The 112,397-nt window shown below is 63.4% G+C and carries 111 protein-coding genes and 1 pseudogene (2 of these 112 running past the window's edge); 64 read left to right on the top strand and 48 right to left on the bottom strand.

Translation table 11 applies throughout. The features are described from left to right. The 3 genes in view from purB to DH08_RS08785 are tightly spaced (at most 58 nt apart) and all read right to left on the bottom strand, a layout consistent with a single transcriptional unit that may run on beyond the window. Positions 1-296, bottom strand: the start of a protein-coding gene (gene purB / locus DH08_RS08795; RefSeq protein ID WP_192178940.1) for an adenylosuccinate lyase. The gene continues 1,012 nt to the left of window position 1, outside the view; 296 of the gene's 1,308 nt are visible here — the first part of the coding sequence; it begins with the start codon at positions 294-296; the stop codon falls past the left edge of the window. 58 nt (positions 297-354) lie between these two features. Beyond that, positions 355-819, bottom strand: coding sequence for a hypothetical protein (locus tag DH08_RS08790; protein ID WP_246800742.1), 465 nt, complete (start codon positions 817-819; stop codon positions 355-357). Positions 820-875: 56 nt separating this feature from the next. Then, positions 876-1,601, bottom strand: a complete 726-nt coding sequence (locus DH08_RS08785) for a DUF2259 domain-containing protein (RefSeq protein WP_192178938.1) — start codon at positions 1,599-1,601, stop codon at positions 876-878. Positions 1,602-1,731: 130 nt separating this feature from the next. Between DH08_RS08785 and DH08_RS08780 the strand changes: the two genes are divergently transcribed. Next, positions 1,732-1,986, top strand: coding sequence for a DUF2171 domain-containing protein (locus tag DH08_RS08780; RefSeq protein ID WP_192178937.1), 255 nt, complete (start codon positions 1,732-1,734; stop codon positions 1,984-1,986). A gap of 31 nt (positions 1,987-2,017) precedes the next feature. Here DH08_RS08780 and DH08_RS08775 read toward each other — a convergent pair whose 3' ends face one another. Together DH08_RS08775 and DH08_RS08770 are read right to left on the bottom strand one after the other, a co-directional pair. Further along, positions 2,018-3,052, bottom strand: a complete 1,035-nt coding sequence (locus DH08_RS08775) for a P1 family peptidase (protein WP_192178936.1) — start codon at positions 3,050-3,052, stop codon at positions 2,018-2,020. Then, the gene (locus DH08_RS08770) at positions 3,052-4,122 is read right to left on the bottom strand and encodes a branched-chain amino acid ABC transporter substrate-binding protein (protein WP_192178935.1); all 1,071 of its coding nucleotides are present in this window, start codon (positions 4,120-4,122) and stop codon (positions 3,052-3,054) included. Before DH08_RS08770 ends, DH08_RS08775 begins: the two co-directional genes overlap by 1 nt. A gap of 181 nt (positions 4,123-4,303) precedes the next feature. On the opposite strand from DH08_RS08770, the gene DH08_RS08765 reads away from it, so the two are divergent. The 7 genes from DH08_RS08765 to DH08_RS08735 all read left to right on the top strand — a co-directional run bounded on the left by DH08_RS08765 (position 4,304) and on the right by DH08_RS08735 (position 10,809). Next, positions 4,304-4,798 carry a flavin reductase gene (locus DH08_RS08765; protein ID WP_192178934.1) on the top strand — a complete coding sequence of 165 codons (495 nt, stop codon included), beginning with the start codon at positions 4,304-4,306 and terminating at the stop codon, positions 4,796-4,798. Between the two features lie 33 nt (positions 4,799-4,831). Further along, positions 4,832-5,761, top strand: coding sequence for an AAA family ATPase (locus DH08_RS08760; protein WP_192178933.1), 930 nt, complete (start codon positions 4,832-4,834; stop codon positions 5,759-5,761). Between the two features lie 4 nt (positions 5,762-5,765). Continuing rightward, positions 5,766-7,016, top strand: a complete 1,251-nt coding sequence (locus DH08_RS08755; RefSeq protein WP_192178932.1) for a vWA domain-containing protein — start codon at positions 5,766-5,768, stop codon at positions 7,014-7,016. A 44-nt stretch (positions 7,017-7,060) separates the two neighbouring features. Further along, positions 7,061-7,399, top strand: a complete 339-nt coding sequence (locus DH08_RS08750) for an XdhC family protein (protein WP_192178931.1) — start codon at positions 7,061-7,063, stop codon at positions 7,397-7,399. Positions 7,400-7,406: 7 nt separating this feature from the next. Continuing rightward, a complete protein-coding gene (locus tag DH08_RS08745; protein ID WP_192178930.1) occupies positions 7,407-8,111 on the top strand; it encodes an XdhC family protein in 705 nt (234 codons plus the stop codon). Beyond that, positions 8,108-9,718 carry an NTP transferase domain-containing protein gene (locus DH08_RS08740; RefSeq protein WP_192178929.1) on the top strand — a complete coding sequence of 537 codons (1,611 nt, stop codon included), beginning with the start codon at positions 8,108-8,110 and terminating at the stop codon, positions 9,716-9,718. Before DH08_RS08745 ends, DH08_RS08740 begins: the two co-directional genes overlap by 4 nt. 236 nt (positions 9,719-9,954) lie before the next feature. Further along, positions 9,955-10,809: an alpha/beta hydrolase gene (locus tag DH08_RS08735; protein ID WP_192179061.1), complete on the top strand. Its 855-nt coding sequence runs from the start codon at positions 9,955-9,957 to the stop codon at positions 10,807-10,809. Positions 10,810-10,831: 22 nt separating this feature from the next. On the opposite strand, the gene DH08_RS08730 is transcribed toward DH08_RS08735, so the two are convergent. Then, positions 10,832-11,881, bottom strand: a complete 1,050-nt coding sequence (locus DH08_RS08730) for a DUF1176 domain-containing protein (protein ID WP_192178928.1) — start codon at positions 11,879-11,881, stop codon at positions 10,832-10,834. 124 nt (positions 11,882-12,005) lie between these two features. Between DH08_RS08730 and DH08_RS08725 the strand changes: the two genes are divergently transcribed. Next, positions 12,006-12,512 (top strand): DUF1993 family protein, encoded by a 507-nt coding sequence (locus tag DH08_RS08725; protein WP_192178927.1) that lies wholly within the window; start codon positions 12,006-12,008, stop codon positions 12,510-12,512. 58 nt (positions 12,513-12,570) lie between these two features. Here the strand turns inward: DH08_RS08725 and DH08_RS08720 are convergent, their stop codons facing one another. Beyond that, entirely contained in the window at positions 12,571-12,735 is a 165-nt protein-coding gene (locus DH08_RS08720) for a hypothetical protein (RefSeq protein WP_192178926.1), read from the bottom strand. Positions 12,736-13,149: 414 nt separating this feature from the next. On the opposite strand from DH08_RS08720, the gene DH08_RS08715 reads away from it, so the two are divergent. The 3 genes from DH08_RS08715 (at position 13,150) to DH08_RS08705 (ending at position 16,137) form a co-directional block, all read left to right on the top strand. Then, complete coding sequence (locus DH08_RS08715) at positions 13,150-13,617, top strand: hypothetical protein (protein WP_192178925.1); 468 nt, start codon at positions 13,150-13,152, stop codon at positions 13,615-13,617. Between the two features lie 135 nt (positions 13,618-13,752). After that, on the top strand, positions 13,753-14,820 hold the full coding sequence (locus DH08_RS08710; protein ID WP_192178924.1) for an aldo/keto reductase: 1,068 nt from the start codon (positions 13,753-13,755) through the stop codon (positions 14,818-14,820). Positions 14,821-14,871: 51 nt separating this feature from the next. Further along, positions 14,872-16,137: a cysteine desulfurase-like protein gene (locus DH08_RS08705; protein WP_192178923.1), complete on the top strand. Its 1,266-nt coding sequence runs from the start codon at positions 14,872-14,874 to the stop codon at positions 16,135-16,137. Positions 16,138-16,155: 18 nt separating this feature from the next. Here the strand turns inward: DH08_RS08705 and DH08_RS08700 are convergent, their stop codons facing one another. The 5 genes from DH08_RS08700 to DH08_RS08680 all read right to left on the bottom strand — a co-directional run bounded on the left by DH08_RS08700 (position 16,156) and on the right by DH08_RS08680 (position 21,883). Next, positions 16,156-17,187, bottom strand: a complete 1,032-nt coding sequence (locus tag DH08_RS08700; protein WP_192178922.1) for a histone deacetylase family protein — start codon at positions 17,185-17,187, stop codon at positions 16,156-16,158. Then, the gene (locus DH08_RS08695; RefSeq protein ID WP_192178921.1) at positions 17,184-17,693 is read right to left on the bottom strand and encodes a GNAT family N-acetyltransferase; all 510 of its coding nucleotides are present in this window, start codon (positions 17,691-17,693) and stop codon (positions 17,184-17,186) included. The genes DH08_RS08700 and DH08_RS08695 overlap by 4 nt, the downstream gene beginning before the upstream one ends. 228 nt (positions 17,694-17,921) lie before the next feature. Beyond that, positions 17,922-18,851 (bottom strand): 3,5-dioxohexanoate:acetyl-CoA acetone transferase, encoded by a 930-nt coding sequence (gene kce / locus DH08_RS08690; protein ID WP_192178920.1) that lies wholly within the window; start codon positions 18,849-18,851, stop codon positions 17,922-17,924. Between the two features lie 10 nt (positions 18,852-18,861). Then, positions 18,862-20,241: an aminotransferase family protein gene (locus tag DH08_RS08685; RefSeq protein ID WP_192178919.1), complete on the bottom strand. Its 1,380-nt coding sequence runs from the start codon at positions 20,239-20,241 to the stop codon at positions 18,862-18,864. A gap of 1 nt (position 20,242) precedes the next feature. Then, positions 20,243-21,883, bottom strand: a complete 1,641-nt coding sequence (locus DH08_RS08680) for a N,N-dimethylformamidase beta subunit family domain-containing protein (RefSeq protein ID WP_192179060.1) — start codon at positions 21,881-21,883, stop codon at positions 20,243-20,245. A 158-nt stretch (positions 21,884-22,041) separates the two neighbouring features. Here DH08_RS08680 and DH08_RS08675 point away from each other — a divergent pair, with 158 nt between their 5' ends. The 3 genes from DH08_RS08675 to DH08_RS08665 all read left to right on the top strand — a co-directional run bounded on the left by DH08_RS08675 (position 22,042) and on the right by DH08_RS08665 (position 23,896). Beyond that, positions 22,042-22,290, top strand: coding sequence for a ParB N-terminal domain-containing protein (locus tag DH08_RS08675; RefSeq protein ID WP_192178918.1), 249 nt, complete (start codon positions 22,042-22,044; stop codon positions 22,288-22,290). Positions 22,291-22,427: 137 nt separating this feature from the next. Next, positions 22,428-22,913, top strand: a complete 486-nt coding sequence (locus DH08_RS08670; protein WP_192178917.1) for an SRPBCC family protein — start codon at positions 22,428-22,430, stop codon at positions 22,911-22,913. 26 nt (positions 22,914-22,939) lie between these two features. Continuing rightward, the gene (locus tag DH08_RS08665; RefSeq protein ID WP_192178916.1) at positions 22,940-23,896 is read left to right on the top strand and encodes an alpha/beta fold hydrolase; all 957 of its coding nucleotides are present in this window, start codon (positions 22,940-22,942) and stop codon (positions 23,894-23,896) included. A 59-nt stretch (positions 23,897-23,955) separates the two neighbouring features. Here the strand turns inward: DH08_RS08665 and DH08_RS08660 are convergent, their stop codons facing one another. Further along, positions 23,956-24,981, bottom strand: a complete 1,026-nt coding sequence (locus tag DH08_RS08660; RefSeq protein ID WP_192178915.1) for an isopenicillin N synthase family dioxygenase — start codon at positions 24,979-24,981, stop codon at positions 23,956-23,958. Between the two features lie 217 nt (positions 24,982-25,198). Here DH08_RS08660 and DH08_RS08655 point away from each other — a divergent pair, with 217 nt between their 5' ends. Together DH08_RS08655 and DH08_RS08650 are read left to right on the top strand one after the other, a co-directional pair. Then, positions 25,199-25,597, top strand: a complete 399-nt coding sequence (locus DH08_RS08655) for a GFA family protein (RefSeq protein WP_192178914.1) — start codon at positions 25,199-25,201, stop codon at positions 25,595-25,597. 151 nt (positions 25,598-25,748) lie between these two features. Beyond that, positions 25,749-25,961 (top strand): hypothetical protein, encoded by a 213-nt coding sequence (locus tag DH08_RS08650; protein ID WP_006206072.1) that lies wholly within the window; start codon positions 25,749-25,751, stop codon positions 25,959-25,961. 105 nt (positions 25,962-26,066) lie between these two features. Here DH08_RS08650 and DH08_RS08645 read toward each other — a convergent pair whose 3' ends face one another. Next, positions 26,067-26,981: a hypothetical protein gene (locus tag DH08_RS08645; protein ID WP_192178913.1), complete on the bottom strand. Its 915-nt coding sequence runs from the start codon at positions 26,979-26,981 to the stop codon at positions 26,067-26,069. 190 nt (positions 26,982-27,171) lie between these two features. Here DH08_RS08645 and DH08_RS08640 point away from each other — a divergent pair, with 190 nt between their 5' ends. From DH08_RS08640 to DH08_RS08625, 4 genes are all read left to right on the top strand, one after another. Beyond that, the gene (locus DH08_RS08640; RefSeq protein WP_192178912.1) at positions 27,172-28,044 is read left to right on the top strand and encodes an undecaprenyl-diphosphate phosphatase; all 873 of its coding nucleotides are present in this window, start codon (positions 27,172-27,174) and stop codon (positions 28,042-28,044) included. Between the two features lie 297 nt (positions 28,045-28,341). Beyond that, the gene (locus DH08_RS08635; protein WP_192178911.1) at positions 28,342-28,959 is read left to right on the top strand and encodes a transglutaminase-like cysteine peptidase; all 618 of its coding nucleotides are present in this window, start codon (positions 28,342-28,344) and stop codon (positions 28,957-28,959) included. Between the two features lie 178 nt (positions 28,960-29,137). Beyond that, the gene (locus DH08_RS08630; protein WP_192178910.1) at positions 29,138-30,205 is read left to right on the top strand and encodes a glycoside hydrolase family 25 protein; all 1,068 of its coding nucleotides are present in this window, start codon (positions 29,138-29,140) and stop codon (positions 30,203-30,205) included. 208 nt (positions 30,206-30,413) lie between these two features. Then, positions 30,414-30,956, top strand: coding sequence for a DUF2314 domain-containing protein (locus tag DH08_RS08625; RefSeq protein WP_192178909.1), 543 nt, complete (start codon positions 30,414-30,416; stop codon positions 30,954-30,956). A gap of 25 nt (positions 30,957-30,981) precedes the next feature. Here the strand turns inward: DH08_RS08625 and DH08_RS08620 are convergent, their stop codons facing one another. Continuing rightward, positions 30,982-31,896, bottom strand: a complete 915-nt coding sequence (locus DH08_RS08620; protein WP_192178908.1) for a LysR family transcriptional regulator — start codon at positions 31,894-31,896, stop codon at positions 30,982-30,984. A 104-nt stretch (positions 31,897-32,000) separates the two neighbouring features. On the opposite strand from DH08_RS08620, the gene DH08_RS08615 reads away from it, so the two are divergent. Both DH08_RS08615 and DH08_RS08610 read left to right on the top strand, forming a co-directional pair. Beyond that, positions 32,001-32,165, top strand: a complete 165-nt coding sequence (locus DH08_RS08615; protein WP_167480738.1) for a hypothetical protein — start codon at positions 32,001-32,003, stop codon at positions 32,163-32,165. 39 nt (positions 32,166-32,204) lie between these two features. Further along, positions 32,205-32,813 (top strand): class I SAM-dependent DNA methyltransferase, encoded by a 609-nt coding sequence (locus tag DH08_RS08610; RefSeq protein ID WP_192178907.1) that lies wholly within the window; start codon positions 32,205-32,207, stop codon positions 32,811-32,813. 105 nt (positions 32,814-32,918) lie between these two features. On the opposite strand, the gene DH08_RS08605 is transcribed toward DH08_RS08610, so the two are convergent. From DH08_RS08605 to DH08_RS08595, 3 genes are read right to left on the bottom strand one after another with little or no spacing between them, the layout of a single operon-like run. Next, on the bottom strand, positions 32,919-33,476 hold the full coding sequence (locus tag DH08_RS08605; RefSeq protein WP_192178906.1) for an ImmA/IrrE family metallo-endopeptidase: 558 nt from the start codon (positions 33,474-33,476) through the stop codon (positions 32,919-32,921). Beyond that, a complete protein-coding gene (locus DH08_RS37345) occupies positions 33,443-33,793 on the bottom strand; it encodes a helix-turn-helix domain-containing protein (RefSeq protein ID WP_428338291.1) in 351 nt (116 codons plus the stop codon). The genes DH08_RS08605 and DH08_RS37345 overlap by 34 nt, the downstream gene beginning before the upstream one ends. A gap of 29 nt (positions 33,794-33,822) precedes the next feature. Continuing rightward, positions 33,823-37,602, bottom strand: a complete 3,780-nt coding sequence (locus DH08_RS08595; protein WP_192178904.1) for a vitamin B12-dependent ribonucleotide reductase — start codon at positions 37,600-37,602, stop codon at positions 33,823-33,825. 731 nt (positions 37,603-38,333) lie between these two features. On the opposite strand from DH08_RS08595, the gene gltX reads away from it, so the two are divergent. Further along, the gene (gene gltX, locus DH08_RS08590; RefSeq protein ID WP_192178903.1) at positions 38,334-39,707 is read left to right on the top strand and encodes a glutamate--tRNA ligase; all 1,374 of its coding nucleotides are present in this window, start codon (positions 38,334-38,336) and stop codon (positions 39,705-39,707) included. Here gltX and DH08_RS08585 read toward each other — a convergent pair. The 3 genes from DH08_RS08585 to DH08_RS08575 form a co-directional block, all read right to left on the bottom strand. Next, positions 39,625-40,827, bottom strand: a complete 1,203-nt coding sequence (locus tag DH08_RS08585; RefSeq protein WP_192178902.1) for a DUF2865 domain-containing protein — start codon at positions 40,825-40,827, stop codon at positions 39,625-39,627. The two genes, gltX and DH08_RS08585, sit on opposite strands and share 83 nt — an antisense overlap. Positions 40,828-40,957: 130 nt before the next feature. Further along, complete coding sequence (locus DH08_RS08580) at positions 40,958-43,282, bottom strand: NADP-dependent malic enzyme (protein WP_192178901.1); 2,325 nt, start codon at positions 43,280-43,282, stop codon at positions 40,958-40,960. A gap of 160 nt (positions 43,283-43,442) precedes the next feature. Further along, positions 43,443-44,222 carry an SDR family oxidoreductase gene (locus DH08_RS08575; RefSeq protein WP_192178900.1) on the bottom strand — a complete coding sequence of 260 codons (780 nt, stop codon included), beginning with the start codon at positions 44,220-44,222 and terminating at the stop codon, positions 43,443-43,445. Between the two features lie 121 nt (positions 44,223-44,343). Between DH08_RS08575 and DH08_RS08570 the strand changes: the two genes are divergently transcribed. After that, positions 44,344-45,159: a UDP-2,3-diacylglucosamine diphosphatase gene (locus DH08_RS08570; protein WP_246800740.1), complete on the top strand. Its 816-nt coding sequence runs from the start codon at positions 44,344-44,346 to the stop codon at positions 45,157-45,159. 128 nt (positions 45,160-45,287) lie between these two features. Further along, positions 45,288-46,502, top strand: coding sequence for an MFS transporter (locus tag DH08_RS08565; RefSeq protein WP_192178899.1), 1,215 nt, complete (start codon positions 45,288-45,290; stop codon positions 46,500-46,502). Here DH08_RS08565 and dgcA read toward each other — a convergent pair. Next, positions 46,473-47,456 (bottom strand): N-acetyl-D-Glu racemase DgcA, encoded by a 984-nt coding sequence (dgcA, locus tag DH08_RS08560; protein WP_192178898.1) that lies wholly within the window; start codon positions 47,454-47,456, stop codon positions 46,473-46,475. The two genes, DH08_RS08565 and dgcA, sit on opposite strands and share 30 nt — an antisense overlap. 76 nt (positions 47,457-47,532) lie before the next feature. Between dgcA and DH08_RS08555 the strand changes: the two genes are divergently transcribed. From DH08_RS08555 to DH08_RS08540, 4 genes are read left to right on the top strand one after another with little or no spacing between them, the layout of a single operon-like run. After that, the gene (locus tag DH08_RS08555) at positions 47,533-48,720 is read left to right on the top strand and encodes an ABC transporter permease (protein ID WP_192179058.1); all 1,188 of its coding nucleotides are present in this window, start codon (positions 47,533-47,535) and stop codon (positions 48,718-48,720) included. Position 48,721: 1 nt separating this feature from the next. Further along, positions 48,722-49,534 carry an ABC transporter ATP-binding protein gene (locus DH08_RS08550; protein WP_192178897.1) on the top strand — a complete coding sequence of 271 codons (813 nt, stop codon included), beginning with the start codon at positions 48,722-48,724 and terminating at the stop codon, positions 49,532-49,534. 14 nt (positions 49,535-49,548) lie between these two features. After that, positions 49,549-50,922 (top strand): MlaD family protein, encoded by a 1,374-nt coding sequence (locus DH08_RS08545; protein ID WP_192178896.1) that lies wholly within the window; start codon positions 49,549-49,551, stop codon positions 50,920-50,922. A gap of 37 nt (positions 50,923-50,959) precedes the next feature. Next, positions 50,960-51,610 (top strand): ABC-type transport auxiliary lipoprotein family protein, encoded by a 651-nt coding sequence (locus DH08_RS08540; RefSeq protein ID WP_428338290.1) that lies wholly within the window; start codon positions 50,960-50,962, stop codon positions 51,608-51,610. Positions 51,611-51,722: 112 nt separating this feature from the next. On the opposite strand, the gene DH08_RS08535 is transcribed toward DH08_RS08540, so the two are convergent. Next, positions 51,723-57,860 carry an apolipoprotein A-IV repeat region-like domain-containing protein gene (locus DH08_RS08535; RefSeq protein ID WP_192178895.1) on the bottom strand — a complete coding sequence of 2,046 codons (6,138 nt, stop codon included), beginning with the start codon at positions 57,858-57,860 and terminating at the stop codon, positions 51,723-51,725. A 287-nt stretch (positions 57,861-58,147) separates the two neighbouring features. On the opposite strand from DH08_RS08535, the gene DH08_RS08530 reads away from it, so the two are divergent. From DH08_RS08530 to DH08_RS08520, 3 genes are all read left to right on the top strand, one after another. Further along, positions 58,148-58,516, top strand: a complete 369-nt coding sequence (locus DH08_RS08530; RefSeq protein ID WP_006206095.1) for an Hpt domain-containing protein — start codon at positions 58,148-58,150, stop codon at positions 58,514-58,516. A gap of 101 nt (positions 58,517-58,617) precedes the next feature. Continuing rightward, positions 58,618-58,938 (top strand): 2Fe-2S iron-sulfur cluster-binding protein, encoded by a 321-nt coding sequence (locus DH08_RS08525; protein WP_006206096.1) that lies wholly within the window; start codon positions 58,618-58,620, stop codon positions 58,936-58,938. Positions 58,939-59,030: 92 nt separating this feature from the next. After that, positions 59,031-60,059 carry an NAD(P)/FAD-dependent oxidoreductase gene (locus DH08_RS08520; protein ID WP_192178894.1) on the top strand — a complete coding sequence of 343 codons (1,029 nt, stop codon included), beginning with the start codon at positions 59,031-59,033 and terminating at the stop codon, positions 60,057-60,059. Between the two features lie 14 nt (positions 60,060-60,073). Here the strand turns inward: DH08_RS08520 and DH08_RS08515 are convergent, their stop codons facing one another. Further along, positions 60,074-61,567: an MDR family MFS transporter gene (locus tag DH08_RS08515; RefSeq protein ID WP_192178893.1), complete on the bottom strand. Its 1,494-nt coding sequence runs from the start codon at positions 61,565-61,567 to the stop codon at positions 60,074-60,076. Positions 61,568-61,785: 218 nt separating this feature from the next. Next, entirely contained in the window at positions 61,786-62,403 is a 618-nt protein-coding gene (locus DH08_RS08510) for a DUF922 domain-containing Zn-dependent protease (protein WP_192178892.1), read from the bottom strand. An 87-nt stretch (positions 62,404-62,490) separates the two neighbouring features. Between DH08_RS08510 and folP the strand changes: the two genes are divergently transcribed. Genes folP through folK form a run of 3 tightly spaced genes read left to right on the top strand, consistent with a single transcriptional unit; the run spans position 62,491 to position 64,195 of the window. Next, a complete protein-coding gene (folP, locus tag DH08_RS08505; RefSeq protein WP_192178891.1) occupies positions 62,491-63,336 on the top strand; it encodes a dihydropteroate synthase in 846 nt (281 codons plus the stop codon). A 3-nt stretch (positions 63,337-63,339) separates the two neighbouring features. Continuing rightward, on the top strand, positions 63,340-63,699 hold the full coding sequence (gene folB, locus DH08_RS08500; protein WP_006206102.1) for a dihydroneopterin aldolase: 360 nt from the start codon (positions 63,340-63,342) through the stop codon (positions 63,697-63,699). Next, positions 63,683-64,195, top strand: coding sequence for a 2-amino-4-hydroxy-6-hydroxymethyldihydropteridine diphosphokinase (gene folK / locus DH08_RS08495; RefSeq protein ID WP_192178890.1), 513 nt, complete (start codon positions 63,683-63,685; stop codon positions 64,193-64,195). The genes folB and folK overlap by 17 nt, the downstream gene beginning before the upstream one ends. 12 nt (positions 64,196-64,207) lie before the next feature. On the opposite strand, the gene DH08_RS08490 is transcribed toward folK, so the two are convergent. Together DH08_RS08490 and DH08_RS08485 are read right to left on the bottom strand one after the other, a co-directional pair. Next, positions 64,208-64,756 carry a DUF924 family protein gene (locus DH08_RS08490; RefSeq protein ID WP_192178889.1) on the bottom strand — a complete coding sequence of 183 codons (549 nt, stop codon included), beginning with the start codon at positions 64,754-64,756 and terminating at the stop codon, positions 64,208-64,210. A 3-nt stretch (positions 64,757-64,759) separates the two neighbouring features. Further along, complete coding sequence (locus DH08_RS08485; RefSeq protein WP_192178888.1) at positions 64,760-66,598, bottom strand: monovalent cation:proton antiporter-2 (CPA2) family protein; 1,839 nt, start codon at positions 66,596-66,598, stop codon at positions 64,760-64,762. Positions 66,599-66,847: 249 nt separating this feature from the next. Here DH08_RS08485 and DH08_RS08480 point away from each other — a divergent pair, with 249 nt between their 5' ends. Further along, positions 66,848-67,114, top strand: a complete 267-nt coding sequence (locus DH08_RS08480) for a hypothetical protein (protein ID WP_006206106.1) — start codon at positions 66,848-66,850, stop codon at positions 67,112-67,114. 72 nt (positions 67,115-67,186) lie between these two features. Here the strand turns inward: DH08_RS08480 and DH08_RS08475 are convergent, their stop codons facing one another. The 4 genes from DH08_RS08475 to DH08_RS08460 form a co-directional block, all read right to left on the bottom strand. Next, the gene (locus DH08_RS08475; protein ID WP_192178887.1) at positions 67,187-67,741 is read right to left on the bottom strand and encodes a hypothetical protein; all 555 of its coding nucleotides are present in this window, start codon (positions 67,739-67,741) and stop codon (positions 67,187-67,189) included. A 90-nt stretch (positions 67,742-67,831) separates the two neighbouring features. Beyond that, on the bottom strand, positions 67,832-68,929 hold the full coding sequence (locus tag DH08_RS08470; protein WP_192178886.1) for a YcjF family protein: 1,098 nt from the start codon (positions 68,927-68,929) through the stop codon (positions 67,832-67,834). Continuing rightward, the gene (locus tag DH08_RS08465) at positions 68,926-70,401 is read right to left on the bottom strand and encodes a YcjX family GTP-binding protein (protein ID WP_192178885.1); all 1,476 of its coding nucleotides are present in this window, start codon (positions 70,399-70,401) and stop codon (positions 68,926-68,928) included. Before DH08_RS08465 ends, DH08_RS08470 begins: the two co-directional genes overlap by 4 nt. Positions 70,402-70,465: 64 nt before the next feature. Continuing rightward, the gene (locus DH08_RS08460) at positions 70,466-70,969 is read right to left on the bottom strand and encodes a SixA phosphatase family protein (RefSeq protein WP_040582717.1); all 504 of its coding nucleotides are present in this window, start codon (positions 70,967-70,969) and stop codon (positions 70,466-70,468) included. Positions 70,970-71,202: 233 nt separating this feature from the next. Here DH08_RS08460 and dksA point away from each other — a divergent pair, with 233 nt between their 5' ends. Beyond that, positions 71,203-71,619, top strand: coding sequence for an RNA polymerase-binding protein DksA (gene dksA / locus DH08_RS08455; RefSeq protein WP_192178884.1), 417 nt, complete (start codon positions 71,203-71,205; stop codon positions 71,617-71,619). A gap of 121 nt (positions 71,620-71,740) precedes the next feature. On the opposite strand, the gene DH08_RS08450 is transcribed toward dksA, so the two are convergent. After that, a complete protein-coding gene (locus DH08_RS08450) occupies positions 71,741-72,466 on the bottom strand; it encodes a flagellar biosynthetic protein FliO (protein ID WP_192178883.1) in 726 nt (241 codons plus the stop codon). A gap of 212 nt (positions 72,467-72,678) precedes the next feature. On the opposite strand from DH08_RS08450, the gene cckA reads away from it, so the two are divergent. Then, positions 72,679-75,252 (top strand): cell cycle histidine kinase CckA, encoded by a 2,574-nt coding sequence (cckA, locus tag DH08_RS08445; protein WP_192178882.1) that lies wholly within the window; start codon positions 72,679-72,681, stop codon positions 75,250-75,252. A 256-nt stretch (positions 75,253-75,508) separates the two neighbouring features. Next, positions 75,509-76,216 (top strand): DeoD-type purine-nucleoside phosphorylase, encoded by a 708-nt coding sequence (locus DH08_RS08440; RefSeq protein ID WP_192178881.1) that lies wholly within the window; start codon positions 75,509-75,511, stop codon positions 76,214-76,216. Here the strand turns inward: DH08_RS08440 and DH08_RS08435 are convergent. After that, a complete protein-coding gene (locus DH08_RS08435) occupies positions 76,213-76,512 on the bottom strand; it encodes a ribbon-helix-helix domain-containing protein (RefSeq protein ID WP_006202029.1) in 300 nt (99 codons plus the stop codon). The two genes, DH08_RS08440 and DH08_RS08435, sit on opposite strands and share 4 nt — an antisense overlap. Before the next feature lie 220 nt (positions 76,513-76,732). Here DH08_RS08435 and DH08_RS08430 point away from each other — a divergent pair, with 220 nt between their 5' ends. The 3 genes from DH08_RS08430 to DH08_RS08420 all read left to right on the top strand — a co-directional run bounded on the left by DH08_RS08430 (position 76,733) and on the right by DH08_RS08420 (position 79,358). Continuing rightward, positions 76,733-77,128 (top strand): VOC family protein, encoded by a 396-nt coding sequence (locus DH08_RS08430; protein WP_192178880.1) that lies wholly within the window; start codon positions 76,733-76,735, stop codon positions 77,126-77,128. A 79-nt stretch (positions 77,129-77,207) separates the two neighbouring features. Continuing rightward, positions 77,208-77,738 carry a gluconate 2-dehydrogenase subunit 3 family protein gene (locus tag DH08_RS08425; protein ID WP_192178879.1) on the top strand — a complete coding sequence of 177 codons (531 nt, stop codon included), beginning with the start codon at positions 77,208-77,210 and terminating at the stop codon, positions 77,736-77,738. A 48-nt stretch (positions 77,739-77,786) separates the two neighbouring features. Then, positions 77,787-79,358, top strand: a complete 1,572-nt coding sequence (locus DH08_RS08420) for a GMC family oxidoreductase (RefSeq protein WP_192178878.1) — start codon at positions 77,787-77,789, stop codon at positions 79,356-79,358. 95 nt (positions 79,359-79,453) lie between these two features. Here the strand turns inward: DH08_RS08420 and DH08_RS08415 are convergent, their stop codons facing one another. Next, positions 79,454-79,849 (bottom strand): hypothetical protein, encoded by a 396-nt coding sequence (locus DH08_RS08415; protein ID WP_192178877.1) that lies wholly within the window; start codon positions 79,847-79,849, stop codon positions 79,454-79,456. Between the two features lie 306 nt (positions 79,850-80,155). Here DH08_RS08415 and urtA point away from each other — a divergent pair, with 306 nt between their 5' ends. The 6 genes from urtA to DH08_RS08385 all read left to right on the top strand — a co-directional run bounded on the left by urtA (position 80,156) and on the right by DH08_RS08385 (position 86,387). Then, a complete protein-coding gene (gene urtA, locus DH08_RS08410; protein ID WP_192178876.1) occupies positions 80,156-81,466 on the top strand; it encodes an urea ABC transporter substrate-binding protein in 1,311 nt (436 codons plus the stop codon). Positions 81,467-81,587: 121 nt separating this feature from the next. After that, complete coding sequence (gene urtB, locus DH08_RS08405) at positions 81,588-83,204, top strand: urea ABC transporter permease subunit UrtB (RefSeq protein WP_192178875.1); 1,617 nt, start codon at positions 81,588-81,590, stop codon at positions 83,202-83,204. Beyond that, positions 83,201-84,433 (top strand): urea ABC transporter permease subunit UrtC, encoded by a 1,233-nt coding sequence (gene urtC / locus DH08_RS08400; RefSeq protein WP_192178874.1) that lies wholly within the window; start codon positions 83,201-83,203, stop codon positions 84,431-84,433. Before urtB ends, urtC begins: the two co-directional genes overlap by 4 nt. Positions 84,434-84,436: 3 nt before the next feature. Further along, entirely contained in the window at positions 84,437-85,183 is a 747-nt protein-coding gene (gene urtD / locus DH08_RS08395) for an urea ABC transporter ATP-binding protein UrtD (protein WP_192178873.1), read from the top strand. Between the two features lie 69 nt (positions 85,184-85,252). Beyond that, complete coding sequence (gene urtE, locus DH08_RS08390; RefSeq protein WP_192178872.1) at positions 85,253-85,948, top strand: urea ABC transporter ATP-binding subunit UrtE; 696 nt, start codon at positions 85,253-85,255, stop codon at positions 85,946-85,948. Positions 85,949-86,210: 262 nt separating this feature from the next. Further along, a complete protein-coding gene (locus tag DH08_RS08385; RefSeq protein ID WP_006202039.1) occupies positions 86,211-86,387 on the top strand; it encodes a hypothetical protein in 177 nt (58 codons plus the stop codon). Positions 86,388-86,401: 14 nt separating this feature from the next. On the opposite strand, the gene DH08_RS08380 is transcribed toward DH08_RS08385, so the two are convergent. The 10 genes from DH08_RS08380 to DH08_RS08335 all read right to left on the bottom strand — a co-directional run bounded on the left by DH08_RS08380 (position 86,402) and on the right by DH08_RS08335 (position 95,170). After that, positions 86,402-87,553: a GGDEF domain-containing protein gene (locus DH08_RS08380; RefSeq protein WP_192178871.1), complete on the bottom strand. Its 1,152-nt coding sequence runs from the start codon at positions 87,551-87,553 to the stop codon at positions 86,402-86,404. Positions 87,554-87,662: 109 nt separating this feature from the next. After that, positions 87,663-87,803, bottom strand: coding sequence for a hypothetical protein (locus tag DH08_RS36175; protein WP_246800738.1), 141 nt, complete (start codon positions 87,801-87,803; stop codon positions 87,663-87,665). Positions 87,804-88,039: 236 nt separating this feature from the next. After that, the gene (locus DH08_RS08370; RefSeq protein ID WP_192178869.1) at positions 88,040-88,846 is read right to left on the bottom strand and encodes a DUF72 domain-containing protein; all 807 of its coding nucleotides are present in this window, start codon (positions 88,844-88,846) and stop codon (positions 88,040-88,042) included. Continuing rightward, positions 88,843-89,340 (bottom strand): GNAT family N-acetyltransferase, encoded by a 498-nt coding sequence (locus DH08_RS08365; protein WP_192178868.1) that lies wholly within the window; start codon positions 89,338-89,340, stop codon positions 88,843-88,845. Before DH08_RS08365 ends, DH08_RS08370 begins: the two co-directional genes overlap by 4 nt. Positions 89,341-89,371: 31 nt before the next feature. Beyond that, positions 89,372-92,293: an excinuclease ABC subunit UvrA gene (gene uvrA, locus DH08_RS08360; protein ID WP_192178867.1), complete on the bottom strand. Its 2,922-nt coding sequence runs from the start codon at positions 92,291-92,293 to the stop codon at positions 89,372-89,374. A 733-nt stretch (positions 92,294-93,026) separates the two neighbouring features. Then, positions 93,027-93,317, bottom strand: coding sequence for a hypothetical protein (locus DH08_RS08355; RefSeq protein WP_192178866.1), 291 nt, complete (start codon positions 93,315-93,317; stop codon positions 93,027-93,029). 72 nt (positions 93,318-93,389) lie between these two features. Beyond that, a complete protein-coding gene (locus DH08_RS08350) occupies positions 93,390-93,995 on the bottom strand; it encodes an ATP-dependent Clp protease proteolytic subunit (RefSeq protein WP_192178865.1) in 606 nt (201 codons plus the stop codon). Positions 93,996-94,017: 22 nt separating this feature from the next. Continuing rightward, on the bottom strand, positions 94,018-94,488 hold the full coding sequence (locus tag DH08_RS08345; protein WP_192178864.1) for an SRPBCC family protein: 471 nt from the start codon (positions 94,486-94,488) through the stop codon (positions 94,018-94,020). Beyond that, positions 94,485-94,799 carry an ArsR/SmtB family transcription factor gene (locus DH08_RS08340; RefSeq protein WP_192178863.1) on the bottom strand — a complete coding sequence of 105 codons (315 nt, stop codon included), beginning with the start codon at positions 94,797-94,799 and terminating at the stop codon, positions 94,485-94,487. Before DH08_RS08340 ends, DH08_RS08345 begins: the two co-directional genes overlap by 4 nt. A 44-nt stretch (positions 94,800-94,843) precedes the next feature. Beyond that, complete coding sequence (locus DH08_RS08335; RefSeq protein ID WP_210328573.1) at positions 94,844-95,170, bottom strand: cupin domain-containing protein; 327 nt, start codon at positions 95,168-95,170, stop codon at positions 94,844-94,846. Between the two features lie 278 nt (positions 95,171-95,448). On the opposite strand from DH08_RS08335, the gene ssb reads away from it, so the two are divergent. The 9 genes from ssb to DH08_RS36170 all read left to right on the top strand — a co-directional run bounded on the left by ssb (position 95,449) and on the right by DH08_RS36170 (position 104,399). After that, positions 95,449-95,970 carry a single-stranded DNA-binding protein gene (gene ssb / locus DH08_RS08330; protein WP_192178862.1) on the top strand — a complete coding sequence of 174 codons (522 nt, stop codon included), beginning with the start codon at positions 95,449-95,451 and terminating at the stop codon, positions 95,968-95,970. A gap of 27 nt (positions 95,971-95,997) precedes the next feature. Then, positions 95,998-96,396: a DUF2306 domain-containing protein gene (locus DH08_RS08325; protein ID WP_192178861.1), complete on the top strand. Its 399-nt coding sequence runs from the start codon at positions 95,998-96,000 to the stop codon at positions 96,394-96,396. Between the two features lie 29 nt (positions 96,397-96,425). After that, entirely contained in the window at positions 96,426-96,842 is a 417-nt protein-coding gene (locus DH08_RS08320; protein ID WP_192178860.1) for an OsmC family protein, read from the top strand. A 261-nt stretch (positions 96,843-97,103) separates the two neighbouring features. After that, positions 97,104-97,826 carry a hypothetical protein gene (locus tag DH08_RS08315; protein ID WP_192178859.1) on the top strand — a complete coding sequence of 241 codons (723 nt, stop codon included), beginning with the start codon at positions 97,104-97,106 and terminating at the stop codon, positions 97,824-97,826. A gap of 424 nt (positions 97,827-98,250) precedes the next feature. Beyond that, complete coding sequence (locus DH08_RS08310) at positions 98,251-98,688, top strand: hypothetical protein (RefSeq protein WP_192178858.1); 438 nt, start codon at positions 98,251-98,253, stop codon at positions 98,686-98,688. Between the two features lie 142 nt (positions 98,689-98,830). Then, positions 98,831-100,666 carry a type I secretion system permease/ATPase gene (locus DH08_RS08305; RefSeq protein WP_345892369.1) on the top strand — a complete coding sequence of 612 codons (1,836 nt, stop codon included), beginning with the start codon at positions 98,831-98,833 and terminating at the stop codon, positions 100,664-100,666. Positions 100,667-100,728: 62 nt separating this feature from the next. Further along, positions 100,729-102,396: an HlyD family type I secretion periplasmic adaptor subunit gene (locus tag DH08_RS08300; RefSeq protein ID WP_192178856.1), complete on the top strand. Its 1,668-nt coding sequence runs from the start codon at positions 100,729-100,731 to the stop codon at positions 102,394-102,396. Positions 102,397-102,398: 2 nt separating this feature from the next. Further along, on the top strand, positions 102,399-103,436 hold the full coding sequence (locus tag DH08_RS08295; RefSeq protein WP_192178855.1) for a hypothetical protein: 1,038 nt from the start codon (positions 102,399-102,401) through the stop codon (positions 103,434-103,436). Positions 103,437-103,604: 168 nt separating this feature from the next. Then, positions 103,605-104,399 carry a response regulator transcription factor gene (locus tag DH08_RS36170; protein ID WP_246800736.1) on the top strand — a complete coding sequence of 265 codons (795 nt, stop codon included), beginning with the start codon at positions 103,605-103,607 and terminating at the stop codon, positions 104,397-104,399. Positions 104,400-104,504: 105 nt separating this feature from the next. On the opposite strand, the gene DH08_RS08285 is transcribed toward DH08_RS36170, so the two are convergent. The 3 genes and pseudogenes from DH08_RS08285 to DH08_RS08275 form a co-directional block, all read right to left on the bottom strand. After that, positions 104,505-105,134: a MarC family protein gene (locus DH08_RS08285; RefSeq protein ID WP_120016114.1), complete on the bottom strand. Its 630-nt coding sequence runs from the start codon at positions 105,132-105,134 to the stop codon at positions 104,505-104,507. Between the two features lie 94 nt (positions 105,135-105,228). Beyond that, positions 105,229-105,604: pseudogene (locus DH08_RS08280) on the bottom strand (VOC family protein). A 32-nt stretch (positions 105,605-105,636) separates the two neighbouring features. Continuing rightward, a complete protein-coding gene (locus DH08_RS08275; RefSeq protein ID WP_192178854.1) occupies positions 105,637-106,167 on the bottom strand; it encodes a hypothetical protein in 531 nt (176 codons plus the stop codon). Between the two features lie 86 nt (positions 106,168-106,253). On the opposite strand from DH08_RS08275, the gene DH08_RS08270 reads away from it, so the two are divergent. Next, a complete protein-coding gene (locus DH08_RS08270) occupies positions 106,254-107,081 on the top strand; it encodes a helix-turn-helix transcriptional regulator (protein ID WP_192178853.1) in 828 nt (275 codons plus the stop codon). 178 nt (positions 107,082-107,259) lie between these two features. Continuing rightward, positions 107,260-110,055, top strand: coding sequence for a DNA gyrase subunit A (gene gyrA, locus DH08_RS08265; RefSeq protein ID WP_192178852.1), 2,796 nt, complete (start codon positions 107,260-107,262; stop codon positions 110,053-110,055). A 60-nt stretch (positions 110,056-110,115) separates the two neighbouring features. Here gyrA and DH08_RS08260 read toward each other — a convergent pair whose 3' ends face one another. Further along, positions 110,116-110,268: a hypothetical protein gene (locus DH08_RS08260; RefSeq protein ID WP_192178851.1), complete on the bottom strand. Its 153-nt coding sequence runs from the start codon at positions 110,266-110,268 to the stop codon at positions 110,116-110,118. A 194-nt stretch (positions 110,269-110,462) separates the two neighbouring features. On the opposite strand from DH08_RS08260, the gene coaD reads away from it, so the two are divergent. The 4 genes from coaD to DH08_RS08240 all read left to right on the top strand — a co-directional run. Further along, entirely contained in the window at positions 110,463-110,963 is a 501-nt protein-coding gene (gene coaD, locus DH08_RS08255; protein ID WP_192178850.1) for a pantetheine-phosphate adenylyltransferase, read from the top strand. Between the two features lie 110 nt (positions 110,964-111,073). After that, entirely contained in the window at positions 111,074-111,568 is a 495-nt protein-coding gene (locus DH08_RS08250) for a peptidylprolyl isomerase (protein ID WP_246800749.1), read from the top strand. Between the two features lie 27 nt (positions 111,569-111,595). After that, entirely contained in the window at positions 111,596-112,108 is a 513-nt protein-coding gene (locus DH08_RS08245; protein WP_192178848.1) for a peptidylprolyl isomerase, read from the top strand. Positions 112,109-112,117: 9 nt separating this feature from the next. Beyond that, on the top strand, positions 112,118-112,397 hold the 5' portion of the coding sequence (locus DH08_RS08240; protein WP_192178847.1) for a DMT family transporter. It continues 170 nt past the right edge of the window; 280 of the gene's 450 nt are visible here — the first part of the coding sequence; its start codon is at positions 112,118-112,120; its stop codon lies off the right edge, out of view.

Raw genomic sequence — 112,397 nt, 5'->3', positions numbered from 1 at the left:
TCCGACGAGGTCATGCCCTGGTGGATGAAGCGCGCGTCCGGTCCGACGAATTCGCCGAGATGGGTCAGGAAGGCGATGACGTCATGCTTGGTGACGCGTTCGATCTCGTCGATCGCCTCGACGTCGAATTTCGCGGCACCGCCCTTTTCCCAGATGGTTTTCGCGGCTTCCTTGGGAATGACGCCGAGTTCGGCCAATGCGTCGCAAGCATAGGCCTCGATCTCGAACCAGATGCGGAAGCGGGTTTCGGGCGACCAGATGGCGACCATTTCCGGCCGGGAATAGCGAGGGATCATCGGTCAGTCCTGACATACGAGGGATTCGCCCGCGTCCTAACAGAGGCTGGCCAAATGCTCAACGCCGCTGGCGCGCAAACCAGACGCTGGCGACAGCGAGTGCCGCGAAACCGAGCGGAAAATAGAGCCGGATGCCGAGAACGACGAACTGGTACAGCGCGGTCAATCCCGTGAACACCAGCTCGAATGCCCAGGTGATGGTGAAGGCGGGCGCATGCCATTCGGCATAGTAAGAACGGTACTGGAGAGCGAACAGTCCGCCGGTGAAAGCGAGCGTCGCGGCGAGCAGACAGACGAAGGCCGCGGCAAGCGCAACCTCCCAGTGCCGGCCTCGCGAAACCAGCCGCGCCAGAAACAGGCCGACCGGGAATGCCAGCACGCCACCAGCGGCATAGAGCAGCGACACAAAGCGGATCTTGGCCGGCGTTTCCCAATCGTCCAGCAGGAGATTGATCAACGCGCTGGCGCCCATCGTCGCGCCCCACAACACGGCGCCGAGAAATGCAGTGCGCAGCGATGGCAAGGCGCTCCGCAGACGGCCTCGGGTGCGAGTGCGCATGGTGGGTTGAGGAAGCGGTGTCACAGGCGGCCGGTCACCGCGATCCAGCGAAAATCCGGCCCTTCGAAGCCGTATTGTCGGACAGCGATCAGAACGGCGTAGGCGCTGAGACTGTCGAGCGAGAATGTCTGCACCGCACCGATCTGGTAGCCGTTCGGGCAGCCTCGGCTTTGGGGAATCGATTTGTCCTCATGCAACAGATGCGTTTGGCCGCCATCCTTCGCCTCGATTCGCAGCAGGCGAAAGCCATTGATCTCGCCCAGGCTCTGGCAGCGTTCGGTGTCGTTCATGGCGATCTCGTCGAGCCGGAATTCGAGCGGGGGGTCGACCGGCGAGAAGATCGGCCGTGGATTGACCACCATGCGGAACGGATCGGCCGAGAGTTCGGTCACCGGGTTGAAGCCGGCGGTGATGCCGCGATTGGCGTTGAGCTCCGCATGGCTGACGATCGCTTCGCCTTTCTGCCGGGCCTGCAGGCGCGCCGCCTCGAGCGTGGCGTTCTCGTCGTCGAGCCGGACCTTGATCGGCGTGCCCTTCAGGAATGTGTCGTCATTGACGTCGATGTAGTAGCGATTGGCATAGGGGAATCCCGATCCGTCCTGGACGCCATATTCCTCGAAGGCGAAAACGCCGCCATCCTTGGTGAAGCCGAGGATCTCAAGCTCGGCGACATCGCCGGCACTGGCGGGGATGGTGACCGCGAGCTGCGCGAACAGCCAGGCGCCGATCAGAACAGGAATTCGCATTGGCTTTCGCTCCAGCTGAAAGGATAGGACACCCCTATCACATCATGGTGAACAGGACGTGCCGGGGCGATGGCGACGCATCCAATCGGGCGGCCGATTGTTGTTGTCGGCAGCCTAATGGAGAAGCATCATGACCGACGCCAGCAAAATTCGCGAGCATATGGAAGTGGTCGGCGCCGATGGCGTCCATGTCGGCACCGTCGACAAGGTCGAGGGAAAGCGGATCAAGCTGACAAAAGCCGACAGCGGCGAGGGCACCCACAAGGGACATCATCACTATATTCCCTTGAGCCTTGTCGCCGAAGTCGACGGCAAGAAAGTGTGGCTGTCGGCCAATTCGGATGTCGCGGTGACCTTCGAGGAAGAAAAATCCGATCCCGTGTGAACGTACCGGCGCGACTTTTCCTGAAATTGCTTTAGCGCGACGACCAGACCGGAAACAGATCGCCGTCGGCCGGGGTGGCCGCATGCACACCGCGGCTGATGGCGCGCGCCATGGTGGCGCCGGCCGCCGCATAGAGGTCGATGGCGTCGTTGGCTGAAAGCTGAATGCCGCTCTTGCCGGTCGCCAGAGCGAACACCAGATCGCCATCGGCCGGCGTGTGCGTCGGCCAGATGGCGCGCACGAAGCCGTCATGCGCCGATATCGCCAGACGCTTGGCGGCGGCCTTGGTGAGGACGGCGTCCGTGGCGATCACGGCGATGGTGGTGTTGCCGCCGGTCTCCGCCTGCCTGTCGCTATCCTTGCCGGTGAACTTCCGGTCGCGGAACTTCAACAGGATCCGTCTTGCGTCTTCCGGCATCGGCGATGGATAGCCAAGCCCGCCGAACTCGTCGCCGATCTCGAAAGGCGCCGCCCAGAAGTGGCGGGTTCGCCCGACGGTCACCGAGCCGGTCGGGTTGACGGCGGCGAGCGCGCCGATGGTGACGCCGCTTTCCAGCAGTAGTGAAGCCGAACCGAGTCCGCCCTTGAGTCCCGATGTCAGTGCGCCGGTGCCGGCGCCAGCGGTGCCGAGGGCGAAGTCGGCCGCAGCGGCCTGGGCGGCCTCGTAGCCGAGCTCGCGGTAGGGCGGATAGCGGCCCCAGTCCTTGTCGCCGCCATTGCGCAGGTCGAACAGGATCGCCGCCGGCACGATCGGCACGCGAAAGCCGCCGACCTCGACGCCGATGTTCCTCTCGCGCAAGGCCGCCTGCACGCCGGATGCGGCATCGAGGCCGAAGGCCGAGCCGCCCGAGAGCACAACGGCATGGATCGCCTCGATGGAATTTTGCGGTTCGAGCAGGTCCGTCTCGCGCGTGCCGGGTGCGCCGCCCAGCACCTGCACGCCGGCCACCGCCGGTTCGTCGCAAAGCAGGGCGGTCACGCCCGACTTCAGCCTGGCGTCGGCGGCATTGCCGACGCGCAGGCCGGCGACATCGGTGATCAGGTTGCGCGGGCCGGTGCGAAACATCACTGCGTCTCGAAAGGCACGAAACGCGTTCCGTCGAAACGGAAGGCGCGGTAGGGGATTTTGCTGAGATCGCCCTTTTCGTCGAAACGGACCGGCCCGATCGCAGTGGTGAAGTCATGCGCGGTGAACAGCTCCGCCAGCGGTTTGCCGGAGGTCTCTGCAGCCGCCACGGCCGCCCTGGCGATCTCGACCGCCGCATAGGCGGGCAGCGCGTAACCTTCTGGAATGATACTCTTTGCAGCGAATGCCTCGAGCACCTTGGGGTCGGCGACATCGGCCCATTCGGGCGGTGCGATCATCAGCGTACCCGCTGCATAGGGCACGTCGCCCGGCGGCGTGCGCATATTCTCGCCGCCGGCAAAGGTCATGCCGGCATCGAGCTGGCCGGCATCGCGGCCCATTATGGCGATGTCGTCGCCGTCGCCGCCGGCGAAGACATGCGTCGCGCCTGATTTCTTCAGCCGGCCGATCAGCCCGATCTGGTTGTCGAGCTGCGGCCGGAACGTGTCGACGAACACCGGTTTCAGCCTCGCCTGCTCGGCTGCTGCCCTTAGCGTCTCGGCGATCTCGCGGCCGTAGATGGTGCCGTCGTCGACGATGGCGAAAAGCTCCTTCTGCCAGACCCGGGTGAGAATAGTGGCCACGGCATTGCGCTCGTCGTCGCCGCGCGGGCCGAGCCGATAGACCGGCCAGCCGGTCTTGGCGCGCCGGTCGGTCAGGCTTTCGGTGCGCACGCCGACGGTGATGACCGGGATGCCGGCGTCCTTGAGGATCGGCAGCGCCGCCTCGATCGCGTCGGTGCAGAGAAAACCGACCACGACGCTGACTTTCGCCGCGGCGAAGTCGCGTGCGGCGGCAGCGCCGCCGTCCGCCGTGCATGCATCGTCGACTGTCTTGATCTCAGCGCCGTTCGCCTCGGCCGCCAGGCTGGCTCCGGCCTCGACCTGCTTGCCGAGGATCGCCGACGGGCCGGACAGAGGTGCCGCGACGCCGACAAGCAGCGTCTGGGCGCTGACGCCTGCAGGGAGCAGCCAAAGCAATGCCGCTATCGTCGCTGTCCGGGGTCGCATTCTGACGAAGAATTCCTCCGTGCCGGATGCATGCTCCCGGCGCCTCTTCCCGCCAAGACCTAAAGGCTGCTCGTCCCGGGTGCAACACGCGAATTTCGGGATGTGGGTCAAGCACTTCGCTTGTGGCATGCCGTATGCCCCCATATATAACGATCGGGTTTCGACTTGTGGAAAATCATCAGTGCTGAAGAAGAATGACATCGGGCCGCAGGCCTATCGCGACGCGATGGCGCATTTTGCCGGCCACGTCCATGTGGTGACCACCGACGGTCCCGCCGGCAGGCGTGGTGCGACGGTCATCGCTGCCTGTTCGGTGTCGGACACACCGCCAACGGTCCTTGTCTGCCTCAACCGCGAAAATCCCAAGAACGAGCCTTTCGTGAAAAACGGCAGATTCGCGTTGAATACGCTGGCTTCGCACCAGGAACCGCTGTCGATCGGGTTTTCCGGCATGACCGGCCTGCCGGTCGAGGAGCGTTTCGCGCTCGGCGAGTGGGATGTCATCTCGACCGGCGCGCCGACCTTGAAGGGTGCACTCGCCGTGTTCGACTGCGAGCTGTTCGACACCAAGGATCTGGCCACCCACCGTGTGCTTTTTGGCAAGGTGACAGGCCTGCGCATCGGCGATAATTTGCGGCCGCTGATCTATCACGACCGCGCCTACCGCGCGCTCTAGAGACTCTGAATGGGCAGCAGCCACGGAGACAGGATGACCGAGCTGAAACCGCGCCCGGCGCCGCGGACGATCGACGAGACGCTCGATCTCCTGACCGGTGCGGACTATGTGGCGGATCGGTCGCTGGCGACGGTTTTGTTTCTCTCTCTGCGCATGCAGCGGCCGCTGTTCCTCGAAGGCGAGGCCGGCGTCGGCAAGACCGAGATCGCCAAGGTGCTGGCGCAGGCGCTCGGCCGCCGGCTGATCCGCCTGCAATGCTATGAAGGCCTCGACGTTTCCTCCGCCGTCTATGAGTGGAACTATGCCGCGCAGATGATCGAGATCCGCATGGAGGAGGCGGCCGGCAAGGTCGTGCGCTCCGACATGGAACGCAATGTATTCTCCGAAAAATACCTGATCCGTCGCCCGGTGCTCGACGCGCTGACCGGCAAGGCGGGTGCGGCCCCGGTGTTCCTGATCGACGAACTCGACCGCACCGACGAGGCCTTCGAGGCGTTCCTGCTCGAGATCCTTTCCGATTTCCAGGTTACGGTGCCGGAACTTGGTACGATCAAGGCGGAAGAGCCGCCGATCGTCATCATCACAACCAACCGCACCCGCGAAATCCACGACGCGCTGAAGCGGCGCTGCCTCTACCACTGGGTCGACTACCCCAATGCCGAGCGCGAACTCGAGATCGTGCACAGGAAGGTGCCGCAGGCCAACAGCCGGCTGTCGGCCGAAGTGGTGTCGTTCATCCAGAAGCTGCGCCAGGTCGAGCTGTTCAAGGCGCCGGGCGTTGCCGAGACCATCGACTGGGCCGGCGCGCTGACCGAACTCGACAAGGTGGCGCTCGATCCCGAAACCGTGTCCGACACGATCGGCGTGCTGTTGAAATACCAGGATGACATTGCCCGCATCGGCGCGGGCGAGGGCCGGCGTATCCTCGACGAGGTCAAGGCCGAGCTCGCGGCGGCGGAGTAAGGCAATGAAGGCGCCGCGTCCCGATCCCGGAGAGGCGACAGTGGACGGGCGCATCGCCGACAACATCGTCTATTTCGCCCGCACCTTGCGCAAGGCCGGCATGCGCGTCGGACCGGCCTCGGTCAAGGATGCCATCGAGGCGGTGCTGGCCGCCGGCATCGGTTCGCGCGACGATTTCTACTGGACGCTGCATGCCGTGCTGGTCTCAAGGCATGAGGATCATCCGACCTTCGACGAAGCCTTCCGGTTGTTCTGGAAATCGCGCGAGCTGATCGAAAAGATGCTGGCGATGTTTTCCCCCGTTGCCCCGGACAACAAAGAGAAGCAAAAGCCGCGCGCGGCGGAAAACCGCGTCAGCCAGGCGATGTTCGAGGGCCATCAGAAGAACCAGCCGGTGCAGGAAATACCCGAGATCGAGGTCGACGCCCGTTTCACCTTCTCCGGCAACGAGGTGCTGCGCAGCAAGGACTTTGCCCAGATGGGCGCCGCCGAGATGGCCGATGCCAAGAAGGCGATCGCTCAGTTGCGGCTGCCCTTCGACATGGTCAGGACACGCCGCTTCAAGGCCGATGCGCATGGCCGCCGTGTCGATCCGCGCGCCATGATGCGCTCGGCCGCGCGCACCGGTGGCGAGCTGATCCTGCCGAAATTCCGCTCCGCCCGCGCGGTCCATCCGCCGCTGGTGGTGCTGGCCGATATTTCCGGATCGATGAGCCAGTACACGCGCATCTTCCTGCACTTCCTGCACGCGCTGACCGAAAAGCGCCGGCGCGTGCACGCCTTCGTCTTCGGTACGCGCCTGACCAATCTGACGCGGCAGATGCGCCATCGCGATCCCGATGCCGCGCTGGCCGACTGTTCGGCGGCGGTGAAGGACTGGTCGGGCGGCACCCGAATCGGCGACACGTTGGCCGAATTCAATCGGCTGTGGTCGCGCCGGGTGCTGGGGCAGGGCGCGGTGGTGCTTCTGATCACCGACGGGCTGGAGCGCGACGATGTAGCCGGCCTGTCGGAGGAGATGGAGCGCCTGCACAAATCCTGCCGGCGGCTGATCTGGCTGAACCCGCTGCTGCGCTTCGACGGCTTCGAGGCGCGCGCCCGCGGCGTCAAAGCGATGCTGCCGCATGTCGACGAGTTCCGCTCGGTGCACAATCTCGATGCGCTGGCCGATCTCTGCGCCTCGCTGGACAAGAAGTCGGCCGGCTCGGTCGATCCGCGCCGCTGGCTGGACGCTGGCGCGCGGCGGGCCGCATAGCCATATGTTTTGCATCCAAAAAACAGACCTTGAGAGAAGTGATCATGGAAAACAACATCTATCTCGATGAGGCCCGCGATCCCCTGATCATCGCGGAGGGTTGGATGAAGGACGGCAAGGATGTCGCCATAGCTACCGTGGTAGAAACCTGGGGTTCGGCGCCGCGTCCTGTCGGCAGCCATCTGGTCATCGACGCGGACGGCAATTTCCACGGCTCGGTCTCGGGCGGCTGCGTCGAGGGCGCGGTGGTGACCGAGGCGATTGACGTCATCGGCTCAGGCAAGGCGAAGTTGCTTGAGTTCGGCGTCGCCGACGAGACCGCCTGGCAGGTCGGCCTGTCCTGCGGCGGCCGCATCAAGGTCTATGTGGAACGCCTGGGCTGACCTCCCGATGGATCCGTACGCGCTCAAGACATTGAATGCCGAACGCCGCGCCCGCCGTGCGGCGATCCTGGTCACCGACCTCGGTGACGGCCGCGACCGCGTCGTGCGCGAGAGCGACCAGGTCGCCGGTGACCTCGGAGTGGCGATCGACAGGGCGTTTCGCACGGGCAACTCGGGTTCTGTCGAGGCGGAAGGCCGGACCTTCTTCCTCAACGCCCACCTGCCGCAGCCGCGCTTGGTGGTGATCGGCGCCGTGCATATCAGCCAGGCCCTGGCGCCGATGGCGAAGATCGCCGGCTATCCGGTCGAGATCATCGATCCGCGTACCGCCTTCGCCACGCCGGACCGCTTTCCCGACGTTGCGCTCTCTGCCGAATGGCCAGAGGATGTGCTGATGCGCCAGCCGCTGGACAGTTACACGGCGCTCGCCGCCGTCACACATGATCCGAAGATCGACGATTTTGCGCTGAAGGCAGCACTCGACGCCAACTGCTTCTATGTTGGCGCGCTTGGCAGCCGCAAGACGCACGCCAAGCGCATCGAGCGCTTGCTGGCACTGGGCGCGAGCGCCGACCAGATTGCTCGCATTCACGCGCCGATCGGCCTCGACATTGGTGCTGCCAGCCCGGCCGAGATCGCCGTCGCCATCCTCGCCCAGACCATTTACGCTTTTCGTTCGCGCGGCCTGGAAAGCAAAGGCGCGGTGGCGTGAAATTCGGTCCGGTCCCGATCGATCAAGCCGAAAATGCGGTGCTGGCGCACGCCACCGCGGCCGGCGAGCGGCGTTTTCGCAAGGCGCACAGGCTGAGCGCCGAGGATGTATCGGCGCTAAAGGCCGCCGGGATCACCGAGGTTGTTGCGGCCGTGCTGGCCGCCGATGATCTCGGCGAGGATGCTGCGGCCGAAAAGATCGCCGCCAGCATGAGCCATCGCAATATCGAGGCGAAGCCCGCCGCGACCGGCCGGGTCAACCTCCACGCCGAGACGGCCGGTGTCTTCACCGTCGATGCGGCGATGATCGATGCCATCAACGCCGTCGACCCGACCATCACCATCGCCACGCTGGCGCAGCACGCGCCGGTCGAGAAGGGCCAGATGGTGGCAACGGTGAAGATCATCCCCTTCGCCGTGGCAACCGCTCTGGTCGACAAGGTGGCAAGGATCTGCGCCGGGGACGAGATCTTCGCAGTCAACGCCTACCAGCCGGTGCGGGTCGGCGTCATCCAGACGGTGCTGCCCGGCATCAAGTCGAGCGTGCTCGACAAGACGCTCCGCGTCACCGAGGCGCGGCTGGCGCGCTCTGGCGGACGGCTGACGGCCGAGCGCCGCACGCCGCACGAAATCGCGCCGGTCGCGAAAGCGGCGTCCTCGCTGGCGCGCGACAACGATATGGTGGTGATCTTCGGCGCTTCGGCGATGAGCGACTTCGCCGATGTCGTTCCGGCAGCGATCGAACAGGCTGGCGGCACCGTCATCCGCGCGGGCATGCCCGTCGATCCCGGCAACCTGCTGGTGCTCGGCACGCTTGACGGCAAACGCGTCATCGGCGCACCGGGCTGCGCCCGCAGCCCCAAGGAAAACGGTTTTGATTGGGTGCTCGACCGGCTGATCGCCGGTCTCGACGTGACGGCCGGCGACATCGCCGGCATGGGTGTCGGCGGGCTGCTGATGGAGATCCCGACCCGGCCGCAGCCGCGCGAGCCGCTGCCGGCGAGAGCCGAGTTGAGGGTCGATATCGTGCTTCTGGCCGCCGGCCGCTCCAGCCGCATGGGCGGGCCGAACAAGCTCCTGGCGTTGTTCGACGGCAAGCCGCTGGTGCGCCGCGCCGCCGAGCGTGCGCTGGGCTCGAGGGCCACGAACACCATCGTCGTCACCGGCCACCAGCACGAGCGGGTCCGCTCGGCCCTCTCCGGCCTCGATGTCACGCTGGCCGACAATCCGGATTTCGCCGATGGCCTGTCGTCTTCGTTGAAGGCCGGCATCGCCCAGGTTGCGGGCGACGCTGCCGGCGCCATGATCGTTCTCGGCGATATGCCGGGCGTCTCGTCGGCCGATCTCGACAGGCTGATCGACGCCTTCCGCAAATCCGCTGGCCGCTCGGTGGTGCGCGCCGCCCACGATGGCAGGCGCGGCAATCCGGTGCTGCTGCCGCGGTCACTGTTTCCGGCCATAGCGCATCTCGAAGGCGACACCGGCGCCCGCCATCTGGTCGAGGCTGAAGGGCTTGATGTCGTCGATGTCGAGATTGGCGAAGGGGCGGCTGTCGACGTCGACACCCGCGAGGCGCTGGAAGGCGCCGGCGGCGTGCTGCAGGATTGACAAACTTGGGCCGAAAAACGCATGCCTTGGGCATGGCTATTCGTACCGTCGCACCCCCCTCTGGCCTGCCGGCCATCTCCCCCTCAAGGGGGGAGATTGGCAGCTTCAATGGCGGCGCCCATCTTGCAGCCTTGGAGATTGGCGAAAGCCGAAGTGGGATTCAATCTCCCCCCTTGAGGGGGAGATGGCCGGCAGGCCAGAGGGGGGCGGTCGCGCTCCATGCCCTTCTGGTTTCGATATTTTTCCTGTTTTCCGCTGCCCATGCCGACGCTCTCGAACTAAAACCCTTCAAGGACGATCTCTTCGCCTATCCGGCGACGCTGTCCTCCGCCGACAACGGCGCCTATACGGTCATCGACTACCGCGAAATGCGCGATATCAATGCCCGTGACGAGGTGCCGGAGCGGCGGGTGCATGCGGAGTACACCGACACCGGCGTGCGCAAGGTGCAGCAGGACCTGATGCTGAAGACCGACGCCGGCGATGTCAGGCACATCGCCGTCGGCAAGACCGAGGGCGCGGGCATCATCGTGCTCTACCTGCACGGGCAGGGCGGCAGCCGAAAGCAGGGCGTCGACGACTTCACCTTCGGCGGCAATTTCAATCGCCTCAAGAACCTGATGGCCGGCAATGGCGGCCTTTATCTCAGCCCGGATTTCACCGATTTCGGCGACACCGGCGCGGCACAGGTGGCGGCGCTGATCGACCACTATGCAGAGAAATCGCCGGCAGCGAAAATCTTCGTCGCTTGCGGCTCGATGGGCGGCTCGCTGTGCTGGAAACTTGCCGCCCGCAACGACACCGGCCGACGCATCGGCGGGTTGCTGCTGCTCGGCTCGCTATGGGATGAGAGTTTCTTGTCGAGCCCCGCCTTCAGGCGCCACGTGCCGGTCTTCTTCGGTCAGGGCAGCAAGGATCCGGTATTTCCCGTGGAAAAGCAGGAAGCCTTCTTCCGCTCCATTATCGCCAGATCGAAGGCCTACCCCTATCCGACCCGCTTCGTCCGTTTTGAGACCGGCACCCATGGTACGCCGATCCGCATGACCGACTGGCGCGGCACGCTGAATTGGATGCTCACCAAGGCGCCTTGATCTGCGCCATCGCGGATCTCGTTCAAGGCGCTGTGTTGTAATCCAGAATGGTCTGCGGGTTGATTTCGCCGTCATAGGATGCGTCGACATCATATTGCACCAGCGAGAAATTGCCGTTGCGAAACAGATAGGTGCCGGTCGACGAGGCGTCGCCGACGCCACGCCATTTGTTCATCGACGTGATCGTCCTGGTGTTGTCGTCATAATCGGAATTGACCAGCTGGTCGTCGGTCTGGAAGCCGATGATGTGGACCGCCTCGACCTTGCCTTCGCTGTTGTTGTTTTCATAGCGGATGTCGAGCTCCGTCGAGGCGAACTGCAACTGCCTGACGCCCATGACGTCATCGGCGACATAATAAACGGCGCTTTCATTGTAGGCAGCCATCGAGCAGAAGAAGCGGAACAGCCGCGTCTCGCGTTCGGGTGTGTCGGCGCCGGCATTCGCATCCTTGTAGTGCAGGCTGTATGCATCCGGCTCGGTTGTCGGCTTGCCGTCCGGGGTCTGCTTGTCGCACTGATCGCCATAGGTGGCGACGAAGGCCTTTTTGGCCTGTTCCAGCACCATGTCCTGCTTCGGCGGCGGCGGGCCATCGCCGCAACTTGCCGGCACGGCGTCCTCGAAATTGGCCGTGGAGGGTTTCAGCGCACCCTTGTCGATGAGGATCGGCCGGAACGGCGGCTCCTGGACCTGGGCGTTGACCTGGCGCAGCGTGTAGCAGCCTGCGAAGACCTTTGCTTCGCCGTTCTTGTCGGTGGCCTGGATGGCAACCGGCACATTGTAGAAAATGCTGCCGGCCGCGCCGTCACTGGAGGCGGCGCCGGTTTTGACATCGACCTTGTCGGTGCCGTCATAGCCTTTGACGAATGTATCAAAATCCTTTGCCGGCTTTGTATCGCCATAATAGTCCCAGGCGCGGGCAAATTCATGCCGGTTGATGGCGCTGTAGAGCGAACGGATGACCGCAGCGGCGTCCGACCGGTCGTCGACATAGGGTGCGTCTTCGGCGAAGGCGGTCTGGCTGATGGCGGCAAGGGAGAAGAAAGCGGTCGCTGCAAAAAGGGCGCTTCTCATCGGGAATCTCCAGTCGATGGGGAAATCCTACCATGCCGATTGCGGCGACGCGGTGACGCTTGAAATGTCATGCCCGAAGGCGCTACGTGCCGCCGTCGGTGTTCATGCCGGATAGGAGATTCAAGTGACAATATCGATGTATGAAGCATCCGTGGCGGTGTTCTCGGCCCGGCTGAAAGCGCTGTCCAATATATTGTCGACGGCCGAGCAGAATGCAGTCGAGCGCAAGATCGACCCGCAGGTGTTTCTGACATCAAGGCTGGCGCCGGACATGTTCGCGCTGACGCGACAGGTGCAGATCGCCACCGACCATGCCAAGGGTTCGCCGTCGCGGCTCGCCGGCCGCGAGGTGCCGAAATACGAAGACAATGAGGCGAGCTTCGCCGACCTCCAGGCGCGAATCGCCAAGACAACAGACCATCTGGCGACGTTCTCGGCCGCCGATCTGGAGGGTTCGGATGAGAGGGTGATCGAACTGAGGCTTGGGGGACGCGAGATTTCGATGCCCGGCCTGCAGTACCTTCTGCACGCCGCCATGCCCAATTTCTATTTCCACGTCACCACCGCCTATGACATCCTGCGCCACAATGGCGTGCCACTGAGCAAGGCGATGTTCCTCGGAAATCGTTGAGCGGTCAGGCGTATGAGGTTTCCCGGAGCGACCGGGAAACCTTCATGCTCCGACCTGTTCAGCGCATGGACATTTCGCGCGCGATGCGCGGGAAGTCGGCCGGCTTGATGCCGATATCGGCGCGGTCTGCATTGCTCATCGCGTTCAGCAATGGCAGTGCCGCGCGATAACGCGGATGGTCCTGCGGCCGCGGACGGGCGAACATTTCAGTGAAGAACCCCATGAATCAGGCCCCTTGTTGATCCTCCACAATCGCTAATATAGGAAAATTATGAAGATTGTGCAGTGCAGCATTTGCATGGCAGCCATGTCGCTTCGATTTTTTTCGTGATAATCGATATTTTCGTGAAACTTCTCGGTCTTTACGACCGTACGCTTCGTCGCCGGTATATGGCCGGCTTTTCCTCGCCACTCCTGGCGAACTTCCGGGCTGCATGAAAATGCAGTCCGGCTTTTCATTTCGAGCCGTCTGAAGGGAAACATGTTCGCGGTGGCCAGCCTGGCGAACGCCTAAACTCGTTAAGATCGATGGCATTCATTTTTAACGAGCCGGTTTTAAGGTGCGACCGTCTCAATCGCATGCGCATGCTCAACACAAAGGGAGGCTGACATCGGCGCCAAGCGGGATTTCGCCTCCTTGCTCGACGACCTCTTCGTCGCCTCGGACAAGGACGAAGCGGGCGAGGAGCCCGCTGCGCGACTGTCCATCCCGTTCGACTATCTGTCGGTGGCGGACGAGCTTCATTCCGGCCGCATCAAGGTCTCCGGCGACACGTTCGCCGCGGAGTATCGCGAAGCAGGCGCTGATCTTGCTGCCGAATTCGCCGCCTTGCTCGACCAGGCAAAGCTGGCGCTTGCTGGCGAGGCAGCAATGCCTGAGGAAAAGCTGCCGCCGATCGATCCCGAAGCAATTGCCGCCGAACTTGGCCTTGATCAGCCCGCAAAGGGTGCCGATTTCGGCCGCATGCGCCGCAGCTTCGCCTTCGCCAACCATCCCGATCGTGTCGCGCCGCATCTGCGCCCGCGCGCCATGATCCGCATGCAGGTTGCCAACATGCTGATCGACGAAGCAAAGCGGCGCGCCCTGGCCGGCGCAAGGCGCTGATACGCCTCAGTTTCCGCAAAAGTTCGGCCTCACCTGACCGCCAGAGCTTGGAGAACGGCGCTGCTTTGCTCTATGCTGGGGCGTCCTCCCCCCGCGCCACCGCGCGCAAAGCTTTCCCGTCGGAGAAAATAGTCCATGCACAAACGCCGTCTCGGTCGGACCGATCTTCTTGTGTCGCAAATCTGCCTGGGGTCGATGACCTGGGGCCAGCAGAACACGGAGGCCGATGGCCATGCCCAGATGGACCTCGCCTTTTCCCGAGGCGTCAATTTCATCGACACCGCCGAACTCTACCCGATCCCGCCCAAGGCGGAGACGCAAGGCCGTACCGAGAAGATCATCGGCAGCTGGATGAAGGCCAAGGGCAATCGCGACAAGGTCATCCTTGCCTCGAAAGTGGTCGGCCGCACCGCCAACACATGGTTTCGCGGCGACCGCCCGTCCAAGCTGGTGCGCGCCGATATTTTCGACGCGGTGGAAAAATCGCTGACCAAGCTCGGCACCGACTACCTCGATCTCTACCAGATCCACTGGCCGGAGCGCGATGTGCCGTGGGGCGCCAATCCGAACCGTATCGGGGCGGTGGCGCCGCGTGCCGATTCCTTCGGTGCCCCGACAGGGGAAACGCCGATCGCCGAGACGCTCGCCGTCTTCGATGAATTGGTGAACGCTGGAAAGATCCGACATTTCGGCCTGTCGAACGAGAGTTCCTGGGGCGTCATGCGCTTCATCGCCGAGGCCGACAAAGGGATCGGTCCGCGCGTCGCCTCGGTGCAGAACGCCTACAATCTCGTCAACCGCACCTTCGAGGTGAACCTTGCCGAAGTCTGCGAGCGGGAGCAGGTTTCGCTGCTCCCGTATTCGCCACTGGCGCAAGGCTACCTGACAGGCAAATACGATCACGGCGCGCGACCGCAGGGCTCGCGCTCGCAGCTTTTCAATCGTGGCCAGCGCTACGAGACGCCGAATGCCGCGGAGGCTCAACTCGAGTACAACAAGCTGGCGCGCTCGTTCGGCCTGGAGCCGGCGCTGTTCGCCAATGCCTATGTTTCGAGCCGGCCGTTCGTCACCTCCAACATCATCGGCGCCACCGCCATCTGGCAGCTCGAAATGGCACTGTCTTCGGTCGACGTGACCTGGACCGAGGAGATGCAGAAGGCAGTCGACGCGATCCACCAGCGCGTCGGCAACCCGTGCCCGTAGGCAGGCCGATGTCAGGAATTATCAAACAATAACAAAGGGAAGGGGACGGTGATGAATTTTTCGATCGAGGCCGTACGGAAAAGATTTCCAGCACTGTCTCTGACCGACGGAGGCCGCCGGCGCGTCTATCTCGACAACCCGGCCGGCACGCAGGTGCCGCAAGCGGTCGCCGATGCGGTCTCGCGCTGCCTTTTGACTACCAATGCCAATCTCGGCGGCTTCTTCGAAACGACTGTCGCGGCGCAACAGGTCGTCGACGACGCGCATGCGGCGATGGCCGATTTCCTGGGGGCCGCGAGCCCGGAAGAGATCATCATCGGCGCCAACATGACGACGCTGACCTACCACATGTCGCGCACGCTGGGCCGTACCATGAAGCCAGGCGACGAGATCATCCTGACCCGCATGGATCACGAGGGCAACGTCTCGCCCTGGCTGCAACTGGCCGAGGATCTTGGGCTGGTCGTGCGCTGGCTGGCTTTCGATGAGCACAGCTGGCAGGTCGAGGAGGCGACGCTGAGCGCACTGCTCAGCGACAAGACGCGGCTCGTCGCGCTGAACTACGCCTCGAACCTCACCGGCTCGATTAACCGGGTGAAGGCGCTGACCGCGATCGCCAAACAGGCCGGCGCGCTGGTCTATGTCGACGCCGTGCAGTTCGCACCGCACGGGCTGCTCGACGTGCAAAGTCTCGGCTGCGATTTCCTGGCCTGCTCGGCCTATAAATTCTTCGGCCCGCATATGGGCATTCTTTGGGGCCGGCGCGACGTCATCGATGCGCTGAAACCGTACAAATGCCGCTGTTCGTCCGACGGCCTGCCGGAGCGCTTCGAGCTCGGCACGCCGCAGATCGAGTTGATGGCCGGCCTCACGGCTGCTGTCGACTATTTTGCCGATCTCGGCGCTGCGGCCGGCGAAAGCGGGTCACGGCGTGCCAGGATCGCCAGGGCGTTCGAGCTGTCGATCGCCTATGAGAACGTGCTGGCGCAAAGGCTGATCGACGGGCTGTCGGATATCGAGGGCCTGACCATCCACGGCATCACCGACCCGGCGCGGGTCGGTGAGCGGGTGCCGACGGTCTCCTTCACCGTCGCGGGCATGGTGCCGGAGACGATCGTGCGGCAGATGAATGCAGAAAACATCTTCCTCTGGTCCGGGCACAATTATGCCTGGGAGATCGTCCACCAACTGGGCATTCCGGCTGAGGAGGGCGTGGTGCGCATCGGCATCGCCCACTACAATACGGCGGCCGAAATCGACGAGACGCTGGAGAGCGTGCATCGGATCGTTGCCATGCTGCGGCAACAGCGGTCCTGAAGCACCTATAGGCGAGAGCTATCGCTTCTTGCCGCCGCCAAATCCGGTCAGGAAGGCGGTGAGATTGTCGCCGAGTTCCTCGCAGAGATAGCCGCCTTCCTGCACGATGACCGTCGGCAGACCGAACCCGGCAATGGCCTCGCCGATGAGCGAGAATCCAGGCGTCGTCACCGACAGTCCGCCGAAAGGATCGCCTTCGAAGGCGTCGAGCCCGAGTGCCACCACCAGCGCGTCGGGCGAAAAGGCGCGGATGCGCTGGAAGGCGATGGCCAAAGCGTCGAGGAATACCGAAGCGCCGGATTTCCTGGGCAGCGGCAGGTTCAGATTATAGCCGAGGCCGGGCCCTTCGCCGCGCTCGTCGGCATGGCCCCAGAAGAACGGATAAAAGCGCACCGGATCGGCATGCAGCGAGACGGTAAGCACGTCCGGTCGCGCATAGAAGATGCCTTGGGTACCGTTGCCGTGATGCAGGTCGACATCGAGGATTGCCACCCGCGCGGCGCTTCTGCGCAATGTCTGCGCGGCGACTGCCGAATTGTTGATGAAGCAGAAGCCGCCGGCGACATCGGCAAAGGCATGGTGGCCGGGTGGGCGGCAGAGTGCATAGGCTGATGGCGCACCCGCCATGACCGCTTCGGAGGCCTCGACCGCGCTCCAGGCGCTCCACAGCGCGCTCTGCCAGGTCTCGCCGGAGATCGGGCAAGCGGTGTCGGCCATATGGTAGCCGGCCTGGCCGACCGCCGAGGCCGGATAGGAGCCGGTTCGCGTGATCGGATGGATGTTGGGGATCACTTCCGCCGAGGCGCCCTCGATACGCTGCCAGCGGGCGAAGATATGCTCGAGAAAGTCGAGATATTCGGGTGTATGCACCGCGGCAATCGGGCCAAGCCCGTGATTCCGTGGTCGCTCGATCGTCAGGCCGGCAGCTTTTGCGCCGGCTAACAAGCGCTCGACGCGCTCCGGCTTTTCCGGATTGGGCAGCGGCGCACCGCTGGAGAGGAACGCCTTGGGGTCGTGGCGTTTTTGCTCCTCGGCGTAGAAAGCCTTCATCGTTCGTCCTCCGGCGCATCGGCAAAGGCGAAGAAAGACTCGCCGACGATCTTCTGTGTCTGCTCGTAGCTCGACCAGGCAATCCCCAGCCTTTCGTAAAAGGTCTTGGCGGTTTCATTGTCGGTGTCGACGGACAGCCTGAGATAGACGCCGCCGTCCTTCCGGCAGTCTCGCGCGACACGACGCAGGAGGCGCTCGCCGATCCTTCGGCCGCGAAAGCGATCCTCGACATAGAGGTCCTGCACATAGACGCCGGGGCGACCCATCCAGGTCGAGAAGATCGGGAAGTGGAGGCACACTCCCGCGAATTCGCCACCGACTTCGGCGATGAGGATGGAGAAGGCGGGTTTGTCGCCAAAACCATAGCGGCGGAGATCGTCAGGCGTCGAGGTGATCTCCTGATGCGCGCCGATATGGGTGCCGAGGCGCAGCAGCGCGGTATGGATGGTTTCGACGTCGTCGATGGTGCCGGGACGGATGAGGATTTTCGGTAAAGCGGTGATCATTGGAGGTACGGTGCCAAGGCACCCCCCTCTGTCCTGCCGGACATCTCCCCCGCAAGGGGGGAGATTGGCACCTTCGATCGTGCCGCGAACCCTGCAAAGTCGGTGATTGGCGAAAGCGGTGGCGACGTTCGATCTCCCCCCTTGCGGGGGAGATGGCCGGTAGGCCAGAGGGGGGTGGGCAGGATCGCCAACCTCTCAAAACGCCGGGTGTGCCGAAACGCAATCATCTCAAAACGCCACCCTGTCGCCGCCCTTGAGCGCCAGCATGGCGCGCGCTTCCGCCGGTGTCGCGACCTCCAGCGACAATCCATCGAGCACCGAGCGAATCCGTCGTACCTGATCGGCATTCGACTTTGCCAGTTGCCTGCCATCATAAAGACTGTCCTCCAGCCCGACGCGGACATTGCCGCCCATTGCCGCGGCGATCGAGATCAACGGCATCTGGTGGCGGCCGGCGGCGAGCACCGAGAACTGGTAGCTGTCGCCGAACAATTTGTCGGCGATGCGCTTCATGTGGACGAGGTTTTCGGGGTCGGCGCCGATGCCGCCCAAAATGCCGAGCACGAACTGGATGAACAGTGGCCCCGACACCAGCCCACGGTCGCGGAAATGCGCCAGCGAATAGAGGTGGCCGACATCGTAGCACTCGAACTCGAAGCGCGTGCCGCAGCCCTTGCCGAGCTTTTCGAGCACGCCCTCCATGTCGGCAAAGGTGTTCTTGAAGATCGTGTCGCGCGTCGCTTCCAGCAGCTTCGGCTCCCACTCGTGCTGCCAGTCCCTCGGCTTGTCGAGCATCGGGAACAGCGCGAAGTTCATCGAGCCCATGTTGAGCGAGCACATTTCAGGCTCTGCCCGCAGAGGGGCCGCCAACCGCTGATCGAGCGTCATCAGCGACGAGCCACCGGTGGTGATGTTGATCACCGCGTCGGTCGCCTGCTTGATGCGCGGCAGGAACTGCATGAACACGTCCGGATCGGCGGTCGGCCGCCCGTCTCGGGGATCGCGGGCATGCAGATGCAGGATAGAGGCACCGGCTTCGGCGGCGGCGATCGCGTCGGTCGCGATCTGGTCGGGTGTGACCGGCAGGTAGGGCGACATGGACGGCGTGTGCACCGAGCCGGTGACGGCGCAGGTGATGATGACTTTCCTCGGCGCCATATTTTGTCCCTCAGCCTTCGACGGGCAGGTCGAGCTCGGCGGCGAGCACCTCGAGCGAGTCGCCGATGATGGCTATGATCTCACCGATCTGTTCAGCCGTGACGATCATCGGCGGCGCGACCATGAAATTGTCGCCGTCGACACCGCCCTTGACCTTGCGGCCATAGATGATCAACCCACGCTCATAGGCGAGGTCGAGCAGCCGCTGCGTGGCCTTCTTTGCGGGCGCGATCGGCTCCAATGTCTCGGGATCGGCGACCATTTCGGCGCCCAGCAAAAGACCCTTGCCGCGCACGTCGGCGATGAAGGGGAAGCGCCTGGCCAGTCCCTTCAACTCGCCGATCAGCACATCGCCCATGGCAGCCGCATTGGCGATCAGGTCGAGGCGGTCCATTTCGCCGAGCACGGCAAGGCCGGCCGCGCAGGCGAGCGGATTGCCGGCATAGGTGTGGCCATGCTGGAAGCCGCCGGAGGCAAGCAGCGGCTCGACCAGCCGCATGGGTGCCGCCAGCGCGCCGAGCGGCGCGTAGCCCGAGCCCAGCCCCTTCGACAGCGCGGCGATGTCAGGCTTGCAGTTCCAATGGTCGCCGCCGAGGAATTTGCCGGTGCGGCCGGCGCCGCTCATCACTTCGTCATGGATGAGCAGGATGCCATAGCGGTCGCAGATCTCGCGGATGCGCGGATAGTAGCTGTCCGGCGCCACCAGCGCCGCGGTGGCAGCACCGCCGACCGGCTCCATGATGAAGGCAAGCACGCTGTCCGGGCCTTCAGCGAGGATTTTCTCCTCCAGCATGTCGGCATAGCGGATGCCGCGCTGCTCCATCGAAAGATTGTCGCGGTCGCGCCACGCGGCTGGCGCCGGCACTGTCGGCATCACCTGCATCAATGGCGTAAAAGTCTCGGCCAGCGCGTCATCGCCAGTGACGGAAAGCGAGCCGAGCGTTCCGCCATGATAGGATGGGAAGCGGGTGATGACCTTCCAGCGCTTGGGCTGGCCGGTGGCGACCGCCCATTGCCGGGCGAGCTTGATGCAGGATTCCGTCGCTTCCGAACCGCCGGAGACGAAAAAGATGCGGTCCATGCCTGGCGGCAGCCTTCCGGCGAGTTCCCGCGCCAATTCCTCGGCTGGCTCGTTCTCGAAATGCAGCCGGTAGGCGAAGGTGGTCTTGTCCATTTGCCGCTTCATGGCGTCGAGCACATTGCGGTTGGAATGGCCGATATTGGCGACCATCGGCCCGCTCGATCCGTCGATGAAGCGGCGGCCGTCCTTGGTCCAGAAATAGATGCCTTCGGCGCGATCGACCAGCGGCCGGCGCAGGCTGGACAGATAGAACAGATGCGACGGCGGCCGCGTCTCGGCTTCGGGGGCAGGGCTCTTGGACTTCAGCATGTCAGGACTTTCCGAGATAGCGGTCGATTACATTCCTGGTCACGCGCTCGACCAACGGGTCCTGCCTTAGCAGGCCGGCAACCCATTCGCAGCTTCCGGCATGAAACACCTCGCCCTTGCCGCGCGGGAAATTGACGATCATGCCGTTGCCGCGTTTGACTTTTTCCAGATTGGCGTCGCTCGCCTCGCCGAAAAGGGTTTCGGCGGTGAAGCGGCCATCCTCGTCGCCGAGGAACTGGTCCTTGAGCGGGATGTCGGCGCTCTCCTCGACCTGGCTGGCCATGCCCACCGCCAGCACCTCCAGGCCATCAGGCGCGCCGCTGGTGGCCGTGGGATAGGGCAGGCCGCCGCGGATCTCGAAATCGAGCCCGTCGACCTCATAGCCATAGACATGGCTGTCGGCGCCGAGCAGATCGCCATAGTAGATGCCGGTGCCGGCGAAGGCCCAGTGCTCGGGACGGTAGACCGGAAAGCCGCGCACGCCGCGCGGCGCACAGCCGCCCCAGCCGGCATAGACGCCCCTGGTCGCGTTGAGGCCGAAGGTTGCCGAGCCCGGCCGGCCGATCTCCGGTGCCTCCCAGGAATTGGTGGCGCGCGTGACGTCGCCACCGCGATAGGCCGGATCTTCGGCGCGGGCCTTGTACTTATAGCAGACCTGCCGGCGGCCCTCGTCCTCCAGCCGTGTCTGCCACATGAAATTTCCGGCGAAGCGCGCCGCGCGGCCGCCGCGTGTCACATAGGCGTCGACCGCGTCGCGCATTTCCCAGGTCCAGTATTCGTCATGGCCGACGAACACCACGCAATCATAGCCGTCGAGGATCTCGGGCGAGAAATGCAGATCGTGCTGGCTGGCGAGATCGACTGCATAGCCGGCGCGCTCGGCAAAGCGGAAGAAATGGCTGTCGTAGCTCGCCCAGCCGGAAGAGGCGTACTTTTTCGAATGCCCCGTGGCAAAAGCCCATTCCATATGCGGATAGCGCGGCACGGTCTTCGGCGGCACCGCGACCTCCAGCGGCACGCGCGGTGCATCTTTCGGCAGCACGACGAAGCCACGGCACCAGGGCCGCTGTGTCGAGACCATGCGCGCATATTGGTCGCGATTTGGGCCGGTGATGCCCTCATAGTGATTGGAGCCGCCCCAGGTGTTGTAGGCGAGCCAGGTGCCGGTGGCCGCTACCTGCAGCACACGGCCGGGCTTTTTGCCGGGGGGTGGAGCAACGATGAAGAGATGATGGCAGTGGATCGGCTTGCCGTCACGGCCGTCCGCTTCAAGCGTGATGCGATAGGCGCCGGACGGCCAGTCGTCGCCGATGCGAAACTCGAACGACGCTTCCCAGCCGCAGCCCTCGACCGAGCACTGGTCCGGCGTGTCCTGCCAGCGCGCCGCTATGCCGGTCTTCTCGAACGCCTTTGTCTCGGAGCCGCCGTCGCGGACGATCGTGATGCCGAATGTGGCGGCCGTCGCGCTGATATGCAGCGCCACCGTTTCGCCCGGGCGGTAGGAAAACCGGTCGCTGTAGCACCAGATCTCACCGCGCTCGCCGTCCATCCCCGGCCGTTCGTAGTAATGCGTGCGCACCGCCTGCCGGCGCTGCTCCGGCGTCAGTCCGAAATCGGGGAATTCGGTCGGCAGATGGGTCATGAACACCGCAAAGGGCTCGAACGCCGTCATTTCGGCGATCTGCCGGCCAAGCGTCAAATGGAAACGATCGGGCCAGCAATCGCCAGGGCCACCCTTGGCCGCTCTCGCCAAACCGACTATCTCAAACAAGGCGGTGTTTTCCGCACCTGGGAGCCGACATGCTGAGAGTCCAGAAGGTCAAGGTCGACGACATTTACGTGCCGGCCGCGCGCAAGAAGACGCTGCATCCCGAGACCGTCCGCCATCTGGCGGAGGACATTCTGGAAAACGGCATGAAGATGCCGATCCAGGTGCGCCACGACGGCAAGCGCCATATTCTGGTCGAGGGCCTGCACCGGCTGGAGGCGGCCAAGTGGCTCGGCGAGACCGAGATCGACGCCTACCTAGTTCAGGCCAAGCGCCACTAGGCGAATTCCTGGGCCGTCGGCCGACGCCGGCGCTTCCTGTCACCCTCCTGTGAATTTTTTCGCGGACCGTGTCGGCCCGCGCTGCGCTCACCCGTCTTTGAAGCAGAACCGCAATTCAAACACACCGAGGAGACCCCATGACCACCAAGCTCGACATCGCCCCCGCCAATGACCGCGAACTGGTTCTCGCCTGCATCATCGATGCGCCGCGCGAGAACGTCTATCGCTGCTGGACCGACAACAAGCTGGTGACGCAGTGGTTCGCGCCAAAGCCGTGGACGACGCCGCGCGCCGAAATGGACGTGCGCACCGGCGGTAACAGCCTGGTCGTCATGGCCGGTCCCGACGGCAATGAATTTCCGAACCCAGGCGTCTGCCTCGAGGTCGTTCCGGGCGAGAAGATCATTTTCACCGATGCCTATACCAGTGCCTGGGAGCCATCCGAAAAACCGTTCATGACCGGCGTGCTCACCTTCGAGGACGAAGGCAACGGCAAGACCCGCTACATCGCGCGCGCCAAGCACTGGAGCGTCGCCGACCGCGAGCAGCACGAGAAGATGGGTTTTCACGAGGGCTGGGGCCAGTGCACCGAACAACTCGAAGAACTCGCAAAGACACTTTGACAGCGGCAAGACCGGAGGAGACCAGCATGTCCAGATCGATATTTTTCGCCATTCTTGCTTCAGCCGCAGCCCTGTTTGCCGCGCCGTGCCAAGCCAACGCAGAGGAGACCAAGCCCGCCATGACCACCGAGACCAAAGCACTGCCGAAGCCGGAAAAGTCCGGCCTGCTGCCGATCGACGGCCTGAACTATTATTACGCCATCTATGGCAATGGCGAGCCGCTGCTTCTGCTGCATGGCGGTCTCGGCACCACGGATATGTTCGCGCCGATCTTGCCCAGGTTTGCCGAAAACCGCACCGTCATCGCCGTCGACCTGCAGGGCCATGGCCGCACCGCGCTTGGCGACCGTCCCTTTGGCCTGGAGGCGATGGGCGACGACATGGCCGCGATCGTCAAGGCGCTGGGTTACGACAAGGTCGATGTCCTGGGTTATTCGCTCGGCGGCGGCGTCGCCTTCCGCATGGCCGTCCAGCACCCCGAAACGGTGCGCCGGCTCGTCCTGGTCTCGGCCGGCTATGCCGCCGACGGCTTCTATGCCGAGATGCGCGGCCAGCAGGCGCAGGTCAGCGCGGCGGCGGCCGAATTCATGAAGGACACGCCGATGTACAAATCCTATGTCGCGGTGGCGCCGCGTCCGCAGGATTTCCCAAAACTGCTCGACACGCTCGGCACCTATATGCGCAAGGACTATGACTATTCCGCCGATGTGGCCAAGCTGAAGATGCCGGTGATGCTGGTCTATGGCGACAGCGACATGTACCGGCCCGAGCACGAGATCAAGTTCTACCAGATGCTCGGCGGCGGGTTGAAGGATGCCGGCTGGATGCGCGAGAACCTGTCGCAGAACCGTCTGGCCATCCTGCCCAATCGCACCCACTACGACGTCTTCTTCGCCCCGGAACTGACAGCCACGACGCTGCCCTTCCTCAATGGCGAGACCAAGGTGAAGAGCTGGGACGAGGTCGTCAGCGAAACGAAATAGTCATCTGTCCGGCAATTGCCTGACTGCGGCCGTCTCTCCCGGAGTCGGCCGCAAGCCTTCTATGAAGCCTTGGCGCGTCGCGGCTCTCTCAGATGCTTGATGCCGCTCATCTCGACGAAGTTCGTCGCCGCTTCCCAGAGATAGTCACCATAGAGGAACGGCTCGAAGGGGGTTGCGCCGGCAAGCGGCAGCGGCGCGATCTCGGCATAGACGCGCGGCTCGTAGAAGAACGGGATCGAATAGCGCGCTGTCTTCGGCGCGATCACCCGGTGCCGCGTCGCCCGCACGCGGCCGCCGGTCCAGCGCTCAAGCAATTGGCCGAAATTGACCGCCAGCGTGCCATCGGTGGGTGGCACGTCGATCCATTCGCCGGCGAGGTTCTTCGCCTGCAGCCCCTCGACGCCGTCCTGCGCCAGCAGGGTGACGAAGCCGGAATCGGCATGTTCGCGCCCGATGACGGTTCGGGTCTCACCCTTGTGGACGACCGAAAACTCCGAGCCGCTGGCGTCGACGCCGCTGTCGGGATCACGCAAGGGGTAGCGGATCAGCCGCAGCGTCGAGATGCCGCCTTCGAAATCGGCGTCGAAGATCGTTTCCGGCAGGCCGAGCCCGCGCGCGATCGAGCGCATCAGCGCGTTGCCCACCGCTTCCATCGCCTGGTAGTAGCTTGCGGCGGCCGCGCGCCAGCCCGGCAGCGCCTGCTCGGCGGGCAAGGGCGTCGGCTCGCAAAGCGGATCGTCGGAACGGGTCGTCCGCGCATGCGCAAGGTCCGGCCCCATGTCGATGCCTTCCTTGTAGGAGACGGCTGTCGGCTGCAGCGGGAACCAGCCGCGATAGACATTCTTCCTGGTCCGGTCGAAATTCCAGCGCAGCAGTTTCTGCTTTTCGGCCTCGGGCAGGGCGAAGATCTCGAGCAGGCGCGCCCGTTTCTGAGGCGTCAGCCAGGCATCGCCGGGGAAGTCGCGGACCGCCATGAAGCCGATGCCCGAAGCAGCGGCCATGATCGCGGCATCGGCGCGCTCGCGCTCGGGCGAGGGTGGTCCGAACAGATCTGCAATTCCGATGGTTTCTATGTCCTGCGCCATTTGGCTGCCTCCCGAGCGGCTGGCCGCAAGCAGGCGCGGGGTCTGCCGTTCTGTCAATCCCATGCCGGCACCCGTCATTGGGCCAATGGCGGCACCGCAACGCCACGGCCACACAACATCACTGCAACAGATGATGTCCCATCAAAGCTTTTGAATTGACGCTGCAATCTTCGCCGCTAGCGTGAGCCAATATCCCTTGAAGGCATGGAGTGCGGCGATGGCAAGGTATGGTGGCGGGTGCCTGTGCGGCGCGGTTCGCTATAGCGCGGAGGCTGCGCCGATCAACGAGCGCGTCTGCCACTGCCGGCTCTGCCAGAAGGTGATCGGCGCAGCCTTCAACGCGCGCGTGCTGTTCCGCATCGACGACGTGACCGTCGAGGGGCCGGTGGCGATGGTCAACACCTCGCCGGATCTCAAGCGCGGCTTCTGCGCGGCCTGCGGCACGACGATGTTTTCGCGGCGGGATTCCGCCGGCATCATCGGCATCACAACAGGCTCGCTTGACGATCCTTCGCTGTTCAAGCCGCAGATGCATATCTGGACGGCCTCGAAGCAGCCCTGGGTGCAACTCGACGATGGCCTGCCGCACTATGAAGGCGCGCCGCCGCCGAACTAGGTTTTCCCTCCTCCCACTGTGGGACAAGGGTGGGCGCTGGCGTTAACAGAATTTAATCCGAAACCACGAGATAGCCGGCAAAGCGTCATTGGCGAGCCATCATTGCCTGCTTATCTATCGGCTTGCGGGCCGGTATTCGAGGAGGCGACGGATGAGCGACAGCATCAACACCCTGGACGAGCTTTTGAACGACCCGATGGTCCGGCTCGTGATGGAGCGTGACCGCGTGCAGCCGGCGGAGCTTCGCATGTTGCTCGAAAGGGCCCGCGGGCGCACCGCCGAAGACGCGTCCGCCGATCAGCCGGTCGTGCCGCCGGCGCATGTCGTGGCCCGGACCTGCCTGCAGCAATGGTTGCTCGGATAGAGCAATTCCAGGAAAAATGTGCAGCGGTTTTCCGTCCGGAATTGCGTGAACAAAGAGTTGGAGCGGTCAGCGATTCTATCGGCCGCTGAGCCGCTCCAGGGCACGTCAGCCGGAATTCGCCGGCAAATAGCTGTAATGGCTGCGGAAATAGGCGAGCTTGAAGCCGAGACGCGCATAGTTGCGGTAGGCCGGTCCGTCGCGGTCGGGGTGCGGCGCCTCGATGTCGGCGACAAACAGTTTCGCGCCGGCGGCAATGCCGTCGCGAACCATTGCTTCGCCAAGCAGCGCGTCGAGATCGAAGCTCGGCGCCATGATGCCCGGTACCGGCGCATCGATGCCACTCCACGCCATGCCGTCGGCGCCGATGAACAGCGAGCGCACCGCCACCACCGCGCCGTCCTGCCTCAGCATGTAATGATGCCAGCCGGGCCGACCGACCAGCGCCAGCAGCCAGGGTGAGGTCGGCAGCCGGTACCGGCTGTCGATGAAACCAGCCCATTCTCCCGCCGTTGCCGACGTGACCCGTTCGACCGAATGCCCATCGGTCGGGAACAGCGGTTCGATAGCCAATGGCGTCGCGTCGCGAATAATCCGTTCCCAGCCGCTCTGGCGCTGCAGGCCGCGCGCCTCGAGCCAGCATCTGAGTGCCGACGGCTCAGCATGCGGATTGGCATAGAACCATGGTCGGGCAATGCCGGCGGCACGGTAATGCGCCAGCAGCGCGTCGAGCTGGCTTTCGGTGGCCGGGCGCTCGACGCCGAGATTCTTCACGCAGTTGAAATGGATGAACGGGATCGTCGTACAGGTGGTCCAGACGAGATCGGCTTCCTCGGCGATCGACAGGCCCTGGCGCGCGGCGAAATCGGCAGGCGCGGCGGCGTAGAGGTCGCGCCAGGCATTGACCTCCGCGCGTTCGATGGCTCGGCTGAAGTCGCCGGAGATATCCTCCATTGCAATCGCGGGATGGTGCGGTTCGGGCAGGACAACGGGTTGCAATTCGGACAGTGCAGCGGTCGACATCGGTTCCTCCCAACTCACACCTTGCGTTGTAAGATTAGCGAAGGGTTATATTACCACGAAACTTGTCAAGCTGGATCGGGCGCACCTTACAAAACCGTGAATTGGATTCCCCGTCTCGCGACGCTATCCCACAGCCGGGATCGGCCGAAAGCGGCGCTTCCCATGCAACTTTCGCCTGGGAAGGATCGACATGGCTGACATCTGTACTCAGGGCCTGGACACCGGCTTCGTCGGCCTGGGCTACGCCAAGGTAGCGTTTCTCGGCGTGGTGCAAGGCATCACCGAATTGCTGCCGATCTCGTCCACGGCGCATATGCGCATCGTGCCGGCCGTGCTTGGCTGGCAGGATCCGGGCTCCGCGTTCTCCGCCGCCATGCAGCTTGCGGCCCTGGCGGCTGTGGTCAGCTATTTCTGGAGCGATGTCAGGGGTATCCTGTTTGGTTCGCTCGACGCCCTGACACGCCGCGATTTCGCCGACCGGCATTTCCGCCTGGCGCGGTGGATCGTGTTGGCAACCATTCCGATCGTCATTGCCGGCGTCGCGCTGTCGGGCCTGCTCAACGCCTGCAATTCGCCGCTGCGCAGCCTGAGCGTCATCGGCTGGGCCTGCATCGGCATGGCGATCCTGCTCGCGCTGGTCGAGATTTTTGCCCGCCACCGGCGAACCATCGGCGAAGCATCCATGGCCGACGCGCTGCTTGTCGGCGTCGCCCAGATCGGCGCCTTGATACCTGGCGTGTCGCGCTCCGGTTCGACCCTGACGGCCGCGCTCGGGCTTGGCTTCAAGCGGGCCGAGGCGGCACGCTTCTCCTTCCTGCTCGGACTGCCGGCAATCGCGCTCGCCGGCCTCAAGGAATTGTGGGAGCTCCACAAGGTCCACCTCGATGCCCATGGCTGGTCGGTTCTCGCCGTCGGGCTCGTCGTCGCCTCGATTTCCGCCTTCTTTGCCATATGGGGCCTGATGAGCATTCTCGAGCGGTTCTCCGCCTGGCCCTTCGTCGTCTATCGCGGCGTGCTCGGCGTCGTGCTGCTGGTCGGGGTGGCGATGGGGTGGCTTGCCTAAAGTGCGCTGATATTCAGGTGGTGCCGGCCTGCAAATGGCGGTTTCCTGCGCTTCCGGCGCTCACATACCCAAAAGTGTCTCCGCTCCGGTTCTCGGAACCCGCCATTTCGACTCGGCCTGACCTGAATCTCAACACGCTTTATCGAACCGACGGCCGTCGCCTGGAAATCTGTGTTGCGCGGCTACCACGCCTGCGATGCAAACGGTCAACCGTCTGTGATCGCCCTGCGCACGCATTGACTTGCTCGTGAATTCTCCCTTAGCTTTTTGTTAACAAACAACAGACGTGGGGCCGCAATGGCATCCTCTACGGGTTGGCGTTGCGCGGCGCGGCTTGCAATAGCTCTGACGGCTTTCACCTCTGTGCCGGGTTTGGCCAGCGCCGCCGGCCTGTCCATGATGGTCGGCGGTCCGACGTCCCAGCCGGTCGGCCATTATGATTTCTGCAAGATCCATCCCGCCGAATGCTCGATCCGTTCGCCCAACAACACGCCGGAGCATATGACCGGCAGGCTGCTGCGTGAGATCACTGCCGTCGACGCCTCGGTCAACACGCGCGTCAAGCCGATGAGCGACATGGACAATTACGGCAAGGAGGAATGGTGGGCCTATCCGGACAATGGCTTCGGTGATTGCGAGGACTATGTGCTGGAAAAGCAGCGCGAGCTCATAAGAGACGGCGTTGCCGTATCCAACCTGCTGATGACCGTGGTCCGCAAGCCGGACGGCGAAGGCCATGCGGTGCTCACCGTGCGCACGGACAAGGGCGATTTCATCCTCGACAACCTCAGCGACAAGGTTCGCCTGTGGAGCGAAACCGGCTATCGCTACCTGAAGCGACAGGCGAGTGACAACTCCGGGCACTGGGTCTCCATCCTCAGCGGCGACGAGACCCTGGTCAGCTCGGTCAAATAGTCCTGCCGCCAACCCGGCTTCGGTTTCTCCGCAGACAAGGGCAGGGCAGAGCCTCGCTCGCTCACCATTTCGCTAACAATTGATTCAAACTTTGTTGGTAATTTCTCGTTAGGGAATTGCCAGTTGTCCGGCGGCGGTTGGTTGCCTTCGGTCTGTTGTGTTTTGCGTACAGGTCCAGATGCGGTTACCAGGCGTCGTCATTTTCTCGCTCGCGTCCCTGTGGCTTGCCGGCTGTTCGTCGACAGCGGGCGTCGATGCCCTGCAAATGCCGTCGAACGAGACGACCAGCTCCGTCGTACGGCCAAGCGTGCCCGTCACGGCGGCCCCGGACACACCCGTTCTTCCGCCTATGTCGCACGAGGCCGCACCAGTGGCCGACAATGCGCCGCCCTTTTCCCTGGCAGAGGAAGAGGAGACGATCGACGCGGACACGCCGTTGCCGGAGGAGGCCATCGAGCCACCGGTCGAGCCGGTTGCCCTGGTGTCGCAGCCGAAGCGACTGACGCGCGCCGCACCCCCGATGCTGGCCGGGCCGGTGACGCGCTACGGTTTCCGCGACGCCAAGCCGATCAATTTCGGCCGGGGGGCTTCGCCCCGGCACCTTGCCGTGCACGGCGTCGACGTCTCGCGCTGGCAGGGCAACGTGAACTGGGGCAAGCTGCGCGCCCAGGGCGCCAACTTCGCCTACATCAAGGCCACCGACGGCGGCGACCATCTCGATCCGATGTTCAGGACCAACTGGCGCAATGCCGATGCCGCCGGGCTGAAGCGCGGCGCCTATCACTTCTTCTACTGGTGCCGCACCGCCGGCGAGCAGGCCGACTGGTTCATCCGCAACGTGCCGAGGGTTGAGGGCGCGCTGCCGCCGGTGATCGATGTCGAGTGGAACGGCGAGTCCTCCTGCAAGCGGCGGCCGTCGCGCGCGACGGTGCAGGAGAAGATGCAGGTGTTCATGGACAAGTTGGAGCGACACTACGGCCAGCGACCCATCATCTACACCAGCCCCGATTTCTACCGCGACAATTTGCGCGGCGCCTTCCTGGATTACCCGTTCTGGCTGCGCGCGGTGGCGCGGCATCCATCAAAAGTCTATCCCGGCCGCAAATGGTTGTTCTGGCAATATTCCGGCTCCGGCCTGTCGCACGGGGTGAGGGGCCGCATCGACCTCAACGTCTTCCATGGCGATGAGAGGCAGTGGCGTGCGTGGGCCGGTGGCAGCCGCCAGATGGTGGCCGACGCGGATTAGAGGTGGCCAGCGTTCTGAAGTTTTGCGGCAAATTTCAGCGTTTTTCTAACGATCCGCTCACTTTGTTCTTTAGCGGTCCCGCAACGCCCGGCTGGTAACATCCGCGTGATCGTGCATGTCGCCCAAGAGGCATGCCCTTAGGCCTGACCTGAGGGTGCGCAGCGGTTTTGAACAGCGACATGCTTCAAAACAATGGCGTGAGGGGTCGATGCGCAATCCGGTTCTGGCAGTCGCTTTTGTGGCCGCTCTCGGCTACGGGTTTTTCAACACGCTCGGCCATATGCCGAGCAACAAGCCGGTTACCATCCCGGAGGCGGCACCCGGTGCCTCACCGACGGCGCCGCGCCCGGTCCAGGAAAACGTCGTCGCCTATTATACCGGCGACGAAGCAATGCAGGCCGCCAAGAAGACCGGCCGCTCGACCCTGCCGCGTTTCCACGAACTGATCGCCGCCGGCACGCCCGGCACCTACACGGTGAAGTTCCCGCTGACGCAGAACGGCGCCACCGAGCATATCTGGCTGCAGTTGCTCGGCTACAGCGACGGCACCTTCGTCGGCCTGCTCGCCGACGAACCGGTCAACGGCAACAAATACAAGATCGGCGACAGGATGAAGGTGGCCGAAGCCGACGTCGAGGACTGGATGATCAGGAATGGCGGCGAAGTCTACGGCGGCTACACTACGCGCCAGGCGTTCGCCGACATGCCCAAGGAACAGGCCGCAAAATACGGCATCACGTTCAAGGATTGAGGACCCGTGACCGCTGCCTGAAAGCCTATAGGGCCTCTCGCCCTTCGCGCTCGTGTATCTCCGCCGTCTGCGCAAGCACCCAGTCCCGGAACACCTTGATCTTGGGTGTATTGCGGCGGCTTTCCAGGTGCACCAGCCAATAGCCATCGCCATCCGATCCAAGGACTTCAAAGGGCTGTATCAACTGGCCCTTTGCCAGCAAGGCGCTGTAGATGTTGCGGGTGAGGATCGCAGCGCCCCGATCGGTCAGCGCCGCCATTGCATCGTAAGCCTGCGAACCCAGCGTCGGGCCCGCGATGACGCGATCTGGCTCGAAGGGTACGCCGGCTGCCTCGAACCAGATTTTCCACCAGGGATCGTCGGCACAGCATAGCGCCACCTTGTAAAGATCCTCGGGGCGGTGGATGCCGCCCACGCTCTCGGCCAGCCTCGGGCTGAGCATCGGCGTATAGTCTGCCTTGAACAGATAGTGAACCGTCAGGCCGGGCCATTTTCCGGTGCCGGTGCGAATCCCGATATCCATGTCCTCGCGTGTGAAATCGACCAGCCGGGACGATGTGTTGACCTTCACGGCGAGGTCTGGATGCATCAGCTGGAATGTTCCGAGCCATACGGCCAGCCAGTTCGAGGCAAATGTTTCCATGGTCGTCACGGACAGCACGCCGGTCGCTCCGCCCTTCGTGGCGACCCACGCATCGGCCAAGGCCGAGAAGGCGCCTGTTGCGTGCGGTGCCAACTGCTGTCCGGCCTCGGTCAGGGCGATCTGCCTTGTTTTTCTTATGAAAAGCGGCGTTCCGGCGCGTTCTTCCAGCACCTTGATCTGATAGCTGGCCGCGGACTGGGTCATGCCGAGTTCTTCGGCGGCCTTGGTGAAGCTGCCCAGCCGCGCTGCGGCTTCAAAGACGCGAATGGCCCCTAACGGCGGTAGCTCCCAACCCATGACGCATCAATCCTCCTGATGCATGGTACGCGACGTTCGATTGGAAACCAAGGCCGTAAAACGGCATGCTTTGTCCATCAGATCGAACCCGAAAGGACACGGCAATGACCACCCTGTACAACACGCTTCGTCGTCCGATGCTCGACCTCTTCACCGCGCCGTTCAGACCACGCAAGCGCGGCCTGCTCGACCACCGTTCGCTGTCGGACCATTTCCTGCGCGATATCGGGATGCTCGACGGTCGCGTCCCTCCCGGAACCATTCGCTGAGGAAGCTCTTTGACCGACATGGATACGAGGGAGGGAAAGATGAGCGTGTCATCGGAGGCTCTGGCGAAGAGCCGGCAAACGATCAGTGCCTATGAGGACTATGCGGAACGCTACGATGCGATCGTGAGGCATGTCCCCAACGACAGAGAGCAGGCATCGCTGAAGCGCCTTGTGGCGATCGCCGGCACAAGCGGCGAGATTCTGGAAGTCGGGTCGGGACCCGGATACGATGCCGACTTTCTGGAGACCCTGGGCGTCAAGGTTCGGCGCACCGACGCGACAAAGCGGTTTCTTGAGCTGCAGGCGGCGCGCGGCAAGCAGGGTGAGCTACTCGATCTCATCACCGATGACCTCGGCGGCCCCTACGACGCAGTCCTGGCCCTGTGCGTCCTGATCCATGTGCCGCGCGACCAGACCGACCAGATCCTTGCCAAGATTGCCGGGTCGCTGCGGCCAGGCGGCGCCTTCCTCGTATCGATGCGCAATGGCGATGGCGAGACGGGCGGCGAATATCACACGGTGTACTGGCGAAGGGACGACTTCGCGGCGCGGCTCGAAAGCGCCGGGCTGGTCCTTATCAGGGACGATTTCAACGTCGGCCGCGATCGCGAAGAATGGAACACGTTCCTGGCCGTGCGGCCGGCATGACGCGGCGGTGGGTCGGCGCGGAGTGCCGAGAGGCCTGTCACATCGCGTCGCCGACCGCGTCGACCTTGATGGAGGGGTGGGGCGCTATTGCCAATTTCAAAGAAGCTATATGTAATATTTGTTGGCGTCTTTTATTGCTATCTCTGCGGCAGTTATGGATATTCCGGCGTCTGAAGCCAGTTTCTTTGGGTCTGAGTAGTGTTTAGATATAGATTTTGGGGCCAAAATATATGCAGCAAATCTTTTTGCCTGATATTCAGAACTGTGTATTCCTGTGGCTTGGGCAATGCACTTTTCGGAATAATCGGATCTGTGCATATTGAACTTCGAATTGAAGAAATTCGAATGAAGTAAAACATGACCAAGTTCGTGCGCTATAGTCATGCGTGAGCGGTCATCCCCTTCGCAGGCCGCGATATAGACGCTCTCTGATACGACTATACTTACAGGATTAAAATCCGTGTAAGCTGGCGTGGTCATCTCTTTGTCTGGTTTTACGACAAAGCTGTATTCTTTTATAATTTTAGGCAGCTCAAGTTCGACGATATCTATCACGTCAACCCATGTTTTATCTGCCACTCCAAATTTGGCCCGTACCGCATCTGCGATGCGGGCCAATGCTGAGGCACTTAGGGCTCTTCCGACGTAGAATTCGTCAGCCATCTGCGATCCTTGTATCGCGTTAGAAAGACGACATTCGTCAGATCGGCCTGCTGCGGGCTCGATATCGAACCCGCAACAGGCGGCTCGACTCGTTTGCGTCTGTCCCGCTCATCTTGCTCATACCAATGCATGAGGAAGTCGAGGTTGCTACCGAAAAACTGTGCCATGGCCTCGATCTGGGGAATTGTAGCGACACTCTCCCCGTTTTCCACACTGCAGAGTTCAGATGGCGACATTCCAAGCTTGTATGCTGCGTCATATAGCCTGAGCCCTGCTTCAGCTCGGCAGTTTCTGCAAAATTTGGCAATTCGACTCATCGCGGCAGCCCTCGATACGCCTTCAACGCTCAGCTGCACCCGCTCGTCGAACCACACGTGTCGCACTTCTCGCAGGTGCCGTTCCGCACCATGGTGAAGTTGTGGCATTCCGAGCATTCGTTGCCGGTATAGCCCTGCATCAGGGATTGCTGACGCCGGGTCTCGGCAAGCGCTTTCGCCTCAGCTGCTTCGTTTGCCGCTGCGTCGGTGAACAGCGCCGAAGCCCCCGACGCCTCATCCGTCGCCTCTTCGTAGACGATGTCCTCGACCAGTTCCTTGGCCCGCTCCTCATAGTCGCGCTTGTAGGCGATGGCCTCGTCGCTGGCCGGCTTCAGCGCCAGCACGTTGGAACCCGAAAAGGCAGTCGGCGCGGCGCGGGCAGGGGCGGTGGTCGGCGCCGAGCCGCCAAAGCCCTTGGGCTCTGCGCTGGCGCCCGACACCAGCTTGACCGGAGAAACGCCGCGGGTCAGGCCCTTCGAAAAGGGCGTTGCCTTGCCTTCGGTGATGCCACGGCCGAGTGCCGTCTTGTCGAAATCCGACTGGTCGACATGGGCGAGGTCGTGGCGGCCGAGATAGGACACGGCAAGCTCGCGGAACACATAGTCGAGGATCGACGTGGCGTTCTTGATCGCGTCGTTGCCCTGCACCATGCCGGCCGGCTCGAACTTGGTGAAAGTGAAGGCCTCGACAAATTCTTCGAGCGGCACGCCATATTGCAGGCCAAGCGAGATGGCGATGGCAAAATTGTTCATCATCGCACGGAAGGCAGCACCTTCCTTGTGCATGTCGATGAAGATCTCGCCGATACGGCCATCGTCGAATTCGCCGGTCCTGAGATAGACCTTGTGACCACCGACGACCGCCTTCTGGGTGTAGCCCTTGCGGCGGTTCGGCAGCTTTTCACGGTCGCGATAGAGACGCTCGACGACGCGTTCGACGATCTTCTCCGTCACCTGCACGGCGCGCTGTGCCGCCGGTGCCTGGATCAGCTGCTCGACCGCATCGTCCTCGTCCTCCTCGCCATCGGCGAGCAGCGAGGAATTGAGCGGCTGCGACAGTTTCGAGCCGTCGCGGTAGAGCGCGTTGGCTTTCAGCGCCAGCTTCCACGACAGCATGTAGGCGCCCTTGGCGTCTTCCACCGTCGCTTCGTTCGGCATGTTGATGGTCTTGGAGATGGCGCCGGAGATGAAGGGCTGCGCCGCCGCCATCATCAGTATGTGGCTGTTGATCGACAGCGAGCGCTTGCCGATCTTGCCGCACGGGCTGGCGCAGTCGAACACCGCCAGGTGCTCGGCCTTCAGGAACGGCGCGCCTTCCAGCGTCATCGCTCCGCAGACATGGATGTTTGCGGCCTCGATGTCCTTCTTCGAGAAGCCCAGCGCCGGCAGGATCTCGAACGAAAAATCGTTGAGCTGCTCATCGGTGAAACCAAAGGTCTCCTTCACCCAGTCGGCGCCCAGCGTCCACTGGTTGAAGACGAACTTGATGTCGAAGGCCGACTTCAGCGCCGCATTCAGCGCCGCGATCTTGTCGTCCGAAAAACCCTTGGCCTTGAGCGAGCCGGGGTTGATGCCGGGCGCCTGGTTGAGGTTGCCATGGCCGACCGCATAGGCCTCGATCTCGGCGATCTGGCTCTCGGAGTAGCCGAGCGTGCGCAGCGCTTCCGGTACGGCGCGATTGATGATCTTGAAATAGCCGCCGCCGGCGAGCTTCTTGAACTTCACCAGCGCGAAGTCGGGCTCGATGCCGGTGGTGTCGCAATCCATGACCAGGCCGATCGTGCCGGTCGGCGCGATAACGGTCGCCTGCGCATTGCGGTAGCCATGCTCCTCGCCGAGCTCGATGGCGCGGTCCCAGGCGGCCTTGGCGTGCTCGGCAAGCGCCTGCTGCTTGAGGTCGGACGCGACCAGCGGCACCGGGTTGACGGCCAGCTTCTCGTAACCGTCCTTGTCGCCATAGGCGGCGCGGCGGTGATTGCGCATGACGCGCAGCATGTTCTGGGCGTTGCGGTCATAGTCCGGGAAGGCGCCGAGCTCGGACGCCATCTCGGCCGAGGTGGCGTAGGCAGTACCCGTCATGATCGCGGTGAGTGCGGCGCAGATGGCGCGGCCCTCGTCCGAGTCATAGGGAATGCCCGAGGTCATCAGCAGGCCGCCAATATTGGCGTAGCCGAGACCGAGCGTGCGGTATTCGTAGGAGAGCTTGGCGATCTCCTTCGACGGGAACTGCGCCATCATCACCGAGATTTCGAGCACGATGGTCCACAGCCGCACCGTGTGCTCGTAGGCGGCGATGTCGATCGTGCCGTCGGCATTGCGGTAGGGCAAAAGGTTGATCGAGGCGAGGTTGCAGGCCGTGTCGTCGAGGAACATGTATTCCGAGCACGGGTTGGAGGCCCGGATCGCACCGGCCGACGCGCAGGTGTGCCAGTCGTTCATCGTCGTGTTGAAATGCAGGCCGGGATCTGCCGATGCCCAGGCGGCATAGCCGATCTTTTCCCAGAGATCCCTGGCCTTCAGCGTCTTCAGCACCTTGCCGTCCTTGCGGGCGGTCAACTGCCAGTCGCCATCCTGCTCGACGGCGCGCAGGAAATTGTCCTTCAGCGACACCGAATTGTTGGAGTTCTGGCCTGATACGGTGAGGTAGGCGTCGGAGTCCCAGTCGGTGTCGTAGGTCTTGAACGACATCGAGGTGTAGCCCTGCTTGGCGAACTGGATGACGCGGTAGATGTAGTTCTCCGGCACCGCATCCTTCTTGGCCAGCTTGATCTCACGCTTCAGCGCGGTGTTGATCGCCGGATCGAAGCAGTCGTCGTCATGGCCTTCGCAATTGACGCAGGCCTTCATGATCGCTTCGAGATGCTTCTTGACGATCTTGGAGCCGGTGACCAGCGAGGCGACCTTCTGCTCTTCATTGACCTTCCAGTCGATGAATTCCTCGATATCGGGGTGGTCGGCATCGACGATGACCATCTTGGCGGCGCGGCGCGTCGTGCCGCCCGACTTGATGGCGCCCGCCGCGCGGTCGCCGATCTTGAGGAAGCTCATCAGGCCGGACGAGCGGCCGCCGCCGGACAGCTTTTCGCCTTCGCCGCGCAGGAACGAGAAGTTGGAGCCGGTGCCCGAGCCGTATTTGAACAGGCGCGCTTCACGCACCCAAAGGTCCATGATGCCGCCTTCGTTGACGAGATCGTCCTGCACGCCCTGGATGAAGCAGGCATGCGGCTGGGGATGCTCGTAGGAGGACTTCGACTTGGTCAGCTTGCCGGTGAACGGGTCGACATAGAAGTGGCCCTGGCTCGGACCGTCGATGCCATAGGCCCAATGCAGGCCGGTGTTGAACCATTGCGGCGAGTTTGGCGCCACGCGCTGGGTAGCCAGCATATAGGCAAGCTCGTCGCGGAAGGTGCGTGCGTCGTCCTCGGACTTGAAGTAGCCGCCCTTCCAGCCCCAATAGGTCCAGGTGCCGGCAAGACGGTCGAAGACCTGGCGGGCGTCGATCTCGGAGCCGTAGCGCTCGGCCTCGGGGAGCTTGGCCAGTTCCGCCTCGTCGGCGACGGAGCGCCACAGGAAGGAGGGAACGTCGTTCTCCTCGACCTTCTTCAGGCGCGCCGGAACGCCGGCCTTGCGGAAATATTTCTGCGCCAGGATGTCAGCCGCGACCTGGGAGAACTGCGCCGGCACATCGATATTGTCCAAGCGGAACACCACCGAGCCATCCGGATTCTTGATCTCGGAAAGCGCCTTGCGGAATTCGATCTCCGCATAGGCAGATTGTCCTGGCTTGGTGAAGCGACGCTCGATGCGCATTGGTCCGATCCCTTTTGTCTATATATAGCGCTTTTCCCCGGGGATTTCTGCCCCCAAAGCGAAACGCGCAGTCCGCCGTTGGCCGACGTCTTGACAACGCCGGCATCTCCTTTCGCAGCTTCCGCCCGTCCTGCTGGCCAGACTCCTTGCGAAGTGCCTGTCCAACCCACTGGCGACCCCTGCGGGTCCGTCAAATCTGAAACTTTTTGCTCGATTCCCCCGATCGAGGAATTTCACATTATCTAGCGCCGAACCTGCCTGCAAACACTAAATATAGTGTTAACAGAGTATTTTTTCCAGTCCGACAATTGTCCCTTTTCGCCACCCCTGGCCCCAACAACCCCAACGCTTCCGCCGGCCTCGTAACGGGCGGAAATGCGGGCAAAACGCACAAATTCCGGGAAAAAAGACCGGGCTCAGAACATTCCGGTCGCGCTCTCAACAGGAGCGCATGGCCTATAAAAGGCGACTCGTTTTGCGCCGTCAAGGATTCGTTTGCGTAGCTTTTGTGACCCCAATATCTTGTGTGTCACACATGTGGATAACGGGGACAGATCGGCGCTCCTGAAACCCCGGTTTGCCGGCCTTTGCGACCGCCCATGCCTCGCTTCGGTCGCTACGTGCAACGGCTGTGATCCACCGCCTTTTCATTTAGCCCTCTATGTTCTATGTCTGCCCGTCGCGCGGGGGCGCGTCTTGTCAACCGGAAAAGCATCCGCTACGCCCCGCTCATGACAGTTACCGTCCGTTTTGCCCCATCGCCAACCGGCCGTATCCATATCGGCAACGCGCGCACCGCGCTGTTCAACTGGCTGTTTGCCTTGAACAACAAGGGCCGCTTCATCCAGCGCTTCGACGACACCGATATCTCCCGCTCGACGCAGGAGTTCGCCGATTCCATCCTTTACGACCTGCACTGGCTGGGGATTTTCCCCGATGTCACCGAATATCAGTCGCGGCGCGTGGAGATCTACGATGCGGCGGTCGAGCGGCTGAAGGCGGCGCGCGTTCTCTACGCCTGCTACGAAACGCCGGAAGAGCTCGATCTTCGCCGCAAGGTGAGACGCACGCGCGGCCTGCCGCCGGTCTATGGCCGCGAGGCGCTGACACTGACGCCGGAGCAGGTGGCCGAATACCGGTCTGACGGCCGCAAGCCGCACTGGCGCTTCCTCCTGCCGAACTTCACCAGCGATCCGCTGCAGCCCGAGCGCACCGAAATCCACTGGAACGATCTGGTGCGCGGCGAGGAGACCGTCGACCTCGCCTCGCTGTCCGATCCGGTGCTGCTGCGCGAGGACGGCACCTATCTCTATACGCTGCCTTCCGTGGTCGACGACATCGAGATGGGCGTCACGCACGTAATCCGCGGCGACGACCATGTCACCAACACCGGCGTGCAGATCGCCCTGTTCCAGGCGCTGGAGGCCGTGCCGCCGGTTTTCGGCCACCACAATCTCCTGACCACGGCATCGGGCGAGGGGCTGTCGAAGCGCACCGGCGCGCTGTCGATCGAAAGCCTGCGCGAGGACGGTATCGAGCCGATGGCCGTCGCCTCGCTGGCCGTGCTGGTCGGCACTTCCGAAAATGTCGCCACCATGCCTGACCTGGCCGAGCTTGCGGAGCATTTCGATCCGGCCGCGACCTCGAAATCAGCGGCCAAGTTCGATCCGGACGAGCTTTTCGTGCTCAATCGGACGCTGATTCACAATATGCCGTACTCCGAGGCGCGCGACCGGCTGATCGTGCTCGGCGTCTCCGGCGACAAGGCCGAGCCGTTCTGGCTGGCCGTGCGCGGCAATCTCGACAGGCTGGCCGATGCGGTTCAGTGGTGGCGCATCCTCGGCGAGGGGCCGGAGGAGCCGCCGGAGCTTACCGGCGAGGACCGCGACTTCCTTCGCGAGGCGTTCGACCTGTTGCCGGAAGAGCCGTGGAACGGCACCGTCTGGAAGGACTGGACCGGCAAGATCCGGGAGGCGACGGGCCGCAAGGGCAAGGCGCTGTTCATGCCGCTGAGGCTCGCCCTTACTGGACAGCCTTCCGGGCCGGAGCTTGCAGATCTATTGCCCCTGCTGGGTCGGGAAGGAACGTTGGCCCGACGACCCTGACCTTGCGCTGGTCCGGCGGCAGCGCCGACACCGGCGAGGTGGCGGGCTTTTCGGCCATACGCTTGATCGTGTCGCGGTCGAGCCCGCCCTCTGCATTGGCGAGCGTCTCGGGATCGGCGCCCGGATCCGGCTTGTTGGCCGGCACCGGAGTGAACGGCGTGGTCGTCGCATCGGGGACGGATTGTTCCGGGCGTGGCGGATTGCCGGCGATGATCTCGAAATTCCCAGCCTGGGCATTGCAGCCGCAGGCCGGCGGCCTGGGCATATTGGTCTGCTTGTAGAGATAGGCCGTCGGCATTTCGCGATAGGGCCTGCCGGTAACCGACGATGTCATGTTCGCCGAATCGTCATCCATGCCGCGGGTGTAGAAAACCTGCATCTCGGCGCCGGGGCAGCTCGATTCGCAGTTCTTCTGGTCGCGCTCGAAGTCGCCGAGCGAGGCGGCGTTCGACATCGGGAAGAAATAGCCGTCGCAGGTGCGCACGCACATGGTGCGGTACTCGCCGCTCAGCCGCGGCAGGTCCATGCCGTCGGGCTGGTTGATCACCCGGCGTATGGCACGCTCTTCGTCCGGATAATCGGGCTGCTCGAGCGCGTCGAGATGGCCGCTGCCGCCGAAAAGCTGGTCGAACAGGTTGCCGTTGCCGCCTTCGCGGGCCGCTTCCTGGACCGGCGCGCGCCGCGGCTCGCTCTTGTCCTCACGACAGCCATTGGCGTCGAGCGCCGCCAGGATGCGGCTGCGGTCGCGTCGCGTGCCGCCACCGGCAAGCCGCTCGCGCTTTGCCTGCAAGGCGTCGAGATTGGCAATCATGCGATCGATGGTGGCGTTGAGTGCCGCGCATTCGCTGACGTTGCGGGAAAACAGCGAGAAGCCGCAGCTGGCATTGCTGGCCTGTCCCCGCGCCTTGGCCAATTGCTGGCGCTGGCGGGTGATGGCATCGTCATATTTGCGGATCAGGCCCGGCTTGCCACCGCCACCATTCGAGGCGGCCGCAAGCTGGGCTTCGAGCTGGCGGCAGGCGCGCGAGGCGGCTTGCGGCTCGGTGACGCCAACGACCGATGCCGCGAGCGCGCCAAGCAGCGCGGCAAGGTGCGTCAGCCTCAACCCTGCGCCCGCCATGTGCCCTAAAACTCCGCTTGCCTGTTCGCCACGAAACTAACGCGACCGCGGTTAACCGCGCCTTAGTCTGCAACCAAACGCAATCGAATCGGCAACCAAACGTGACGGCAGCTTAGCGCCAAATGCGGCCTTAGCCCAGATTGACCACCGCCTGCGCCTTGTGCGTCGCCTCAACCACGGCGAGCGCGGTCATGTTGACGACGCCGCGCGAGGTCACCGAAGGCGTCAATATGTGTGCCGGCTTGTCCGTGCCGAGCAGGATCGGCCCGACATGCAGCGCATCCATCATGGCGCGCAGCGCGGTGAGCGTGATGTTGGCCGAATCGAGGTTCGGAAACACCAGCAGATTGGCTTCGCCCTTCAGCCGCGAATGCGGATAGACACGCTGGCGCAAATGCTCCGACAGTGCGGAGTCGGCATGCATCTCGCCGTCGCTCTGCAATTCCGGCGCGATGCGCGCCAGGATGGCCGCGGCCTGGCGCATCTTCAGCGCGCTCGGCGAATCGCGCGAGCCGAAATCCGAATGCGACAGGAGTGCTGCCTTGGGCTCGATGCCGAAGCGCTGAATTTCTTCCGCCGCCAGCACCGTCATCTCGGCGATCTCCTCCGCCGTCGGGTCGACGGAGACATGCGTGTCGGTGAGGAAGATGATGCCGCGCTGCGAGATCAGCATGGACAGCGTCGACAGATCCCGGTCCTTGATACCCGCGCGTGGCCCGATGATCAGGGTGACGTTGCGCAGATGCCGCTCGAAACGGCCTTCGAGACCGCAGACCATGGCATCGGCGTCGCCGCGCTTGAGCGCAAGGGCCGCGATCACCGTGTTGTCGGTACGCACCATGGTGCGCGCGGCCTCAGTCGTCACGCCGCGCCGGCCGGCAAGCTCGATCAACAGGTCGACATAGTGGCGGTAGCGCGGATCGTCCTCGGGGTTGATCAGGCCGAAATCGACGCCCGGCTTGATGCGCAATCCATAGCGCTTCAGCCTGACTTCTATGACGTGCGGACGCCCGATCAGGATCGGCTCGGCAATGCCTTCCTCAAGCACAACCTGCGCGGCGCGCAGCACGCGCTCGTCCTCGCCCTCGGCATAGATGACGCGCTTGGAGCTCGACGCCTTGGCCGACGAGAACACCGGCTTCATCACCAGGCCGGAGCGGAAGACGAAGCGATTGAGCTTGTCGATATAGGCGGCAAAGTCGGTGATCGGCCGCGTGGCGACGCCGGTATCGCAGGCCGCCTTGGCCACCGCCGGCGCGATGCGCAGGATCAGCCTGGGGTCGAAGGGCGAGGGGATCAGGAAATCGGGCCCGAAAATCGGCGTCTCGCTCGAATAGGCGCGCGCGGCCACGTCGGACGGTTCTTCGCGGGCAAGGGCTGCGATCGCCCGCACCGCAGCCATCTTCATCTCTTCATTGATGGCGCTGGCGCCGCAGTCCAGGGCTCCACGAAAAATGTAAGGAAAGCACAGTACGTTATTGACCTGATTGGGAAAATCGGAGCGGCCTGTGCAGATCATCGCGTCTGGGCGCGCCGCCCGCGCGGCCTCCGGCATGATCTCCGGATTGGGGTTGGCCAGCGCCAGGATCAGCGGCTTCGGCGCCATATGCTGCAGCAGTTCCGGTTTCAACACGCCAGCGGCCGACAGGCCGAGAAAGACATCGGCGCCCGAAATCACATCGGCCAGCGTTCGCGCTGGAGTATCCTTCACATAAGGATCCTTCCAGCGGTCCATCTCGTCCGTGCGCCCCTTATAGGCGACGCCGAAACGGTCGGTGACCCAGATGTTCTCCACCTTGGCGCCGAGCGAGACCAGGAGATTGAGGCAGGCCAGGGCGGCGGCACCGGCGCCCGAGGTGACGATCTTGATGTCGGAAATCGTCTTGCCGGCAAATTCCAGACCGTTGAGCACCGCGGCGGCGACGATGATCGCCGTGCCGTGCTGGTCGTCGTGGAACACCGGTATGCCCATGCGGGCCTTGAGCTGTTCCTCAACCTCGAAGCACTCGGGCGCCTTGATGTCCTCGAGGTTGATACCGCCGAAGGTCGGCTCCAGCGCCGAGATCGTCTCGACCATGCGCTCGATCCCGGGCGCGTCGATCTCGATGTCGAACACGTCGATGCCGGCGAATTTCTTGAACAGCACCGCCTTGCCTTCCATGACCGGCTTGGAGGCGAGCGGGCCGATATTGCCGAGGCCAAGCACCGCCGAGCCGTTGGAGACGACGCCGACCAGGTTGGCGCGCGCCGTGTAGTCGGCGGCGGTTGCCGGATTGTCGCGGATTTCGAGGCAAGGGGCGGCGACGCCCGGCGAATAGGCAAGCGCCAGGTCGCGTTGGTTGCCGAGCGGCTTCGTCGCCTGGATTTCGAGCTTTCCGGGGGTCGGATGCTTGTGGAAGTAGAGCGCGGCCTCGTCGAGGTCCGACCGGGCCGTCTTCTTGTTCTCGCTGTCCATACCGGCCCTCCCTGCGATGTTGCCTCGCTGCCTTTTAGCATGCGGCATCGGTTTTTCGCGACGCCAAATGACGCAAGCGCGAAGGAAAGGGTCAAGGTCGAAAAGACTGAGCTATTTCAACCTTTTGTGTTGAGATCCTGCGAGAAAGCCGGACCTTGCGTCAGAACGCACTGACGTAGAGGCCGCCATCGACCGGAATGTTCTGCCCGGTCAGGTAGCCGGTATGAACCGAGCACAGGAAGGCGCAGATCTGGCCGAACTCCTCCGGCGTACCGAGTCGCTTGGCAGGCACGTCGGCGCTGATGCGGGCCTTGCGCGCGGCCGCCGCCGCCGGGTCTTCCGGGGTGCCGGCTTCATGCGGGCCGCGCAGCCGGTCGGTGTCGAGCTTACCGGGCAGCATGCTGTTTATGGTCACGTTACGGTCGATCACGGTGCGGGCGACGCCAGCGAGGAACGAGGTCAGCCCGGCACGCGCGCCGGACGACAGGTCGAGCCCGGGGATCGGCACATAGACCGACAGCGAGGTGATGTTGACGATGCGGCCGAAGCCGCGCGCCGCCATGCCGTCGATGACCGCCTGGATCAGCTCGATGGGGGTCACCATGTTCTGGGTGACGCCTTCGAGGATCTTCTCGCGGTCGAGCGTGCGGAAGTCGCGTAGCGGCGGGCCGCCATTGTTGTTGACGAGGATGTCGGGATCGGGGCAGGCGGCAAGCATCGCCTTCTGAACTTCGGGCTTCGAGACGTCACCGAGAACCTCGGTCACCTTGACGCCGTAGCGATCACGGATGTCCTGGGCGGTCCTGGCCAGCAGCTCGCCATTGCGGCCGTTGACCACCAGATCGCAGCCGGCCTCGGCCAGCGCCATGGCGCAGCCGCGCCCAAGTCCCTTGCTCGATGCGCAGACGATCGCCTTCTTGCCGCGAATGCCGAGATCCATGGTGGTTTTCTCCTCTGATCAAGCGCGGCACGCTAGCTCTTCAGCTGGACCAATCGCAACCGTCATACGGTTGTTGCATGAATCGGGGCATAGCCTGCGCGAAAGCAACGGTGACGATCTGATGTCTGGCCCAGAGCCCCGCACTTTCCGCAGCATGTTCATCTCCGACGTCCATCTCGGCTCGAAGGCGGCCAAGGCCGACTTCCTGATCGATTTCCTGCGCCATCACGACGCCGATATCATCTATCTCGTCGGCGACATCGTCGATGGCTGGCGCCTGCGGCGCAGCTGGCACTGGCCGCAGAGCCACAATGACGTCGTACAAAAATTGCTGCGCAAGGCGCGCAAGGGCGCCAACATCACCTATATCGCCGGCAATCACGACGAGTTCGCCCGCCAGTTCCAGGGCGTGCATTTCGGCGGCATCGTCGTCGCCGACCGCGCCATCCACGAAACCGCCGACGGCAGGCGCCTGCTGGTTATCCATGGTGACCAGTTCGACACCGTCGTCCACAATGCGCGCTGGCTGGCCTATCTCGGCGACTATGCCTATGACGCAGCCATGCTCGTCAACAGGGTGGTGACGCGGCTTCGCCAGTTGCTTGGCCTGCCTTACTGGTCGTTTTCGTCCTGGGCCAAGGTCAACGTCAAGAAGGCGGTGAACTTCATCGGCTCGTTCCAGACCATGCTGACCGAGGAAGCGCGCCGCTCGCATGTCGACGGCGTCATCTGCGGCCACATCCACCACGCCGCGATCGAGAACTACGAGGACGTGCAGTACATCAACACCGGCGACTGGGTGGAAAGCTGCACGGCGGTGGTCGAGCACTTCGACGGCCGGATGGAAGTCCTGCATTGGGCCAAGGTCCTGCCCGAGGCTCCGGACGAGCCGTTCATCCCGATGCTCATCGAGGACCGGGTGGTCGAAGCGGCGTGAAGCCACGGCCGGTCGCGGACTGCCGAATCAATCGATTAGTCCAACCGGTTTCGCCCGGTTTTTCTCCATGGTAATGGTCGATCACGTTGCTGGCCGTCTGGTAGAACGCGGCGTAATTGGATCGATTCATGTCCCTGCCGCCGCTTTCACCCGAACAGCTCGTCAAGCCGCGCCATTTCGAACTGCGCATGAGCCTGATCTTCTTCACCCTGTTCGTGTCGCTCGGCATCCATCTGCCTTATTTCCCGCTGTGGCTGCAGGCCGAAGGTTTCCATGCCGAACAGATCGCGGTCATCCTGGCCGCGCCGATGTTCCTGCGCGTGGTGACGACGCCGCTGCTGACCGCCCTGGCCGACAGGGCCAAGGACCGGGCCAATGTCTATATCGTGCTCGTCGCCGCGACTATGGTCATCTCCGCCGGCTATTTCCTCACTCCCACCTACGCCATGGTGTTGGCCGTTTCGCTGGCACTGACCATCGTCTGGACGCCGCATTCGCCGATCGCCGATTCGCTGGCGCTTTCGGGCGTGCGCCGCTTCGGCTCCAACTACACCGCCATGCGCAAATGGGGCTCGATCTCCTATCTCTGCGCCAACATCGCCGGCGGTTTCATCCTGGCCTGGACAGGTCCCAAGGCCGTGCCGGCGATCATCTTCGTGGCCCTTGCCGCCGCCCTTCTGGCCGGATTGCTGGCGCCGCGCCTCGGCCGTCCGCGCCGCGCGTCGCCGCTTTCGGCCACCGACATCCAGCACGCGGCGCCAAAGCTGCTCAATGCCTACTTCCTGTATTTTACCTTCGGCGTCGGCATCATCACCGCCAGCCATGCCTTTCTCTACGGCTTCGTGTCGATCTACTGGAAGTCGATTGGCATCAGCGATTCCGTCGTCGGACTGCTCTGGGCCTGGGGCGTGGTCGCCGAGGTCTGCATGTTTTTGTTTTTCAACCGCATTTTCGCCTCCGTTTCCGTCGTCCAGGTCATGGTGATCGCCGGCATCGGCTCGATCGTGCGCTGGATCGCCTTTCCGCTGATCTGGCCGCTTGGCCTTGGTGTTGCCGGCTTCTTTGGCGTCCAGACCTTGCATTCAGTGTCGGTGGCGATGGTGCTGATCGGCCTGCAGAAGATGATCGGCGAAACCGTCTCCGAAGAGCGCACGGGTGCCGCGCAAGGCATTGCCTATTTCTTCAACGGCTTCTTCATGGCCGTGGTGACGCTCGCCTCTGGTCCGCTCTACGACCGCTATGGCGTCGACGGTTTTCTGGCCATGATCCCGATCGCCATCATCGGACTGGTGCTGATCGGGCTCGCCGCGCGCTCAGCCCCACAGCGCCCTGTCAGGGGGTGAGACCAGCGACCCCTCGTAGACGAGGCCGGGCTCGCGGTCGCGGGCCAGCAGCAGCGCGCCGTCGAGGTCGACGAAATCGGCGCCTTGGGCCAGCAGGACGGCCGGCGCCATCGCCAGCGACGTGCCAACCATGCAGCCGACCATGATGCCGAAGCCAAGTTCGCGGGCCCGGTCGCGCAGCACAAGAGCGGCCGTCAGGCCGCCCGACTTGTCGAGCTTGATGTTGACGGCGTCGTAGAGACCAACCAACGCTTCGAGGTCCTTGGCCTCGTGCACGCTCTCGTCGGCGCAAATCGGTACTGGATGCGCGATGTGCCGCAAGATACCATCACGGCCGGCGGGAAGCGGCTGTTCGATCAGCGCGATGCGCTGCGCGGCGGCGAATGCGAGGTTCTCGACGATGTTCTCATCGGTCCAGCCCTCATTGGCGTCGAGGATGATGCGGCTGCCCGGCGCCGCCTCCGCCACGGCACGAATGCGGGCGATATCATTGTCGCCGCCGATCTTGACCTTGAGCAGCGGCCGCGCGGAATTGGCGCGGGCCTGCGCCGCCATCGCCTCCGGCTCGCCAAGTGACAACGTGTAGGCTGTCTCAAGCGCTCGCAACGGAGCCTTGCAAATGCTGGCCGCAACCGGCTTACCGCTTGCCTTTGCTTCCAGATCCCACAGAGCGCAGTCGATGGCGTTGCGGGCAGCTCCCGCCGTCATCACATCGAGCAAAGCAGCGCGACTGATTCCGCCAGCGATCCTGTCGCGCTTAGCCTCGATCGCCTCGCGCACGCCCTCCATGGTCTCGCCATAGCGTCTGTAGGGAACGCATTCGCCGTGCCCGATATGGCCGTTCTCGCCGATCGTCACGGTGATGACTTCGGCTTCCGTCTTGGACCCGCGTGAAATGGTGAAGGTGACGGCGATGGGAAAACGCTCGGATTCGACCGAAATGACACGCGCCATATTTTTCTTCTCAGCCTATGCGACAACGGCATGCCGGCAAATGACAGGCTGGTTCCGGCAGGCTAAACAGGACGCCATGTTGACCATCGGCAAACGCGACGCAAGCGGCAACGCCGCCAAGGAGCCAAATGGCCAGCCGCGCATCGCCGTCGGCGAGGAGGGCGGCGTTCTCGGCTGCGCCTTTTCCGGAACCTGGACGACACGCACCGTGGCATTGGTCGACGCGGAGATGCGCCGGATCGAGAAGCGCAGCGGTTTCAAAACCTTGGCGCTAGATCTTTCGCACATCGAAAAGATGGACACGGCCGGCGCCTGGCTGATCGACCGCCTGGTCAGCGCCTTCGAGAAGAAAGGCGTCGAAGTCAAATTGCAAGGCCAGAGCGAGATCGCTTCGATCCTGCTCGGCGCCGTCGGCGACGCCGTCCGGCGCGAGCCCGAATCGGGAGCGGCCGGGCCGCCCAACATCATTATCCGCGGGCTCGAGGCGGTCGGCCGCCGCGTTTATGAAATGCGCGACGATTTCCTGTCGTCGATGAACATCCTCGGCGCCACCATCCGCGGCGCGCAGATGAAGCTCGGTCGCGGTCATGCCGTCAATCCGGCCGCGATCTTCAACCAGATCGACCGCATGGGCGTCGGCGCCATTCCGGTCGTGGTGCTGATGTCGGCCATCGTCGGCGCCATCGTCGCCCAGCAGGGCGCCTATCAGCTCAGCTATTTCGGTGCCGACATCTTCGTCGTCGATCTCGTCGGCGTGCTGATCCTGCGCGAGCTCGGCGTGCTGATGACCGCGATCATGATAGCCGGCCGCTCCGGCAGCGCGATCACCGCCGAGATCGGTTCGATGAAGATGCGCGAGGAGGTCGACGCGCTGAAGGTCATTGGACTAAACCCGATCGGCGTGCTGGTCTTTCCGCGGCTGGTCGCGCTGGTGATCGCCCTGCCTTGCCTGACCATCATCGCCAATTTCGCCGCACTCGGCGGCGGCATCGTTGCTGCCTGGCTTTATTCCGACATTCCCCCGGCCGCCTTTATCGACCGTCTGCGCGTCGCCATCGACCTCAGCACGATCTTTGCCGGGCTGATCAAGGCGCCGTTCATGGCCATGATCATCGGCACCATCGCCTCTGTCGAAGGCATGAAGGTCGGCGGCAGCGCCGAATCGCTGGGACAGCATGTGACCGCCTCGGTGGTGAAGTCGATCTTCGTGGTCATTATCCTCGACGGTCTTTTCGCCATGTTCTACGCAGCAATCGAGTTCTGACATGGCGACGCGGACTGAGGCCAAGGTCGGGGAGAATAGGGACGAGGGCGATATCGTGCTGTCGGCGCACGACATCACCGTCTCCTTCGGCGACAAGCTCATCCTCGACAAGCTCTCGCTCGACATCCGGCGTGGCGAGATCCTCGGCTTCGTCGGCGCCTCGGGTGCGGGCAAGTCGGTCCTCCTGCGCACCATCCTCGGCCTGACTCCCAAACAGTCGGGCACGATCAAGCTGTTCGGGGTCGATGTCCAGAAGGCGAGCGACATCGAGCGCTTGCGCATCGACATGCGCCTTGGCGTGCTTTTCCAGCACGGCGCGCTGTTTTCGGCGCTGACGGTGCAGGAGAATGTGCAGGTGCCGATGCGCGAATATCTCGACCTGCCGAAAAAGCTGATGGATGAATTGGCTTTGCTGAAGATCGAACTGGTCGGCTTGCCGCCTGACGCGGCGCAGAAATTCCCCTCCGAGCTTTCCGGCGGCATGATCAAGCGCGCAGCCCTGGCGCGCGCGCTGGCGCTCGACCCGGACATCGTCTTCCTCGACGAGCCGACCTCCGGCCTTGACCCGATCAGCGCGGCCGAATTCGACGAACTCGTGGTCAAGCTGCGCGACACGATGGATCTGACGGTCTACATGGTCACGCACGACCTCGACACGCTGTTTACCGCCTGCGACCGCGTTGCCGTGCTCGGCAAGAAGAAGGTGCTGGTCCAAGGCACGATCGACGACATGCTGAAGAGCGAGGAGCCGTGGGTGAAATCCTATTTCCGCGGAAAACGCGCGCGCCAACTTGATCTTGCGGCGCGCGCATAGCCATAAGTGGGGCAATGGAAACCAGAGCCAACTACGTCATTGTCGGCATCTTCACGCTGGCCGCGATCCTGGCGGCCTTCGCCTTCGTCTATTGGACAGCTGCGATCGGTGACAGGGGCGAGACGGCGGTGCTGCGCGTGCGCATTCCGGGCTCGGCCTCGGGCCTCGGGCGCGGCAGCTTCGTGCTGTTCAACGGCGTCAAGGTGGGTGACGTCAAGCGCGTCTACATCGATGTCGACAACCCGACCGTCGCCATCGCCGACACCGAAATCGACCGTGTGACGCCGATCACCAAGTCGACGCAGGCCGATATCGGGCTTGCCGGCCTGACCGGCCAGGCCAATATCGAGCTCAAGGGCGCCGACCCCAAGGAGGTCAAGCTGCTCGACCAGGCCGAAAAGGAAGGCAGGGTCGCCGAGATCGTCGCCAATCCATCCGCCGTGACCAACCTGCTGCAAACCGCGCAGGACATCTTCACCCGCGCCGACAAGGTGCTTTCGAATCTGGAAGGTTTCACCCAAGACGTTCGCGGTCCGCTGACCCAGACCGTCAAGAACGCGCAGACATTCTCCGATGCGCTGGCCAAGAATTCCGATGGCATCGACAAATTCCTCGCCAGCGTCAGTTCGCTGTCGGATGAGCTGAAGGGCGTTTCGGGCAAGCTCGACGGCACGCTGAAGGCCGCGGAAGGCCTGCTCAACGCCGTCGACAAGGACCAGATCAAGAGCATCGTCGCCAATGTCGACACAGTCACCGGCAATCTGAAGGAAACCTCGAAGCAGTTCGACGGTGTGATCAAGAATGTCGACACGGCGGTGGGGTCGATCAACAATTTCGCCCAGAAGACGCAAGGTACGCTGGACAAGGTCAATGGCGTTCTCGACGGCATCGATCCGGCAGAGGTGCGCACGGCGCTCGCCAATATCCAGAAAGCCAGCGAAAGCGCCGACAAGGCCGCCGCCGATATCGCCAGGGTGACCGACAGGATCGCCGACAGAAGCGACGATATCGACCAGACCATCAAGGACGCCAAGCAACTGGCACAGCGCCTCAACGATGCCTCGGTGCGCGTCGACGGCATCCTGGCCAGGGTCGACACCTTACTCGGCTCAGGACAGGCTGACGGCGTCATGGCCGATGCCAGGGGTACGTTGAAGTCGTTCAAGCAGGTTGCCGATACGCTCAATGCCCGCCTCGGCACCATCACCGACAATCTGGCTCGTTTCTCGGGTCAGGGTCTGCAGGATGTCGAGGCGCTGGTCCAGGACAGCCGCCGCTCGATCAACCGCATCGAGGAGGCCGTGACCGATCTCAGCCGCAATCCGCAGCGCATCCTGTCGGGCGGCGAGGGCGAGGTCCGGCAATATGACGGCAGGGTGCGGCGTTGACTTCGGCGCCCGTCCACCGCAAGAACATAGACCGCAATTGCGGGTTGATCTTACGATCTGGGGACAACGGGGATCGCGCGTGAAGTCGGTGTGGGTGAGAACAGGCGGGTTGACATCGGCTGCGGCACTGCTTGCGCTGACGCTTGCCGGCTGCGCAGCACTTGGCGGCAAGCCTGCGCCGCTCGATACGTTCGAGCTGTCGGCGCCGTCGATCGACGCGCATGGCCACAGCCGTCGCCAGATCCTGATCGCCCAACCCTCCGCGCTCAAGGCGCTGGACAGCCAGAACATCGTCATCAAGCCGTCCGACCGCTCGATCCAGTATCTCAAGGGCGCGCAATGGGCCGACCGGCTGCCGCTGATCGTGCAGGCAAGGCTTGCCGAGACGTTCCAGCGCTCCGGCAGCTTCGCCGGCGTGGGCAAGCCGGGCGAGGGCCTGGCGATCGACTATCAGGTGATCGTCGAGGTTCGTTCCTTCGAAGTCCGGGTCGATGGCGGCGAGCACGCCGAGGTCGACCTTTTCGTGCGCATATTGAACGACCGCAACGGCGAGGTGCGCGCCTCCAAGAGCTTCACCGCCAGCGCGCCGGTCTCGGGCAGCGGCAACCCGGCCTATGTCGACGCGCTGGACAGCGCTTTCGGTGAGGCGGCGAAGGACATTGTCCGCTGGACGGATTCAGTGATCTGACAGCGCCCGAACGGCTCGGCCGGCGCGCATGCACTCAATGTTGAAATGGACGTCGGACAACTAAAAAAGGCGGGCTGCGGCCCGCCTTTTTTGTGTTCAGCCTATTGCCCGCTCAGTGCAGGCGGCCGCTGGCGTGCGCCAGCATGGTGTAGACCTTGCCGGTGTCCGACGTCAGATAGGTCTGCGCCATGATGTTGTCGCGGTCGTTGCGCGACACGTCCTTGAGCAGCTTCTCGAAATCGTCGCAGTAGCGGTCGACAGCGGCGCGGAACTCTGCCTCCGTCTGATACTTGCGGCGGATCTCGTCGAAGGTCTGCTGGCCCTTCAGCGTATAGAGGCGCCGCGTGAACACGTCACGCTCGCCACGCCGGTAGCGGTTCCACAGCTCGATCGACGCGTCGTGGTCGATCGCCCGCGCAATGTCGACGGACAGCGAGTTCAGCGACTCCATGACGTGAAGCGGCGAGCGCTGGGCCGGAGCGGAACGTTCCGCGGGCACGGCAGGCCTCGCATCCTCCTCACGCGATGCGCCGGTGAGCAGGTCGCGCACCCAGCCGCCCTGTGGCGTGCGCCCATTGGGGTCGCGGCGCGGAGCCGCCTCGGCGGGGCGCTCGATATCGAGCGTGCCGCGCAGCGTTGCACCGCCCAGCGGCACCTGAGGCGCCGGACGCTCCGGCTGCGGCGCCGCCGGCGGGCGACGCTGTGGCTCAGGCGCACGTGCAGCAGGCGCCTGCGGTGCGGGGCGCAAGTTGCGCTGCTCCGAAGTGTCGCTGCTACCGCGGCCCGATTTCGCAACGATGTCCGACAGTTCCTTGAGCGCGTTGATCTGTTCGGAAACGGCGCGGCGGATTGCCGAGGTCGATTCCTTGGCCTCTTCCGGCATCTCGATGACGCCCTTCTTGAGTTCGGCACGGGTCAGGTCGAGCTCGCTCTTGATCGAGCCGGCCGTGCGCCGCATCTCTTCGGTGGCGTCGGCGAAGCGCTTGGTTGCCGAATCGACGACATCGGCGATGGCGGTGCGGATCTTTTCCGCCGATTCCCTCGTCCGGCCCTCGGCGTTCTGCATCGTCTGCCCGACCAGGTTCTCGAACGAACGCATCACCTTCTCGAGGTCTTCCGACTTCTTGACCAGGCCGACGGCAAGGTCCTCCAGCGAAGACTGCCGTTCCAGCGTGTGCTCCAGGTTGCTCTGGGCCGAGCTCAGCAGATCCGAGGCGGAAGACAGCAACCTGCTGTGCTCGTCGAACTTGGTGGCGATCGAGGCGACCTCGCGCAAGGTGGCGGACGACAGTTCGGTGAGCCGCGTCGTGTTCGAATCGACCAGACGTGCCGAGCTGGCGAAGGTCTGCGCGGCCTTTTCCGTCGTCGCTGCGAAGCTCTGCGTGCTGCCGGTCAGGCGTTCGTCGACCTGGCCGAGATTGAGCGCCGCCTGGTCGATCAGCTGACCGAGCTGCGCGCTGGAGGTGCTCATGCGGCCGATCAGATCGGCGACGCTTTCGGCGAGCGTAGAACGCGCGCCTTCGACCGCCGACAAAGTTTCGGCCGTACGGCTGGCGAGCGCGTTGACGAGGGCCGCGTTTTCGCTGCGCAGCTTCTCGGTCGCCCGCTCGGTGACCTCTTCCATGCTCTTTTGCAGTTCCGAGCCGCCTTGGGCGAAGCGTTCGACCAGCGGCCGCGCCGTCTCGTCGAGGATCCTCGACATTTCTGCCGAGCGTGCCGCGAGCATGGTGTTGAGCTCGCGGGTGTTGGCGCCGATAGTCTTGGCGGCATCGTTGGTGCTCTGGCCGATATGCTGGCCGACCGCGGTAAAGGTTTCGGCAATGACGTTGGCGCGCGAGATGAGCTGCGCCTCGGCACCCGAAATCTGCTCGTTGAGCTTCTGGCCCATCGTTTCCGCCGTGTTGGCGAGGCGGTTCTCGACGCCGGCGACCTGTTCCTCGACGCGGGCGGCTGCCGCCGCCGCGCTCGAAGCCAGACGCTCGTCGGCACCGGCCAGCGCCTGCTCGATCTCGCGGGCATGGACAGCCAGGTCCTGACCGGTCTGGCGTGCACGCTCGGCAACGCGCTGCTCGGTGCTGGCAAAGGCGCCGACAATGGTCTCGGCGTGCCCACCGATCGCGGTGCTGCTGTCGGCGATGCGCGACACCAGGCGCTGGTCCGCATCGTCGAAGATGCGGGCGATCTCGGATGCACGCGACGACAGCGCTTCCGAACCTTCGGCGATGCGCGATAGCAGATGCTGGTCGGCGGCATCGAAGATGCGGCCAAGGTCCGTGGCGCGTGCTGCCAGAGCTTCGGCCGATTCGCCGATGCGCATGCTCAGCCGCTGGTCGGCGCCTTCGAAGTTGCGCAGGATATCACCGGCGCGAGCCGCCAGCGACTGCGCCGTTTCGACAGCGCGGGCAACCAGCTTCTGGTCCGCCGCGTCGAAGGTGCCGGCGATCTCGCTGGCACGAGCGGCCAGCTGTTCGGCCGTCGCCTCGGCGCGAGCCATCAGCGAGTTCGAAGTTTCGTCGTGCCTGGCAAGCAGCGCGCTGGTCGTGTCCTCGGTACGCGCAAGCAGCGCACTGGTGGTATCTTCCGCACGCGCATGCAGGCGGCGATCCGCCTCTTCGAAGGCGTGCGCGATGTCCTCGGCCCTGGCGAGCAGGGCGGCCGAGGTCTGCTCGGCGCGCTCGGCGATCTTGCGGTCGGCGTCGCTGAAGGCGAGGCCGGCCTGCTCGTGCAGGGCGCTGGTGACTTCCATGACCTTCTCGCGCAACTGGCCGGCGACGAAGACGGCGCTCTTTTCCAGCACGCTCCGAACACTGTCCACGCCTGTCGACAGCGCGCGCTCCATGGTTCCGGCACGCTCCTCGATGATGCCGGTCTGACGGCTGAACGCCTGCTCGATCTTTTCGACGTCGGAGGCGATTGCCGCGGAGATGTCCGTGCTTCTGGCGGCGATCTGGTCGATGTGGCCGGACAGGGAGCGGTCGACGTCCTTGCGCGTGTCGGCGAGCTTGGCGAGATCGTCTTCCAGCGCGCGGGCCAGCATGTCGCGGCCTTCGGCCAGCTTGCCGACATGGCCGGCGATGATGTCGTCGACCTCGCCGCGGCTGGTCGCGATCTTCTGCAGGTCCGCCTCGAGCGCCCGCCTCAGGATATCGCGGCCTTCGGCCAGCTTCTCGACCTGGCCGGCGACCAGCCCGTCGATCGAGGAGCGGCTCTCCGCCAGCTTGGCGAGATCGTCCTCCAGGGCCTTGGACAGCTTCGAGCGGTCCTGCACCAGCGTGTCGGAGTGGACTTGCAGGAGGCTGTTGACGTTCTCCAGATCGGCTTCCAGCACCCGTGCGAACTCCGAACGGTTTTCGGTCAGCTTCTGCGACTGGTCGGCAATGGCACTCCTGATCGTGTTGAGATCGGCCTCCAGCGCGCGCTTGAGGATATCGCGGCCTTCGGCCAGCTTCTCGACCTGGCCGGCAACCAGCCCGTCGATCGAGGAGCGGCTTTCCGCCAGCTTGGCGAGATCGTCCTCGAGCGCTTTTGACAGGGTCGAGCGATCCTGGAACAGCCTGTTCGTGTGGTCGTCCATGATGCCGCTCACATTCCGCAGATCGTCCTCGACGGCTTTCGACAGCGTCGAGCGATCCTGGACAAGCCGGTTCGTGTGATCGGCAATCAGGCTGTTCACATTCTGCAGATCGGCTTCCAGGGCCTTCGAAAGCTGGCTGCGCTCTTGCGCCACCTGCTCGGAATGACCCGAGATGGCGCTCTTGATCGTGTTGATATCGGCTTCCAGGGCGCGCTTGAGGATATCGCGGCCTTCGGCCAGCTTCTCGACCTGGCCGGCGACCAGACCGTCGATTGACGAGCGGCCTTCCGCCAGCTTGGCAAGGTCGGCCTCGAGCGTCTGCGACAGCAGGCTGCGGTCGTCGGCGAGCCTGACGGAATGACCCTCGATCAGGTTCCTGATGCCCGACAGATCGCCCTCCAGCGAACGGCTGAGTTCGCTCCTGTCCTCGGCGAGCTTCGCGGAATGGGTCTCGATCAAGCCCTTGATGCCGACAATGTCGGTCTCCAGGGCCTTTGCCAGGACCGAACGGCCCTCGGCAATCTTCTCGACCTGGCCGGCGACCAGACCGTCGATGCTGGCGCGGCTGTCGGCCAGCTTGCCGAGGTCAGCTTCCAGGGCACGCGAAAGAATGCTGCGGCCCTCGGCGAGTTTCCCAACATGTCCGGCAACCATTTCGTCAATGATCGTACGAGCTTGCACAAGTTTGTTGGAGTCATCATTCAAAGCCTGGGTAAGCCGGTTCCGGCCTTCCTCGAGCTGTTCGAGATGGCTGCCCAGCGAGGCGTCGATGGCAGCGCGCGATTCGTTGACCTTACGCAGATCCTCTTCCAGCGCGCGCGAAATGAGACTGCGGCCTTCCGCCAGCTTCTGCACCTGGTTGGTCACGGCGTCGTCGATGCCGGCGCGGTCTTCCGCGAACCTGGCGAGGTCCGCCTGCATGGCCTCGGCCATACGGTCGCGGCTCTCGGCAAGCTTGAGGCTGTGGTTCTCGACGGCTTCCTCGATGCCGGCGCGGGCGTCCGCAAGCCGCTGGATATCGCTGTCGAAGGAGCGCGAAACCACATGGCGGGCCGCTTCCATGCGGCCGGCGAAATCGCTGGCGCGGGCTTCGAGCATCGACGAGGTTGACGAGATGATGTCGGCCATGTCGGCGCCGATCTGGGTCTTGCCCTGATCGATCATTGACGACAGCGCGTCCTTGCTCTCGGCGAAGGTATGGGCGATTTCGCGCGCGCGCTCGACCAGCGTCTCGTTGATCTGGCGGGCGCGGGCCTCGAGCGCGGCATTGAGCTTCTGCGTGCCGGTGTCCAGCGCCTCGGCGCGGGTCTGGAATTCGCTGATCAGCGCCTGGCCGCGTTCGGCAAGGGTGCGTTCGATGCCGTCGAGGCTGGCCTCGAATTCGGAGCTCAGCGTGCGCGCGGCGCCGCCGAGCAGCGACACCATGCCGGTGGTGCGGTCGTCGAGCAGGTCGGTCAGCGAGCGGGTAAGACCGTCGGTCGTGTCCGTCAGCTTGGCAATGCGGGTATCGAGCAGCGAAGCGAAGGCCTCGCCCGAGGTGGACAGCTTGTCGGTGATCGTATCGAGACGGCCTTCGACCGAATCGAAGATCGACATCGAGCTTTCGTTGATCCTGTCGATCAGCGTGTCGCCGGAATTGGTGATCGTCATCGACAGCTTGGTCGAGGCATTGAGGATGCTGTCACGAATGATGTCGCTGGCCGAGCCGATTTCGTCCCGGAGCGTCTCATGCGCGCCGGCAATAGAGGCGCGCACGCGCTCGGCATGGGTAACGACCGCCTCGCGCTCGCTGCCCAGCCCGTCGACCAGCGAGCGGATACGCGCTTCATTCTCGGAATAGGAGCGCTCGATCTGGTTCACTTCGCTGTGGACCAGCGTCTCGAGCTCGACGGCGCGCGCAAGCGTGCGCTCGATGCCTTCGCCCATCGCCGCCACTTCGCGGCGAACAGCCTGGCCGATCATCATGACGCGGTCCTGGGCAAGGTTTTCCGGCTCGGCGAGGCGGAACGCCACTTCCGTCATGGATTGCGCGGCAATGCGCATTTCCTGGGCGCGGCGCACCATGGCCGCGAAGGCCCAGAACAGGATGATCGGAATGATCGCCGCGACCGCCAGGCCGATCAGCTCGGGGCGGGCGAAGAACTGGTCGAAAGTGCGGATCTTCCAGATGCTCGAACCGAACAACAGGTTCGCCAGGCCGCCGGCACCGGCGATCCAGGCCAGCGAAATGAATGCCACCACCCAGTAGATCGTGCTCGATGCCCGCCGGTTGAGGCCGTGCAGGAGCGTCCGGTAGTCTTTCTGGCGGTCGTCATTGGCGGGCGTGAAGCCCGCCGGTTGCGTGCCGTTGCGGTTTTCCACAGGGCGCAGCTCGGCCGGCTTGGTCGTGACCGAAGTCGTTCCGTTTTGAGCCTGATTCCCGTTCTGGCTCAGATTTGCGGTCTGGTTCAGATTGGCGGTCTGGCTTTGATTGACCACCGGCTCGGCTTTCTGGCTGCGCCCTTCGCGCGCCAGCTCGTCCGCCGCCTGCGAAATCTGCGCTTCCAGATCTTCCATCGACGCCGCCATATCGAGGCCGCCGTCGCCATCTCCGCTCAAATCGAGGTCGAGCGCTTTTTCAAGTTCCCTGGCTACGTCGCTGTCGAGATTACGTGTCGTCGTTGGTTTCTTCGCCATGCCTTCGCTACCCTGTACTAGCTGCCGAGGGACTTCTGATTTTGGCCTGATTCTGGCTTCTCTTATCCCGTGCAGGAGGCTGAAAATGGACCCTCGTATCGTAATGACACACACGGGTAAAGAAAACCTGCATTCCTCGCGATACGTAAAACTTTAAATATAGGGTTAACGCAGACGTGATTTCGCCGCCTCCATCGCAACATTTTTCCGGGCCAATCATTAACCCGTTAGCTACGCGAATGGCCTAGATTTCCCGGCCAGTCAAACATCAAGGAGCTGCAATTCTCATGCGCGGCGAAAGCGGCATTGCCTTTTCCATGCCCGGCGGTGATGTGTCGGGAACGGCCCGGTCGCGGCCTGTGGATCTCGCGCATCTCGCGCGCCAGACGATGGGCGATCGCGGTCTCGAACAGGAGGTGCTGGCGCTGTTCGTGCAGCAGGCACTTTCCGTACGCGACAAGATCCTCGAAGCCGACGTCAAGGAAAGGCTGCTTCTGGCGCACGGGCTGAAAGGCTCGGCGCGCGGGGTGGGGGCCTTCGCCATCGCCGATTGCGCCGCAGCCATCGAGGGGCAGCCGGAGGACGTCAAAACCCTCGGGCGGCTTGGCGTGCTGATCGAGGAAGTACGCGATTTCATCGCCGCCATTAGCCGATAAGCGCAGCTCTCCAAAAAAACGTCACGAAGCGGCGCTTTCGCGCCGCAGTTGACTTGTCCGGCCAAGTGATTATCTCGGCTGGAACTCCCTTCAGGTGACAAATGACCAAGCTGACCTTCATTGCCCATGACGGCACACAATTCGACGTGGACGCCGAAAACGGCTCGACCGTCATGGAAAATGCGATCCGCAATGCCGTGCCCGGCATCGAGGCCGAATGCGGCGGCGCCTGTGCCTGCGCGACCTGCCATGTCTATGTCGACGAGGCCTGGACGGCTGAAGTCGGCGAGCCGGAGGCGATGGAAGAGGACATGCTGGACTTCGCCTACGAGGTCCAGCCCAATTCGCGGTTGTCCTGCCAGATCAAGGTGCGCGACGCCCTTGACGGCCTGGTCGTGCGTGTGCCTGCCCGTCAGGGCTGATCTGCCCGCTCCAATCGATTTTTGCCTTGGCCGCTTGGCAGCGGGCCCATGCTCATGCAGTGTCGCGCGGTTTCCGCAACAAGGCACATGGCATGACCGAGACGATCAAGACGGACGTACTCATTGTCGGGGCAGGGCCGGTCGGCCTGTTCGCCGTGTTCGAGCTCGGCCTCTTCGACATGAAGTGCCATCTGATCGACATTCTCGACCGCCCCGGCGGCCAATGCGCCGAGCTCTATCCGGAAAAGCCGATCTACGACATTCCCGGCTGGCCGCTGATCACGGCGCAGGGCCTCGTCGACAAGCTGCTCGAGCAGATCCACCCGTTCAAGCCGGACTTCACCTACAACCGCATGGTCTCCAGCCTCGAAAAGCTCGAGGACGGCAGCTTCCGCGTCACCACCGACGAGAACGAGGTGTTCGAGGCCAAGGTGGTGGTGATCGCCGCCGGCGGCGGCTCGTTCCAACCCAAGCGACCGCCCATTCCGGGCATCGAACCCTATGAGGGCAAAAGCGTCTTCTATTCGGTGCGCCGCATGGAGGATTTCCGCGGCCATGATCTCGTCATCGTCGGCGGCGGCGATTCCGCACTCGACTGGACGCTGAACCTGCAGCCGGTGGCAAAGAGCGTGACGCTTGTCCACCGGCGCCCGGAATTCCGGGCTGCACCGGACAGCGTCAACAAGATGTACGCCATGCAGGAGATGAAGGAACTCGACTTCCAGGTCGGCCAGGTCACCGGCCTGGCCGGCGCCGACGGCCAGCTTTCATCCGCGATCATCAAGGGACCCGACGGTGACGTCGAGGTGCCATGCACGCGCATGCTGCCCTTCTTCGGCCTGACCATGAAGCTCGGACCGATCGCCGAATGGGGGCTCAACCTGCATGAGAACCTGATCCCGGTCGACACCGAAAAATTCCAGACCTCGGTACCCGGCATCTTCGCCATCGGCGACATCAATTGGTACCCCGGCAAGCTGAAGCTGATCCTGTCGGGTTTTCACGAGGTGGCGCTGATGGCGCAGGCGGCCAAGCGCATCGTCAGCCCAGGCGAGCGCATCGTGTTCCAGTACACCACTTCGTCGACCAGCCTGCAGAAGAAGCTCGGCGTTCACGACTGAGGGTTGCTGAGGCCCTATTCCGCCAGCACCGGCGCCGCGGCTTCGTCGCGGCCGCGCAGCGGCTTTTCCGGCATCAGCGCGAGTGTGGCCAACGCCAGCACCAGCGTGAAGGCCGCGACCAGGAAGATCATCACGAACGGCATCACCGAGGTGACCTGGCCAGCCGTCAGCGAGCCTTCCTCGGCAAGCGGCAACCCGTAGCCAAGAGCGACGGCGCCAAGCATGGCGACGCCGAGCGCGCTGCCCAGCGAACGCAGGAAGGTCAGCACGCCGGTGGCAACGCCAAGATGCATGCGGTCGACCGCGTTCTGCACCGAAACGGTGGCGACGGGAAAAGTCGTGCCCGTGCCAAGCCCGATTGCCATCGTCAGCAGCTCGACCACCAGCAGGGACGCATGTCCGGCGACCAGGCTAAGCAATCCCAGACACAGGATGGCGAAGGTCACGCCGACCATGGCGATCCGCTTGTAGTGAACAAAGCGCGGGATCATGCGCCCGCTGAACGTTGCGCCGGCGACGGTGCCGAGCAGCAGCCCGAGCATGGCGGTGCCGGACTGGCTCACCGAGAGGCCGACGATCGATTGCAGGTACACGGGCAGGTAGACGGCCAGGCCGATGTTAGCGGCCTGCAGCAGGAACATGGACAGCGTGCCGGCCCGAACGATCGGATTGGCGAGCACTTCGAGCGAGATCAGCGGTTCGGCCGCCCGCAGCAGGCGCAGCGCGAAAGCGCCCCAGAAAGCCGCCGAGCAAGCGACAAGCCCAAGGATTTCGCGCGATAGCCAAGGGTAGGCGCTGCCGCCCCAGTTCAGCGCCAGCAGCAGCAATGCCGTGGCGACCACAAGCAGCAGCGCGCCGAGCGCATCGATGCGATGGCGCTTGGCGGCAATCGGCAGCTTCTTCAGCGGCCTGTTGATGATCGCCATCGCCAGCAGGCCGAGCGGGATGTTGATCCAGAAGATCAAGGACCAGTGCAGGTGCTCGGCGAAGGTGCCGCCGAGCAGCGGCCCGGCGATGCTGGCGACCGCCCATGTCCCCGATATCCAGGCGGCATAGCGCGCCCGCTCGCGCGGCGGCACGAGGTCGCCGATGACCGTCTGTGTCAGGGCGAACAGGCCGCCGCCGCCGGCGCCCTGGATCGCCCGGCCGACCACCAGCACCAGCATATTCGGGGCCATGGCGCTGACCAGCGATCCGATGAGGAAGATGAGGATCGCGGCATAGATGGTCGGGCGACGCCCGTAGACGTCGGAGATCTTGCCGTAGAGCGGCGCCATGGCGGTCGCGGTCAGGAGGTAGGCCGTGACGATCCATGGCAGATATTCGGCATGGCCGAGCGCGTGCGCAATGGTCGGCAGGGCCGGCGCGACGATGGTCTGGTCAAGAGCCGCCAGCAGCATCGACAGCAGCACGCCGCCGATGATTGCGTTCTTCTCGGTTTCCGTCAGCGGCAATGCCGCTCCCATAGTCAGTCTGTCGACAGCCTGTCCATTGTCCTGGTCTTTCATGGGTGTGCGGCGCGCTGCCGTGGGCGGCCGGCCTGGCCGGTCCGGTGCGTCTGCCGCGTCGATTGGTTGTCTCGTGCTTCGAGGATTCCGCGTTTGCGAACGTGACATATGTCGTTCTGTTTAGGCCGATTTCGACAGGGGCTCGAAAGTTTTTCCGGCCTGGCACTATGCTTCGGCGAAATTGGCTTGCGTCGTTTACGCTCATCACCGGGCGAAAATCAGGCCGGCGGCAACCGGCCTTTCTCGATGCCCTCGATCCGGTAGCGCAAGAGCCGCAGGATGCGGCTTTCGAAATTGACGCTCTCGACGCGATCGAACCGCAGCTGGTCCTGGTCGTGCGCGGCGAGCTGCGCGGCCGTGATCTCGGCTGCCTTCGCCTTTGCCGCCGCGCAGGTCTTTTGCGGATAGCTCGCCTTCAGCGCGTCCTCGAGCTGCTTGCCATGGTTCTTGGCGATCTCGACATGGCGCTCCTCGTGGCGCTTGATGTCGGCGAACAGCGTGTCCCAGAACAGCCGCACGTCTGGGCTTGCCTTGCGCGAACGGCGCCATTCCGGAAGGATCACCTTGACCTTCACGGTCACGATGGCGTCGGCGATGCGGCAGGAGCCCGGCTTTTCCGCGTAGCTGACGCGGGTGTTGAACGACATTTGCGTGGCGCCGGGATGTCTAGACCCGGTGCTCTTCACCTGCGGTCCGTTCTTCGAAAGCTGCTTTTCGATATCGTCGAGCGTGCGACCGCCAATTGCGAAGTAGCTGTAGGTCTTGACCAGATTGGCCGCACCCGCCGGCAGGGCGGTCAAGGCGAGCATCAGGGCGCAGAGCAGGTGTTGTTTCATCAGGTTGCCTCTTTAGCCACCTTGCGTTACGGCCGTGCCCGGCGCAACGGATTTGATTTCCGGCGGATCAAAGATGGTTGATGGGCGATGACGACAAGGCGGTGGCAGCTGGCGCACGGGCGTCATCTCGAGCTTGGCGGCAAGGCCGTGGTCGTCGGCATCCTCAACGTGACACCGGACAGTTTTTCCGATGGCGGCCTGTTCGCCTCCCGCGAGCAGGCAGTGGCTCAGACGCGCCGCATGGTCGAGGAGGGGGCTGAAGTCATCGATGTCGGCGGAGAATCGACGCGGCCCGGCGCCTCTCCCGTGACGATCGAGGAAGAGCAGGCCCGCGTGCTGCCGGTCGTCGAGGCGCTTGCCGGGCTCGGCGAAGCGCTGATTTCGGTCGATACCTATCGCGAGGACACCGCCCGGCTGGCCGTCGCCGCCGGCGCGCACATCGTCAACGATGTCTGGGGCCTGCAGCGCGAGCCGGGCATCGCCCGCGTTGCCGCCGAAACGGGGGCCGGGCTGGTCATCATGCACACCGGGCGCGACAGGCAAAAACTGCCGGACGTGATCGAGGACCAGTTCTTCTTTCTCAGGAAATCGCTGGAGATCGCGCACGCCAGCGGCGTTGCCGACGCCCAGATCGTGCTCGACGCCGGCTTCGGCTTCGCCAAGGAAACGGCGCAGGAAAACCTCGAACTGATGGCGCGGTTTTCCGAGTTGGTCGCGCTGGGCTATCCGCTGATGGCCGGCACCTCGCGAAAGCGTTTCATCGGCAACGTCACCGGTCGCGACGCGATGGACAGGGCTGCGGGCACGGCGGCCACCAGCGTCATTTTGAGGCTCAAAGGCGCGCACCTGTTTCGCGTCCACGATGTCGCAATCAACGTGGACGCTCTGGCTGTCACCGATGCTATGCTGGCGCGCGAAATTCCGGGAAGCTGAGCCATGTACGTCATCCGCATGAAGAACTGCGCCTTCTTTGCCCGCCATGGCGTGCTGGACGAGGAGGAAACGCTCGGCCAGCGCTTTTATGTCGATGCGGCTTTGACCGTTGAGCCCGGCCGCGCGCTGGTCGACGATTCCATCGACGACACCGTCAATTACGGCGTCGCCTTCGCGGTCATCGAAAAGATCATCACCGGGCAGCGGCGCTTCCTGATCGAGGCGCTGGCGCTGGAGGTGGCACGGGCGCTGACGGCGCGGTTTCCGCAGATCAAGAAGGCTGAGATCACCGTGCGCAAGCCGAACGCCCCGGTGCCCGGCGTGCTCGATCATGTCGAGGTGACCGTTGTCTGGCCAGAATAACACCGTCTATCTCAGCCTGGGCGGCAATCTCGGCGATCCGGCGAAGTCGATGGCGGCCGCGCTGCGCATTCTGGACGGTGACGACAAGACACGTGTCGTTGCGGTCTCCTCGCTCTACCGCACGCCACCCTGGGGCAAGCTCGACCAGCCTGATTTTCTCAATGCCGCCGCCGCGATCGCCACGACGCTCGCGCCGCGGGCCTTGCTCGAGCTTTGCCTCGATGCCGAACGCCGGTTGAAACGCGTGCGCGAGGAACGCTGGGGGCCGCGCCTGATCGACATCGACATCCTGGTGTTCGGTGATCGGATCATCCACGAGACCGGCCTGGAAGTGCCGCATCCGCGCATGCTGGAGCGCGCCTTCGTGCTGGCGCCATTGGCCGAGATCGCGCCGGAGCTTGCCGTCGGTGGCAAGAGCGTGACGGAGCGGCTGAGCAGCGTCGATACGGCAGGCATAGAGAAATTGCCGTCCGGCCGGGACTGGTGGCTGGCCTGACGTTGCCCGAGATCAACCGGAAAATCCGCCACCATCGAGGAACGCCAGTTCCTCCGGCGTCGTCTCGCGGCCAAGCATTTTGTTGCGGTGCGGAAAGCGGCCGAAGCGCTGGATGATGTCACGGTGCTCCAGCGCATATTTCAGATAGTCCGGTGCCCTGGTGGTGGTGAGCTCAACCGATTTGTCCTGGTCGGCGGGCAGTTCCGAATGCTCATAGGGCAGATAAAGGAAGACCCGCAGATCCTGCTCGAGCGCCAGATCATGGCCGGCGGCGATGGCCTTGCCGGAAAAATGCCTGGCCAACTCGTCGGTCGCATACATGTGGCCGGTGCCGCGAAAGCAATTGCGCGGAAACTGGTCGAGCAGGATCATCAGTGCCAGCGACCCCTCGGCATGCTCCGACCAGGCATCGCATTCGCGCCGCGCGGCGGCGTAGTGCAGGTCGAGAAACCGGGCACGGAAGTCGGTATCGAAGCCGTCGTTCTTTTCGAACCATGCATCTTCGCCGGCATCGCGCCAGAATTTGGCGACTGAGAGCGCCTGCTTGTCCAGTTCGGTCATTGCTTACTCCTCGGCAGGCTCGGATTTGTGCAGCACGCCGGCGGTCTCCTCGTTGAGTGCCTGGCCGGCACGCCGCGGCGGCGTCAGCGGCGCCGGAATTGGCGTGCCGATATTGCCCTTGAGGAAGCGCGCGCCGGCGCGGACACCTTCGGCCAATTGCGTTTCGAAGCGGGCGGTGTCACGGCGGCGGACATCCTCGATCACCTCGTCGACATCGTCCGGGTCGATACCCAGCGCCTCCAGGGCGGAGCCGCCGAAGACAAGCGCCGATTCGAAGGTTTCGCGCAGCTGGAAGTCGACGCCGGCGCGAATGAGCTGCAAGGCGGTGCCGCGATCGAAGGCGCGCGCCAGCACCGTCAGCAGCGGAAATTCGGCCTTGATCAACTGGGCAATGCGCACGGCAGCCTCGGGCTTGTCGACGCAGATCAGCACCGCGCGTGCCCGGCCGGCGCCCGCCGCATGCAATATGTCCAGCCGCGTGCCGTCGCCATAATAGACCTTGAAGCCGAAATCGGCCGCCGCCTGGATCATCTCGACCTCATTGTCGATGATCGACACGTCGATGCCGCGCAGCAGAAGCGGCTGGCTGGCGATCTGGCCGAAGCGGCCGAAGCCGATGACCAGCACGCTGCCCGAAAGGTCCGCGGCGACGTCGACCCCATCGAGCGACTGCTCGTCGCGCGGCGTGAGATAGCGCAGCGCGATGATGGCTAAAGGCGTCAGCACCATGGAGATGATGACGATCGCGGTCAGCGTCGCATTGGCGCGGCTGTCGATGATGCCGACCGTCGCGGCGGCGGAATAGAGCACGAAGGCGAATTCGCCGCCCTGCGCCATGAACACGGCGCGTTCGAGCGCTTCGCGGTGGCCGCTCTTGAGCATACGGGCGACCAGGTAGATGCCGAGCGCCTTCATCACCATGTAGGCGACGACATAGATGGCGACGATTCGCCAGTTCGCGGCCACGACGTGCAGGTCGAGCGACATGCCGACGGCGAGGAAGAACAGGCCGAGCAGAATGCCGCGGAACGGTTCGATGTCGGCCTCCAGCTGGTGGCGGAAGGTCGATTCGGACAGCAGCACACCGGCCAGGAACGCGCCCATCGCCATCGACAGGCCGGAGAGCTGCATGGCCAGAGCCGACCCCAGCACCACCAGCAGCGCGGCCGCCGTCATCACTTCGCGAGCCCGGGCATCCGCCAGGATGCGGAAGAACGGATTGAGCAGGTAACGACCCGCCACGACCAGCCCGATTATAGCGGCAAGGCCGATGCCCACTTCCGTCAGCCGCTGCGACAGGCTCATATCGGCGCCGCCCGGCGCCAGGAAGGCGATCAGCGCCAGCAGCGGCACGATCGCCAGATCTTCCAGCAGCAGGATGGAAACGATGCGCTGGCCCTTGGGGGTGGCCATTTCGCCGCGCTCTTCCAGCAGTTGCATGACGATCGCCGTCGAGGTCAGCACGAAGCCGGCGCCGGCAACGAAGGATTGCGCGATCGGAAAGCCGCCGGCAAGGCCGACGCTGGTCAGCAACAAGGCGCAGACGCCGACCTGCAGGGCGCCGAGGCCGAAGATCTCACGGCGCAGGCCCCACAACCGTGACGGCTGCATTTCCAGCCCGATGATGAACAGGAACATGACGACGCCGAGTTCGGCGACATGAAGAATCGCTTCCGATTCGGAAAAGATGCGAAGTCCGAACGGCCCGATCACTACGCCGGCGGCGAGATAGCCGAGAATCGAGCCCAGCCCCATGCGTTTGAAGATCGGGACGGCCACCACGCCGGCGGCAAGCAGCGCCACCACCTGAATGAGTTCGCTGCCCGATGCTTCCGCCGCCATGCCTGCTCTTCCGTTTCCTGGAGGTTCCTCGCATATGCTGCGGAATCGAGGCCAAGGATAGGGACTTCGGCCGGGATCGAACAGAGCGAATCGGCGCTGCGGCCTCGGCACTTGTTGCAGCCGCGTTACACAAGTTTACGCGGTACTCGCGTTGCGTGTCGCCACAATCAGCGGCTAAGGGACGCTCGGCTTCGGCCATTGGAGGGGAGCGACGATCAAGTCGCTGCCCTTTTTGAGGAGATGACTGACATGAAGAAGTTTTTGCTCGTTGCCGTGGGTGTTGCGGCGCTTGCCGGTTCGGCCTGCTCGAAGGCACCTGAGTGCACCGCCGAAATGGCGACCAAGAAGGCGCAGGACATGACGACCGCGCTGCAGGAGGCGATCACCAAGGATCCGTCCAAGGCGGCCGATCTGACTGCCAAGGTGCAGGCGGTCACGACCAAGTATCAGGGCGCCACGACGCTGGACGAAGCCTGCAAGGCCTATGACGAGCTGACGGCCACCATCAAGGGCTGATTGATCGTTCGGAAATTGAAGAAGGCGGTGGCCCTGGTGGGCCGCCGCCTTTTTTCTTGGCCGCTACGAATCTCAGTTCGGTGTGATGGAGCCGACTTCGACCGCATCGACCCGCTTCAGGCTCATGCCGATGACCGGCACCAGCTGCTCGTCGACGCGCACCGCGACGGTCACCGTCATCGAGTTGTCGTCGGGAATGCGGGCCTGCATGACACCGCGCAGCTGGTTGCGGTTGATGGTGAAGACGACCTTGTGAGCGTCGACGACATTGCCGCCGATGATGTCGAGGCCTGACCCCGCGGCGCCGCCCATGAAGTTGCCCTTGTAGCCGTCGCGGCCCTTGCGCTCGACTGACGCCGACATTTTCTGGGTGAACATGCCGACCCGGCAGCCGCCGTCGAGCGTCATGCCGGTCTTGCCGTCAGGCGTCGAGCCATTGAAACTGCAGGTGAATTTCGTGCCCTTGTACTTGCCGGCGACGATTTCGCCCGGGCCGACCCACTTGCCTTCCACCGATTGAAAGAATTGCTTGTCGGGTTCCGCGCCAAACGCCTTTTCAACGAGGCCGAAAGGGGCTGCAACCGCGACCGCGACAGGCAGGACGCTGGATAGAATAACGCTTTTCATCGACCACACCCGGCAACAAGGAAGCTGTTCTTGGAACACTTCCGACCATGAACAAGATTGGTTAATGCTTGGTGACTGCGGGGCGTCTCTTCACTTGCCGGAGGTCGATGTTTCACTTTCTTTCTTTGTTGCGAAGGATGTCAGCGCGGACAGGAAATCGCCCAGTCCCGGCCGCTTAGCGGCGATGAAGGGCAGGGGCCGCGCCGTCTCCATTGCTGCGATGCCGATCCGTGCCGTCATCATGCCGTTGACGACACCTTCGCCAAGCTTCGCCGAAACGCGTGCGGCGAGGCCATGGCCGATGATCTGCTGGACAAAACTGTCGCCGACGGCGATCGAACCGGTGACCGCGAGATGGGCAAGAACGCTGCGCGCCAGCCTGAAGAAGCCCAGCGTGCCCGGCCGGCCGCCGTAAAGTTCCGACAGGCGGCGAATGAGCCGCCCAGCCTCGAACACGACATAGGCTACATCGACGACGGCCCGCGGGCTGACCGCCGTCACCAGCGACACCCGCTTGGCCGCTTCGAGGATCATGACCTTGGCGCGCGCATCCAGCGGCCCGAGGATCTCGGTCTCGGCCAGCCGCACCAGATTACCGCCGTCGATGATTTCACCGCGCAGCTCGGCCAGCGAGCGCCTGCCGGCCGCGGTTTCGGGTTTTGCCGCGACAAAGGCCGAAAGCTCGTCGACGACGGCCCTTGCGGCCTTCGGATCGTCGCGCGCCACGGCATCCAGCGACCGCTTCTGCAGTTTTTCGACCTCGGCGAGGCGGGCAATCGCCAGGAATTCGCGCGCGAGGATGACCATCAGCGCCAGCAGAGCGATCGCGGCCATTCCAGCGGCCAGCCAGCCCAGCCATTCGGCGCGCTCGAACAGGTCGCGAATGAGCTGGTCGGTCCACAGGCCGACGGCCAGCGAAACCAGGACACCCAGCGCGCCGAAGAACAGCCTGCCGAGCAGCGAACGCTTGCGCGGCGCGGTGGCAGGCGGCGGTTCGGCGGCGACGATGTCAGGTTCGTCGAAAACATCGATCTCGGCCGGCACGACGACTGCGACGCCAACCCCTGCGGCGCGTGGCTTGCGCGTCTGCGGCGGCTCGGCATGGGCACGGCGCGTTTCCCGCGCCTCCTGCTTTGGTTCGGGCTCAGCCTCGATGCGGAATGCCGCGGGTTTGCGGGGCGCTGTCATGCCAGGTGATCTCCGATCAGGAACTGCAAGGCGCGGTCGAGCCTGATATGCGGCAGCGAGAGCGTAACACCTTCTGCCGTGCGTTCGAGCTTTGGCGGACGAAAGCGCACGAAACGGATCGCCGGCCCGTCAGCATCAGGTTGCAGCGACCCGGAAACATCGAACACCGCATCAGCTTTCTCGGGTAAGTCACCGGGAAATATGGCGGTTTCGGCTTTCCCGTCGAATGTGTCGCCATTGATCCTTTCGCCCTTGAGTGGTGTGCCGATGATGACGGGCAGGGTTTCGCGACCCTGCTTGACCGTGCCTTCGCGGGTCGCGCGCACGGCCGCCATGGCAACCACGTCGACATCGGCGCCGGTGAAATTCGCCCGTGTTACCGCCCGGTCGGCCAGCCGGCGCACGATCGCCTGCAGCCGGTCGTGGCTTTCGTGATGCAGATGGTCCGCCTTGGTCGCGGCAACCAGGATGCGGTCGATGCGCCGCGAGAACAAGTCGGTGAGGAAATTGCCCCTGCCGGGCCTGAAGCAGGAGAGGATCTCGGTGACGGCGCGTTCCAGGTCGGCCATGGCACCGGGGCCGGCATTCAGTGCCTGCATGGCGTCGATCAGGACGATCTGACGGTCGAGGCGCGTGATGTGCTCGCGGAAGAACGGTTTGACGACATGCGTCTTGTAGGCCTCGTAACGCCGCTCCATCATGGCATGCAGTGACCCGGAACGCGGCCGCCGGTCGCCTAGCGCCAGCAAGGGCGAGAAAGTCAGCGCGGGCGAGCCCTCGAGGTCGCCCGGCATCAGGAAGCGGCCCGGCGGCAAGGTCGAAAGCGCCCGTTCGTCGAGTTTGCATGCCTTGAGATAGGCGGCAAAGCTCTCGGCCAGGCGGCGCGCCGTCATTTCATCGGCATCGGCGTTCGGATCGATAGTGGCGGCAAGCGCCCGCCAACCTTCCGAAAGGTCGGCGCGCACCGGCAGCGCCGCCATCTCCATCGCTTCGCGTGAAAAATCGGCGAAGGATTTGCCGAGCAAGGGCAGATCGAGCAGCCACTCCCCGGGGTAGTCGACGATGTCTAGCGACAATTTCCCGGCCGAAAACATGCGGTTCCAACCGGAGGCTGATTCAAATTCGATGGTCAGCCGGAGCTCGGAGATGGCGCGCGTCGATTCGGGCCAGACGCGATCGTTGACCAGCGCCGCTATGTGATCCTCGTACTGGAAGCGGGGAACGGCATCGTCTGGCTGTTCCTCGAGAAAGGCCCGGGCGATGCGCCCCGATTTCTGCGCCTCGAACAGCGGCAGGCGCCCGCCATGGATCAGATTGTGGACAAGGGCGGAGATAAACACCGTCTTGCCAGCGCGTGAAAGGCCGGTCACGCCCAGCCGCAGCGACGGGGAAAAGAGCCCGGCGGCCCGCCCTGAAATTGTATCGAGCGCAATCTTGGCTTCGTCGGAGAATGTGGTCAGCGATGATGCCAAAATGGGGTCTCTCGGGCGCTTGTCAGGCTCCGATATAGGCGTTGGACCCGTGGTTTGAAATGGCTCAGAGGTCGGCAGGCGTGAGAAAGGCTTCGAGATAGCCATTGCCTTGCGCGGCACTGGCAAGGGCGCCGGCGAAGCGCACGACAGCAAGACCGGATGTGGGAAAGCCGTGGTTCATCATGCCGCGGGCGGCTTCTTCGCCGTCGCCCGAGACCGCCATCGCCAGATCCTCCGTCATCGGGTTGTGGCCGATGACCAGCAGCGAGCCGGGCCCGCCATTGTCGCGGATGAGGGTGAGGTAACCGGCGGCGTCCTCGCTGTATAAAGTGTCGAAGAACAGCACGCGGCCGGTGTCGGTCTGCCCGGCCAGACCTTCCAGCGTCTGGCGCGCCCGCATTGCGTTAGAGCAAAGGGTGATGTCGGGAACATAGTTGCGGACGCGCATGACCTCGCCCATCAGTTCGGCATCGGCCATGCCGGCTGCATCGAGCGGACGATCGAAGTCACGGACGCCGGGCAGCGCCCATCCGGCCTTGGCATGCCTCAACAGGTACAGTCTGCTCACGGCTCCCTCACGCCACAAGATACCCGCCCGATTAGTCATCAGAACGGCCTGCTGCACAATGGCCGGCGCCACTCAAGCACAACAAATCATGTCAGAATTCGCTCGCGCCCTTGCAGCAGAAGGGTTCCGCCATCAGCTGCTAACATTTGCGTGACTCTATCGCCGATTGCGCTTGTGCAGGCTTCGGTCCGCGAATATATAGGCGCCAAATTTGGGGTTGTTGGGTGAGTCGCATGAACGACATCGTTACCGCCGATTACGTACCCTCCGAAGACGAGCCGTTCATGAACGAACGGCAGAAATCCTACTTTCGCCTAAAGCTCGTCACCTGGAAAACCGACATTTTGCGCGAAGCGCGCGAAACTCTCGAAATTCTGCAGCAGGAAAACGCCAACCATCCCGATCTCGCCGATCGCGCCTCGTCGGAAACCGACCGCGCTATCGAGCTTCGTGCCCGCGATCGTCAGCGCAAGCTCATTTCGAAGATCGATTCGGCGCTGCAGCGCATCGATGAAGGCACCTACGGCTATTGCGAGGAAACCGGCGAGCCCATCGCGCTGAAGCGGCTCGATGCACGCCCGATCGCGACCTTGTCGATCGAGGCACAGGAGCGTCACGAGCGCCGCGAGAAGGTCTATCGCGACGACTGACACCTGCAAAACCAGGCAGGTTTCATCTTCATGGCCGGGTTTCCCGGCCATTTTTGTGTCTGGTTTGTCCTGTTCAATACCGGGAAAAGTGCAGAAAAACAAAGAGTAGAGCGCTTCAGCTCTAGCGTTTGTGGTTGGCCAGTTCGCCGAGAAGCTTCGTCATTTCGTCATCGAGCGATTGCGGTGGCGCATTGGCCGCCGTTTTGCTCGCAGCCCTGGAATGCGAGTTGTCCAGCGAGACCTCGAGTTCCTGCATCAGCGTATCGTCGATGGATTCGTGCTTTGCCGGCGCCGGGGTGTGCCTGGCGGTGTTGATGGTCGACCCATAGGCCGGAAGCGGCGTAACATTGCTCGCCTGATAGTTGGGCGCGGCCGGTTTCGGTGCCGGCGCCGGCGTGACCGGGCGGGGTCGGGCAGGGGCCGGAGCGGCCGCAACTGGCTGCGGTGGCGCCTGCTTTGCCGGTGCCGGGGCGGGCTGGACTGTGCGTGGCCGCGGTGCCTGGGCCTGCTGCTGGCCGCCATCTCCGGTCAGCGCCGGGCGGCGCGGTGCCGCCAGCCGGATGTCACGTTCGACGACGACGTCGGTCGGGCCGCCGATCAGGAGCAGATGCTCGATGTCGTCGCGGCGCACCAGCACAAGCCGGCGGTGGCTGTCGACGGCGGTGGCATCCATGACGGCGAGCCGCGTCTTGCGGTTCCTGCCGCCGGCGACGAACGTTCCGAACGTCAGGCTGCGGACAAGCTTGACGATGAGCAGAACGACGACGAGCAGAACCAGCGCCGCAAATGTCCACAGGATTGCGGCGACATATCCAGGACCCGCTACGCCATCCAGCCACTGCAGCATCGGTGCCCCCAATCGGCTTTTGAAGTGAGGCGACACTAGACTGTAGCGGCAGGCCACCGCAAGTTACCTTTCCGCTTCGTGAACAGCTTGGAACAGCAATGGCCGGACGGCGCCATTTTTATCTGACATTTGCGGCCGGGGCCTTTTCCGGAATAGGAGAATGTGATTCAACCGGGCAGCGCCGGTAGACCGGATTCACAAGCAGGGGGCACATGGCCAAGGAAACGCGCGGCGATTTCTATCCGGTACCTATCGTCGATCAGAACACGCGTCCGGGCGCCGTCACCCGGCTCATCATCTTCATTGCCGTCCTGACCGGCGCCGCGATCATCTTCGGGCTTTTCCGCGAGCGCCTTGGCGATCCCTTCCTGCTTGGAATGCTGGGCGTGCTGGCGATGATCGGCGTCGGCTTCCTGTTCGCCACCGCAATCGGCTTCGTTCAGGTCGCGCCCCGCTCGACCAGCGACGAGCTGTCGAAAGCCTTCGTCGATTCGATGTCGCAAGGCCTTCTGGTCACCGACACCAAAGGGCGTGTCGTCTACGCCAACCGCGCCTATGCCGACATGACGGGTGCTGCCTCGGCGACCGACCTCAAGACGGTCGAGGGGCTGCTTTCCGACGTTCCTGAGGCCTCGATGACCATCTATCGTCTGGCATCGGGCCTGCGCGACGGCCAGCCTGGCGACGGCGAATTCCGGCTGGCGCAGTCAATCAAGCCCGGCGCCGAGCCAGGCGCGCGCTGGTACCGCGCCCGCGCCCGCACCTTCGCCGTGCCCGGCCAGCGCTTGCCCATGCTCGCCTGGCAGCTTGCCGACATCTCGCAGGAGCGGGCCGAGCAGGAGCGCTTCTTCCTCGACCTGCAAAAGGCCATCGATCACCTCGACCATGCACCGGCCGGCTTCTTTTCGGCCGACCAGGAAGGCCGTGTCACCTATATCAACGCGACGCTCGCGGAATGGCTGGGCATCGACCTTGCCAGTTTCACGCCCGGCGCCGTCTCCCTGCCGGAGATCGTCGCCGGCGACGGCATGGCGCTGGTCCGCTCGGTCAAGGCCGATCCGGGCACCACACGCAACGCCGTCATCGATCTCGATCTGACGACGATGACCGGCGAGGTGCTGCCGGTGCGTTTCATGCACCGTGTTTCGGCGAGCCGCGAAGGCATCGGCAGTCCGACCCGCACCATCGTGCTGAACCGGACGCAAGGCGAGGATGCCTCCGCCGATCTTCGCGCCTCGGAGGTCCGCTTCACTCGGTTTTTCAATTCGACACCAATGGCGATCGCCGGCGTCGACGCCAGCGGCCGCATCCTGCGCACCAATGCGCCGTTCCTGTCGCTGTTCTCCTCCGTTGTCGACCGCGACGCTGTCGACCGCCGCGTGCGGCTCGACACGGTCATCCACGAGCGCGACCGGCCGGCATTTGCCGACGCCTTCGAAAAGGCACGGCAACGACAGGCCGACATCGAGCCGATCGACACGTTGCTGCCCGGCAATGACGACCGCCACATCCGCTTCTACGTCAATGCGGTCGCCGACGGCACCGGCGGCGAGGGGGCCGAGGAATCGGCCATCGTCTATGCCGTTGAGACCACCGAGCAGAAGGCGCTCGAAGGCCAGATGGCGCAGAGCCAGAAGATGCAGGCAGTCGGCCAGCTCGCCGGCGGCATCGCGCACGACTTCAACAATGTGCTGACCGCCATCATCATGGCATCCGACCTTCTGCTGACCAATCACCGGCCGTCGGATCCGTCCTTCCCCGACATCATGAACATCAAGCAGAACGCCAACCGCGCGGCGTCGCTGGTGCGGCAGCTGCTGGCCTTCTCGCGCAAGCAGACTTTGCGGCCGGAGGTGCTCAACCTCACCGACGTGCTTGCCGACCTCAGGATGCTGCTCGCCCGCCTGGTCGGCAACGACATCAAGCTGAAGGTCGACCATGGCCGCGACCTGTGGCCGGTCAAGGTCGATATCGGCCAGTTCGAACAGGTGGTGGTGAACCTCGCCGTCAACGCACGCGATGCGATGCCGGCTGGCGGCGACCTCACCGTGCGCACCCGCAACGTCACGGCGGAGGAATGCAAGACCTTCTCCTATCGTGAACTCACCCCCGCCGATTATGTGGTGGTCGAGGTCGAGGATACCGGCAGCGGCATCGCGCCCGATGTGCTGAAGAAGATATTCGAACCCTTCTTCACCACCAAGGAGGTCGGCAAGGGCACCGGTCTCGGCCTGTCGATGGTCTACGGCATCATCAAACAGACGGGCGGCTTCATCTTCTGCGATTCCGAAGTGGGCAAGGGCTCGGTGTTCCGCATCTTCCTGCCGCGCCATGTCGCCGAGGTGAGGGCGGCGAACGAGCCCGGCGAAGCGCCGGCGGCCCCTGTCAAGGCGGCCGACACGGCCAAGGATCTGTCGGGCTCGGCCACCGTGCTGCTGGTCGAGGACGAGGACGCCGTGCGCATGGGCGGCATGCGGGCGCTGACGTCGCGCGGCTACACCGTCCACGAGGCGTCGTCGGGCGTCGAGGCGCTAGAGGTGTTCGAGGCGCTCGGCGGCAAGGTCGACATCGTCGTCTCCGATGTGGTGATGCCGGAAATGGACGGACCGACGCTGCTTGGCGAATTGCGCAAGCGCCAGCCGGACATCAAATTCGTCTTCGTCTCCGGCTATGCCGAGGATGCGTTCGCGAAAAACCTGCCGGCCGACGCGCATTTCGGTTTCCTGCCGAAGCCGTTCTCGCTCAAGCAACTGGCCACGATCGTCAAGGACGTGCTGGAATCCTAGAGCAATTCCAGGAAAAGTGCGAAGCGGTTTTCCGTCCGGAACTGCGCAAAAATAAATAGTCGCGTGCCCTCCCGAATGTGAACAAGCACACAGACGCCCGTTCCATGCCGTTTACAGGTGGCGGCGCCGGAGAACGAGCCGTCCGTTCATAACCAGTGAGGTCCGGCCACTGGAGCTTCGCAATGGGCGCTTGCGCATCCACGCCAGCCTGCCATGATTGCGGCGAAAAACGCGGCGGGGAATTGGGGTAGATGCCGTGACGCCGCACAATGAGGCTGGCAGGGGCGATTATGCCGAAACGGTGCTGTTGCCGGGTGACCCGGAGCGCGCCGAATGGATGGCTGAGACTTTTCTGGAAGCGCCGCGCTGCGTCAACCGCCGCAGGGGCGCGCTTGGCTTCACCGGGCTGTTTCGAGGCAAGCCGGTCAGCATCCAGTCGACCGGCATCGGCGTCTCGTCCTTCCTGATCTACGCCCACGAGCTGCTGGATTTCCATCGTGTCAAAACGCTTATCCGCACAGGGACCTGCGGTGGCCTGAGCGAGGACGTGGCGCTGCGCAGCATCGTCATTTCGAGTGCCGTCCACGCCGAAAGTGAACGCAGCGGCCAGGTCTTCGAACTGTACGAACGGGCAGGCCCCGATCCGGCGCTCCATACGCTGGCGCTGCAAAGGGCCGCCGACCTTGGCATCGTCTGGAGCGCGGGGCTGACGGTCTGCAGCGACATATTCTATCACCCCGACGGGCGCGACCGCTTTGCCGAAGCGCAGGCGCTTGGGGCGATTGCCGTCGATATGGAAACCAGCGCCCTCTACCGCATTTCAGCCCATTTCGGCGCGCGCGCCCTGTCGCTGCTGAATGTGGTCGATCATGTCACCACCGGCGAGCAGACCGACTATTCCGAACGCCAGGCGCTTTTCACCGACATGACGCGGCTGGCGCTCGAGGTGGCGGCCGACAGCTAGGCGGCTTGCCGCTTCGGCGTCATCTGTTCTTCCGGCCGATGGCCGCGCAGATAAAGCGCGCAGGTGGTGCGCAGCATCGACGCGAAGTTCGGGATCTGGCCGTTGATCTCGATCGCCTCGTCATAGAGTTTTGAGATGAATTTCGGCGTCGTCAGACCCTGGCTGTCGGCGATCTCGTCGAGCAATGCCCAGAACGTTGCCTCGAGCTGGATACTGGTCGAGTGGCCGTCGATGCGGATCGACCGGTTGATCTGGCGGTAGCCTTCCGGGTCCTGCCCGGCAAAAACCCTGCACATGCTTACCTCCCATTTTGTTGGTTTTGGGCGCGACCGGCAGAGATCGGCACCTTTCAGCAGTCGCTCATCTTCAGTCGGAAAACAGAAAACAGCAATCGGACTTTCGTCTTTGGCAGGAATGGCATCGGGCTTCCCGAGAGTTTCGCGTGGTACCCGGCTGCCACCACCTTTTCCCGCCGCCGCCCATAATCGCTCCAGGCACCCAGCAACGGAGACTGATTTGGCGAAGGCGATCCACACCATGATCCGGGTCCTCGACGAGGCCCGGTCCGTCGATTTTTACCGGAACGCCTTTGGACTGGACGTTGCCGACCGGCTCGATTTCGAAACCTTCACGCTCGTCTATCTCAGCAATGCCGACATACCCTTTGAAGTCGAACTGACCGTCAACAAGGACCGGCAGGAACCCTATGCGCTGGGTGACGGCTACGGCCATTTGGCGGTTTCCGTCGCCGATCTGGACAGCGAGCATGACCGGCTCGGCGCACTTGGCCTCAACCCGAAGAAGATCGTCGAGTTCAACCGCGATGGTGCATTGCTCGCGCGCTTCTTCTTCATCGAGGATCCCGACGGCTACAAGATCGAGGTCCTGCAGCGCGGAGGCCGCTTCCAATAGGGGACTATCCGCCGCGCCAACCAGCGCGGCGCCAGCAACGGCACCTCTTGAGGTGCGAACAGCAAGCAGGGAGGAAATTATGGTCACGATCTATGAGAGGAAGCCCGGACTGTCGCGGCGCGAGCTTCTGAAACGCGGCGGCGCCAGCGCATTGCTCGTCATTTCAGGCAGTGCCGTCATCAGTCCGAAACATGCCTGGGGCTTGGAGACATCGGCGCTCAAGCCCGAAACGATGGCGACGCTGATCCAGATGGCGCGCGACATCTACCCGCACGACCAAGTGCCCGACAAGTATTACGCCATCGCCGTCAAGGCGCATGACGAGCAGGCCGGTAAGGATCCGGCCCATAAGGATCTCATCGAGAACGGTATCGCCGATCTCGACAAGAAGGCCGGCAGCGGCGGCTACCGCGGGCTTGGATGGGAGGAGCAGCGTGTTGCGCTGCTGAAGGACATCGAGACCTCGCCATTCTTCCAGGCCGTGCGCGGCGGTCTCGTCGTCAGCCTCTACAACCAGAAGGAGGTCTGGCCGATCTTCGGCTACGAGGGCGAATCCTATTCCAAGGGCGGCTACATCGCGCGCGGTTTCGACGACATCGAGTGGCTCTGAGCCTCGTTCGTCCTCAACCGCTTCAGTCAGACATCATGGGAGGAAACCATGGCAGCACCATTTGATCTCAACAATGACGGCGTGGTCGTCATCATCGGCTCGGGCGCCGGCGGCGGCACGCTCGGCAACGAACTCGCCCAGAAGGGCGTCGATGTCGTCATCCTCGAGGCGGGCGCCCGTCACGAATATGATGACTTCGTCAACGACGAGTGGGACTCCTTCACCCAGCTTGCCTGGAAGGACAAGCGCACCACGTCGGGCGACTGGCGGGTGGCGAAGGATTTTCCCAACCTGCCGGCCTGGATCGTCAAATCCGTCGGCGGTTCGACTACCCACTGGGCAGGTGCCTCGCTGCGCTTCCAGGAGCATGAATTCAAGGCGCTTTCGACCTACGGGAAGGTGGAAGGCGCCAGCCTGATCGATTGGCCGATCACGCTGGCCGAGATGGAACCCTACTATGCCAAGGCCGAAGCCAAGATGGGCGTCACCGGCACCAATGACTGGCCGCGGCTGCCGGGCAACAACAACTTCAAGGTGCTGAAGGCCGGCGCCGACAAGCTTGGTTACAAGGAATGCCACACCGGCAACATGGCCATCAATTCGGTCGATCGTGACGACCGCATGTCCTGCCAGCAGACCGGCTTCTGCTTCCAAGGCTGCAAATGGGGCGCCAAATGGTCGACGCTCTACACGGAGATCCCCAAGGGCGAGGCGACCGGCCGTCTCGAGGTCCGGCCGAACGCCATGGCGGTCAAGATCAACCATGACGCGTCGGGCAAGGTGACAGGCGTCGTCTACGCCGACAAGGGCGGCAAGCTGCAGGAGCAGAAGGCGCGCATCGTCGCCGTCGCCGGGAATTCCATCGAAAGCCCGCGGCTGCTGCTCAATTCGGAATCAGCCAAATTCCCGAACGGGCTCGCCAATTCGTCGGGGCAGGTGGGCAAGAACTACATGCGCCACACCACCGGTTCGGTCTACGCCATCTTCGACAAGCCGGTGCACATGTATCGCGGCACCACCATGGCCGGCGTCATCCGCGACGAGGCGCGTCATGATCCCTCGCGCGGCTTCGTCGGTGGCTATGAAATGGAGACGCTCGCACTCGGCCTGCCGTTCATGGCCGCGTTCCTCAATCCCGGCGGCTGGGGCCGCTCCTTCACCACCGCGCTCGACCACTACGACCACATGGCGGGCCTGTGGATCGTCGGCGAGGACATGCCGCGCGCGGAAAACCGCATCACCTTGCATGCCGACGAGAAGGACGAGCATGGCATGCCGATCGCCGAAGTCCATTTCGACGACCATGCCAACGACACGGCAATGCGCGATCACGCCTATAAACAGGGCCAGGCGCTCTACGCTGCGGTCGGCGCCACCCGGACCTTCCCGACGCCGCCCTATCCCTCGACCCATAATCTCGGCACTAACCGGATGAGCGAGAAGGCGGAAGACGGCGTCGTCAACAAGCATGGCCAGGCGCACAACATCAAGAACCTGTTCGTGTCCGACGGCAGCCAGTTCACCACCGGCGGGGCCGAGAACCCGACATTGACGATCGTCTCGCTGGCGATCCGCCAGGCCGACTACATCGCCAACCAGATGTCGGAAAAAAGCATTTAGGCACTCGTCCCAATTGCCTGTTGGCGCGGAACATATCTGGCATGTTCCGCGCCTTTTTTTGACTGAGGCGGCAGGCCAGCGCCAGGCGTCGCCGCTCAGCTCCTGGTGCAGGTCGAAGCGGTGAAGGCGCCGTCGGGCTGCTTCATGATGATGTCGAAGGAAGGGCTAGTCTGGCCATCCAGGGTCGCTTGCGTCATCGAGATCGAATTGCCGCCGGTCGAGTAGCCACCGAGAGGGCCAAGCCAGCTGATCACGCCGTTGGCGTCCATCTGGTAGTTGTAGGCTTGCGGCGCGGTCCCGAACGTCACAGGGCCGGTATAGACATTGCCCTTGATGGTGATGTCGCCGAGGTTGAGGAACAGGCCGAGCAGGTAGACCTCGCAATGATAGGTTCCGTCCGGCAGCTTGCCGTCGGTGAAGTCGGCGCGTGCGCTGCCCGAGCTGGCAGACAGAAGCAAGATGCTGAAAATGCAAGAAATCCTGGATGCCATGACGTCGCTCGTTTGAACGCCGACCTTGCCTCATTTCCATGCCGGGCCGCAACCGTCGATGCGTGTCGCCGTGATGTCGCAGGCTCAAAATTTAGGCGCTGGTAAAATTTGGGCAAAATCTAGGCAGGCGTGCGCAATTTCTCCTCATTCGGGTTTCTCAATCGGCGCCATTCATGCTTGGCATCTAATATAGTAACCGGCTGATAAGGCTGGAATATCCCGGCGTGGCAGACCTCATGTCACAGTTTGGCACGGTGGTTGCATAGCTTTGTTGCGGTGCAATCAACCAGCTCGGGAGTGTGGAATATGAGGAGAAATTTCTCAAAAATAACAAAAATGTTTTCGGCAAGCGTGGTTGCTGCCGGCCTGTTGGCGTCGGCTCCCGCGAGGGCGGCGGACGACACGATCAAGGTCGGTATCCTGCACTCGCTGTCGGGGACCATGGCGATTTCGGAGACGACGCTGAAGGACGCCATGCTGATGCTCATCGAGGAGCAGAATGCCAAGGGTGGCCTGCTCGGCAAGAAACTCGAAGCGGTCGTCGTCGATCCGGCGTCCAACTGGCCGCTGTTCGCCGAAAAGGCGCGCGAACTGATCTCCAAGGACAAGGTCGCTGCCGTGTTCGGCTGCTGGACCTCGGTGTCGCGCAAGTCGGTCCTGCCGGTGTTCTCCGAGCTTGACAACATCCTCTTCTACCCCGTCCAGTATGAGGGCGAGGAAAGCGAGCGCAACGTGTTCTACACGGGTGCCGCGCCGAACCAGCAGGCGATTCCCGCCGTCGACTATCTGATGAGCGAGGACGGCGGTTCGGTGAAGCGCTGGGTGCTCGAAGGCACCGACTATGTCTATCCGCGCACCACCAACAAGATCCTCGAAGCCTATCTCAAGGCGAAGGGCGTCGCGGCGGAAGACATCATGGTCAACTACACGCCGTTCGGCTTCTCCGACTGGCAGACCGAGGTTTCGGCGATCAAAAAGTTTGGTTCCGCCGGCAAGAAGACCGCTGTCGTCTCCACCGTCAATGGCGACGCCAACGTGCCGTTCTACAAGGAGCTCGGCAACCAGGGCATCAAGGCCGAGGACATCCCGGTCATGGCCTTCTCGGTCGGCGAGGAAGAGCTTGCCGGTCTCGACACCGCGCCGCTGGTCGGCCATCTCGCCGCCTGGAACTACTTCGAAAGCGTCGACACGCCGGAGAACAAGAAGTTCATCGCCGACTGGCACAAGTTCATCAAGAACGACAAGCGCACCACCAACGACCCGATGGAAGCCCACTATATCGGCTTCAACATGTGGGTGAAGGCGGTCGAAAAGGCTGGCACCACCGATCCGGACAAGGTCATCGACGCCATGATCGGCGTCTCCGTGCCGAACCTGACCGGCGGCTATTCGACCATGATGCCGAACCACCACATCACCAAGCCGGTGCTGATCGGCGAGATCCAGGCCGACGGCCAGTTCGAGACGGTGTCGCAGACGTCCGGCCTCGTGATGGGCGACGAATGGTCAGACTATCTGCCGGACTCCAAGGACCTGATCTCCGATTGGCGCGCGCCTCTGTCCTGCGGCAACTTCAATGTCGCCACCGGCAAGTGCGGCGGCAAGGGAACCAACTGATCCTCCCGGGTCTGACCGGTCGCGGATTCTTCCGCGACCCAGGCCGCGAAGCGTCCGGGCGAGCTTTTCCTCCAGACCGCCCGGACGCGCAATTCCAGATCACAGAAGAGTATCTGAACGGATGATCCTGTTGCGCGCTCTCGGTCTCACGCTGTTGTTCCTGATGGCAAGCCTGTTGCCGTCGAACGCAGCCGAAGCCGATCTGCGCGCCATCATCGCCAAATTCGCCACCGGCACCGGCTTTTCGGCCACCGAGGCCGTGGTGCGTGAGCTTGCAGCCACTGGCGACCCTCTGGTCGAACGCCCACTCGCGGCACTGGCCGAGGGCAATCTCTACATCCGCAAGGCCGATTCCGCGGTCTTCGTCGGCAACGAAAGCGGCGACAGCGTCGAACTGCTCGACCCGCTGAGCGGCCAAAAGTCCGCCGAGGCCGCGAAGGCCGACATCACCAAGATCAAGGTCAACAACACGCTGCGCCGCGTCATCCGCGACGCGCTGGGCACGCTGACTCTACGCGCCAAGGATCCGGCCGTGCGCGTCGCCGCCGCCGCCACCATGTTCAAGACCCCCGATGCCGCCAACATCGAACCGCTCGATGCGGCCATCGCCGCTGAAACCGACGCCAACGTCAAGGCGCTGTTCGAGCAGGCCCGGGCGGCGTCGGTTCTTGTTTCCGACAGACCCGAGGCCGACAGGCTCGCTGCCGTCGCCCTGATCGGCGCGCGCGGCGACCGCGACGCGCTCTCGCTGCTCACCTCGGTGGAGGCCAATTCGCAAGGCGCGGTCAAGGATGCGGCGACGGCGGCGATCGGGAGCATCAACTCGTCGCTGGCGCTCTGGGATGCCGGCCAGAATATCTGGTACGGCATCTCGCTGGGCTCGGTGCTGCTGCTGGCCGCCATTGGTCTTGCCATCACCTTCGGCGTCATGGGCGTCATCAACATGGCGCATGGCGAGATGGTCATGCTCGGCGCCTACACCACCTTCGTCGTCCAGCAGGTGATCCGCACCTCCTTTCCCGGCCTGTTCGACTGGTCGCTGGTCATCGCCCTGCCACTCGCCTTCCTCGTTGCGGCCCTTGTCGGGCTCATCATCGAGCGCGGTGTCATCCGCTTCCTCTACGGCCGGCCGCTGGAGACGCTTTTAGCGACCTGGGGCGTCTCGCTGATCCTGCAGCAGGCGGTGCGCAGCATTTTCGGACCGACCAACCAGGAGGTCGGCAATCCTTCCTGGATGTCTGGCTCCGTCGACATCGGCCAGTTGGCTGTGACCTGGAACCGGCTGTGGATCCTGGTCTTCGCGCTCGGCGTCTTCGCCGTGCTGCTCTACGTGATGAAGCGCACGCCCTGGGGCCTGCAGATGCGCGCCGTCACCGCCAACCGCCGCATGGCCGCCTCGATGGGCATCAGGGCACCCTGGGTCGACGCGCTGACCTTTGCGCTCGGCTCCGGCATCGCCGGCATCGCCGGCGTCGCGCTCAGCCAGATCGACAATGTCTCGCCCAATCTCGGCCGCGGCTACATCATCGACAGCTTCATGGTCGTGGTCTTCGGCGGCGTCGGCAATCTGTGGGGCACGCTGGTCGGCGCCTTCTCGCTCGGCATCGTCAACAAGTTCCTCGAGCCCTATGCCGGCGCTGTGCTCGGCAAGATCGTCGTTCTCGTCCTCATCATCCTGTTCATCCAGAAACGCCCGCGCGGCCTGTTCGCGCTCAAGGGCAGGGCGGTGGAAGCATGATCACCGGACGCTTCTTCGCCGCTGGCGCGGACCGCCGCATCGCCATCACGATTCTGATCCTGCTGGCGGCCGCGATCGTCGTGCCGCTGCTCAATCTCGCGGTGTCGCCGGCGAGCGCCTTCTATATCCCGTCCTACATCGTTGCGCTCACCGGCAAATATCTCTGCTACGCGCTGCTCGCTCTGGCGCTCGATCTGGTCTGGGGCTATTGCGGCATCCTCTCGCTCGGCCATGGCGCCTTCTTCGCGCTCGGCGGCTATGCGATGGGAATGTATCTGATGCGCCAGATCGGCTCGCGCGGCGTCTACGGCAATCCGATCCTGCCCGACTTCATGGTGTTCCTGAACTACAAGGAACTGCCGTGGTTCTGGTACGGTTTCGACCATTTCTGGTTCGCGGCCATCATGGTGCTGGCCGTGCCTGGCCTGCTCGCCTTCGTCTTCGGCTGGTTCGCCTTCCGCAGCCGCGTCACCGGCGTCTACCTGTCGATCATCACCCAGGCGATGACCTATGCCCTGCTGCTCGCCTTCTTCCGCAACGACATGGGTTTTGGCGGCAATAACGGCCTGACCGACTTCAAGGATATTTTGGGCTTTAATGTGCAGGCCGATGCGACCCGCTCGGCCCTGTTTGCGGCCAGTGCGATCACCCTTGCACTCGCCGTCTTCATCACCTGGGCGATCGTTGGCTCTAAATACGGCAAGCTCTTGATGGCGGTGCGCGATGCCGAAAGCCGCACGCGCTTCCTCGGCTGGCGGGCCGAAAACGTGAAACTGTTCGCCTTCACCGTATCGGCGATCATGGCCGGCATTGCCGGTGCGCTCTACGTGCCGCAGGTCGGCATCATCAATCCCGGGGAGTTCGAGCCGTCCAATTCTATCGAGGTCGTGGTCTGGGCCGCCGTCGGCGGCCGAGGCACGATCGTCGGGCCGATCATCGGCGCGCTGCTTGTCAACGCCGGCAAATCCTGGTTCACCGGCGCGCTGCCGGAATTCTGGCTGTTCGCGCTCGGCGGATTGTTCGTCGCCGTAACGCTGTTCCTGCCCAAGGGCATCATCGGCATGTGGGACTCATGGCGCGGCAACGCCAGGGCGCAGCGCGCGGCCTCGCTCGCCAAGGAAGCCGGCACCGATCCCAAAGTTCCGCCACCGCCGAAGGTCGTTCGCAGCGCGGCGACAAAGCCGGGCGACTGGTCCGCGTCCGGCCCCGAACCACAGCCGGCGGAGTGAGCGATGTCGAAGTCGAACACCATCCTCTATCTCGACGGCGTCTCGGTCTCCTTCGACGGATTCCGCGCCATCAACAATCTGTCGCTGGTGCTGGACAAGGGCGAGATGCGCGCCATCATCGGTCCCAATGGCGCCGGCAAGACGACGATGATGGACATCGTGACCGGCAAGACGCGCCCCGACGAGGGCGAGGTCTTCTTCGACGGCCAGGTGGACCTTACCAAGCACGACGAGGCCGAGATCGCCATGATGGGCATCGGCCGGAAATTCCAGAAGCCGACCGTCTTCGAAAGCCACAGCATCGAAGAGAACCTGATGCTGGCGCTGAAGGGCCCGCGCTCGATCTTCCCGGCGCTGTTCCATCGCCGCTCGGCGGCCGAGGCGCGGCGGATCGACGATATCCTCGGCATCATCAGGCTCGGCGACAAGCGAGGCGAACTCGCCGCCAATCTGAGCCACGGGCAGAAGCAGTGGCTGGAGATCGGCATGCTGCTGGCGCAGGACCCGAAACTGCTTCTGGTCGACGAACCTGTCGCCGGCATGACCGACGCCGAGACCGAAGAGACCGCTCGTCTGCTCAAGGATATCGCGCGCGACCATTCGGTCGTCGTCGTTGAGCACGATATGCATTTCGTGCGCGAACTCGGCGTCAAGGTCACATGCCTGCATGAAGGCTCGGTGCTGTCCGAAGGCTCGCTCGATTTCGTCTCGGCCGATGAGCGTGTCGTCGAAGTCTATCTCGGGAGATGATCATGGTCTGGCGGGTGCAATTCCATCGCTTCGATCTGTCGTTTCTCAGGTTCTGGGGAAGGCGCTGACATGCTCGAAGTTTCGAATGCCACGCTTCACTACGGTGCCGCCCAGGCGTTGCGCGGCGTCTCGCTCAAGGCCGGCGCCGGCAAGATCACTTGCGTGCTCGGCCGCAACGGCGTCGGCAAGACCAGTTTGATGAGATCGATCGTCGGCCACCACCGGCTGACGAGCGGAAGTGTTGCCTTCGAGGGGAAGGCGCTCGACCGGAGCGCGGCGTATGACCGCGCCCGGTCGGGCATCGCATTCGTACCGCAGGGCAGGGAGATCTTTCCGCTGCTGACGGTCAAGGAAAACCTGGAATCGGGCTTTGCACCACTGAAGCGCGCCGAGCGCAACATTCCGGGCCACGTCTTCGAGCTGTTTCCTGTGCTCAAGCAGATGCTGTCGCGCCGTGGCGGCGACCTGTCGGGCGGCCAGCAGCAGCAGCTCGCCATCGGCAGGGCGCTGGTCATGCGGCCAAAGCTGTTAGTGCTCGACGAGCCGACCGAAGGCATCCAACCGTCAATCATCAAGGACATCGGCCGCGCCATCCGCTATCTGCGCGACCAGGCCGGCATTGCCGTGCTCCTGGTCGAACAGTATCTCGACTTCTGCCGCGAGCTTGCCGACGAGGTCAACATCATGGACCGTGGCCAGATCGTCCATACTGGCCCGGCGGAAGATCTCGACCGCGCCGATGTCAGGAAGTTTCTGACTGTCTAGACCGCTCGTCGGCCTTTCTTCTCCGGCGGCTCCAGTCATTCTCCAATCATGCTGTCAGCAACTCTGGCGCGCCAAGAACTGCATGCTACTCTTTGCTTGGCTTTGGTGAGTCGGCCACTTTCCGTACCAGTCTGTTTTTGGGTCAGATCAAAGGGACGGCGCGGGCTCGGCGGCAAGTTCCACGCAAGCATGGCCTCCTATCCTCCTCCTGCGATCTGAGTTTGTTCAACGCGTTTGGGCAATCTGGCTTGGGGAACGGCCAATGGAGCGTTTTGTCGAGGACTACCAGAAACGGCGGCTCACCGAGCGCGTCGACATCATCACCGCCATCAACATCCTGAGGTCGCAGGGCTACGATCCCGACGAGCTGATCGGCGAGATCACCAAAGTGTTCTACGTCGACCTCGATGCCTACAACGAGATCGTCATGGCGTCATAGCGCCGGCGAAGCTGTTAGCCCGTTCGCCTGAACGTCGAGGCAAGCACACGGTTACGGCCGCCGTGCTTGGCGGCATAGAGCGCCTTGTCGGCGGTGCTGAGCACCTTGTCGAAACTCATGCCGTCCTTGCTGCCGAAGGCATAGCCGGCACTGACCGTGCACGACAGCGGGCGCGCCTCGGTCTCGATCCGCCGCGCTGCAAAGGACGCACGGATGCGTTCGGCGGCAAATTCCGCCTTCTCGGGCAAGGTGCGCTTCATGACCAGCGCGAATTCCTCGCCGCCCATGCGCGCAGCGGAATCGGTCGGCAGCAGATTGCCGGTAAGCTCCTCGGCGAACACTCTCAACACTTCATCGCCGGTAGCATGGCCGAACTCGTCGTTGATGGCCTTGAAGCCGTCGAGGTCGAACACGACCACGGCCGTGAAGGCGCCGACCGGCGCATTGCCATGCAGGTCGAACAGCGCGCGGCGGTTGAGCAGGCCGGTCAGCGGATCGGTCAGCGCATTGCGGCGATGATGCTGCGCCAGGCGCCCCTGGTTTAGCGCCAGCGACAGCGCGCCGATGCCGGTCATGCAGGCGATGACGATGACCAGGCTGAGATCCTCGGCCCAGTTGCTCGGCGCATGGCCGAGCACGAGCTTGCCGTCCCGCGCCAGAACCGTGGCGCATAGCAGGAAGGATATCGCGGTGATCGAATAGAGCGTGGCGACGCCGATGATCGGGACGGCGGATTCGCTGCGCCCCTTCCAGTATTCGAGTGCGGTAGCGAACAGCAGCAGCGCGGCAAAGGAATTTTCCAGTATGAAACCCAGCCCGTCATAACCGAGCGCCATTGGTGGCAGGGCCGCGGCCAGTGAGATGCCGGCGCCAAGAGCGATATGCGGCAGCGGAGAGCGGCCTGTCGTGAACTGGTGGGCCGCACCCAGCATGGTCGAGAAGCCGAGCAGCAGCAGGGCGAGCGTGGCGACGCCGAGCATTGGCCCAGGCTTGTCGATATAGGCCTTATAGGCAAAGACGTCGCCGACAACCAGCAGCACGCTGACCGCCCAGGTCAGCAGGAATTTCTCTGAACGCGCGGTGAGCCAGATGCCGAACAACGTCAGGCTCAGGCAGGCGGCGGAAAAGCCGACCGCGAGCAGCAATGAGTTGTAGTCGAGCGCCATGCCTCGTCCTTGCCCGCGCTGGTGCAGTTCAGCGCCCGGTTGGATTCATGCAGCAAGGAGGTATCGATAAGGTTACGATATCCGGTGAAGATGTCGAGATTCCACTGGGTTAGAGGATCGCCACCGACAAAAGCAGAATGAGGCCGACCCCCACCATCAGCAGTCCCGGCCAATTCTGTGAAAGGCCGAGGAAACCGAGCCCGCGCCGGCTTGGCTCAAGCGTTGGCCCCTGGGTTGCGAGATTTGGCATCGGCCGATCCGAGGCTGCAGGCGCCGGACCGCTAAGCCGCCCCCGCCTGAGGGCTGCGCCCGCCATGTAGACAACGCCAGCGACAGTCAACAACGCCCCAATGAGAATGACAGCCATCGTTCCTCGCCTCTAGTCGCGTCCACAGGCGCCCGCCTGGCTGCCCGCCTAGGCAAACGATCAAGATGCCCTGCAGGTTCCGACAGGGGCTGCTGGACGCAATGAAGGCTCGCCGCTCCCTAGTCCATCACCCGTTTCATCAGCGCCATGGCGCCGAAGGGCGCGCGGACTTTGCCTTCGGTGATGAAGTAGGCGAACACATCGCGCGGCTTGACAGGCGCCTCGGTCGAAGGGTCGGCGCGTGGCAGATCGGCTGGCACCTTGCCTTCCGCCCAGGCCTTCACCCGCGCCGCCCACTCATCGAGGCCTTTTGGTGTGTAGCAGTCGGGATTGTCGTCGCTGCCGGTCTGCAGCCGCGCATAGATGAAATCGCCGGTGACGTCGGCAATCCCAGGATATTTGGCATGGTCGGCATAGACGATCGCCACCTTGTATTTGCGCGCCAGCGCTGGGAATTCCGGCACGACAAAACTGTCGTGCCGCACTTCCACCGCATGGCACAGCGCGACGCCGTCCTGCTTTTCCGGCAGGAGCTTCAGAAAAGCTTCGAAATCGTCCGGATCGAATTTCTTGGTCGGGGCGAACTGCCACAGGATCGGCCCGAGCTTGTCGCCGAGCGCCGCAACCCCGGAACCGAGGAAACGCGTCATCGAGTCACCGGCCTCGCCGAGCACGCGCCGGTTGGTGACGAAGCGGTTGCCCTTCAGCGAATAGACAAAACCATCAGGCGCCTCGCTGGCCCATTTGACGAAGGTCGGCTCCTTGAAGCTGGAATAGTAGGTGCCGTTGACTTCGATGCTCGGCACCTGACGGCTGGCATACTGCAGCTGTTTCGTCTTGGAGAGTTTGTCCGGGTAGAAGGACGTGTCCCACGGCTCGAAGGTCCAGCCGCCCATGCCGGCGCGGATTTTTCCCTGGCTGCTCATCGTCGTCCTCCCAATGCTCGAAAATCAGACGCTACGGCGCCGTCGACGGGCTTGGCCATGTCGACGACTGTCCATCCTGGCCGGTAGGGATTGGGCCGTCGACCCGTTTCCCGGAAATCATAGGCCGCGTAGAGCGCAATGTTCCGCTCCATGCGCGAATTGGTGTAAAGCCGCACCTCCGGCAAGCCCCACAGTCGCGTCTGCTCCTCGGCGAAATCGAGCAGCCTGATGCCGAGTTTCTTGCCCTGAAAGGCAGGCGAGACCGCGACGCTGAAGATCATCGCATGATCGGGATGCCGCTCGAGAACGATCAGTCCGGCCAATTCGGAGCCGCTCTCCAGCAGCCAGACCTCGCCGCGTTCGATCCGCGGCGCATAGTCCTCGGTGACCGGGATCGGCGGCGCGCCCAACAAGTCGGTGTAGGGTGCATAGGCAACATTGGTCAGCGAGACGACAGTTTGCAGATCACCGGCAAGCGCTTGTCTGATGGTCATTCAAAAACTCTCCAGACACTGCCTTGTCTGCTCACTCCGCCGCTTCGCGCTTGCCTCCGGGGCGCCGTTCCAGAAGCTCCTTGAGGAACTGGCCGGTATAGCTGCGCTTCTCGCGCACGACCGCTTCCGGCGTTCCTGAGGCGACCAGCTCGCCGCCGCCGTCGCCACCCTCGGGGCCAAGGTCGAGCACCCAGTCGGCGGTCTTTATCACCTCGAGATTGTGCTCGATGACCACCACAGTGTTGCCCTGGTCGACCAGTTCGTGCAGCACTTCCAACAGCTTTGCGACATCGTGGAAATGCAGGCCGGTGGTCGGCTCGTCGAGGATGTAGAGCGTCTTGCCGGTCGCCTTGCGCGACAGTTCCTTGGCGAGCTTGATGCGCTGCGCCTCGCCGCCCGAAAGCGTCGTCGCCTGCTGGCCGATATGGATGTAGCCGAGGCCGACCTGCTTCAGCGTCTCCAGCTTGTCGCGCACGCCGGGCACGGCGGCGAAGAAGTCGACGCCTTCCTCAACCGTCATGTCCAAAACATCGGCGATCGACTTGCCCTTGAACAGGACATCCAGCGTCTCGCGGTTGTAGCGCTTGCCGTGGCAGACGTCGCAGGTGACGTAGACGTCGGGCAGGAAGTGCATCTCGATCTTTATGACGCCGTCGCCCTGGCAGGCTTCGCAGCGCCCGCCCTTGACGTTGAAGGAGAAACGTCCCGGCTGGTAGCCGCGCGCCTTGGCCTCCGGCAGCCCAGCGAACCAGTCGCGGATCGGCGTGAAGGCGCCGGTATAGGTGGCCGGGTTGGAGCGTGGGGTCCGTCCAATGGGCGACTGGTCGATGTCGATGACCTTGTCGAGGAATTCGAGACCCTCGATGCGATCGTGATCGGCCGGATGCTCGCGCGAGCCCATGATGCGGCGCGAGGCCGCCTTGAACAGCGTCTCGATCAGGAAGGTCGACTTGCCGCCACCCGACACGCCCGTGACAGCGGTGAAGGTGCCGAGCGGGATTTCGGCGGTCACGTTCTTCAGATTGTTGCCGCGCGCGCCGACGATCTTCAGCCGCCGGTTCTTCTTCGCCTCGCGCCGCACCGCCGGCGTCGCCACTTCGAGCTCACCCGACAGATATTTGCCGGTGATCGAGGCAGGCGTCGCCATGATCTGCTGCGGTGTTCCCTGGGCGATGATCTCGCCGCCATGGATGCCGGCGGCCGGGCCGATGTCGACGACATAGTCGGCATGCAGGATGGCATCCTCGTCATGCTCGACGACGATGACCGTGTTGCCGATGTCGCGCAGATGCTTCAGCGTGTCGAGCAGGCGTGCATTGTCGCGCTGGTGCAGGCCGATCGAAGGCTCGTCCAGCACATAGAGCACGCCGGTGAGGCCGGAGCCGATTTGCGAGGCCAGCCGGATGCGCTGGCTCTCGCCGCCCGACAGCGTGCCGGAATTGCGCGACAGCGTCAGATAGTCGAGCCCGACATCGTTGAGGAAGCGCAACCGCTCGCGGATTTCCTTCAGCACCCGCACCGCGATCTCGTTCTGCTTGTCGTTGAGCTGCGCGGGCAGGTCGGTGAACCACTGGTCGGCCTTGCGGATCGATTGCTCGGTGACCTCGCCGATATGCTTTCCCGCGATCTTCACCGCCAGCGCTTCCGGCTTCAGCCGGTAGCCTTTGCAGACGGGGCAGGGCGTCGCCGACATGAAGCGCTCGATTTCCTCGCGCATCCAGGCGGATTCGGTCTCCTTCCAGCGCCGCTCGAGATTGGGGATGACGCCTTCGAAAGTCTTGGTCGTCTTGTAGGAGCGCAGGCCGTCATCATACTGGAAGGTGATCTCGCGCTCGCCCGTGCCGCGCAGGATCGCCTCCTGGGCCTCAGTGGTCAGATCCTTGAACTTGTCGCCAAGCTTGAAGCCATAGGCCTTGCCCAAAGCTTCCAGAGTCTGCGCGTAATAGGGCGAGGTCGACTTGGCCCATGGGCTGACGGCGCCGTCGCGCAGCGAGACGTTCTCGTCCGGCACGACCAGATTGCCGTCGATAGCGCGCTGGCTGCCGAGACCGTCGCAGGTCGGACAGGCGCCGAAAGGGTTGTTGAAGGAGAACAGCCTGGGCTCGATCTCCGGAATGGTGAAACCGGACACCGGGCAGGCGAACTTCTCCGAGAACAGGATGCGCTCATGCGTCTCGTTCTTCGACTTGTTGACGGAATCCTCGCCGGTCTGGCTGGCGTCGAGCGGCCGGTCGGCGAACTCGGCCACCGCCAGCCCTTCGGCGAGCTTCAGCGCCGTCTCGATGGAATCGGCAAGTCGCGTCGCCAGGTCGCCGCGCACCACGATGCGGTCGACGACGACGTCGATGTCGTGCTTGTATTTCTTGTCCAGCGCCGGCACATCTGCGATCTCGTAGAAGACGCCGTCGACCTTGACGCGCTGAAAGCCCTTCTTCTGCAACTCCAGCAGTTCCTTGCGATACTCGCCTTTGCGGCCGCGCACGATCGGCGCCAGCAGGAACAGGCGGGTGCCTTCCTCGACGGCCAGCACGCGGTCGACCATCTGCGACACCGTCTGGCTTTCGATCGGCAGGCCGGTGGCCGGCGAATAGGGAATGCCGACGCGCGCGAACAAAAGCCGCATGTAGTCATAGATCTCGGTGACGGTGCCGACCGTCGAGCGCGGGTTTTTCGAGGTGGTCTTCTGTTCGATTGAGATGGCAGGCGACAGGCCGTCGATCTGGTCGACGTCGGGCTTCTGCATCATTTCGAGGAATTGCCGCGCATAGGCCGACAGGCTCTCGACATAGCGGCGCTGGCCTTCGGCATAGATGGTGTCGAAGGCAAGCGACGACTTGCCGGACCCCGACAGGCCGGTCATGACGATCAGGCTGTCACGCGGCAGGTCGAGATCGACATTCTTCAGATTGTGTTCGCGCGCCCCGCGAATGGAAAGGTATTTATGGTCGGCCATCGCCGGTCGCCGCCTCAGGTCTGGAATTCGTGGGATCGGCGGGTTTTCCCGGCCATCCCCTATGTAGGTATTTTCGCCGCCACGTCGAGAGACGCCACAAATCTCGACAGAAGCCTTTAACCGTCTTTCGCGCGAGGGGGCAAGCGGAAAGAACAAAGGCCGAACACGCTCCTGACAAATCGGAACGGCGGGCACTCCGTTGAGCAAGTTCCGGCATGTCGCCCTTACCTGCACGTAACCTCCCGGCGATCACATTTTCCGTAACCGGCTATTCAAAGGTTGACGCTGCCGACTCGGGGGCGCAGTGTCCGACGGTCAACGGAGCCGGCCGTCTTTCGATGGCCTCGCCGCCTCAGGCGGCTTGCGAGACGCCGCAGGCTTTTGCGATTTGCGCTTCGGACGACATGTCGCAACGGACAGAGGAGTGGAGCATGACGCCACCGGACAGTCCCTTGAGGCTCCACATATGGCTGGAGCCGCGGCAGGCATAAGTGCCTGGGTTGGCGTGAGCGTCGACCCGACAAACCGTGACCTGCCGATCCCCTGACAATCAGAGACCACTGGTCGGATCGTCGGCTGAATGCCGCGAAGCATCCGAAATCAAAGTCGGTATAACACTACCGGCAGATTGGATTTTAGATCCATAAAAAGCCCCGTCCGTTTGCGGAAGCAGCGGCGGGGCTGCTCGTTTGAGGGGTGTGCAAAGCCGACTGATGCTGCCGTTGAACGAGAGCTACCGGTTGGATGGCTTGATCGCGCCGGCGCCAACATCGACCGTGATGCTGCCGGAAATCCTGACGTCGGTGTCGCCGATCTTGAACTGGCCGTTGCCGCTGGCAGGCAGCGCGTCGTCGGGTTCGGGTTCCGGGGCCGGCTTGGCGATGCGATAGTCGCCGGTCACGCCGGGAAGGGCGCCTTTCTGGGTCGAGCTGTCGTCGGCAAAGGCGGCTCCAGCCAGCATGCTGGCGCCGGCCAAGGCGGCGGTGACGGTGCAAACAAGTCTGGAAAGGCGGATGTCGGTCATCCCCGAACTATAGTGTCGCGCCGCTGGCGAGGCCAGACCGGCGCGATCAAATTGCCGCGCGCCCGCTGCTCCTCAAGCAGCCTTCTTGCGGGTGTCGAAAACATGGTCGACGAGACCCCACGCCTTCGCCTCGTCGGCGGTCATGAAATAATCGCGGTCGAGCGTGCGCTCGACCTCCTCGTAAGTACGCCCGCAATGATGCGCATAAAGCTCGGTCATCCGCCGCTTGGTGCGCAATATGCCCTCGGCGTGGCGCTGGATGTCGGAAGCCTGGCCCTGGAAGCCGCCCAGCGGCTGATGCAGCACGATGCTGGTGTTGGGCAGGGCAATGCGCCGCCCCGGCGTGCCGGCCATCAGCAGGAACGAAGCCATCGAGGCGGCAAAGCCCATGCAGACGGTCGATACCGGGCAGGAGATGTACTGCATCGTGTCGTAGATGGCGAAGCCGCTGGTCACCACGCCGCCCGGCGAGTTGATGTAGAGCGATATCTCCTTCTCGGGATTGTCGGATTCCAGCGACAGAAGCTGGGCGCAGACCAGCGCCGATACGCCGTCGTTGATCTCTCCGTTGATGAAGACGATGCGTTCGCGCAGCAGCCGCGAAAAAATGTCGAAAGCGCGTTCGCCGCGGCTCGATTGCTCGATCACCATCGGCACCAGATTGGCAAGGCCGCTCATCTTTTTTCTCCGATTTCCCTGTTCAGGCCGCGCGCAGCAGCATGTACGGCGCATTCGCAGCGACAGGCAGTTTGGATTGGGGTGCATCGAGCGACAGCCGGCAGCCGGCGCCTGCCATGGCGAGCACAGGCGTTGCTGCCCGGGCGAACCCGTCATGGACAACACGCAGATGCGTGCCGCCCGAAATCGTACGGTCGAGGGTAAACGTGACGATGCTGTCGAGCGTTTGGCTGGCATCGTCCGGCTCCGGCCGTTCGCGCCAGGAATAGCGCAGCAGCCTGCCGGGCTCAGCATCGAGGACTTCGCAATCGATCGGCGCGTCCGGCCCGGCAAAGGCAAAGCGGCGGCCGATCTCGGGCTTGATGTCGTTGGGCATCATCCAGGCCGCGAGCAGCTTCGGCTCGGTCAGCGCGCGCCACACTTTCTCCGGCGGTTCCGGCAATTCGCATTCGAATTCGAGCAAGTCCGCAGCACTTTTCGCATGCTTTGTCATGGGTCCATGTCCTTCAAAACAGCCTTCAGCCTTTCGATGCGCTCCGGCCAGAACGCACGATAGCGCTCGATCCAGCCGAGCAGCGGGTCGAGCCCTTGCGGATCGGCGCGGTAGTAAGCGTTGCGGCCGGCCCGCCGTTCGGTGACTAGGCCGGCGCCGCGAAGCACCGCCAGATGCTGCGAGACCGCCGGCTGCGACACGGTCATGCCGGTGCGCAGTTCCGACACCGTCATCTCGCTGGCGGCAAGCCGCTCAAAGACGGCACGGCGCGTCGGGTCGGCAAGGGCGCGAAAAATCTCTGCTTCGATCATGGTCAAAGCATAAGTGGATACTTATTGGTTTGGCAAGTGCTGTTTTATGGCGCCGCCGGAAGCCAGCGTCTCACCGGCTCGGCAGATCCGTCAAAAATTGCCTCAAAGATTGGCGACGCCAGCACGGCATGGATGTGAAGCGTCTCGGTGCCGACGTTTCGAAAACCGTGTTTCCTCTCCGCGGGCACAAGAAGCGACTGTCCCGCCGTCAGCGTCATGCGGTCGTCGTCGATCCACATTTCGGCGGTTCCGCTGAGGACGGTAAGCACCTCCTCGACCGAGTGCCAATGTGTCGGAGCCCCAACCCCCGGCTGAACCCATTGTTCAAACAGGCAGAGCTGGCTGGCACCGTTGCCGGCGGAAACCTGCATCCGGGTTTCCACGCCCGCCCGCCATTGCTCTCGCGGGTGATCCATATGTGCGATGACTCTCATTCGCAGCCGCCGCCCTTTCGATCCCGACATATTCGCAATTTTAAACAGGCACCCTACCTCTTGCTGACATTCCTTGACAGCCGGGAGTGACAAGAATAGAACAAAAAAAGAACAAAAACCTTGTGGGAAAAGGCAGCCACAGCAGGCGGGGATTGACCGTAGCCTGTAAGGTGCGGTCGGCAAAAATTTGTTTCGGATGAGCGCGGAGAAGTATGATGGCGGGTAGCATCAACAAGGTCATTCTGGTGGGCAATCTCGGGGCGGACCCTGAAATCCGTCGCCTGAATTCGGGTGAGCCGGTCGTCAACATCCGCATCGCCACGTCGGAAAGCTGGCGCGACAAGAATTCCGGCGAGCGCAAGGAAAAGACCGAGTGGCACAACGTCGTCATCTTCAACGACCAGATCGCCAAGGTCGCCGAGCAGTATCTGAAGAAGGGCATGAAGGTCTATGTCGAGGGCCAGTTGCAGACGCGCAAATGGCAGGACCAGACCGGCAATGACCGCTATACGACCGAAATCGTGCTGCAGAAATTCCGCGGTGAATTGCAGATGCTCGACGCGCGCGGCGAGGGCGGCGGCCAGGTCGGCAACTATGCCGGCGGCGGCAACAGCAGCCGTGGTTCCGATTTCGGCCAGTCCGGCCCGAACGAAGGTTTCAGCCGCGGCGGCGGTGGCGCCAAGGGCGGTGGCGGCGGCGGTTCGTCGCGCGAGCTAGACGACGAAATCCCGTTCTGAGGCCAATCGACTGCAGGAGAGGGCGCCATGTCGCTGGGACCGCTGCTTACCGCGCCCCCTCCAATTCCCTGGCATGCCTTCGCTGCCTTTGCCGCATTGGTGACCGGCGCTACGCAGCTGGCGCTGCCCAAGGGCACGACGCGCCATCGCGTCGTCGGCTATGTCTGGGCGGCGCTGATGCTTGTCATCGCTATCTCGAGTTTCTGGATCCAGGAGATACGCCTTGTCGGCCCTTTCAGCCCAATCCATCTGCTGTCGATCCTGGTGCTGGTCACCGTGCCGCTGGCGGTGTGGTATGCGCACAGCCATAAGGTCACCGCGCATCGTGGCGCCATGATCAAACTCTATGTTTTCGCGCTGATCGGCGCCGGCATCTTCACGCTGCTGCCCGGCCGCATCATGCACGCGGTTGTGTTCGGCCAGTAGTCAGCGATGCGCTTGCAGGGAAGAAACCAGTGAAAGCACGCGTGAAATGGGTCGAGGAACGTACCTTTGTCGGCGGGTCCGGCAGCGGCCACAAGGTCGTGCTGGGCACCGCTTTTGGCTCGGAAGGCAGGACACCGGGTCCGAGCCCGATGGAACTGCTGCTGATCGGCACCGGCGGCTGCTCGGCCTATGACGTCGTCCATATCCTCGAAAAGGGCCGCGAGGCGGTCGAGGACTGCGTCGTCGAGCTCGATGCCGAGCGAGCCGAGACCGAGCCAAGAGTATTCACCCGCATCCACATGCACTTCATCGTCAAGGGCCGCGCGCTCTCACGCGACAAGGTGAAGCGGGCGATTGATCTCTCGATCGAGAAATACTGCTCGGCGACCGCGATGATGGCCAAGACGGCTGAAGTCACGCACGATTTCGAGGTGGTCGACACCTAGCGCTGGCGGTTTGCCACGTGAGGTGAAGCCGTGTCCTGGAACCCTTCGAATTCATGGGACATCCGGAATTGCCATACGGGTTAGTCGCAACGAGTGATGCCGCCAGGAACGGCGTGACTTCAGACGCTACTGGCTAATGCCCCAGGGGTTCCATCGTTGCTTCCTGCGCCGCGGGCTTCACCCGACTTGGCGTCTATCACTGCGTTTCAGAAGATGGGATGCTGGGCCGCTGACGCCGACTATGCACCATGGAGGCGCACAATGGAGCCCGACGAGAAGGCCAAAAACGACACCACGGTTGGTGACCACTCGGAAGAGAATGGGGCCGCCGACGTCACCGCATCCGACGAAGAACGCGACATCTCCGAACGTAAGGCCGCGGATCCACGTGACGTCGATATCGGCGTGAACCAGGCCTCGAAGGCTGGCGACGATGTCGATATGGCGGTGTCGATCATCGGTTCGAGCCCCGCCATCGTCAAACTCGATGCAGAGGTCGATCAGAAGGGCGAAATGGACCAGGACGCGGAGATCGCGAGCGAGACGGGCGATTCCGGCGGTCGGGAAATCGACGTCGCGGCCGAACAGAGGCCCGAGGTCGATCAGAGAATCGAAGTCGATGTCGAAGTCAGCGAAGATGACGGGATCATCATCGTCGAGATCGATGCGGAGGTGGAAGACGATGTCGAAATCGAGAGCGATCTGGATGTCGACGTGGACGATGACGATGAAGACAGCCTCGAAGCCGAGATCGACCAGGAAACCGAAACTGACGGAAACGTCGATGTCGATGTGGAGATCCGCGATGACCTCGACGCCGAGGTCGGTGTAGACATCGCCGCCCTCATCAAGACCGCCTTGCTTGGCGCCGTCGATGTCGCGGAGAAGGATGACGCGACCGACATCGATGTCGACTTGTATGAGAAGGCTGCCGCCGATGGAGATGTCGGGGTCATCGTCGACTTGAGCGACATCGACGCCTGAGGTTTTCATGGCCTGAGCAATTCCAGGAAAAGTGCGTAGCGGTTTTCCGTCCGGAATTGCGTAAAAACAAATACTTAAGAGCAGGTCAGCTTCATCAAAAGCTGAACCGCTCTATGGGGAAGAAAGCCGGGGTTCGCCCCGGCTTTCTTCGTGCTTTCGGCTCGCACGGCAGCAACGCTTCGACTTTGGGCTACCCGGAGCGGTCCACCTGTTTGGGTCGTCCATCATCCATAAGGACGAGCCAACTTGCATTGGGAATTGCCGTTTGGGCCGAATGCTCATTGGTAACTATTTTCCGCAGCGCGAAACAGGGATGCTTGCTGCATCGGCGGGGTTTCAGGATCCAAATGGATCGTCGCCGTCGGTCCGCTCCGCAAGCAAGCGCTCGCCAGGGCGGCTGTCCTCGAACAGGGAGGGTGAACCCTTGTCTAAGAAAGCTTACGGCAAATTTGATCCGACCCAATTCAACATCGACGTCGATGCCGACATCGATCAGAAGCTCGATCAGGACCAGGATCAGGACGTGGACGTCGATACCGACCAGGACTCCGACGTCGATATCGACAACGAAAATTATGCGGACATCGACAACAAGACCGACCAGGACGCAGACACCGACAACGACGCCAAGGCTGATGCCGATGCCGACGCCGACGACAAGAGCGATGCGGACGCCAAGGCCGACGCGGACGCCGACGGCGACGCCGACAATGACAACGACACCGACATCAAGGTCGATCAAGACAACGACAACGACGTGGATGTCGACCAGAAACAGCGCGTCGACGTCGATGTCGACCAGGACCAATACGCCAAACAGGACGCCGACATAGACGTACACTTCGACTTCGATTTCGCCTGATAAGTCTTGCTCGCAAGGGGCGCCCGGATCTCATCCGGGCGCTTCCCGAGGCTGCCTGCAGCGGGTGCTGGCCGGGGAGCGCGGCCTCGGGCTGGTCCCATCTGCCGGCGCTAGGCCGCCACTTTGACGCCCTCGCGGAGACATGTCAGCCATGAGTTTCTCCAAGGCCTTTGCAACGACCGACGTCGAGCGCGCATTCCATCATTGCAAGGTCTCGCTGCTCCTGGTTTTCGTGCTCAGCTTCTTCGTCAACCTGCTCGCTCTGACGGTCCCTCTCTATCTCCTGCATGTCTATGATCATGTCCTGTCGAGCCACAGTCTCGACACGCTGGTCATGCTGACTGGGATCGTGATCGTGGCGCTGGCGGTGCACGCAACGCTCGAAGCCCTGCGCCGCGCGATCCTCGCCCGGATCGGCGTCTGGCTCGACGACCGGCTTCAGACCTCCGTTCTTGTCGCGGCTGTCCAGTCGGCCTTGCGTAGCGATCCGGCCGCGGCGGCGCAGGCCTGGCGTGATATCGGTGGCCTGCGCTCCTTCTTCGGCGGCAGCGCCTGCACCTCTCTGTTCGATCTGCCCTGGACGCCGATCTTCATTCTGGCAATGATCATAGTGCATCCACTTCTCGGCCTGATCGGCCTTGTCGCGTCGGTTGTCCTGTTCGGGCTAGCGCTGCTCAACGAGATAGCGACTCGCAAGCCGTTCGCCCGCTCCAGTGCCGCCTGGGCGGAGAGCCAGCACCGGTTCGAGGCGCTCCTGCGCAATGTCGAGGTCATCAGCGCCATGGGCATGCTACCGGGGGTGGCCCGCCTGCTGAATGACGATCAGTCACAGGCGAAAGAGGCCCAGCTCTCCGCCGCCGCACGCGCCAACGTCATCCAGTCCCTCGCTCGCTTCGTGCGGCTACTCGCCCAGGTCATCGTCATGGCCTGTGCAGCCTGGCTCGTGATCCTGCAGGATGTCAGCCCTGCGGCGATCTTTGCGACGTCGATCCTGCTCGGGCGGTCCCTGGCGCCGGTTGAGGCCGCCATCGGCACCTGGAAGGCGGTTTCGAGCGTGCGCCTGGGCTACGGCCGTCTCAGGAAGATCATGGCTGCTGCGCCACAGCCGCGAAAAGCCATGGAACTGCCACGCCCCAATGGGCAGTTGTCCGTTGAACAGGTGACCTTCCTGCCGCCAGGCGCGAACACGGCGGCGTTGCGCCGGCTGAGCTTTGTGGTCAACCCGGGGGAGATCCTGGGAGTGATCGGTCCGTCCGGAGCCGGAAAGTCGACCCTTGGACGTCTTATCTCAGGCACGATCGCTCCGACTGCCGGGCATGTGCGCCTTGACAGCGCGGACATGGGAATCTGGCTGGCCGCCGGCGGTCACCGGCACTTCGGATACCTTCCGCAAGACATCGAAATCTTCGGCGGCACTGTTCGGGAGAACATAGCCCGCCTGCAGGATGCGTCGGCCGATGAGGTGATCGCAGCCGCTGCCATGGTGGGATTTCACGACACGATCATGCGGCTTCCGCTGGGCTATGAGACCGACATCGGCGAGGGCGGCATGAGGCTGTCCGGCGGGCAGCGGCAGAGGCTTGGCCTTGCGAGGGCATTCTTCGGACATCCCCGCGTCATCGTGCTGGACGAACCGAACGCCAGCCTCGATTTCGAAGGCGAAGAGGCCTTGCGGCAGGCGATCCAGGAGATGCGTCGGCGGGGATCGACGATCATCATCATTGCCCAACGTCTTCGCGTGCTGAACATGTCCGACAAGGTTCTGGTGCTCGACAATGGCATGATGAACGCCTTCGGGAACCGCCGGGACGTCGCCGGCAAGATCAAGAACGTGCGCGCCGCCGTTCCGACCGGGCAACAACAGATCATCACGACCCGCAGCAGCGTCAGGCAACTGGGCCGTGAGGGCGTCCCGGAGCCTGCACGGCACAAGGCAGCGAAGAGGTCCGTTCCAGGGGAGCAATCCGGCGTGTCGTGAAACACTCAAAGCACATAGTCGAGCTCTACCTTGCGTCCCTCCTCTCGCAGTGGTCAGGCACGATGCGCCGTGCGCGCCTGATCGGCGCGATGGTCCTGGCGGACGTCGGCATTTTCATGGTCGGCTTCGGCGCCGCCTTCTTTCGATGGCTGGAATCGACGCAGGAGTCCATCAAACCAAGGGTGCCATCAGCAAGAACCGCTTTGGCCGGGATCATCGCGAATTTACCTTCGATCGTGCCGGTTGGTGGCCGGTTACGCGCAGGCTGGACGGCATTCGGCGCGGCGATGACCAGGCTCCGAGCAGTCCTGGGAGCAGCCAGCGCCCGGAACGGAGAAAGGAGGCGCTTGAGCAAAGCGCTTCGGGAGGAGCGCGCCGCGATCGGTTGGAACCGCACCGTCACGAATGCGCTTGCTTCTATCCCGACGCCGCCGGCGACACCATTCCATCGCCTGCGTCTGCTTTTCGCCAGCGCCTTTACGGTCGTCGGCGTGTTCATAATCGGCTTCAGCGTCTGGGCGGCCTATGCCCCGTTGGAAAGTGCTGCAATCGCGGCGGGTGCCGTCGAAGCCGAGTCGAGCCGCAAGACCATCCAGCATCTGGAGGGCGGGATCGTCGGACGCATTCTGGTAAACGATGGCGATGAGGTGACCGCCGGCCAATCCCTCATCGGCCTTGACGACACGAAGGCCCGCGCCACCGTCCAGATGCTGCAGATGCAGCTCTGGGATGCGCAGGCCTTGGAGGCACGCCTGGTGGCGGAGCGCGACGACCGGGAGCGCATCCAATTTCCGCAGGACATCGTGGCGGCGGCCCGGCAGTATCCTGCCGCGGCGGGAATAGTCGCTGGGCAGACCCGGATTTTCGACACCCGACGCAGGCTCAATTCATCGCGGATCGACATGATCCAGCGGCGCATAGCCCAGACCGAGCAGGAAATCGCCGGGCTGCGTTTTCAGGCCAATGCGGCCACGTCGCGTGCGGCGATCATCAAGGGAGAGATTGCCGACGTCGCCCCCCTGGTCGCCAAGCGGCTTCTGACGCGGTCGCGTTTGCGGCAGCTGGAACGCGAACAGGCGGAGATCGATGGACGAATCGGCGAGGCAACGTCCCAGATATCACGTGCGGAGCAGGCGGTCGGAGAATCGCAGGCGATGATCTTCAAATTCGAGAGCGACCATCAGAGCGAAGTCGCGCAGAGCCTGCGCGATACCCAGGCCCAGATCCTGCAGTTCGTTGAACGCATTCAGGCGGCAAGCGACGTGCTCGCCCGAACGATAGTTCGCGCGCCCGAGGCTGGCACCATCACCGATCTGCGCATCCATACGACCGGAGGGGTCATCGCCCCCGGCGAGCCGTTGGTAGACCTCGTTCCGAGTGATGACCGCCTTATCGTGCTGGTCCAGGTCAAACCGGAAGATATCGACCTGGTTCGTCCGGGTCTCCCAGCCCGCGTCCGGCTGCTGTCCTACAAGCATCGCCGCGTGCCGCCCGTGGAAGGCGTGCTCACCTATGTCTCCGCAGACCGTTTGGTCGATAGTCAAACGAGGCGGCCCTACTACACCGCCCGTGTCCGGATCACCGAGGCGTCCCTGCGCGCATTGCCGGATGTCGATATCATGCCTGGAATGCCTGTCGAAGTGCTGATCAAGACCGGACAGTTCACGGTAGCCCACTACGCGCTGCGTCCGGTTTTCGACGCCTTCGATCGTGCCTTTCGGGAGGATTGACGATGCATCGCGTCGACCATGGCATTCGGCATCTCCCGCCCGCCATCGTATCCGATCCGGATGAAATCGTCGGACCGGAGATGGCGTTCGCCGGGAGCCTTGCCGACGCTCCCGCGTTGCCGCCCCCAGCCGCCGTACCGGCGACACAACCGGCAGTCGATTTGCCGCCTGTCGCGCAAGACGCCGATTGGGAACCCTCATCGATGCCGATAAAGGGGCCGGCGTCGTCCACCGTCTCCCATGGCGCGCAGGCAGTTGGGGGAGACGCCGAGTGGCCTCATTTCATGCCAATTATGGTGGCCGAGAGCTTCGCGCCGCCAAAACCCCCGGTGGTTGCCCATCGGGACGCGGCCAGCGAATCTGCCCACCCCGAGGAGGGGCAGGAAAGGCTGCCCGAGTTTGAAAGCGATGACGCTCGTCGGCCGCACGACGCCGATGGCGTGCTTTCCCTAGACGACGTCGACAGCATCGACGTCACGCAAGTCGCGCTGGTTGACCAGGACGCCAGCATCATCGTCAACGGCTATGCGGGTGACGTGGTGACGCGCCTGCTGATCGACCAAGACCTGATGATGGACCAGGACGCAGACATCAACTTCACCATAGACGGCGACGGACATTTCGTCGTTCTGCTCGATCAGGACATGAGCATAGACCAGGATGTCCAGATCGACGTCGACATTTTCGACGTCGACGGTGTGCTCTATGTGGATCTTTTCCTGCGTGACACGATCGAGATTGAACAAGACACGGCTGTCGACGCGCGCATCACCGACGGACCTCCTGGCGGCACGGTCGAGGTGAACCAAAGCATCGAGATGGATCAAGATGTGGACATAGACATCGACATCGAGGACGAGCTGGAAGAGCGCTATGTCGTGGATGTGGATGTCCTGGTCAGGCAGACGATCGACGCCGCTCAAAATGCCGTCGTGGACATCAAGGACCGGAATGGGGAGATCGACATGGATCTGGACGCCATCCAGGCGGCGACCGTCGATCAGCAGACCATCGTGCAGGCCGATCTTGTCCTGATCTAGCCCAACCGACATTCATCGAGCTGGCCGCGACCAGCTCGGGTCAGAGACCCCGCTATTCAAACGAATTTGAATCAAATGCGCTCATTCTTAACCATATCCCGAACTAACGGTAGATTAGCCCTCGCTAACGCGATTAGATGCCCTTGGGCGGCAATGACGGGGAAGCGATTGACTCTCTCGTTTTCGGCCGAGCAGAACGGCTTCGCGCACGACCAACCTTCCATCGTCGTGATCGACCACCATCCGCTATGGCGAAGTTGCCTGGCCAGGATCCTTCGCGGCGAGTTCCAGGAGTTCGCCATCCTGGAGATCGAGACCGCGCACCAATGGGATTCCGTCGTCGGCAAACAGATCAGCCTCGTTGCTCTCAACATAGGCAGCTCAACCATTACGGACGAGCGAGTGCTGGAGAACCTCGCCTGCCTTCGTCGATCGCTGCGCGAGGGATATCTCGTGCTCCTCACGGAGGTCGACGAGGCGACTATATCCGATGCGATGATTTCCGAGCTAGCCAGATATGGCGTGAGAGGCTACATCACAGCGTCCGCCTCCGTGGAGATCGCGCTCGCGGCATTTCGGCTTGTGATGGCAGGCGGGATCTATTTTCCACGATCGGTGAGCATGGACTGTTCCGATTGGACGCCGGTTTCACCGGAAAACATTGTGGCCCTGCAACCGGCGGCCACCATGATTGGAATGGCGCCCGAGACGCCTGCCATCGTCAACAAGGCCAGCGCTATATTCACGGAACGCGAGCGACAGGTCATGGCATCCTTGTTGCGCGGCCTGTCGAACAAGGTCATCGCCAGTGAGCTGAACCTGTCGCAGAATACGGTCAAGTCGCATATCTCGCACATCATGCGCAAACTGCATGCGACCAACCGGACCGAAGCGGTGGTTCTCTCCCAGCATGTGGGACCCCATACAAATGGAGGATTGCAGGGGAGCATTTCCGAGGCCTAGCCTCATCTGAACTGCCGAAGCAGCGGCGTTGCAATCGGCCGCCAAGCTTCGGGCGCGTCCTTGGGTTCGGCTATTGAACTGGATCGGACGGCGCCGGAGTTGATTTTACCCCGCCATCAGCGCCTTGATGCCGTCCGCCACGAACTGCACCGCCAGCGCTGCCAGGATGACGCCGAGCAGCCGGGTCAGGATCGAGCGGCCAGTCTGGCCAAGGATGCGGTCGATGCGCTCGGCCAGCACGAACACCAGATAGGTGATGGCGAGACAGACGAAGATGATGCCGACCAGGGCCGCCTGTGCGCCAAAGCCCTGGAACGAGCCTGACAAAAGCACGGTCGCCGAGATCGCGCCGGGACCGGCGATCAGCGGGATCGCCAGCGGGAAGGCGGCGATGTTGTGGATCATGTCCTTGGTGATGGCGACGTCGCCGATCTTCTCCTTGCGGTCCTGCCGCCGCTCGAACACCATTTCGAAGGCGATGAAGAACAGCAGAAAACCGCCGGCGACGCGGAAAGCCGGCAGCGTGATGCCGAACACCGACAGGATCGACGCACCGGCAACGGCAAACAGCGCCATCACCAGGAAGCCGATGGTCGAGGCGCGCACGGAAACCTGCTGGCGCTCCTCGCGGTTCATGCCGCGTGTCACGGCGAGAAAGAGCGGCGCCAGCCCCGGCGGGTCGATGGTCACCAGGATGGTGACGAAGGCGTTGAACAGGCTGTCGAAGCTCGGCATCTTTCACCCCTCCCGCCGGGCAACGCCCGAACCCCTCAATTGGTAGAGCAAAGCAGGGGCGCTGGAAACAGCGCGGGAGGAGGATTTGAGCCGGCTAGCCGGCAGCGCTGCAATAGGCTTCGATGCGGTAGCCATCCGGGTCGATGACGAAGGCGGCATAGTAGTTCTCGCCATAGGCGGCGCGCAGGCCGGGCGCGCCATTGTCGCGGCCGCCTTCACTGAGCGCCGCCTTGTGAAACGCGTCGACGCTTGCACGCGTTGGCGGCGAAGCAGAAATGCAGGCCGGACTTCGCATCCGCCGTCACCGGCCGTGGCGCTTCATTCACCCAGAGCGCCACTGTTTCACCGCCATAGCCAAGCGAGCCGGGCGCCTGGCTGAGGCATGTGTAGCCGAGCGGTTTCAGCGCGGCGTCGTAAAAGTGTTTCGCGGCATTGGCGTCGCGGACGCCGATCGAGACATGGTCAAGCATAGTTTTCTCCATGTTTGCAATTGGTTGGTTGATCAGGCTGGAGTCACGCGGCGCGCCAGGAACTCGACCTCGAGGCGCCAGTCCTCGCTGCCGTCATGCGAACACTCGCCCAGCCAGCGGAACGAGTTTTCGGTGATCCGGAAAAAGCTCCAGCGCACGGAGGAACCGCGGGCGTCGACACCTTTCTGGACGATCGAGTCGCCTTCGGCTCGGCCAAGCTGGCGGCTGAAATACTGGTTGCGCGGGTCGCTCCAGAAAATGTGCCAGACATCGACGCCAGGATCGTAGACGCGCAATGTCGTGCCGCAGAACGTCCATGTGCCGAGGGACGGTGAGGGACCGGCATCGCGCGCGGGCAGGATCCAAACGTCCTGGATCGCCTTGCCTTCCAGGACCCAGCCGAAATGCACCTCGCCGCGCCCGGTAAGCACCGTGCCGTCTTCGAGATGGCGTGTGGCATCGAAAGTCCAGGCGCCGACGAAGCGGCCGTAGAGCTTCAGCTTTTCAGCCAGGCCGGGGTTAGGCCCGTCGCTATGCAGGGCTTCGGTAAGGGGATCGATCATGGTTGCTGCCTCGCTTGTCAGGAGACCGCGACCAATAGGGGCATGGCAGGGTTCTGCGCTTGGGAAAAATTGCTATCTTTCAAGCCATGACAACGAATGAGCTAAACCTTGCATCGGGACAGGGCTGGCACGTGTCCGACGTGGTGTGCACGGCCGGCGCCGGCGACAGCCCGTTCGAGGAAGAGCACCGGACCTTCTGCGTCGCCGCGGTGACTCAAGGCACCTTCCGCTACCGCACGCGGCAGGGCATGGCGATGCTGGCGCCAGGCGCAATCCTGCTCGGCAATCCTGGCGCCTGCTATGAATGCGGCCACGAGCATGGCGCCGGCGACCGCTGCCTCTCCTTCCATTTTGCCCCGGCCTATATGGAAGCCATCGTCGCCGAGGTGCCTGGCGCTAGGCGACTGGGCTTCGGTGCGCCGCGCCTGCCGCCCTTGCCGGCATTGGCGCCTCTGCTGGCGGAAGCGGAGGCTGCGCGCGAGACGGCCGACAGCGATGCATTCGAGGAACTCGGTCTGCGCATTGCCGGCACGGCGGTGGCCGTTGCCGCCGGTACCGCGAATGTTGGCCGTGCGCCGAGCCGCCGCGACCAGAAACGCGTCGCAGAAGCAGTTCGGCGGATCGAGATCGATGGCGACAAGCCGCTGTCGCTCGCTGAACTCGCCGACGGCACGGCGACCAGTCCCTACCATTTCCTGCGCACGTTCAAGCACGTCGCCGGAATGACGCCTTACCAGTTTCTGCTGAAAACCCGGCTGCACCGGGCCGCGGTGCGGCTGCGCACGTCGGACGAGGCGATCTCTGCCATCGCCTTCGAGACCGGCTTCAACGACCTGTCGACCTTCAACCGCCGCTTCCGGCGTGAAATGGGGCAGGCGCCTGGCGCCTATCGCGCCCGTCGGCGGATCGTCTAGCGTTGACCGCTTTGCCCCGGCGGCGGCGAAAAGCGCTTTGGCCATATCGTCGCAATCGACGGTATCCTTTTGAAATCGCCGCCGAAATTGTCTCTGGAAAAGCCGTCGCCGACATTGGAGTTTCGGCCGCGCTTCCTATATAAGCAGCCAGTGATTCCTGACTGGATTGTGACCTGATTTGACCGACCAGAAGACACCGCGCGGCGCCGACGGCGGCCCGACCGGCATCGAGCCGATATCCATCATCGAGGAGATGCAGCGCTCCTATCTCGATTACGCCATGAGCGTGATCGTCAGCCGTGCGCTGCCGGACGTGCGCGACGGCCTGAAGCCGGTGCATCGCCGCATCCTCTATGCCTCGCATGAGAGCGGCTACCACTGGAACCGCAAATATGTGAAATCGGCCCGCCCGGTCGCCGACGTGATGGGTAAATACCATCCGCATGGCGACGCCTCGATCTATGACGCCCTGGTGCGCATGGCGCAGGACTGGTCGCTGCGCGTGCCGCTGATCGACGGACAGGGCAATTTCGGCTCGATCGACGGTGATCCGCCGGCAGCGATGCGTTACACCGAATCGCGCCTGACCAAGGTCGCGCACGAATTGCTCGAGGATATCGACAAGGAAACCGTCGATTTCCAGGACACTTACGATGCGTCGGGCAGCGAGCCGAAGGTGCTGCCGGCACGCTTTCCCAACCTTTTGGTCAACGGCTCCGGCGGCATCGCCGTCGGCATGGCCACCAACATCCCGCCGCACAATCTCGGCGAAGTCTGTAACGGCGCCATTGCCATCATCGACAACCCGGCGATCGACCTGCCGGCGCTGATGGAAATCATCCCCGGGCCGGATTTCCCGACCGGCGGCATCGTGCTCGGCCGCTCCGGCATCTACAGCGCCTATTCGACCGGCCGCGGCTCCATCGTCATGCGCGGCAAGGTCAACATCGAACAGCGCGGCAACGACCGCGAGTCGATCATCATCACCGAGGTTCCCTACCAGGTGAACAAATCGTCGATGATCGAGAAGATGGCCGAACTGGTGCGCGACAAGCGCATCGAGGGCATTTCCGACATCCGCGACGAGAGCGACCGGCAGGGTTACCGCGTCGTCATCGAACTGAAGCGCGACGCCGTCGCCGACGTCATCCTCAACCAGCTTTACCGCTTCACGCCGCTGCAGACCTCGTTCGGCGCCAACATGGTAGCGCTGAATGGCGGCAAACCGGAGGTGATGACGCTGACCGACATGCTGAAGGCGTTTGTGGCTTTCCGCGAGGAGGTGATCACCCGGCGCACCAAATTCCTGCTGCGCAAGGCGCGCGATCGCGCCCATGTGCTGGTCGGTCTCGCCATTGCCGTCGCCAATATCGACGAGGTGATCAAGCTGATCCGCAGCGCGCCGGACCCGCAGACCGCGCGCGAGCAGTTGATGGAGCGGCGCTGGCCGTCCGGCGACGTCGAATCGCTGATCCTGCTGATTGACGATCCGCGCCACCGCATCAACGAGGACGGCACCTACAATCTGTCCGAGGAGCAGGCGCGCGCCATCCTTGAGCTGCGTCTGCAGCGCCTGACCGCGCTCGGCCGCGACGAGATCGCCGACGAATTGAACACAATCGGCGCCGAAATCATCGACTATCTCGACATCCTGTCGTCCCGAGCCCGTGTCCAGCAGATCGTCAAGGACGAGCTTGCCGCCGTGCGCGACGAGTTCGGCACGCCGCGCCGCACCGAGCTCTCCGAGGGCGGGGCGGATATGGAAGACGAGGACCTGATCCAGCGCGAGGACATGGTCGTCACGGTCAGCCATTCCGGCTACATCAAGCGCGTGCCGCTGTCGCTCTACCGGGCGCAGCGCCGCGGCGGCAAGGGCCGCTCCGGCATGTCGACCAAGGAAGAGGATTTCGTCACCCGGCTGTTCGTCGCCAACACGCACACGCCGGTGCTGTTCTTCTCTTCACGCGGCATCGTCTACAAGGAAAAGGTGTGGCGCCTGCCGATCGGCAACCCGCAGTCGCGCGGCAAGGCGCTGATCAACATGCTGCCGCTGGAGCAGGGCGAGCGCATCACCACCATCATGCCGCTGCCCGAGGACGAGACCAGCTGGGGCGAGCTCGACGTGATGTTCGCCACCACGCGCGGCACCGTGCGCCGCAACAAGCTCTCCGACTTCGTCCAGGTCAACCGCAACGGCAAGATCGCCATGAAGCTGGAGGAGGAAGGCGACGAGATCCTCGGCGTCGAGACCTGCACCGACAATGACGACGTGCTTTTGACCGCAAGCTCCGGCCAGTGCATCCGCTTTTCGGTCGGCGACGTGCGCGTCTTCCAGAGCCGAAACTCGGTCGGCGTGCGCGGCATTGCCATGGCCGAGACCGACAGGGTGATTTCCATGGCGGTGATCGAGAATGTCGATGCTCCGCCGGCTGAACGCGCTGCCTATCTCAAGCGAGCGGCGGCCGAACGGCGGCTCGCCGCCGGCATTGCCGCCGGTGAAGAGGAAGAGATCGCGCTGACCAATGAGGAGATCGGCGAAGAGACGGAACTTTCCGACGAGCGCTACGAATTCCTCAAGGCGCATGAGCAGTACGTGCTGACGGTGACCGAATATGGCTACGGCAAGCGCTCGTCGTCCTATGATTTCCGCCTCACCGGGCGCGGCGGCAAGGGCATCCGGGCCACCGACGTCTCGAAAGTGGCCGAGATCGGCCGGCTGGTTGCGACTTTCCCGGTCGGCAATGACGATCAGATCATGCTGGTCTCGGATGGCGGCACGGTCATCCGCGTGCCGGTCGAGGGCATCCGTTTCGCCAGCCGCGCCACCAAAGGCGTGACCATCTTCAATACCGCCGAAGGCGAGAAGGTGGTCTCGGTCGAGCGGATTTCGGAGCCGCAGTCGGACGAGGAAGAGAGCGTCGAGGGTGAGGCGGATACCGCAGGCGGCGACGCCGGTCCGGACAACGCCGAATAGGCCTGGAAACAGCGACGCCGGCCCGATGGGCCGGCGCGGTCGAAAACTCTTCGGCGAGATTCAGAAGTTGCGGTGCGGCTTGCGGGGGCCAAAACCTTCGAAGCGCTTTGTGGTGACCCTGGCGCGAACGCGCTCAGCTTCCTGATGCAGCCCGAATACAGTGGCGATCAGCATGACGACGGTCATTGCGGCGGCTAGCATGTAGATCAGCATGTGCGTGTTCTCCTGCGCCTAATAACGGTTAGATGGGGATTTGGTTTCATCATCTGAAGTGGCAACCTAGTGAACGCTGCGTGAAGCCTTCGTGATCAACGCATTCATCTGTCGTTCATGTCTGCGAAAAGGTTCACGGATGTGATCTCGATCGGATTTGCCTTCCGCCCGCGCGCCCGCTAGAAGCACCAGCCATGACCGAACGCATCGCCCTCTATGCCGGCTCCTTCGACCCGCTGACCAACGGCCATCTCGACGTGCTGAAGGCCTCGCTGGCCGTCGCCGACATCGTCTATGCGGCGATCGGCATCCATCCTGGCAAGAAGCCGCTGTTTTCCTTCGAGGAAAGGGTCAAATTGATAGAGATCGCCACCAAGGCCGAATTCGGCAGTGACGGCGCCCGCATCAGGGTCGTGGCCTTCGACGGGCTGGTCATCGAAGCGGCCAGGAGAGAGGGCGCCTCGATCATGATCCGCGGCCTGCGCGACGGCACCGACCTCGACTATGAGATGCAGATGGCCGGCATGAACGAGACCATGGCGCCGGAACTGCAGACGGTTTTTCTGCCCGCCAGCCCTTCGGTCAGAACCATTACCGCCACACTTGTCCGCCAGATAGCTTCGATGGGAGGCGACATCCGCCCCTTCGTGCCGGCGGCTGTTGCCGGTGCGCTCACCGCCAAATTCGCAAAATAGGTTTATCGGAGAAGACCATGCAGCTGAAAAAGCTCGCCTCGTTCCTCGTCGTGCTCGCCGGTCTTGTGACCGCATCCGTTTCGGCCTTCGCCGCCGATGCGGAAAATACGATGATCATCACGCTGAAGGACGGCGACGTCACCATCGCGCTGCGTCCCGACCTCGCACCCAAGCATGTCGCGCAGATCAAGAAGTTGGTGCGCGAAGGCGCCTACGACAATGTCGCCTTCCATCGTGTCATCGACGGCTTCATGGCGCAGACCGGCGACGTCAAGTTCGGCAACATGAAGAAGGGCTTCAACTCCCAGGCTGTCGGCACCGGCGGTTCCGATCTTCCTGACTTGCCGGCCGAGTTCTCGCAGAGCGAACACTACAAGCGCGGCGTGGTCGGCATGGCCCGCTCGCAGGATCCGAATTCGGCCAACTCGCAGTTCTTCATCATGTTCGCGCCGGCGCCGCCGCTCGATGGCCAGTACACCATCGTCGGCAATGTCGTCAGCGGCATGGAACTGGTCGACAACATCAAGAAGGGCGACGAGGCCGACAACGGTGCGGTCACCGACCCCGACCGGATGATCAAAGTGCGCATTGCCGCCGACAAATAAATATGTTTTTTCAAAAGGATATCTGACATGGCTGAGATCAAGGACCGCGAGAACGCGCTCATCATGGAAACGACCAAGGGCCAGGTCGTCATCGAACTTTTGCCCGATCTGGCGCCCGGACACGTCGCCCGCATCAAGGAACTGACACGCGAAGGCGCCTATGACGGCGTGGTCTTCCACCGCGTCATCGACGGCTTCATGGCGCAGACCGGCGACGTCAAGTTCGGCAATTCCTCGAAGCCGACTTTTGCGCCGTCCCGCGCCGGCATGGGCGGCTCCGACAAGCCGGACCTGAAGGCCGAGTTCTCCAACGCCAACCATGCCCGCGGCACCTGCTCGATGGCCCGGGCCCAGAACCCGAATTCGGCCAACTCGCAGTTCTTCATCTGCTTCGACGACGCCGCCTTCCTCAACCGTCAGTACACGGTCTGGGGCCAGGTCATCGAAGGCATGGACAATGTCGACAAGATCAAGCGCGGCGAGCCGGTGCAGGAACCCGACAAGATCGTGTCGCTGAAGGTTGCGGCCGACGTCAAGTAAGGCAGGACGATGATGGGCGCTGTCTGGTCCTTGCTCGGCATCCTGTCCGGCGCCTTCATCGCCGTACAGGCGCCCATCAATTCGCAGTTGGCGCGCGGCCTGGGTCTCCCGGTTGCCGCGGCCGCATTCTCCTTCCTGTCCGTCGCCATCGTGCTCGGCATTATCGCCGTCGCGGTGGTGAAGCTGCAGGGCATCTCGCTCGACTGGAAGGCGCCGGCGCCTTGGTTGTTCGTTGCCGGCGGCATGCTTGGCGGCTTCTACGTCACGCTTTCGACCATTCTGACGCCGC

Source organism: Mesorhizobium amorphae, assembly GCF_014843845.1.
Taxonomy (GTDB): domain Bacteria; phylum Pseudomonadota; class Alphaproteobacteria; order Rhizobiales; family Rhizobiaceae; genus Mesorhizobium; species Mesorhizobium amorphae_A.
Note: the sequence above shows the minus strand (reverse complement) of the source record. Positions and strands in the feature narration are given on the sequence as shown.

Bases quoted from the DNA above. Each gene is read 5' to 3' on its own strand.
- DH08_RS08785 (WP_192178938.1), bottom strand. From the start codon at position 1,601: ATGCGAATTCCTGTTCTGATCGGCGCCTGGCTGTTCGCGCAGCTCGCG.
- DH08_RS08780 (WP_192178937.1), top strand. From the start codon at position 1,732: ATGACCGACGCCAGCAAAATTCGCGAGCATATGGAAGTGGTCGGCGCC.
- DH08_RS08775 (WP_192178936.1), bottom strand. From the start codon at position 3,052: ATGTTTCGCACCGGCCCGCGCAACCTGATCACCGATGTCGCCGGCCTG.
- DH08_RS08770 (WP_192178935.1), bottom strand. From the start codon at position 4,122: ATGCGACCCCGGACAGCGACGATAGCGGCATTGCTTTGGCTGCTCCCT.
- DH08_RS08760 (WP_192178933.1), top strand. From the start codon at position 4,832: ATGACCGAGCTGAAACCGCGCCCGGCGCCGCGGACGATCGACGAGACG.
- DH08_RS08755 (WP_192178932.1), top strand. From the start codon at position 5,766: ATGAAGGCGCCGCGTCCCGATCCCGGAGAGGCGACAGTGGACGGGCGC.
- DH08_RS08750 (WP_192178931.1), top strand. From the start codon at position 7,061: ATGGAAAACAACATCTATCTCGATGAGGCCCGCGATCCCCTGATCATC.
- DH08_RS08745 (WP_192178930.1), top strand. From the start codon at position 7,407: ATGGATCCGTACGCGCTCAAGACATTGAATGCCGAACGCCGCGCCCGC.
- DH08_RS08730 (WP_192178928.1), bottom strand. From the start codon at position 11,881: ATGAGAAGCGCCCTTTTTGCAGCGACCGCTTTCTTCTCCCTTGCCGCC.
- DH08_RS08720 (WP_192178926.1), bottom strand. From the start codon at position 12,735: ATGGGGTTCTTCACTGAAATGTTCGCCCGTCCGCGGCCGCAGGACCAT.
- DH08_RS08710 (WP_192178924.1), top strand. From the start codon at position 13,753: ATGCACAAACGCCGTCTCGGTCGGACCGATCTTCTTGTGTCGCAAATC.
- DH08_RS08705 (WP_192178923.1), top strand. From the start codon at position 14,872: ATGAATTTTTCGATCGAGGCCGTACGGAAAAGATTTCCAGCACTGTCT.
- DH08_RS08700 (WP_192178922.1), bottom strand. From the start codon at position 17,187: ATGAAGGCTTTCTACGCCGAGGAGCAAAAACGCCACGACCCCAAGGCG.
- DH08_RS08695 (WP_192178921.1), bottom strand. From the start codon at position 17,693: ATGATCACCGCTTTACCGAAAATCCTCATCCGTCCCGGCACCATCGAC.
- kce (WP_192178920.1), bottom strand. From the start codon at position 18,851: ATGGCGCCGAGGAAAGTCATCATCACCTGCGCCGTCACCGGCTCGGTG.
- DH08_RS08685 (WP_192178919.1), bottom strand. From the start codon at position 20,241: ATGCTGAAGTCCAAGAGCCCTGCCCCCGAAGCCGAGACGCGGCCGCCG.
- DH08_RS08680 (WP_192179060.1), bottom strand. From the start codon at position 21,883: ATGACCCATCTGCCGACCGAATTCCCCGATTTCGGACTGACGCCGGAG.
- DH08_RS08675 (WP_192178918.1), top strand. From the start codon at position 22,042: ATGCTGAGAGTCCAGAAGGTCAAGGTCGACGACATTTACGTGCCGGCC.
- DH08_RS08670 (WP_192178917.1), top strand. From the start codon at position 22,428: ATGACCACCAAGCTCGACATCGCCCCCGCCAATGACCGCGAACTGGTT.
- DH08_RS08665 (WP_192178916.1), top strand. From the start codon at position 22,940: ATGTCCAGATCGATATTTTTCGCCATTCTTGCTTCAGCCGCAGCCCTG.
- DH08_RS08660 (WP_192178915.1), bottom strand. From the start codon at position 24,981: ATGGCGCAGGACATAGAAACCATCGGAATTGCAGATCTGTTCGGACCA.
- DH08_RS08655 (WP_192178914.1), top strand. From the start codon at position 25,199: ATGGCAAGGTATGGTGGCGGGTGCCTGTGCGGCGCGGTTCGCTATAGC.
- DH08_RS08650 (WP_006206072.1), top strand. From the start codon at position 25,749: ATGAGCGACAGCATCAACACCCTGGACGAGCTTTTGAACGACCCGATG.
- DH08_RS08645 (WP_192178913.1), bottom strand. From the start codon at position 26,981: ATGTCGACCGCTGCACTGTCCGAATTGCAACCCGTTGTCCTGCCCGAA.
- DH08_RS08640 (WP_192178912.1), top strand. From the start codon at position 27,172: ATGGCTGACATCTGTACTCAGGGCCTGGACACCGGCTTCGTCGGCCTG.
- DH08_RS08635 (WP_192178911.1), top strand. From the start codon at position 28,342: ATGGCATCCTCTACGGGTTGGCGTTGCGCGGCGCGGCTTGCAATAGCT.
- DH08_RS08630 (WP_192178910.1), top strand. From the start codon at position 29,138: ATGCGGTTACCAGGCGTCGTCATTTTCTCGCTCGCGTCCCTGTGGCTT.
- DH08_RS08625 (WP_192178909.1), top strand. From the start codon at position 30,414: ATGCGCAATCCGGTTCTGGCAGTCGCTTTTGTGGCCGCTCTCGGCTAC.
- DH08_RS08620 (WP_192178908.1), bottom strand. From the start codon at position 31,896: ATGGGTTGGGAGCTACCGCCGTTAGGGGCCATTCGCGTCTTTGAAGCC.
- DH08_RS08615 (WP_167480738.1), top strand. From the start codon at position 32,001: ATGACCACCCTGTACAACACGCTTCGTCGTCCGATGCTCGACCTCTTC.
- DH08_RS08610 (WP_192178907.1), top strand. From the start codon at position 32,205: ATGAGCGTGTCATCGGAGGCTCTGGCGAAGAGCCGGCAAACGATCAGT.
- DH08_RS08605 (WP_192178906.1), bottom strand. From the start codon at position 33,476: ATGGCTGACGAATTCTACGTCGGAAGAGCCCTAAGTGCCTCAGCATTG.
- DH08_RS37345 (WP_428338291.1), bottom strand. From the start codon at position 33,793: ATGAGTCGAATTGCCAAATTTTGCAGAAACTGCCGAGCTGAAGCAGGG.
- DH08_RS08595 (WP_192178904.1), bottom strand. From the start codon at position 37,602: ATGCGCATCGAGCGTCGCTTCACCAAGCCAGGACAATCTGCCTATGCG.
- gltX (WP_192178903.1), top strand. From the start codon at position 38,334: ATGACAGTTACCGTCCGTTTTGCCCCATCGCCAACCGGCCGTATCCAT.
- DH08_RS08585 (WP_192178902.1), bottom strand. From the start codon at position 40,827: ATGGCGGGCGCAGGGTTGAGGCTGACGCACCTTGCCGCGCTGCTTGGC.
- DH08_RS08580 (WP_192178901.1), bottom strand. From the start codon at position 43,282: ATGGACAGCGAGAACAAGAAGACGGCCCGGTCGGACCTCGACGAGGCC.
- DH08_RS08575 (WP_192178900.1), bottom strand. From the start codon at position 44,222: ATGGATCTCGGCATTCGCGGCAAGAAGGCGATCGTCTGCGCATCGAGC.
- DH08_RS08570 (WP_246800740.1), top strand. From the start codon at position 44,344: ATGTCTGGCCCAGAGCCCCGCACTTTCCGCAGCATGTTCATCTCCGAC.
- DH08_RS08565 (WP_192178899.1), top strand. From the start codon at position 45,288: ATGTCCCTGCCGCCGCTTTCACCCGAACAGCTCGTCAAGCCGCGCCAT.
- dgcA (WP_192178898.1), bottom strand. From the start codon at position 47,456: ATGGCGCGTGTCATTTCGGTCGAATCCGAGCGTTTTCCCATCGCCGTC.
- DH08_RS08555 (WP_192179058.1), top strand. From the start codon at position 47,533: ATGTTGACCATCGGCAAACGCGACGCAAGCGGCAACGCCGCCAAGGAG.
- DH08_RS08550 (WP_192178897.1), top strand. From the start codon at position 48,722: ATGGCGACGCGGACTGAGGCCAAGGTCGGGGAGAATAGGGACGAGGGC.
- DH08_RS08545 (WP_192178896.1), top strand. From the start codon at position 49,549: ATGGAAACCAGAGCCAACTACGTCATTGTCGGCATCTTCACGCTGGCC.
- DH08_RS08535 (WP_192178895.1), bottom strand. From the start codon at position 57,860: ATGGCGAAGAAACCAACGACGACACGTAATCTCGACAGCGACGTAGCC.
- DH08_RS08530 (WP_006206095.1), top strand. From the start codon at position 58,148: ATGCGCGGCGAAAGCGGCATTGCCTTTTCCATGCCCGGCGGTGATGTG.
- DH08_RS08525 (WP_006206096.1), top strand. From the start codon at position 58,618: ATGACCAAGCTGACCTTCATTGCCCATGACGGCACACAATTCGACGTG.
- DH08_RS08520 (WP_192178894.1), top strand. From the start codon at position 59,031: ATGACCGAGACGATCAAGACGGACGTACTCATTGTCGGGGCAGGGCCG.
- DH08_RS08515 (WP_192178893.1), bottom strand. From the start codon at position 61,567: ATGAAAGACCAGGACAATGGACAGGCTGTCGACAGACTGACTATGGGA.
- DH08_RS08510 (WP_192178892.1), bottom strand. From the start codon at position 62,403: ATGAAACAACACCTGCTCTGCGCCCTGATGCTCGCCTTGACCGCCCTG.
- folP (WP_192178891.1), top strand. From the start codon at position 62,491: ATGACGACAAGGCGGTGGCAGCTGGCGCACGGGCGTCATCTCGAGCTT.
- folB (WP_006206102.1), top strand. From the start codon at position 63,340: ATGTACGTCATCCGCATGAAGAACTGCGCCTTCTTTGCCCGCCATGGC.
- DH08_RS08490 (WP_192178889.1), bottom strand. From the start codon at position 64,756: ATGACCGAACTGGACAAGCAGGCGCTCTCAGTCGCCAAATTCTGGCGC.
- DH08_RS08485 (WP_192178888.1), bottom strand. From the start codon at position 66,598: ATGGCGGCGGAAGCATCGGGCAGCGAACTCATTCAGGTGGTGGCGCTG.
- DH08_RS08480 (WP_006206106.1), top strand. From the start codon at position 66,848: ATGAAGAAGTTTTTGCTCGTTGCCGTGGGTGTTGCGGCGCTTGCCGGT.
- DH08_RS08475 (WP_192178887.1), bottom strand. From the start codon at position 67,741: ATGAAAAGCGTTATTCTATCCAGCGTCCTGCCTGTCGCGGTCGCGGTT.
- DH08_RS08470 (WP_192178886.1), bottom strand. From the start codon at position 68,929: ATGACAGCGCCCCGCAAACCCGCGGCATTCCGCATCGAGGCTGAGCCC.
- dksA (WP_192178884.1), top strand. From the start codon at position 71,203: ATGAACGACATCGTTACCGCCGATTACGTACCCTCCGAAGACGAGCCG.
- DH08_RS08450 (WP_192178883.1), bottom strand. From the start codon at position 72,466: ATGCTGCAGTGGCTGGATGGCGTAGCGGGTCCTGGATATGTCGCCGCA.
- cckA (WP_192178882.1), top strand. From the start codon at position 72,679: ATGGCCAAGGAAACGCGCGGCGATTTCTATCCGGTACCTATCGTCGAT.
- DH08_RS08435 (WP_006202029.1), bottom strand. From the start codon at position 76,512: ATGTGCAGGGTTTTTGCCGGGCAGGACCCGGAAGGCTACCGCCAGATC.
- DH08_RS08425 (WP_192178879.1), top strand. From the start codon at position 77,208: ATGGTCACGATCTATGAGAGGAAGCCCGGACTGTCGCGGCGCGAGCTT.
- DH08_RS08420 (WP_192178878.1), top strand. From the start codon at position 77,787: ATGGCAGCACCATTTGATCTCAACAATGACGGCGTGGTCGTCATCATC.
- DH08_RS08415 (WP_192178877.1), bottom strand. From the start codon at position 79,849: ATGGCATCCAGGATTTCTTGCATTTTCAGCATCTTGCTTCTGTCTGCC.
- urtA (WP_192178876.1), top strand. From the start codon at position 80,156: ATGAGGAGAAATTTCTCAAAAATAACAAAAATGTTTTCGGCAAGCGTG.
- urtB (WP_192178875.1), top strand. From the start codon at position 81,588: ATGATCCTGTTGCGCGCTCTCGGTCTCACGCTGTTGTTCCTGATGGCA.
- urtC (WP_192178874.1), top strand. From the start codon at position 83,201: ATGATCACCGGACGCTTCTTCGCCGCTGGCGCGGACCGCCGCATCGCC.
- urtD (WP_192178873.1), top strand. From the start codon at position 84,437: ATGTCGAAGTCGAACACCATCCTCTATCTCGACGGCGTCTCGGTCTCC.
- urtE (WP_192178872.1), top strand. From the start codon at position 85,253: ATGCTCGAAGTTTCGAATGCCACGCTTCACTACGGTGCCGCCCAGGCG.
- DH08_RS08385 (WP_006202039.1), top strand. From the start codon at position 86,211: ATGGAGCGTTTTGTCGAGGACTACCAGAAACGGCGGCTCACCGAGCGC.
- DH08_RS08380 (WP_192178871.1), bottom strand. From the start codon at position 87,553: ATGGCGCTCGACTACAACTCATTGCTGCTCGCGGTCGGCTTTTCCGCC.
- DH08_RS36175 (WP_246800738.1), bottom strand. From the start codon at position 87,803: ATGCCAAATCTCGCAACCCAGGGGCCAACGCTTGAGCCAAGCCGGCGC.
- DH08_RS08370 (WP_192178869.1), bottom strand. From the start codon at position 88,846: ATGAGCAGCCAGGGAAAAATCCGCGCCGGCATGGGCGGCTGGACCTTC.
- DH08_RS08365 (WP_192178868.1), bottom strand. From the start codon at position 89,340: ATGACCATCAGACAAGCGCTTGCCGGTGATCTGCAAACTGTCGTCTCG.
- uvrA (WP_192178867.1), bottom strand. From the start codon at position 92,293: ATGGCCGACCATAAATACCTTTCCATTCGCGGGGCGCGCGAACACAAT.
- DH08_RS08355 (WP_192178866.1), bottom strand. From the start codon at position 93,317: ATGACCGACATCCGCCTTTCCAGACTTGTTTGCACCGTCACCGCCGCC.
- DH08_RS08350 (WP_192178865.1), bottom strand. From the start codon at position 93,995: ATGAGCGGCCTTGCCAATCTGGTGCCGATGGTGATCGAGCAATCGAGC.
- DH08_RS08345 (WP_192178864.1), bottom strand. From the start codon at position 94,488: ATGACAAAGCATGCGAAAAGTGCTGCGGACTTGCTCGAATTCGAATGC.
- DH08_RS08340 (WP_192178863.1), bottom strand. From the start codon at position 94,799: ATGATCGAAGCAGAGATTTTTCGCGCCCTTGCCGACCCGACGCGCCGT.
- DH08_RS08335 (WP_210328573.1), bottom strand. From the start codon at position 95,170: ATGCAGGTTTCCGCCGGCAACGGTGCCAGCCAGCTCTGCCTGTTTGAA.
- ssb (WP_192178862.1), top strand. From the start codon at position 95,449: ATGGCGGGTAGCATCAACAAGGTCATTCTGGTGGGCAATCTCGGGGCG.
- DH08_RS08325 (WP_192178861.1), top strand. From the start codon at position 95,998: ATGTCGCTGGGACCGCTGCTTACCGCGCCCCCTCCAATTCCCTGGCAT.
- DH08_RS08315 (WP_192178859.1), top strand. From the start codon at position 97,104: ATGGAGCCCGACGAGAAGGCCAAAAACGACACCACGGTTGGTGACCAC.
- DH08_RS08305 (WP_345892369.1), top strand. From the start codon at position 98,831: ATGTCAGCCATGAGTTTCTCCAAGGCCTTTGCAACGACCGACGTCGAG.
- DH08_RS08300 (WP_192178856.1), top strand. From the start codon at position 100,729: ATGCGCCGTGCGCGCCTGATCGGCGCGATGGTCCTGGCGGACGTCGGC.
- DH08_RS08295 (WP_192178855.1), top strand. From the start codon at position 102,399: ATGCATCGCGTCGACCATGGCATTCGGCATCTCCCGCCCGCCATCGTA.
- DH08_RS08285 (WP_120016114.1), bottom strand. From the start codon at position 105,134: ATGCCGAGCTTCGACAGCCTGTTCAACGCCTTCGTCACCATCCTGGTG.
- DH08_RS08275 (WP_192178854.1), bottom strand. From the start codon at position 106,167: ATGATCGATCCCCTTACCGAAGCCCTGCATAGCGACGGGCCTAACCCC.
- DH08_RS08270 (WP_192178853.1), top strand. From the start codon at position 106,254: ATGACAACGAATGAGCTAAACCTTGCATCGGGACAGGGCTGGCACGTG.
- DH08_RS08260 (WP_192178851.1), bottom strand. From the start codon at position 110,268: ATGCTGATCTACATGCTAGCCGCCGCAATGACCGTCGTCATGCTGATC.
- coaD (WP_192178850.1), top strand. From the start codon at position 110,463: ATGACCGAACGCATCGCCCTCTATGCCGGCTCCTTCGACCCGCTGACC.
- DH08_RS08250 (WP_246800749.1), top strand. From the start codon at position 111,074: ATGATCATCACGCTGAAGGACGGCGACGTCACCATCGCGCTGCGTCCC.
- DH08_RS08245 (WP_192178848.1), top strand. From the start codon at position 111,596: ATGGCTGAGATCAAGGACCGCGAGAACGCGCTCATCATGGAAACGACC.